Consider the following 84,041-nt stretch of genomic DNA (forward strand, 5'->3'; position numbering starts at 1 on the left):
ATGGTAGTAGATGAGCGCGGCGGAGACGCCGGCCTCGGTCGCGAGCTCCGCGACCCGCAGTCCGCGCACGCCGCGGCGGCTGATGACCCGCGTGGCGGCCCTGAGTATCTCTGTTCGACGGTCTGACACGGGCATTCACTCTACCTGCACAGAAGCAATCCTGACGAGATTTTCAGCGAAGAAATCCCGTGGTGAGGGGCCTGTACGGGTACGGAGGCGGTCCGAGAGGGCCGCGTTCCCCGATCAGGTGCGCTTCATGCCTTGACTGAATTTTCAGTCCAGAGCAGGATGTGTGTCACCCCACACACCTCCCGAACCCTCAAGGGAGTCTTCATGAACACCCCTGTCACCTCCCGGCGGAGCCTGCTCAAGTTCGGCGCGGCCGCCGCGCCGCTGGCCGCCCTCGGCCTCGCCCTCCCCGGTGCCGGAGCGGCCCGGGCCGCCACCGCCCCCAACGGTGCGACCCTGCGGATGCCGGCCGAGGACGGCCGTCACGTGCGGACCTTCATGTCCTGGCCGGCCCTGCGCTCGGTCTGGTCCTACGACCTCGCGGTGGTCCGGCGGGACATCGCCAACGTCGCGTACGAGATATCCCGCTACGAGCCGGTCGTGGTGCTGGCCCGGCCCGAGCAGGCCGCGGACGCCCGCTACTACTGCGGCTCGGGCGCCTACCACCGGATCGACGTCGAGGAGATCCGCAACGACGACCTCTGGATCCGCGACTTCGGTCCCACCTTCGTGGTCGCCCCCGGCGCCGTGGCCGGCGTGGACACCAACTTCAACGGCTGGGGCAAGACCGGCACCTCGTACTACCAGCAGTTCCAGAACGACGCGGTGGCGGCCGAGGAGCTGCTCTACCGCTACAACGTGCCGCGGATCAAGGCCGGTTTCGTCGGCGAGGGCGGCTCGCTGGAGACCGACGGCGAGGGCACCCTGCTGGTCACCGAGAGCTCGCTGGTCAACCCGAACCGCAACCCGGGGATGAGCCGGGCCCAGGTGGAGCAGGAGCTCAAGTCCTCGCTCGGCCAGGACAAGGTGATCTGGGTGCCGGGCCTCGCCGGGCAGGACATCACCGACTGCCACATCGACTGCCTGGCCCGCTTCACCGCGCCCGGCAAGGTCATCCTGGACCAGCCGGGGCCGGACACCGACCCCAAGTGGGTGCGGGTCTACGAGGAGACCAAGCGGATCCTCCAGAGCGCCACCGACGCCCGCGGCCGCCGCCTGCAGATCACCGAACTCCCGGGCCCGGACAAGAAGTTGATCCGTGGCGGTGGCAAGGAGTTCCTCTCCAGCTACACCAACTACTACACCGTCAACGGCGCGGTGATCGCCCCGCAGTTCGGCGACCGCTACGCGGACGGCCTCGCGTACACGATCCTCCAGGCCGCCTACCCGGACCGCCGGGTGGTGCAGCTGAACATCGACGGCATCGCCTCGGGCGGCGGCGGCATCCACTGCGCCACCCAGTCCCAGCCCGCCGTCCCGCCGGCGTACTGAGCCCGGCCGCTCCACCCCCTGAACCACCCCCTAGAGAAGAGTTGTCATGACGTTCCGCATGCCCGCCGAGTGGACCGAGCACGAGGGCTGCCTGATGGCCTGGCCCACCCGCGAGGACCTCTGGGGCGCCACCTTCGAGGACGCCAAGCGCGAGTACGCGCAGGTGGCCCGGGCGATCTCCGAGTTCGAGCCGGTGACCATGGTCGCCGCCCCGGGCCAGGGCGAGGAGGCCCGCGCGCTCTGCGGCGAGGGCATCGAGGTGACCGAACTGCCCATCGACGACGCGTGGTTCCGCGACTCCGCGCCGATCTTCGTGCTCGACCAGGACGGCGCCCGGGCCGGGGTGGACTTCCGGTTCAACGCCTGGGGCGGCAAGCACAGCCCCTGGGACTCCGACGACCGGATCTCCGGCCTGCTGCTGGAGCGCCTCGGCGTCGAGCGGATCGACTCCCGGATGATCCTGGAGGGCGGCGCCGTCACCGTGGACGGCGAGGGCACCCTGATCACCACCGAGCAGTGCCTGCTCCACCCGAACCGCAACCCGGGCATGAGCAAGGAGGAGATCGAGGCCGAGCTGATCGCCAAGCTCGGCGTCACCAAGGTGATCTGGCTGCCCTACGGCGGTCTGCTGGACACCGAGACCGACGGCCACGTGGACGGCGTCTGCGCCTTCACCGGCCCCGGCCAGGTGCTGATCCAGCTCCCGAGCGACCCGAACCATCCCGACTACCAGCGGATGCGCGACAACCGCGCCGTGTTGGAGGCGGCCGTGGACGCCCGGGGCCGCACACTGGAGATCATCGACCTCCCGCAGACGGTCTTCACCGAGATCGCCGGCCAGGAGATCGAGGTCTGCTACCTCAACTTCTACGTCGCCAACGGCGGCGTGGTCGTCCCCGTCGCCGACCTCCCCGGCGAGGAGGAGGCGCTCGCGGTGATCGCCGAGTGCTTCCCCGGCCGCAAGGTGGTCGGCGTCCGGGCCCGGGCCATCGCCTTCGGTGGCGGCGGCGTGCACTGCATCACCCAGCAGATCCCGAAGGAGCCCCGCGCATGACTCGCCGTCAGTACCGCTCCGCCGTCGTCAGATCCTCGGCGTTGGCGGCCGCCGCACTGCTCGCCCTGACCGCCTCGGCCTGCTCCGGGCCGCCGAAGACCGGGAACCTCGACGGCGAGGGCTTCAAGCTCTCCGCCGGGACCCCGGCCGGCAAGGACGGGCTGGACTCCTTCAGCTGGGCGGTGTACGCCGAACCGCCCACCCTGGACTACATCTCCGCCTTCGACTACCCGCAGAACACGGTGCTCTCCAACGTCTGCGAGAGCCTGATGCGGTGGAACCCGGACCTCACCCTGGGCCCCGGCCTGGCCGAGAAGGCGAGCAACCCTGACCCCAACACCTGGGTCTACGACCTGCGGCCGAACGTGAAGTTCCACGACGGCGGCACCCTCACCGCCGACGACGTGGTCTACAGCCTCGGCCGCCAGATGAACCCGGACAACGCCGCCGCCTGGGCCCAGCAGTTCCAGCACGTCAGCTCGATCACCAAGACCGGGCCGCTCCAGGTCACCGTCAAGCTGACCCAGCCCGACTCGCAGTTCAACCAGTACATGGCCACCGCCGCCGGGGTGATCGCCTCCAAGGCGGGCGTCGAGGCGGCCGGCAAGGACTACGGCACCACCGGCAGCCTGGCCTGCACCGGCCCCTTCAAGCTCGGCACCTGGACCAAGGGCCAGTCGATCGAGCTGGAGCGCTTCGACGGCTACTGGGGCACCAAGGCCAAGTCCAAGAAGGCGGTCTTCCGCTTCCTCACCGACCCCTCGGCCCGGGTCAACGCGCTGCTCAGCGGCGAGGCCGACGGCGGCTACCTGATCCCCACCGAGGCCTACCAGCGGCTGCGCTCCAGCGGCGCCGGCACGCTGTACTTCGGCGAGGGCCTGAGCACCGTCAACGTCAACGTCACCACCATGAAGGGCGTGCTCGGCGACGTGCGGGTCCGCCAGGCGCTCTCGCTGGCGCTGGACCGCTCGGGCTTCCAGAAGGCCGGGCTCGGCGGGTCCGGGCAGGTCACCGGTTCGCTCACCACCCGGGCCGCCTGGGCCGGAGCCCCCGAGACGGTCCGCAAGCAGGCCTTCGAGGGCCTCACCCCGACCGAGCCCGACCTGGCCAAGGCCAAGGCCCTGATCCAGGAGGCCGGCGCCACCGGCAAGAGCATCACCGTGGCCACCAGCCCGATCGGCCTGGACGTCTCGGTGCTCGCCACCGCCGTGCAGGCGGCCGGGGCCAAGATCGGACTGGACGTCAAGCTCAAGACCATCGCGCCGAACGCGTTCACCGCGCTGTTCACCGACCCGCAGGCGCGCGAGGGGATCGACATGTTCCCCGAGACGTACTACGACTCGATCACCGACCCGCTGGACCTGCTGGCCAACTTCAAGACCGGCGCCTACCAGAACTTCGCCTCCTACAGCGACCCGGTCTACGACGGCCTGGTGGACGAGGCCGTGAAGGCCAACGACCCCGCCCTGCGGTACGCGCTCAGCGCCAAGCTCCAGAAGACCGCCTCCGAGCAGCTGCTCTGGATCCCGGTCGCCGAGTGGCCGACCGCCGTCTTCCTCAACAAGCGGATCAGCGGCGCCCCGACCACCATCTCCTACCTCTACCAGCCGTGGGCGGCCGCGGTGGGAGCTGCACCGTGAGCTTCCTGAGATTCGCCGCCCGACGGCTGGCCGAGATGGCCGCCACCCTGGCGGCCGCCTCCTTCGTGATCTTCGGGGCGATGTACCTCGCGCCGGGCAGCCCTGCCAGCTTCCTGCTGGCGGGCCGCTCGGCCTCCCCCGAGGCCATCGCGGCGGTCAACGCCCAGTACCACCTGGACGACCCGTTCTTCGTGCAGTACCTGCGCTGGGCCGGGCAGATCCTGCACGGCGACTTCGGACGCTCCGTCACCTACCGCACGGACGTCTCCCGGCTGCTCGCCGACCGGCTGCCGGCCACCCTGCTGCTGGTCGCCATGGCCCTGGTCCTGGTGCTGGTGATCGGGCTGCTGCTCGGCTGGCTCGGCGCCGTCAAGGGCGGCGCGGTGGACTCCACCGTGCTGGTCACCACCACCGTGGCCCTCGGCACCCCGTCCTTCGTCGCCGCCGTGCTGCTCCAGGGCGTCTTCGCGGTCGGCCTCGGCTGGTTCCCCACCGGCGGCACGGGGGAGGGCTTCGGCGACATGGTCTGGCACCTCACCCTGCCCGCCGTCGCGCTCGCGCTCTACCTGATCGGCATGCTGGCCCGGGTCACCCGGGCCGCGATGGCCGAGGTGATGGGCCACGAGCACGTCACGGTGGCGCGCAGCCGCGGGGTGACGGAGCACCAGGTGATCCGCCGTCACGTCTTCCGCAACGCGCTGGGCACCGTGCTCACCACCGGCGGCCTGATCGTCTCCACCCTGCTGGTCTGCACCGTCCTGGTGGAGACCGCGTTCAGCGTCGGCGGCATCGGCCAGCTGCTCGAACTCTCCACCACCACCAAGGACTTCCCCACCGTGCAGGCCATCTCACTGATCATGGTCGGGCTGTTCATGGGGGTGAACCTGCTGGTCGACCTGGTCCACCCGCTGGTCGACCCCCGGGTCACCCTCGGCTCCGGGAGGAGCGCCGGATGACCGCCACCCTGATCCGCCGACCGGGCCTGGCCCGGATCCGCACCGACCGCAGCCTGCTCCAGCTGCTCTGCCTGGGCTTCGTCGCCCTGGTGGTGCTGGCCGCGCTGCTCGCCCCCTGGCTGGCCCCGGAGGACCCCAACGCGGTCGACCTCGGCAACGCGCTGGCCGGCCCCTCCGCCGAGCACCTGCTCGGCGTGGACGCCTCCGGCCGGGACACCCTCTCCCGGCTGCTGCTAGGCGCCCGCACCTCGCTGCTCGGCCCGCTCGGCGTGGTGGCCTTCTCCACCCTGGCCGGCGTCGCCATCGGCGTCACCGCCGCCTGGCGCGGCGGCTGGCTGGACTCGGTGCTCTCCCGCAGCACCGAACTGGTCTTCGCCTTCCCGGGCATGCTGCTCGCCATCCTGATCGTCTCGGTCTACGGCGAGGGCCTGCTCGCCCCGGTGATCGCCCTGGCCATCGCCTACCTGCCCTACGTCAGCCGGCTCACCCGCTCACTGGTGCTGGCCGAGCGCTCCCGCCCCTACGTCGAGGCCTACCAGGTGCAGGGCCACTCCGGCCTGCAGATCTGCCTGCGGCACGTCATCCCCGGCATCGCGCCGGTGGTGCTCGCCCAGTCCACCGTCAACTTCGGCTACGCCCTGATCGACCTGGCCGGCCTCTCCTTCCTCGGGCTCGGCGTCCCCGCCCTCACCCCCGACTGGGGCCGGATGGTCTTCGACGGACAGTCCGCCATCCAGAACGGCTACCCGCTCTCCGCCGTCCTGCCCTGCGTCGCGATCGTGCTGACCGTCGTCGCCTTCAACGTCGTCGGCGAGCGCTGGGCCGACCAGGTCGCCAGGAGGGACCGATGACCACCCTCGACAAGCAGCCGCTCCCGGAGACGCAGCCCACCCTGGAGGTCCGGGGCTACCGGCTGCGCCTGCCCGGCACCGCCCGGCCCGTGCTCGCCGGGGTCGACCTCACCGTCGGCGCCGCCGAGACCGTCGCCCTGGTGGGGGAGTCCGGCTCCGGCAAGAGCCTCACCTCCCGCAGCGCCCTCGGCCTGCTGCCGCCCGGCGCCGTCACCGAGGGCGCCCTGCGGGTGGCCGGGGACGACGTGCTCACCATGACGCCCGCCCAGCTGCGCAGGCTGCGCACCCACACCGCCGCGATGGTCTTCCAGGACCCGAGGGCCGCCGTCAACCCGATGCGCCGCCTCGGCGACTTCCTCACCGAGAGCCTCCGGTTTGGACCGGCCGGCGGCCGCTCCGCCCAGGAAGCGGAGCAGCGCGCGGTGGAGATGCTGGACGCCGTGGGCCTGCCCGCCTCGGTGCTCGGCCGCTACCCCGGCCAGGTCTCCGGCGGCATGCTCCAGCGGGTGATGATCGCCGCCGCCCTGATGGGCGACCCGGCGCTGATCCTGGCCGACGAGCCGACCACCGCACTGGACGTCAGCTCGCAGGCGGAGGTGGTGGCGCTGCTCGACGACCTCCAGCAGCGCTTCGGCACCGGCCTGCTGTTCGTCACCCACGACCTGGGCCTGGCCGCCGCGATCAGCGACCGGGTGTACGTGATGTACGCCGGGCGGATCGTGGAGACCGGCCAGGCCGAGGCGCTGTTCGAGCGCCCGCGCCACCCGTACTCGGCGGCCCTGCTCGCGGCCACCCCGCGGCTGGACGCGCCGGGCGGCCGGCTGGCCGCGATCGAGGGGCGGCCGCCCAGCCTGCGCGAGGAGCTGACGGGGTGTCCGTTCGCCCCGCGCTGCCCGATCGCCACCTTCGAGTGCACCCAGCAGGAGCCCGCCCTGCTGCCCGTCGCGGGCGAGCCGGGGCGCCTGGCGGCCTGCCACCACAGCGACCGAACCGGTGAGGTCCTCGCCCATGGCTGATCACGCGACCGATCACGCGACGCCCGCCGCACCCGTCCTGGAGGTGCTCGGCCTGCACCGCTCCTACGGCGAGGTGCAGGCGGTGGACAACGTCTCCTTCACGCTCGCCGAGGGCGGCTCGCTCGGCATCGTCGGTGAGTCCGGTTCCGGCAAGACCACCAGCGCCCGGATCGTGGTCGGCCTCGAACGGGCCGACTCCGGACGGGTGTTGGTCAACGGCCGGGACCGGATGGCGGCCGGGGCCAGGGGCAAGGCGGCCCGGCTGGCCCGGGCGCGCGAGGTGCAGATGGTCTTCCAGGACCCGTACCTCTCGCTGGACCCGCGCTGCACCGTCGGCAGCGCGCTGACCGAGACGCTGAAGCTGCACTTCCCCGAGGCCGACCACCGCAGCCGGATCGAGGAACTGCTGGAGCAGGTCGGCCTCGGCGCCCGGGAGGCCTCCGCGCTGCCCCGCCAGCTCTCCGGCGGACAGCGCCAACGCGTGGCCATCGCCCGGGCGTTGGCGGTGGAGCCGGCCGTGCTGGTGCTGGACGAGGCGGTGGCCGCGCTCGACGTCTCGGTGCAGGCGCAGATCCTCAACCTGCTGGCGGAGATCCGCGAGCGGACCGGGATCGGCTACCTCTTCATCACCCACGACCTGGGCGTCGTGCGCTGCGTCACCGAGGACGTGATCGTGATGCGGCAGGGCCGGATCGTCGAGCAGGGCCGTACCGCTGAGGTGCTGGCCAGGCCACAACACCCCTACACCCGCCTCTTGTTGGACTCGGTCCCGCGTCCGGGCTGGGACCCGAAGGCGATCGCGGCGGCGCGGCGCGCGCTCTAGGGCCAGTCTGACAATTCGCGTCGGATCAGGCCGGGTCGTTCGGTGCGTGCGATCGGCGTGCGGCCGGGGCGCCCTCGTAGCGGAGCTACTTGGGCGTTTCGGCCGTGCGGCGAGCGTGCGTGCCGGGCGGGCCGGACCCGGCGGGAATTGTCAGACTGGCTCTAGGGTCGGCTGCCGGGCGGTCCGCGGCCCCGGCGGCGTCGGGCGTTCCTTCCGACACCGCCGGGGCTGCGGTGCGTTGCCGTGCGGTGCGGCGGGTACCCGGAGTACGTGCCGGCCCGGCCACGGGTAGCCTGCACCCATGACCGCCGACCGTTCCGTTCCGGCCCCCTTCGACGCCGTCCTGGTGGAGGCGTTCGCCATCCTGCTCGGCGACTCGGGTGGTGAGGAGCCCGGTGCGCGCTACGGGGTCTTCCACGCCGACGACTCGCTGGACGAGTACCTGTTCCCGAACGGGTGGTGCGGCGCGGAGCAGCTCGCCGATCCCGAACCCCGCGAATTCCCGTACGGGGCCGACGAGTACGTACTCGGGGCGGCCGGCCGGAGGTTCCTCCCGGCGGAGAGCCTGTTCCGCTTCGACCCGATGCTGCTGGACGGCACCGGCCCCTGGGGCGAGGACGGCCACAAGGGGCCGCGGCCGTTCGACGCCGACTTCGCCGCCGCGGTCCGGGCCGCGGGCGTGGAGTCGGAGGAGAGCGGCGAAGTGCTGATCCGCGGCGCCGACTTGGCCGCTCTGCTGGCCCGGCACGGCGTCGACCTGGCCTCTGCCACCGCCCTCAACAACTGGCTCGGCGTGGTGCTGCGGATCGCCACCGACGGAACGCTGACGGACGCGATGCGCGCGGCCACCTTCACCACCGGCACCCCCGCCGACTGGACCCCCCTCCCGGGCGAGGACCGCGAACCGACCGCCGCCGAACCGTGGCAGGACGCCCTGGCCACCGTCCCCGAGCCCACCCTCCGCCGCCGGCTGCGCCACCTCAGCCTCCCTCCGCAGGACGCCCGCTCCCGAGGCGCCCGCTACCGCGCCGCCGACGCCTGGCCGGCGACCACCGACGCCGCGGCAGCCGGGGGCCATCGCCTCGTCGCGGCCTGGGAGTTCGGCGAGAGCCAGGCCGGCACGGCCGTCGTCCGGCTGGCTGATCCGGAGGCGGCGGCGTAGCGCGGTGGGGAGGAGCTGATCGAGGACCTCTGCTGTCACTCCCTCCGCCCCCGCGAGCACGTGGCGCGCGATCCTCATCTGGTCGTGGGGGATCACGCCGGCCGTCTGCCGGCCGGCCCGTGAGCCGAGCTTCTTGCGGTGGTCGGCCGGGCGAATCGCCCGTTCGGCCGGGTACGGGATCACGGGGATCGGGGGGTGGCGCGCCTAGGGTCGGGAGTCTGACGTTCTGTGGGTTTTCGTGGAGCAAGGGGAACCGACCGTGAGAGAGCCAGCCCTGTCGCGCCGGACGCTGCTGAGGTCGGGGTCGGTTCTGGCCGCCGTGGCGTTGTTGGACGGATGTTCGTCGTCGGGGGCTGACGAGGGGTCATCTCCTTCGGCTCCGGTTTCGGCCTCGCCGTCCCCGTCGCCCTCGCCGTCCCCGACGCCCGTGCCGCTCGCGATGCCGTCGGAGGCCAAGCCGCACACCAGGACCTTCATGGCCTGGCCCGCCCTGGACCAGGTCTGGGGCGATGACCTGCCCGCCGTCCGGCAGGACATCGCCCGCGTCGCGCAGGCCGTCGCCCGGTTCGAGCCCGTGGTCCTGATGGCCCGTCCGGAGCAGAGCGCCGAGGCCAGGCAGCTGTGCGGGTCCAGCGTGGAGGTGATCGACCTCGCGGTGGACGACCTGTGGGCCCGCGACACCGGCCCGACCTTCGTCACCGGCGGGGGAGCACTGGCCGGGGTCGACCTCAACTTCAACGGCTGGGGCAACAAGCAGACCCACGCCAACGACTCGCAGGTGGCCCGGAGGGTGCTGGAGCGCTACTCCGTCCGCCGGATCGAGGCGCCGATCACCGGGGAGGGCGGCGGCATCGAGGTGGACGGCGAGGGCACGCTGATGGCCACCGAGAGCTCGTGGGTCAACCCCAACCGCAATCCGGGCAAGAGCCGGGACCAGATCGAGGCCGCGTTCAAGGAGCTCTTCGGGGTCCGCAAGGTGCTCTGGTTCGCCGGCGTGGCCGGGCAGGACATCACCGACTGCCACATCGACGCCCTCGCCCGCTTCGCCGAGCCCGGCGTGGTGGTGCTGCACCGCCCCGGGCCGGACGCCGAGCCGGACATCTGGTCCCGCGCCTCCGACCAGGCGCTCCAGGTGCTCAAGGAGGCCACCGACGCCAACGGCCGCAAGCTGCGGATCGTCGAGCTGGTCGAGCCCGACCTGAGCCGCCTCCCGGACCGCGGCAAGGACTTCCTCGCCACCTACCTCAACTACTACGTCGTCAACGGCGGCGTCATCATGCCGAGTTTCGGCGACAAGGCCTCCGACGACCGGGCCGCCGGGATCCTCGGCGAGCTCCACCCGGGGCGCCAGGTGGTGCCCGTCGAGATCAACGCGATCGCGGCGGGCGGCGGCGGGATCCACTGCTCGACCCAGCAGCAGCCGGAGCCCGTTCGGTGAGCCCGCTGAGCGCGGTGCGACGGGCCCGTCCGGCGCGCTGGCAGTTCGGCCTGCTGGCCCTGGTCGTGGTGCTGTTGGCGGCCGGCATCACGCTCTACCTGGACGAGCGGAACAGCCGTCAGGAACCGCGCCGCCTGGGGGTCGAAGTCGTCGGCGACGGCGTGGAGTTGGACATGACGGTGCAGGAGGTGGACCCGAACGCGCAGGAGGTCACCCTCTACACCGTCCTGGTCCCGCACGGCGCCCTGGCCACCGGCCCGGAGTCACTGACCTTCACCCGCCCGGTCGAGGTCACCGTCAACGCGCAGACCGCCACCAAGCTGAAGGTGGAGGCGGGGCAGGCGGCCCAGCCGCAGGCGATCACCCTCGGCCTGTACGGCGGGACGCCCAGCGACTACCCCTTCGACCGGTACAAGCTGTCGGCGAGCTGGGCGGCCTCCTCGGGTGGCCAACCGGTGCCGCTGGAGGTGCTGTTCACCGATGCCGACCCGTTCTTCCTGACCAAGGCGAAGGACGTTTCGGAGGCTCCGTCCGAGGCGGTGCTGGAGGCGAAGATCACCCGCTCCCGGAGCACCTTCATCCTGGCCTGGTTCATGATCGCCACGATGTGGGCGCTGGCGCTCTCGGTGCTGGGCGGCGCCCAGGTGCTGATCCGCAAGCGCAGTCCGCTGGTCTGGCCCGCGCTCGGCTGGATGGCCGCCACCCTGTTCGCGCTGATCGGGCTGCGCAACGCCGCCACCGGCTCGCCGCCGATCGGCTGCCTGATGGACTACGTCGCGCTGTTCTGGGCGGAGGGCATCATCGCGGCGAGTCTGGTGTGCGCGGTGGCGAGCGGGCTGCGGGCGGAGCACCGGGCGGCAGCGGCCGAGGCGGGAGGCTGACGTAGGGTCAGCAGGTCCCGCCGGGCGCGGCCTCAGCCGGTGCCCGCCGTGACGCCGGCCGCCAGGCCTAGGAAGAGCGCGCGCAGGGCCCGGCGCGGGTCGTAGGCCGGCTCCAGGGACTGGTAGGCGGCGAGCCCGTCGGTCCCGGCCGCGGCGGCCTCGCCCAGCGGCCGGGGGTCCACCACGCCGCCGTGCTCGTCCGCCAGCACCCCGTACAGCGTGGTGAAGCAGGCCCGCCAGCGTCCGTACTCCGCCGCCAGCGCATCGCGCACCCGCTCGTCGTTCACGGCGAACCAGTGCAGGGCGGAGTGCAGCCGGGAGAGGTCCCCGGCCTCGGGCTGGCCGAGCAGCGCGATGACCCGTTCCAGCCGCTCCGCGAAGGGGCCGGGGGCCGCGACGGCCTCCTCGAGCGGGGTGACCCACTCCGGGCGGATCGCTTCGACCACGGCCACGATCAGGTCCGTGCGGGTCTGGAAGTGGTAGTGGCACATCCCGTGCGTGACCCCGGCGCGGGCCGCCACGTTCCGTGTGGTGAAGGGGACTTCGCCGTCTCCGGCCAGGAGCTCGCGGGCGGCGGTGAGCAGCCTGGCCCTGGTCTGCTCGCCCTTGGTCGAGGCACGGGGCTTGCGGACGGTCGTCGGCGTCTGGTCTTCGAGCTGGGCCATCCGCGCACTCTACCGAGCCGGGTGAGGCCGAGGTGACGTCAACCTGCGCGAAGTGCTGCCCAAAGTATTGACCGAGCGCTTGGTCAGTTTTACCTTCTGGGCATGGCCCTGGAGCGACCACGGCCGCACTGACGGAAGGTCACCACATGACCAGCGCACGCGATCCCCACGCGCAGTCGCACACCTCCCTCGGGAGACGAGGCTTCCTCGCCGCCGCCGGGCTCGCCGCGGCGGGCGCCACCTGGGCGGTGGCCGGCGGCGGCACCGCCGGGGCGTCCGTGACCCGCGGCTCCGCCTCGCCCGGCCTCGCGGGCTCGACCGGCCTGGCGGCCGGCACCTTCTCCGTGCCGGTGGACACCGTCCGGCACACCCGCACCTGGATGGCCTGGCCGGACGACGCCACCATCTGGACCGGCCGCAGCGGAGGCCGCCGCGGTGGCAAGGTGCCCTCGCTCAGCCAGATCCAGGGCAACATCGCCCTGGTGGCCAACACCATCGCCCGCTACGAGCCGGTCTACATGCTGGCCAACCCGGCCTCGGCGGCCCGGGCCCGCCAGCTCTGCACCGCCGCGAACATCACGATCATCACCAGCATCCCGGTGAACGACTGCTGGATGCGCGACACCGGCCCGGTCTTCCGCACCAACGGCCTCGGCGGCCTGGACACCATCGGCCTCAACTTCAACGGCTGGGGCGGCAACCAGGTCTACACCAACGACGGCAAGGTGGCCTCCCGGGTCGCCGCGCTGCTCGGCCTGCCGTTCACCGCCGCCTCGATCATCGGTGAGGGCGGGGCGGTCGAGACCGACGGCGCCGGCACCGTGATGGCCACCAAGAGCAGCCTGCTGGTCTCCAACCGGAACCCCGGGATGAGCCAGGCCACCGCCGAGACGGCGCTGAAGACCGCCTACGGTGCGAGCAAGGTGATCTGGTTCGCCGGTGTGGCGGGCCAGGACATCACCGGTGACCACGTGGACGCCACCTCGCGCTTCCTGGAGCCCGGCAAGGCGCTCGTCCAGTACCCCAACGCCACTGACGACCCGTCGGACGTCTGGACCAAGGACGAGATCAACCAGTACAACGTGCTCGCCGCCGCCACCGACGCGCGCGGCGTCCGCATCCAGGCCACCAAGCTCGGCGGCCCGGACTACTACTCCATCCGCCAGTCGGACCCGGCCTTCGTCGGCTCCTACGCCAACTACTACGTCTGCAACGACGCCGTCATCGCGGCCCAGTTCGGCGACTCCCGGGCCGACGCCGCCGCCAAGTCCAAGCTCCAGTCGCTCTTCCCGGGCCGCACCGTGGTCCAGCTGAACATCGACTACCTGGGCCTCGGCGGCGGCGGCATCCACTGCGTCACCCAGCAGCAGCCCGTCCCGTAGCCGTACGTGCGGGCCCCGGCGGCATCCCCTGCCCGCCGGGGCCCTTCGGCTACCGCGCCGCCGGGACTTTTTGCAGCATCGCCAGGCGGCTGGCGATCCGGTCCAGGTCGCGCAGCATCTCCGGCCCGGCCCCGGCGAGCGGGTCGGCCCCGATCAGGACCAGCCGGACGTCGCGGTCGCAGCAGACGTCCACCAGGTTCCCGAAGCGCTGCCGCCCGTCCGCCGTGGCCTCGGCGAGCGGGACGACACCGTCCACCACCACCGTGTCGAAGCGGCCGGCCAGCGCCAGGTAGTCCGGCACGGAGGTGGTGCTCTCGCAGAGCTCCCCGAACCCGACCCAGACGGTGCCGCCGCGCACCGCGCGGACCGTCAACTCCCGCAGGTGGCCCGCCACCGCGGTTCGCTCCTCGGCCGTCGGCGCGGCGAAGCCCGCCCGTTGGGCCTCCTCCCGGTCGAGCACCGCGCCCTCCGCGAACCTGCGCTCGCCGGAGGGGAGTTGGCCGATGCGGCGGAAGTCGGTCGGCCCCGACACGTCGAGGACGTCCATCCGCTCCTCGATCAGGGCGATCGTCGGCTCGAAGAGGTGGTGGTAGACGGGGTTCGGCATCAGGCCGGAGGGCGGGTAGTTGGAGGTGGTGACGAGGGTGACCCGCCGGTCCAGCAGGGTGCGGAACAGCCGGGCCACCAGCATCGCGTCACCCGCGTCATGGGCATGGAACTCGTCGAAGACCAACAGCTCCGCGTCCCCGAGCAGTTCCTCCACGGCCCGGTCGACGGCGCTGGTACGGGAGTCGGCGCCCACGGGTGCCGCGTGCGCCACGCCCTCGTGCAGCAGGTGGAAGAAGTCGTGGAAGTGCAGCCGTCGCTTCCGCTCACCCGGCACCGCCTCGAAGAAGGTGTCCACCAGCCAGCTCTTCCCCCGCCCGACCGGCCCCCAGACGTACAGCCCCCGCACCGGCGCCGGCGCCCTGAACAGCCGTCTGGCGCCGACCAGTTCCCCCGCCAGCCGGGCCAGCCGCTCCACGGCCGCCTCCTGAGCCTGCGACACGGTGAACCCCCGCCGCCCGGCATCCCGCCGGAAGTCCTCCCGGACCGCCTCGTACACCTTGATCGTCTTCGCGCTCACGGCCCGCGAGCCTAACCGATCACCGCTCCCGTGGGGCAGTGCGGCCCCGGTCCACCGGGAGTGTCGCGGTGCGGTCACCGGTTCGCACCGGCTTGCCGATGGGCCTCCCGGTGCGGCCGGCCGGTTGCCTAGGCTCGGGGCATGACTGCTGCCCAGTGGTACGTCCTCATCGAGGAGGACACCCGGATGACCAAGCACGCCGACGGGGTCGAACTGAAGCTGCACCACTGGACCCTGGTGGCCAGTCATCCGGTGGGCGGCAGTGAGGAGGACGCCCTGGGCGGTCGCCGAGGAGGCCGCCCTGAAGCACGTTCCGGACCTGCTGGCGCGTCACGCCAGGCCGGGGGACGTGCCGGCCCGCCAGGCGTTCCGCGCGGGGGACGGCTCCTGGCTGGTCTGGCTGCGGCAGCACCACCGCGAGTGCCACCTGCGGTCACGACTGCCCGGCTGGTGCACGTGGTCGAGGGGAACGACGCTCCGCCGAAGACCTTCCGCGACAGGCTCCGCAACGCCCTGGACGGCCCCGCGCCCGAGCCCACCCGCTGGGCACCGGGAGCGTGAGACCGGGCCACCGGTTGACGGCGACGTCCCTGACGGCAGGGCAGGACGGCCCGATGAGACCGGATGCCGTCCTCGCCGCCGATCACCTCCGCGTTCCTCGTACCGGGTCCTCCCCGGAGGAGCGGGTCGTCCCCGTCCGGGCGGTCCGGGACGCCGACCCGGACGCCACGCCGCCGGAGGTGCGGACCGTCGAGGGGGAGACGGTGTTCTTCCCGGCGGGGCAACGGGCCGAACTGCGGGCGTTCTGCGCACGGCACGGGATCGCCCTGCTGCGCCGCGCCGACGTGTGGGGCGACCTGCTGGAGCCGTTCCTGGACACCGAGTTCACCGCTGAGCACCGGGCCGGGCTGGAACCGGGTGAGGTGCCCGCCGTCAGGGACCGCGTCGCGCCCGACGCCCGCGCGGCGTTCCGGGCCTGGGCCACGGGGATCGCCGACCTCGCCTCGAACCCGTAGGTCAACGCCTTCCCCGCGCAGCGGCCGAGGAGGCCGCCCCGAAGCACCTGCCGGACCTGCTCGCCGTGAGAGGCCGGGGACGTTCCTGGATATCATCGCAGCTCAGAGGAGTCCGGACGGGAAGGGGGCGGGCCGTGTCAGCCGATGTCCGGCCGGGGCTGCTGCTGCACGCGGAGCGGTTTACCGGGCTGTACCGCGAACTGCCGCCCTTGGCGGGGCTGGTGCTGCGCTCGGTGCACCTGAGCCCGTACGGCGCTGCGGTGACCCTGCGGGTGGAGTTTCCGCGGTTCCCCGACCTCGCGCCGCCGGAGTGGACCGAGGCGGGCTGCGACCGGTTCGAGGCGCAGCTGGAGTTCGTCGCGGTGGAGGACCTCCGGATGCGGGGCGTGCCCGGGGCGACGGTGGTCGACGTGGCGTTCGGGGACTGGGTGCCGACCCCGGAGCGCCGGATCGAAGTCGCCGTGGCGGGGCGGGAGTTCTCGCTGCGGTTCACCGCCCACGGCGTGCGTCCGGGGCGCCTCAACGCCTACCGCTCCGAGGACGGGGACCCCTACACGGCCCGGCGCTGGTTCGACGGCCCGCTGGAGCGGCGCCGGTACGCGGTGCTGCCGCCCACCACCGCGAAGGTGTTCTATGAGTGAGCCCGACTGGTCCGCCGCGCTGGCCGACCCGGAGGTGATCCGTTCCGTCCTCGGCTCGCCCCCGCCACCGCTGACGGACCACCGGTTGGAGTCGCTCCTGGTCGACGAGCGCGGCAGCTCCGTGACGCTGCGGCTCTCCGCCTTCGCAGTGGCGGCGGGTGCGGCTGAGCTCTGGCGTGAACGGGGCCACAATGCCTACGAGTTCGTGCTGGTGTGTGGCGGTGTCAGTGATTTCGTGGTGGACGCCTGGTCCGGCTGGCCGCTCACCGAGGCCGTTCTGGAGGCCGGGGCCGTCACACTGACCGGCCGGGACCGGCGGGTGTCGTTCCGCGCCGAGGCGATCCGGGCCGAGCCCCCGGTCGGGCGGCTGTGGGGCCGCACGCCGTGAGAGGGTGGCCGGCTCAGTACTGGGTCGGCAGGCAGAGGTGGGGCATCCGGACGGCCTCGCCGTCCAACGCCCGCCGCAGGACGGCACGCAGGCGCTCGTCGTCCAGGAAGGCCCGGTAGTCGAAGGTGACGGCGAGGCGCCGGTCCAGGGACAGGACGTGCTCCACCGCGCTGCGGACCGGCGGGGCGAGGGGCCCGCGTCGGGAGAGTGCGGCGACCGCGGCCACGGCGGCGAGGTGGGTGAGCGGGTCCTGCCAGGGCTGGTAGCGCGGTGGCATCTCGGTGAGCCTGGCCGCCGTGGCCTCCAAGTCCCCGCGCAGGGTGGGTTCCCATGGAGGGGTGGTTCCGTCCCACGCGGACAGGACGGCGGCCGCGGTCCGTCCGGGGCGGGTCCCGGACCCGGCCCGGGCCAGCTCCAGCAGGGCGGGGCGCAGCGCGTCGGCGTGCTCCTCCAGCGTGAGCAGGGCGTCGTAGGGCTCGGGCCGGTGAGGGTCACACGCCTGGTACCCCCGGCCGGGCTCGCGGTCGAGGGCGGTCAACCCGTCGACCAGGCGCGGCATCACCCGTGGGTCGCCGATCCGCCCGAGGGCCCAGTGCGCGTAGTCGGTGACGCGGCCGTCGCGCACCTCGTCCTCGCCGGGATCGTCGAGGTGCGCGAGCAGCGCGTCCGTGAAGGGGGCGGCCGACGGCCCGAGCACCGCCAGCAGGTTCGCGGCCCGGACCCGGACGGCCGGCTCCGGGTCGTCCAGCAGCTCGCCCGCCACCCGGACCAGCCCCGGGCCGGTTGAGGGGCGGACCACCAGTACCTTCCAGGCAGCGTCCAACGCGGCTGTCCGGTACGTGAGTTCACCGGTCCGGGCGAGCTCGGAGGTGAACCGTGCGGCCAGTGGTCCCGGGAGGTCCTCGGCCGTCCCCAGGATCAGACCGGGCAGTTCGGTGCGGTACTCCGGGTCGGGCAGGTCCCACTCGGCCCCGACCGAGGCCGCCGCCCCCGGCTCCCGGAAGACGGTGACCAACTGCTCCGGCAGGCCGGCGGCTCCCTCGGGATCCAGCCGGGCGAGGCCGCGGAGGGCCGCCAGGCGCAGGGCGGCCGATGCCGTGGCGGCGGCCTCCAGCGCGAGCCGAGCGTCGTCGGAGTCCGAGCTCCCGGCGGCGAGCTCGCCGAGCCTCATGAGGAGCTTGATCCGCACCGCGGGCTCCTCCTCCGACCGGAGCCGCTCCAGCAGCGGGGCGTGACGCTCCACCAGGTCGACGGCCCACCGGCGGGTCCGCGGGTCCGGATCCTCGATGAGGTGCTCGGCCGCCGCTCGGCAGGAACGCCAGGCCGCGTGCCAGCCAGGGGCGATCCGCTCGGCGGGCTGCGTCCGTGCGGCACCGACCAGCATGAACAGGGTCGCTGCCACCTCGTGCCGGTCCGGCAGGGACGGATCACGTGCCAGTGCCGTCAGGAACGGCAGCGCGTCGGGCGCGAACGCCTCCATGCCCGTGGGGTCGCGGTAGAGCCGGTAGAACAGCTGGTACCCGTCCGCCGGTCCACCGCGCGCGATGCGCCGCAGCTCCGCGACCGCCTCCGCCGAGCCGTCATGTCGTCCGAGCCGGCTCCAGGCCGCGTCCACCGAGGTCACCACGTTCAGCGCGTTCATCCCGGCCATCCTCGCAGTGCCCCGACGAGCGGGGCGAACGGTTATCCCGTGCTGCGGTGACCCTGGGTCAGACGTCGCGGAGGAAGACGACGGCGTCGGCGTGGCCGACGGTGGCCGGATCGAGGGGGAAGTAGGTGTGGTTGGCGGGGGTGCGCAGTGGCGTGCCCGGGGGCAGGGCGGCGGCGAGGTCCGGGGCGGGGTGCAGCGTTCGGGGGTGGGCAGTTGCGAGGAGGAGGCCTTCGAGGGTGTCGGGGGCCGGGTGGTCGTCGGCGCGGGTGCCGAAGGTGGTGGCGGTGAAGGCGTAGCGGTCGGCCAGGCGGGTGGCGAGGAGGGCGCCGCCGCTCCACCAGGTGAGGCGTTGGCCGCCGAACCGCATGCTGCTCTCGGTGCGTTGGAGGTGGCTGTTGTGGGCGAAGGCGAGGGTCGGGCCGCGGTGGGCCTCGCGGTCGGCGACGGCGGAGAGGTTGTCGGCCATCATCAGGTCGCGCAGGCCGACCAGGGTGGTCAGCCGCCGAGGGCCGGGGTCGGCCAGGGCGGCGTGGTAGCGGAGCAGGCCGGTGGCGGTGCGGGCGTGCAGACCGGCCAGCCAGAGGTGCTCGGGGGAGGTGGCGGCCAGCAGCTTTGGGGTCCGGGCGGCGAGCAGGGCGGTGAGGTCGTCGGCGATCAGACGCAGCCGGTCCGCCTCCGGCGTGCGGCCGACGGACTTGGCCGGGTCCCACATCACCCCCGGGTCCGTCCACAGGGAGGAGTCGCCCAGGAGGGCGGTCAACTCGTCCAGGGCGACGGGCAGTTCGAGGTGAGGGGAGAGGAGGCCGTGCAGGGTGGTGAGCGCGGGGCCGGGGGCGGCGGCGCCGCTGACCTCCAGCGGGCCGTCGATGCCGTCGAAGCGGAGCCGGTCCTCCGGAGGGTGGGCGGCGTTCCACTGCCGCATCCAGCGCAGCAGCTCGCGATTGCCCGGGTAGGCGCCGAACCCGTGGCTGAAGCCGTGGGTGGTGGCGTGGTCGAGGTCCTCGGTGCGGCCCGCGACGTAGGCGTCCGCGGCCAGGGCTGACAGGCAGTCGGTTTCGAGGGCGATGGAGCGGTAGCCGCGGTGTTCGACCAGGTGGCGGAAGAGCTCGTTGCGCAGGTCGAGGAAGGCCTCCGCGCCGTGGGTGGGTTCGCCGAGGCCGAGTACCCGGACGGCGGGTGGGAGCAGGGCGGCCAGGTTCTCGCCGCTGAACGGGAGGACGGCGTCGGAGAGGGTGGAGGAGGTCATGGCTTCCACCGTATCCTTGAACCTTCGGTGTGAACTTTCGGAGGTCTGGACCCGAGGATGGGCGAGAAAACTCTCAAACGAAGGTTGCGTCCGGTCGATTTGGCCCGGGAGCACGGCCTCTCCACCCAGGCGGTGCGCAACTACGAGGAGGCCGGCTTCCTGCCGCCCGCCGACCGCTCCCCGCACGGCTACCGCGCCTACACTCCGCTGCACGCCACCGCCCTGCGCACCTTCCTGGCCCTGGTCCCCGGCCACGGCCACGCGAGCGCCGGCGCGGTGATGCGCGCGGTCAACGGGGGCGCGGTGGAGGAGGCGCTGCGGCTGATCGACGCGAGCCATGCCCTGTTGGCCGAGGACCGCCGGACGCTGGAGTCGGTGGCGGTGGCACTGCGCGACCTGGAGCCGGTGGAGGAGCGGGGGACGGAGGAGGGCGGCCTGCTGATCGGGCACCTGGCGCACCGTCTCGGTCTGCGCCCGGCGACCCTGCGCAAGTGGGAGGCGGCCGGGTTGGTGGTGCCCGAGCGGGACCGCCGTACCGGGTACCGGGTGTACGGGCCCGCCCGGGTGCGGGACGCGCTGCTGGCCCGTCAACTGCGGCGCGGAGGCCATGGGTTGCCGCAGATCGCGCTGGTGCTGGAGCAGGTCCGGACGGCCGGTGGGGCCGAGCCCCTGCAGGCAGCGATGGCGGAGTGGAACGGCCGCTTGACCGCGCGGGGCCGGGCCCTGCTGGCGGGGGCGGCGGCGCTCCACGGCTACCTGGAGGAGTTGCGGCAGGGCGACCAGGCCGGCTGAGGGAGGGTCAGGGGTCAGAGCCGTACGGTCAGTTCCACGTCCACCGGGTCGCCCGTGGTCAGGCCCAGCGGGGTGCGGACGGCGAGCTTCAGCGGCAGCAGGTAGGCCCCGTCCTTGGGGAAGAGCGAGGTGGTGAAGGCGCGGGAGCCGATCCGGGCCTCCACGGGGATCACGCCCCAGCCGTAGCTGGCCTGCGCGGCCACCTGACGGACGGCCGCCGACTCCTCCTCCGGCAGCGGGACGTAGTAGTACGGCGCCGGGCCGCGCCACTCGATCACGTGGCCGGTGAAGCTGAGGTCCATGCGGATGGTTCCGTTCACGGGTGCTGCCGGGGGTCCGCCCAGCGTAGCGGGCCGAGCGGACCCCCGGGCGTCAGCTCCGCGGCAGCAGCCGCATCGCGGTGGGCGAGCCGTCGCCGAGGTAGTCGCTCTCGCAGCCGTAGCGGCCCGGCCGGGCGGCGGAGAGCAGGGAGAGGCAGGCGCCGAGGGCGCGTTGGCCGAAGGCATTCGGGTGCATCGACTCCTCCAGCGTCCCTTGGGTGTTGGCGTAGTCGAGGAAGCGGAACCACTCGTGCCTGCGGGCGTCCGGCCCGCTCTGGCCGACCTGGGTGGTGCCGAGGGAGCAGACCTCGTGTCCGCTCATGGTCTCCTGGAGGTCGAGGAACTCGGCGCCCTTCGCGGCGGCCACCGAGCCGACCAGTTCGGCGAGTTGGGGCACCAGGGAGTAGCGGGCCCAGGAGGCGTCGCGGTTGTTGAACGGGCAGCCGTCGCGGTTCAGTCGGTTGGAGTCGCCCTCGCGCAGGCGGAACTCCTCGCCGCCCGGGATCGGGGAGGGGTAGGACTGGAGCACCAGCCGGTAGTCCGCGTTCCGGTACCCGGCGGCGGTCATCACCGAGCGGATGTCGTCCACCACGGCGGTGACCTTGGCCCGGACCCCGGGCAGCCTGCCGTCGACGACCGCCTGCTGCTCGTTCATGCAGAGCCGGCTGAACGCCCAGTCGTACGCGCACTCGCCGATGATCTCGCCGAAGCCGAGGTCGTTGCCGCCGATCGAGAGCACGACCAGCGAGATCCGCTTGCCGCGCGCGAGTTGGGCCAGCCGGTCGTTCTGCGGGGCCTCGCCCTTGAAGGCCTGGCCGCCGGCCGCCGTGCTGAGCACGTGCACCGTCTCGGCACCGGAACAGGCCAGGTTGAACCGCTCGGCCACCGGCAGGGCGGTGGCGCTGTTCAGCTCGGCGGTGTCCGAACGGTGGCAGCCCTCGACGGCGCCGGTGGTGCCGTACACCCGGGCGGGGTCGTACCGGCTGGCGGTCCAGGCGCGGTCGGTGCCGTTGCGGCTGCCGTCGTAGCGTGCGGTGTTGCCCAGCCAGCGGCCGCCCTCGCCGGAGATGAAGCTGTCGCCGAGGGCCACGGCCACGGCGGGGCCGGAGGGGACGGCCGGGGCAGCAGGGGCGGCCGGGCCGGCCGGGGCGGTGGCGTGGCCGGTGGCCGGGACGGCCAGGGTCAGCGCGGTGCCGAGCAGGAGGGCGGCGGTTCTCCGCCAACGGGTACGCATGGAGGGTCCTCCGGGAGGGTGTGGGGGCGTGCGGGGCTCTTCGCCGTCGGGCATGTCCACGCTACGATCGGCGGCCACTGGTTCCCCATCGATCGGCCACCGGGAGACCGGTGACGGGACGTCAGGGGGACGGGGGACGGGGGACGGATGGAGTTCGCGCTGCTCGGACCGCTCCGGGTGACCGACGGAGATGGGCGGGAGCTGCCGACCGGCGGCCCACGGGACCGGCGGGCGCTGGCGGTCCTGCTGCTGGACGCCGGGCGGGTGGTCACGGTCGGCCGCCTGGCCCGGGCGCTCTGGGAGGAGCCGCCGGCCACCGCGCGCGAGCAGGTGTTCAACGTGGTGGGCGGCCTGCGGCGGCGTTTCGCCGCGGGCACCGGCGGCGCGGCGGTGGGGCCGGAACGGACGGGGGACGACGGCTTCGTCCTGACGGTCGCTCAGGACGGCACGGACCTCGGCAGGTTCCGGGCATCGGTGGAGCGGGCCGCGGGCGACCCGGAGCGGGTGGCCGCACGGCTGCGGGAGGCCCTGGCGCTCTGGCGCGGACCGGCCCTCGGCGGACTCGGCGGCCCGGTGCTCGCGGCAGCGGCGGCGCAGTTGGAGGAGGAGCGGCTGAGCTGCCTGGAGCGGCGCGTCGAGGCCGACCTCGCATGCGGCCGCCACCGCGAACTCGTTGACGAGCTCGCCGGGTTGACTGCCGAACACCCGCTGCGCGAGCGCTTCACGGAGCTCACCCTGCTCGCCCTCCACCGCTCCGGCCGGCGCGCCGAGGCCCTGGAGCTGTACACCCGGACCCGCCGCACGCTGGCCGAGGAGCTCGGCCTCGACCCCGGCGCCGAACTCACCCGCCTGCACCGGGCCGTGCTCGCCGACCGGTCGGTGCAGCCCGAGCCGGGGCCCGGGCCGAGGCCTCGGTCGGAGCGCGAGCCGAGGCCGCTGTCGGAGCCCGAGCCGAAGCCCGTGCGGGAGGGTGCGCCGGAGGAGGGGCCGGGCGGTGCGGTGTTGCCCGTGCCCGCCCAACTACCGTCCGACAGCCAGGCGTTCGTCGACCGACCGGCCGCCGTCCGGGCCCTGCTGCGGGCCCTCGCCGCCGACCGGCGCCCGGAGGCCGTCCCGGTCTGTCTGATCAGCGGCCAGGCCGGAGCGGGGAAGACCGCGTTGGCCGTCCACGTCGCCCACCGATGCCGGGCCGCCTACCCCGACGGCCAGCTCTTCGTCGACCTGCGCGGGGCGGACCGACGCCCCGCCGACCCCGGCGAGGTGCTGGCCGGCTTCCTGCGCGCCCTCGGCGTGGACGGCCGCCGCCTGCCCGGCACCACCGCCGAACGCGCCGCCCTCTACCGCACCCTGCTGGCCGACCGCCGGGTCCTGGTACTGCTGGACAACGCCGCCGACGAGGAGCAGGCCCGCCCCCTGCTGCCGGGCACCCCGGGCAGCGCGGTGCTGCTCACCAGCCGGCGGCGCCTGCCCGGCCTGGACCTGCGGCTCTCCCTGCCGCTCGGCCCGTTGGACGAGGCCTCCGCCGTGGCGCTGCTGGCCGCCGTCGCGGGGCCCGAGCGGGTCGGCGCGGAGCCCGAGGCGGCCCGTACCCTGGCCGGGCTCTGCGGCCACCTCCCGCTGGCGGTACGGATCGTGGCCGCCAAACTGGCCGCGCACCCGCACCGCGGAATGGCCGAGCTGGTGGACCGCCTGGCCGACGAACGCCGCCGCCTGGACGAACTGACCCACGGCACCCTGGGCGTCCGTGCCGGGCTCTCCCTCACGCACCGGACGCTGTCCGGGCCCGCCCGCGCCCTGCTGCGCCGCACGGCCCTGCTGGACGCCCCCGACTTCGCCGCCTGGACGGCGGCGGCCGCGTCGGGCCGCCCACTGGCCGAGACCGAGCACCTGCTGGACGCCCTGGTGGCCACCCACCTGCTGGAGGCCGACCGCCCGGCCGGCGCACGGCAGGTGCGCTACCGCTACCACGACCTGGTCCGCGCGTACGGACGCGAGCGGGCCGAGGCGGAGGAGCCGCCGGGGGAGCGGGAGGCGGCCCTGGGCCGGGTGCTGCGTCGCTGGGTCACGCTGGTGCGGGCGGGCCGGGTGGCCCACCAGGGCAGCGACTATCCGGCCCGGATCGGCGGGCCGGACCGATCGGCGGGCGAAGTGCGGCGCGGTCGGCAGGAACTGACGGACAGCGAGCCCGGGCCGCCGCCGACCCCGGAGGCGGTGGAGGAGGACGGGCCGGCGGCGGTGACGGCCGATCCGGTCGGTTGGCTGGGGGAGGAGCGCGAGGCGCTGGTGGCCACCGTGCGGCAGGCGGCCGGTCTGCCGCACGGGGACGAACATGCCTCCGCCTGCTGGGAGTTGGCGGCACTCGGGGAGTACCTCTTCGACCTGCGCAGCGACCTGGCGGGCTGGCGCACCGTGCAGGAGCTCGGCCTGGCGGCGGCCCGGGCGGCGGGGGAGCGCCGGGCCGAGGCCGCGCTCCTGGTGGGCCTGGGCCGGTGCAGGGCCACCCACGAGGAGTGGGACGCCGCCCGGGAGACCCTGGAGGAGGGCGCGGCGCTCTTCGGCGAGCTGGGCGACGAGCACGGCCGGGCGTACGCGGGCTGGGTGCTCTCCTACCTCGACCGGCTCCAGGGACGGACGGGCGAGGCGATGGACCGCTGCCGTCGCGGAGCCGAGGTGTTCGCCGCGGCCGGTGACCTCTACGGGCAGGCGCACGCGCTGCGCGGGCTGGGGCAGTTGCTGCTGGCGGAGGGGCGGCAGGAGGAGGCGCTGCGGCTGTTCCGGGAGGCGTTGGAGACGGCGGGGCGGGGCGGTGCGGTCTGGCCGAGGATGAGCATGCTGCGCTGGGTGGCCGAGGCGCACCGCCTGCTGGGCCGCCACCGGGAGGCGGAGCGGGACTTCGCGGAGGTGCTGGCCCACACCAGGGAGGGCGGGGACCTGGCGGGCCAGACCGCCGCCCACACCGGCCTGGGCCGGGTGGCCCTGGACCGGGGCGATCTCCCGGGAGCGCTGCGGGAGTTGCGCACCGCGGCCGCGATCGGCCGCCGCTCCGGCCAGACCGTGATGCACGCCCTGGCCGCCGATCCGCTGGCCGAGGCCCTGCTCGCGGCGGGCCGTCCGGGCGACGCCCGGGCCGTCCTGGACGGCCCGATCACCGACTGCCGCACCATGCGTACCGGTCCGCTGCTGGACCGACTGCTGGCCCGCCGTGAGCAGGCCCGCTCGGAGGAAGCCCGCTCGGAGGAGGCCCGGCGCGTGGTGGCGGCAGGCGGCGAGTGACGGACGGTCGGGTCAGCCGTTCCGGTGCGTGATCCGGCCGTTCGACACGGTCAGGGCGACCGGGGACTGGGCGAGTTCGTCCGCCGGGACGGTGAGCGGGTCGAGGGCGAGGGCGGTGAGGTCGGCGCGCAGACCGGGGGCGATCCGTCCGGCGCGGTCGGCCTCGCCCGCGGCGACGGCGGCGTGCGTGGTGCAACCCTCCAGCGCCATCAGCGCGGTGAGGCCCTGCTCGGGGACCACCGGCGGGATGTCCGAACCGGGGGCGCGGCGCAGCTGCGCGTGGGCCAGCACCACACGCGGGTCGGAGTTCGAGACCGGCCAGTCGGAGCCGAGGACCAGCACCGCGCCGGTGTCGCGCAGGGTGCGGCAGGGCCAGGCGAGCGCGGCGCGCTCGGGGCCGAGGCGCCGCGCCCACTCGTCGGTCCGGTCCGCGCGGGTGAAGGCGCTGTGGGCGGGCTGCATGGAGGCGATCACGCCGAGCTGCGCGAACCGGACGGCCTGCTCGCGCGGCAGGGTCTCGATGTGCTCGACGCGGTGGCGCATCCGCCCGTCCGGGCCGAGCGCGGCGACGGTGTCCAGGACGTGGCGCACGCCGGCGTCGCCGATGGCGTGGGTGGCGGTCCGCACCCCGGCGGCGTGCAGGTGGTGGACCGCGGCGGTGTACTCGGCCGGGTCGAGCCAGAGCCCCTCGCGGCTCTGCCCGTGGCAGTCGCCGTGCTCCAGCCAGGCCGAGCCGCCCTCGACGGTGCCGTCCATGAACAGCTTGACGCCCTCGACCAGCCAGCCGCGCCCTGCGGTGCCGTGCAGTGCGGCGAGTCCGTCGAGCCCGTCCCGGTCGGTGCCGGGCATGCACCACGGGTTGATCCGCAGCCGCAGCGGCAGCTCCTCCCGCTCCTCGATCGCGCGGAGCAGGTCCAGCACCTCTCCGCCGGCGTCCATCACGTGGGCGCCGGTCAGGCCGGTGGACGCCATCTCGGTGAGCAGGCCCCGCAGTTCCTCGCGGCGTTCGGCGAGCGGGCGGCGCGGCAGGATCGCGGTGACCGGGTCCATCGCGGCGTGCTCGATCAGGTGGCCGGTGGGGACGCCGTCGGCGTCGCAGACGACGGTGGCGCGCTGGGCGAAGGTGCGCGGCCCGTCGATCCCGGCGGCGCGCAGGGCGGCGCCGCTGACCAGCGCGGAGTGGACGTCGTACAGGCGGAGGAAGACGGGGACCTCCGGGCCGAGCACGGACTCCAGCAGCTCGCGGTGGACGGGGCGGCCGCCGAAGGCGTTGTGGTCGAGCCCCCAGCCGACCACCCACCCGTCGGTCCGCTCGGCGGCGGTCAGCGCCGCGCGCAGCCCGTCCAGGTCGCGCACGGCGGAGAAGTCCGTGCCGGCGGCCATCTCCAGGCCCAGGGCTGGGTGGCTGTGGCCGTCGGTCAGACCGGGCACGAGGGTCGCCGCGCCGAGGTCGACCACCTCGGTGCCGGGCCCGCGCCAGTCGCGGGCGTCCCGGGCGTCGCCGACGGCGGTGATCAGGCCGTCCCGGACGGCCACGGCGGTGGCCTGCGGCCGGCCCGGGTCCAGGGTGTGCATCCGGGCGGCGAGCACGACGAGGTCGGGGGTCACGGTGAACTCCTGGGAAGGTGACGGCAGGTCAGACGTCGGTTCCGTAAACCTAAAGCATGATGGTTTCTGCACCCTAGCCCGTGCGGCTAGGGTGCGGGAAGACCTGAGGAGGGGAGCGATGGGGCGTCCCAGCAAAGCGCTGCTGGACCAGGAGCGGATCGCGGCCACCGCGCTGGCCCTGGTCGACGAGCACGGCGACTTCTCCGTGCCGCAGATCGCCAAGCGGCTCGGCGTGCAGACCGCCTCCGTCTACCACCACGTCGAGGGCCGGGCCGGGATCGTCGAACTGCTGCGGCTCCGGCTGGCGGCCGAGATCGACCCGGGCACCCTCGACCTGCGGCCCTGGGACCGGGCGATGGAGGCCTGGGCGCTCTCCTACCGCGCGGCCTTCGCTGCCCACCCGCGCGCCATCACGCTGCTGTCGATGGCCCAGGTCGTCGCGCCCGAGGTGCTGGCCCACTACGACAAGGCGGTCGCGGTGCTGCTGGAGGCCGGTTTCGCGGACTCGGTGGTGATGGTGCTGATCGCCGCGCTGGACAACCTGGTCCTCGGCTCCGCGCTGGACCTGGCCTCGCCCGAGACGATGTGGGAGCCGGCCCCGGACGGCTCGACCCCGCTGCTCGCCCGCGCCCTCGCGGCCGTCCCCGAGGGCCGCCGGGCCGACGCCGCCTTCGACTTCGCCCTGGAGGCCTTCCTCGACCGGGCCCGGCGCACGCTGGCCGGGCCGCACTGAGGCGGCCCGGCCAGGAGGTGGTGACGGGGGCGGGGGAGTGACGCGGGGTCAGCTCGGGTACTCGGCACCCTTGCGGGCGTAGTACCACCAGGTGACCGCCAGGCAGCTCAGGTAGAAGGCGACGAAGCCCCACATCGCGCTGGTGACGGCGAAGTTGGCGAACATCGCCGGGATGAAGAAGAAGCCGTAGGCGGCGATCGCCGCGGTGAAGCCGGTGACGGCTCCGGACTCCATCTCGGCCTGCTTCAGCGCCTGGTCGTGGGCGGCGGTGCCCTCGGTGAGGCCCTTCAGGGCGCGGGCCCGGAAGATCACCGGGATCTGCCGGAAGGTCGAGCCGTTGCCGATGCCGGAGAAGAAGAAGGCGGCCAGGAAGCAGGCGAAGAAGCCCCAGAACGAGCCGCCGTCCGCACCGGAGGGCAGGAAGGTGATCACGCCGACGATGGAGACCGCCATCCCGGCGAAGGAGAGCAGGGTGACCTTGGCGCCGCCGAGCTTGTCGGCGATCCAGCCGCCGGCCCAGCGGGCCAGGGCGCCGACGGCCGGGCCCATCCAGGCGTAGATGGCGACGGAGTAGTCCGGGAAGGTGGTCTTGATGAGCAGCGGCAGGGCGGCGGCGAAGCCGATGAAGGAGCCGAAGGTGCCGACGTACAGCCAGGTCATCAGCCAGGTGTGCTTGCGCCGGAAGATGACCTTCTGCCGGCTGAACGGGGTGGAGGCCACCTTGAGGTCGTTCTGTCCGAACCAGCTGACGGCGGCCAGCAGGACGATCACCGGGATCCAGACGAAGGCGGCGTTCTGCAGGTAGACGGCGGTGCCGTTCGCCCTGTGCTGGGCGGAGCCGATCGCCAGCACCGAGGAGGTGATCAGGATCGGGGTGAGCAGCTGGACCACCGAGACGCCCAGGTTGCCGAGCCCGCCGTTGATGCCGGTGGCGTTGCCCTTCTCCTTCTTCGGGAAGAAGAAGCCGATGTTGGCCAGGGAGGAGGAGAAGTTGGCACCGCCGAAGCCGCAGAGCGCGGCGATGGCGGCGAGCACCAGGTACGGGGTGGAGGTGTCCTGGATGGCGATGCCCAGCCAGAGCAGCGGGACCACCAGCACGATCGTGGAGAGCGCGGTGAAGCGGCGCTGGCCGATCTTCGGGCCGAGGAAGGTGTAGAAGATCCGGGCGGTGCCACCGGTCAGGCCGGGGATGGCGGTGAGCCAGAACAGCTGGGAGGTGGTGAGCCCGAAGCCGACGTCCTTGAGGTTGGTCGCGGTGACGGACCAGACCTGCCAGACCACGAAGCCGACCAGCAGGGCGGGCACCGCGATCCACAGGTTGCGGTTGGCCACCTTGCGTCCGGTGGCCCGCCAGAAGACCGGGTCCTCCGGGTCCCAGTCGCTGACGGTGCGTCCGGGCCGGTACTGGCCCGGGTCGGGGGCGTCGGCGGGCTGCTGTCCGGCGCGTTGGACGGTGGAACTCATGGCGTAACCCCTGCTGTCGAGACGGCGTCGGCCGAGCGGGGCGGCGGTGACCGCCACACTGGTCTAGACCTCTCTAATGTCCGCCTTCACGCGGGCTTTACCGAGGGTCCTATGTCGCGACTGTGCGCGGACCAAGGTCCCGGACACGACGGAGGGCCGCCCTCCACGGGGAGGGCGGCCCGTCCGACGGGGCGTCAGGAGCCTTGGGCGGAGCGCTGTTCGCCGGCCGGTTCGAGCGCTCCGGCGGAGAGGCCGAGGGCCTCCAGCAGCAGACGGCAGTCCTCGCCGTCCCTGGCGTGGGCGGCGACCACGCCGCGGACCCTGGCCTGCAGGGCCGGGGGCACGACGTGGTCGGTCGGTTCGATGGTGTCGGCGATGGTGGTCAGGTCACGGTTGGCACGGGGCATCGGGTCCGCTCCTCGGAGGTCGCGGTGGATCGCCCACGGTACCGCCTGCGGCGCGCGAACGCCGGGGACGCGCGGAGCCTACGCCCCGGGCACCCAGTGGTTGTGGACCTGGTGGACCTGCGGGCGCCCCGAGCCGGTGGGCCAGCCCAGCTCCTGCGCGACGGGCATCATCCTGTCGGCGAACGCGTCCATCTGCGCCTCGCTCTCCCAGAGGTCGAAGATCTCCAACCCCTGGTCGGTCGCGACGCAGACGTGCGAGAGGCAGCCCGCGAAGATCTCCGGCGTCTGCTGGAGCCGGGCGTTCAGGGTGTCGTACTGCTCGGCGGTGATCCCCGGGAGCACCGCGTGGATCAGAACGGCCATGGCCGGTCACTTCCTCTTGTCCTCGTGCCGAGTGGGTGTGTTGCCAGCACACCACTTCCGGCCCGGGGCGGCATCCGTACGGGGAAGGCCCGGCCGCGCACCCCCGGGAGGGCGCGCAGCCGGGCCTTCGACGGCGGGCGGCTCGCTCAGTGGGCGGCGGGGCCGACCAGCTCCTTGAGCACGTCCTCCAGGGTCACCAGACCGGTGGCCGAGCCGTCGGGGGCGACGGCCGCGGCCAGGTGGGTGCCGGAGCGCCGCATCGCGGTGAGCACGTCGTCCAGCGGAGTGGACTCGGCGACCCGGGCGATCGGGTGCAGGGCCCGGGACGGGAACGGCAGGTCGCGGTTCTCGTCCTGCTCCAGCGCGTCCTTGACGTGCAGGTAGCCGGAGACCGTCCCGTCCGCCCGCAGCAGCGGGAAGCGGGAGAAGCCCGTCCGGGCGGCGAGCTCCTCCAGCTGGGCGGGGGTGGTGCCGGGCCGGGCGAAGACCACCTGGGCGGTCGGGGTGACCACCTCGGAGACCGGGCGGCTGCCCAGCTCCAGGGCGTCCTGGAGCAGCTCGGTGTCGCGCTCGCTGAGCAGCTCGGCGTCCGAGGAGTCCTGCACCATCCGGGAGAGCTCGTCCTCGGTGAAGACCGAGCCGACCTCGTCCTTGGGCTCCACCTTGAGCATCCGCAGGATGGCGTTGGCGAAGGCGTTGATCGAGAAGACCAGCGGGCGCAGCGCCTTGGTGGTCGCCACCAGCGGCGGCACCAGCAGCATCGCCGCCTTCTGCGGCGCGGCCAGCGCCAGGTTCTTCGGGATCATCTCGCCGAGCAGCATGTGCAGGTACGTGGCCACCGTCAGCGCGATCACGAAGGCGATCGGGTGGGTGAGCGCGTCCGGCACGCCGACGGCGTGGAAGACCGGCTCCAGCAGGTGGGCGATGGCCGGCTCGGCCACGGCGCCGAGCACCAGGGAGGAGACGGTGATGCCGAGCTGGGCGGTCGCGAGCATCGCCGAGACGTGCTCCAGGCCCCAGATGACGGTCCTGGCCCGGCGGTCGCCCGCCTCGGCCTGCGGTTCGACCTGGCTGCGGCGCACCGAGATCAGGGCGAACTCGCCGCCGACGAAGAAGGCGTTGCTGACCAGGGTCAGCAGGCCGATGAAGAGCTGGAGCGCGGTCACCGGTCCTCCTCCGTGCGCTCGGCGGTGCGGTCCGCGCTGCGGTCCGCGCTGCGGTCCGCGCTGTGGTCCGAGGCGCGGCCGTCCGAGCGGCCGTCCGACGGTTCGTCGGCTGACGGGGCTTCAGGGGCGGTGATCCGCACCCGTTCCGCCACGTGGTGGTCGACGCTCTCGACCTCCAGCTGCCAGCCCTCCAGCTCGACCAGGTCGCCCGGGGTGGGGATCCGGCCCAGCCGGTGCGCGATCAGCCCGGCGAGGGTCTCGTACGGGCCCTCGGCGGAGGGCAGTCCGAGCGTCTCCAGCTGGTCGGTGCGGGTGATGCCGTCGGCGTCCCACTGACGGCGGCCGTCGGTGAGGGTGCCGACGAAGAACAGGTCGGGCACCTCGGTCGGGTCGTGCTCGTCGCGGACCTCGCCGACCACCTCCTCGACGATGTCCTCCAGCGAGGCGATGCCGGCCGTGCCGCCGTACTCGTCGATGACCACGGCCAGGCTCTCCTCGCCGCGCAGCTGGTCCAGCAGCCGGTCCACGGTGAGGGTCTCGGGCACCAGCAGCGGCGGGGTCATCAGGGTGGTGACCCGGCGGGAGGAGCGCTCGGCGGCCGGGACGCCCAGGGCGTGCCGGATGTGCACGGTGCCGACCACCTGGTCCATGCTGCCCCGGTAGACCGGGAAGCGGGACAGGCCGGTGGCCCGGGTCAGGTTGGCGACGTCGGCGGCGGTGGCGTGCTCCTCCAGGGCCTGCACGTCGACCCGAGGGGTCATCACGTTCTCCGCCGTCAACTCCCGCAGGCGCAGCGCCCGGACGAAGAGGTCGGCGGTGTCGGGCTCTATCGCGCCCTCGCGGGCGGAGTGCCGGGCCAGCGCGATGAGCTCCTGCGGGGTGCGGGCCGAGGCCAGCTCCTCGGCGGGCTCCAGGCCGAAGCGGCGCACCACCCGGTTCGCGGAGTTGTTCAGGTGCCCGATCAGCGGGGAGAACGCGGCCGAGAACAGGTACTGCGGCCGGGCCACGATCTTGGCCACGGCGAGCGGGCGGGAGATCGCCCAGTTCTTCGGAACCAGCTCACCGGCCACCATCAGGACCACGGTGGAGAGCAGCACGCCGAGCAGCACGGCCACGGTGTCCACGGCCCCGTGGGGCAGCCCGATCGCGGTGAGCGGGCCGCGTAGCAGCGCGGAGACCGAGGGCTCGGCGAGCATGCCGATGACCAGGCTGGTCACGGTGATGCCGAGCTGGGCCCCGGAGAGCTGGAAGGTGAGCCGCTTGACGGCGGCCAGGGCGCCGGCGGCGCCGCGCTCACCGGCCTCGGCGGCGCGCTCCACCTCACCGCGCTCGACGGTGGTGAGGGAGAACTCGGCGGCCACGAAGACGGCGCAGGCCAGGGTGAGGGCGAGGGCGAGCAGGAGCAGCAGGACTTCGGTCACCGTGCCACCCCCGCTCCGGACTGGTCGTCCTGCTGTACGGGAACGGCACGGGTGGAACTGGGAGGCTCGTCCATCGCGGGGACCGCGGCTCCTTCTTTCGTCAGTGCGTACGTGTCTGGTCGGTCTACAGGAGTGTAAACGAATGGCAAAGCAAGATCACTGAGACCGTAGTCACGTTCACGGGGCGTACTGAATGCTATAGTGCGTGCGTTCGCCTCCAGCGCCCCGACTTGGTGCGTGCGGAGGCTTTTTTCATGCCCATCGACACCCTGACGCCGGCCCGTACCGGCTACCTCACCCTGCTCCGCGACCGCGAGTTCGCCGGGCTGTACGCCTCCTTCACCCTCACCGTCGCCGCCACCACGCTCTCCGGCTTCGCCCTCGGCTCCCTGGTCGACGACCGCACCGGCTCGCCCTTCCTGACCGCCGTCAGCATGTACGGCGCCACCTTCGCCACCGTGCTCGGAGCCCTCACCCTGATGTCGGTGGCCGACGGCAGCCACCCCCGCCGCACCCTGCTCGCCCTCCACGGCGTCACCCTGGCCGGCACCGCCGTCCAGGCCCTGCCCGGCCTGCCGCTGACCGCCCGCTTCGGGGTGCTGCTGGTGCTCGGCCTCTTCCAGTCCCTGGCCACCGGCACCCGGCTCGGCCTGCTCGCCGAGACCGTCCCGCCGGGCGGCTATGCGTCAGCTCGCTCGCTGACCAACGTCACCTCCGGGGCGACCGCCGTCCTCGGCTTCGCGGCGGGGGGCCTGCTGGCCCGTCACCTGACGCCCCACCAGCTCTTCGCGGTCGCGGGCCTGCTGAACGCCGGCGCGCTGGCCCTGGTCGCGGCCACGGTACGGGAGCGCTCCGTCCGCCTCGCCCGGCGGCCCGGGCTGCGGGCCACCTGGAGCGCCAACGCGGCCCTGTTCGCCGACCCCGGGCAGCGGGTGCTGCTGCTGAACCTCTGGGTGCCGAACGGGCTGATCGTCGGCTGCGAGGCGCTGTTCATCCCGTACGCCGGCGGGAGTGCCGGGCTGCTGCTCGCGGCGGGGTCCGCGGGGATGCTGCTCGGGGACCTGACGGTCGGGCGGCTGCTGGACGCGCGGCAGCGGCGGCGCTGGGCCTTCGGCCTGCGGCTGCTGCTGGCCCTGCCCTTCCTGCTCTTCGCGCTGCGGCCGCCGACGCCCGTGCTCGCGGTGGCGGTGCTGGTGGCGGGCGTGGGCTTCGCCGCCACCCTGCCCTTGCAGGAGCGTCTGCTGGAGGCGACGCCCGAGGCGGTGCGGGGACAGGTCCAGGGGGTCGAGTCCGCCGGGAGGATGACCTGCCAGGGGCTGGGGGCGGCGATCGCGGGCGGGGTGGCGCAGGTGGTCGGCCCGGCGGTGGCGATCGGCGTGGTGGCGGCGGTGTCGGTGCTGCTGACGGTGGCCCTGCGGCCCGGGGAGGGGAACGGGCCCGCGGTGGGCGGCAGTTGACCGGCAGTTTGGGCGTCGGGGCGGGAGGTGGGAGCGCGATGCGCGGCATGCTGCTCCCACCATCACCGCGCCCGGCACCGCCGGGCTCCGCGCAGGAGGTTTCCCATGTCCTTCACCACTGTCGTCGACGCCCCGGCCGAGCTCACCCTCTCGCTGGCCGAGGCCGACGGGCTGGACCTGATGGCCGCCACGGTCAAGGCCGCCGTCAACCAGGACAACTGCCCGAGCTGCCACTCCGGCTTCGACTGGTCCTTCGGCCGTTCGGCCGAGTTCACCCTGGGCGGTGGGTCGGTGGTGGCCGGCTGAGGCGCGGGCCGGGCGGCGCGGGAGGGGCCGGGCGGATGGACCGTCTGGGAGTCGGGCTCACCTACGTACGGGGCCTGGAAGGGCTGTTGGAGGAGTGCGGGGAGAAGCTCGACGTGGTCGAGGTCGAACCGCAGACCTTCTGGCGGGCCCGGCCGGACGGCACCGTCGGCACCGACGACGAAGCCCTGCGCCGCCTGGCCGACCTGCCGGGCGCCCGCTTGCTGCACAGCATCGGCGACCCGGTGGGCGGGACGGTCCTCCCGGAGGCCGAGCACATCCATCTGCTGGGTGAGTTGGCGGCTCGGATGGACGTGCCGTGGGTCAGCGAGCACCTGGCCTTCAGCCGGGTGGGCGGCGGGGCCGAGGGATTCCGCACGGGCTTCATGCTGCCGCCCCGGCAGAGCCCGGCGGGCGTGCGGCGCGGCGTCCGGTCCGTGCGGGCGATGGCCGACGCCCTGCCGGTGCCGTTCGCGGTCGAGCTCGGCACCAACTACCTGCGGCCCCGGGCGGACGAGCTGAGCGACGGCGCGTTCGCGGCGCAGGTGGCCGAACAGGCCGACTGCGGGCTGCTGTTGGACCTTCACAACGTGCTCGCCAACGAGCGCAACGGGCGCTGCACGGTGGACGACCTGCTCGCCGAGCTGCCGCTGGAGCGGGTCTGGGAGGTCCACCTCGCAGGCGGATTCGAGCACCGGGGCTACTGGCTGGACGCCCACAGCGGCCTGCCGGACGAGGAGTTGCTGCTCCTCGCCGAGCGGGTGCTGCCCCGGCTGCCCGCGCTGCGGGCCGTGCTGTTCGAGGTCATGGCGTCCGCCGCACCGGGTCTGGAGGCCTCCGAGGTACGGGAGTTGACGGACCGGGTGCGGGAGATGTGGGTTCCGGGGGTCGTCGCGGCGCCGGTCTCCCGGCGGGTGGTGGGGGAGGCCGCGGAGACGGGGCCGTCGCCGGAGGAGTGGGAGGCCGCGCTCGGCAGGCTGGCCGTGGGCAGGGAGCCGCGGACCGCGTTGGAGCGGGAGTTGGCGGCGGACCCGGCGATCGGGCTGCTGCGGGAGCTGATCCTGGAGTTCCGGGCGGGGGCGCTGGCCGGGACCCTGGTGCACACGGTGCGGCTGCTGCTGCTGACGCTGGGGGAGGGCGGGGTGCGGGAGCTGCTGGCGGGGTACGCCCGGCAGCGGACGCCCGAACTCTTCGCCACGGCAGAGGCGCTGGCGTTCGCGGAGCACCTGCGGCGGACGTGTCCCGCGGTGCCGCTCCTTCCGGACGTGCTGGAGCTGGACCTCGGCCTGATGCGGGTCCGCCTGGACGGCGAGCCCAGGACGGTGGAGCTCGGTACGGACCCGAACGTCCTGCTCACCGCGCTGGGCGCCGGCCGCCTGCCGCAGGACCCGCCGCGCGGCACGTACCGCCTACGCCTGGTGGACACGCCGGGGGCGCGAGGAACTGCGCGCGGGGGAACGGCAGCACCTGCAACTGGCTGACGGAGCCCCAGTTGCAGGTGAGCTGCCTTCCGACTCGCGCCCACGCGGCGGAGCCGCAGATCAACAGAGCCTCGCGCCCCTGCGGGGCGCTACTGCGAGAGTGCTACCGCGAGGTCAGACGCGGTCGGCCGCGATCAGGAGGTACTGGAAGGAGCCGTCCTTGTAGGACTCGATGAAGGCCTCCTCGATGCCGGTGACGATCGAGGTGGTGGCGCGGAGCTCCCAGTAGGGGAGGGTGGCCGGGGTGAGGTCGATGACGGCCTGGGGGACCAGGCGGTTGTCGGCCATCGCGCGCATGTACTCGCGGCGGGAGTGGATGTTGCACTCGAAGTGGGCATTGATCTGGGAGACCCACTTGGAGGGCTGGCCGTAGGTGGGGTTCCAGCAGCCGGTGATGGTGACGTAGCGGCCGCCCAGCTTGAGGATGCGGGAGTGCTCGGAGAACAGGTCCTCGAGGTCCACGTACATGCTGGACTCGTTGTTCCAGGACGCCGCGGCCTGGCCGGTCTCGAACGGCATGTTGAGCATGTTGGCCACCCGGGAGCGGACGGCGTGGTCGATGCCGAGCTCGCGGGCGCGGTTGTTGCCGAAGTCGGCCTGGGTGGAGGAGAGGGTGACGCCCTCCACGGTGCAGTTGAAGCGCTGGTGGGCCATCACCATGGAGCCGCCGCGGCCGCAGCCGGCGTCGACCAGGGTGTCCTCGGCGGTGATCGGGCCGAGGTGGTCGAGCAGCACGTTGGTCTGGGCGGACTCCAGGCGGTGCAGCTCGTTGATCACCTTCTGCTCGCGCTCGGCCGGGTCGTCGGCCTGGATCGCGGCCTGGTCGACGTCGCCGATGCCGTAGTGGTGGTGGTAGAGGCCGTCCACGTCGCCGAGGAGCAGGTTGACCGGGCGGGCCTCGTTGTTCCAGTAGCGGGCGATGTCACCCTGGTACGCGCTGGCGGGGGCCGGGATCGACGCGGTGTTCGGGTCAGCGGTGGTGGTCATGGGGGAATCTCCTCGTGATGCGGACGATGGGCCTGCCGGGGAAGCCGGCGGCGGTTACCAGAAGTCGGGCAGGGTGTAGCGGTAGGTGTTGGTCTGGTGCCAGTTGTGGTTGCCGTCGACCCAGACCGCGACGCCGCGCAGGAAGCGCAGCAGCGCCGGGTTCGGGTACTCGACGGCCAACTGGGCCGATTCGGCCTCGAAGGCGTGCATCAGCTCGTTGTGGATCTCGACGGCCTTGAGGTAGGCGTCCCGGGCGTCCAGCTCCTCGTTCCGGGCGATCACCACGGGGAGGTTGAGGTGCAGGCCGGGGCTCTGCAGCTCCTTGGTGTAGGAGTACAGGTCGTTGACGATGGTGGTGGCGTTCCCGGCCAGGGCGATCACCCGCTGGAGGGCGGGCAGCGCGTGCAGGTCGGCGGGGAGCTCGTAGCCGCCGATCGTGTCGGTGATGGTCGGGCAGGGGCGGAAGTTGTTGAACTGACGCATCGCCAGGTACTCCCACACCTGGGGCACGTAGTCGGTCTCGTCCCAGGCGGCCTCGGCCAGGTAGCCCATGTGCAGGCGGGCCATGTCGTGCCGGTAGCGGTCGGCCTGGGAGTGGCTGGCGGCCTGGCGGAAGTACTCCATCGCGGAGTAGTACGCCCGGCGCGGCGCGTCGGACTGCAGCGACTCCTGCCATGCCGGGGTGTACCCGGCGGTGGTGTGCAGCGGGTCCAGTGCGGTGTGCGCCAGCAGCAGGCGCCCGCCGAGGCCGACCGGGGAGCCGCCGTGGTCCTCGCAGTAGACATCGTCCAGGACGTTCTCGGCCGCCATCAGACGGGTGGCCACCATCAGGTGGTCCACCGTCGGCGCGTCCGGGTGGCAGGTCACCATGTAGCGGCCGAGCGAGAAGCCGTCGAACTGGTCCTCCCACTCCGGCGGGTAGAGCGCGACCTCGTGCACCGCCCAGTCCTTGATCCGACGGCTGACCTCCTCGACGCGGGCCGGGTCCGGCTCGGCGACGGGGTGGAAGTACAGCCCCGGCACCGGGTCGCCCGGAGCCGGCTTGCCCGAGAGGGGCGGCTCCGGAGCGGTGGCGGGCGTCAGGCTGGGTACGGCGAGGCCGGGCAGGCCGGGCAGGGAGAAGGCGACCGGTGCCTCGGAGACCTCGATCTCCTGCACCGGGAAAGCGAGTTGCGGCGGCCCGGGCAGGGCGACGGCCTCCGCCGTGGGCACCTCGGCCTCGGGCGCTTCGACGGGCAGCGTCGGGTAGAGGCTGCCCGTGCCCAGGCCGCTCGGGCCGCGCAACAGCCGCCCCAGGTCCTGGAGTTCGGCGGCGGTCATGCGGAGGCCCCGATCTGGCAGTTCTCCAGCAGGCCGAGCGCGTCTGGCACCAGGACGGCGGCCGAGTGGTAGCCGCTGACCAGGTAGCGCATCACCGACTGCTGGTTGATGCCCATGAAGCGGACGTTCAGCCCCGGCTCGACCTCCTCCGGGAGGTCCTGGGGTCGCAGGCCGATCACGCCCTGCTGCTCCTCGCCGAAGCGCATCGCCATGATGGTGGAGGTCTGGGTGTCGGAGACCGGGATCTTCGAGAGCGGGTAGATCGGCACGCCCCGCCAGCCGGGCACGAGCTTGCCGTTGACCTCGGCCGGGGCCGGGTACAGGCCGCGCTTGTTGCACTCGGCGAAGAAGGCCGTGATCACCTTCGGGTGGGCGAAGAAGGCGTGGGTGGAGCGCCGCATGGCCAGCAGCTGGTCCAGGTCGTCCGGGGTGGGCGGGCCGCTGCGGGTGGAGATCCGCTGGTCGTAGGCGGCGTTGTGGAGCAGGCCGAACTCCCGGTTGTTGACGATCTCGTGCTCCTGCCGCTCGCGCAGCTCCTCCACCGTCAGGCGCAGCTGCTGCTGCAGCTGGTCCATCGGGTCGTTGTAGAGGTCGGAGACCCGGGTGTGCACCTGGAGGATGGTCTGCGCCACCGACAACTCGTACTCGCGGGGCGCGAGTTCGTAGTCGACGAAGCTGGTGGGGATCTCCGGCTCGCCGCGGTGGCCGGCGCTGATCGCGATCTCGGCCTCGCCCTTGCGGTTGACGGCGCGGCCGGCCCGGGCCCGGAACTCCTCGGTGTGGGCCCGCAACGAGGGCGTGCGGTCCAGGAGTTCGCGGTACCGCGCCCAGGGGAGGGCGAGCACGGTGGCGTCGGTGGCGGCGCGCAGCGTGGCCGACCACTCGGCGTCCGGGCCCAGGTGGGCCTCGTCGCCCAGGTGGGCGCCGTCGGTGACCACGCCGACCACCTGCGACTCGCCGTACCTGCCCTCGACGATCCGCTCCAGGCGGCCGTGGGCGATCAGGAGGACCTCCTCGACCGGCTGCCCCTGGCCGGCCAGCAGGTCACCGGCGCGGACCTCGCGGACCCGGAAGCCCGCGGCCAGCTCGGCCAGCACCTCCTGGTCGGCGTAGCCGCGCAGGGCGGGCAGCGCGTCCAGCGAGGCGGGGACGGGCCGGACCTGGTCCGCGCCCTCCTGGACGAAGAGCACCCGTCCGGCCCCGGTCCTGAGCAGCAGGCGCCGGTTGACCCGGTAGGTGCCGGCCGCGACCTCCACCCAGGGCAGGGTGCGCAGCAGGTTCCGGGAGGTGATCCCCTGCATCTGCGGTTCGGACTTGGTGGTCGTGGCCAGCAGCCTGGCCGCCTGCGTGGACAGGCTGGACTGCGTGGACCGGCTCGACTGCGGCGTGGGTGGTGCTCCCAGGCCAAGCATGACTACTCCTCGGGGAAGGGCGCCCACAGGGCTGCCGGGGCGCGGTGTGCACCGCGATTGGGCACGAGCGGACAGCACGGAGCGGCCGACCCCGCGCGGTGCCCGGGGCGTCGGTTGCCCGTTCTGGATCTGATCGGTTCGTTCAGAGGTGCCGAGGTGCCGGTATTCGCCGCCCGTCCGGTCTCACGTCGCTGTCTCCCCAGACCGTCCGTCGGCTTCCGAGATCATGATTGCGGAGTCCGGGCGGGAGTCGGGGCGAAGGATCGGAAGAGACCGAATGTGATCGTTCCGGTTCGCACGGCAGTGCTGAAGGCGAATGTGATCGCCGGAACGGGGGAGCCGCCTCCGAGTGGGAGCGAGCGCGCACGGCCCGCTCGTTCCCCGTGCGGCCGACCGTTTCTGACGATCCGTAACGTCTGCCTGCGGGAACCGTGATCCGGCCCGACATCTCTGTGTCATCCGCCAATACGGCCACCCGCCGGTGCGGGGAGAGGATTTCCGCCACGGCCGCGCAACGGGGTGCGGCCCGGAAGGGGGACTGTCCATGAGCGGGCAGCAGTACGACCAGATCGGTGAGGCCTTCGAGGGCTTCAAGGCCCTGCCGCTGATGCGCTTCGGCGAGGTGCCGAGCTTCCTGGAGCTGGTGGGCGACGTCCGGGGCCGGTCGGTGCTCGACCTGGCCTGCGGAACCGGCTTCTACAGCCGGGAGTTCAAGCGGCGCGGCGCGGGCGAGGTGTTCGGGGTGGACATCTCGGTGGAGATGATCGCCGCCGCACGGGAGATCGAGCGGCGCGAGCCGCTGGGCGTGCGCTACGAGGTCGGTGACGTCCTCGAACTCGGCGATCTGGAGCCGAAGTTCGACGTGGCGCTCGGCGTGCAGTGTCTCAACTACGCCCAGACGGTGGCCGAGATGGAGCGGATGTGCCGCAACATCCACCGCAACCTGGTGCCGGGCGGCGAGTTCTTCGTGCTGGCCCAGAAGCCGGACTACGCCTTCGACTGCGCGGACCTGGAGAACTACGGCTTCCGCTGCGAGTTCGCCGGTGAGATCGAGACCGGGAACCGGGTCCGGGTCACCGCGCTGCTGGAGCCGGAGCCGATCACCATCGTCTCCTCGGCGCCGAGCCGCGAGGTCTACGAGAAGTGCCTGCAGGCCGCCGGCTTCCGCGAGGTCGAGTGGGTGCCGCTGCAGATCACCGAGGCCGGACTGCGCCAGTACGGCGAGGAGTTCTGGGCCGAGGCGCTCGCCCACCCGCCGCTGGAGATGTTCCGCGCCCGCGCCTGAGAACGACGGCGGCCCCGCCCGGAAGAGGGCGGGGCCGGCGTGGTTCACGGTGTCAGCAGCTGCTGACCCAGACGTGGGAGGAAGCGATGTTCGCCACGTTGGCGTTGCGGGCGATGCCCGAGTTGCGCGGCAGGCAGAACAGGAGGTTCTTGCCGCCCGCGAACTCGTACACCTTCACCTTGTCGTAGGTGTCGGGGGCACCCGCGTTGTACCAGGACTCGGAGTTGTTGTCGATGGTTCCCCACTTGCCCTGGGTGGCGTACTGCCAGTCCCAGTTGTCGCCGGCCCAGGCGATGGCCTGGTTGCCGGAGGTGTACTGGTAGTTGGGCAGGTAGAAGGCGCAGAAGTCGCCGGTGTGGCAGTAGTCGTTGACGACCCGGCCCGCGTCCGCGGAGGCGGGCGTCGCCAGCGCCAGTGCGAGGCCCGCCGTCGCGGCGGCGGCCAACCCGAGCTTCTTGAAGCGGTTCATCGTCGTATCTCCCCTTGTGACTCGACGCGGGTGGTCCGCGTCGAAACCTCGATGAGCTCCCTGGCCCGTCCGACGGCCCGCGCCCGCAGGGCGTCGTACTCGGCGAACTCGGCACGGCTCTGCTCGCGGATCCGCCCGCGCGCCTCGGCGGCCACCCGCTCGGCGACCGTCACCAGCTGCGAGGACCCCGAGCAGCGCGCGTCCGCCGTCGCCGTCGACACCTCCAACTGCCAGGCGGCGTCAGGTCCCTGGGTCTCCTGGGACTGCTTCTCCCCGGCGGCGCGGAGCTCCTGGGCGGCCGAGGCCACCTGGCGGCGCGCCTCGCCGGGGCTCTGCGCCGGGTGCCCGGCCGCCGCCATGCAGGTGCGCCAGGCCGTCAGCGCTTCCGTGTACCGGGCGTCGGCGGCCACCAGCGGGCCGGTCTCCAACTGGAGGTTGCTCGCCCGGATGTCCAGCGCGAACCAGCGGTCCAGGTCGCCGTACAGCTCCCGCCGGGCGGCCGAGGTGCAGCCCCCGCGCGGGGTGAAGGCGGAGTTGCCGTCGGCGAGCGGGACGGTGACCGAGTCGGCCCGGTCCCCGTTGAGCGCCGCGGTGTAGGCGCCGCGCCGCTCGGGGGACAGCCCGCCGACGTAGTCCGCGTTGGTCCGGTGCGCTCCCGGGGACGCTGACGGTTTCGGGGGACGGCGCTGGATGCCGTAGCCGTAGGCCTGGGCCCAGGAGGTGTCCGCCGAACCGAAGTCGGAGCGGCGCCCGTCCTCGGCGGTGGTGTCGCGGACCCACTCCACGTAGTACGTGAAGCCGGCCTTCCGCATGCAGTCGGCGGTGTGCACCTGCTCGGCCCACTCCAGCAGCTCCCGGTCGCCGGCCGAAGCCGCCGGCACCGCCGGTGCCTCGGCGGCCGGCGCGGCCGAGGGCCCCGCGCCGCCCGCGCCGGGCGACTGCTGACACCCGCTCAGCAGCGCCACGGCGACGGCCACCCCGGCCGCCGCTCCCGCTCCCCATCCACCTCGCTCGCTCATGCGTCCATCGTCGGCACGGGCCGGCGACTCGGGAACCTAGGGAGAAGAAGGTTGGCACCGGCACGCCCCCGTGCTAGGAGCACTGTCATGCCTCTCTACCCACCGATCACGCCCTACGACAGCGGCTTCCTCGACACCGGCGACGGGAACCGCGTGTACTACGAGCAGTACGGCAGTCCGGACGGCAAACCCGCGGTCGGCGTCCACGGCGGGCCCGGGGCGGGATCGCCGCGGAACCCGCTGCGGGCCTGGGACCCGGAGCGGTACCGGGTGATCCGCTTCGACCAGCGGAACTGCGGCCGCAGCACGCCGCACGCCAGTGACCCGGCGGCGGACATGAGCCTGAACACCACCGGGCACCTGATCGAGGACATGGAGCGCCTGCGCGAGCACCTCGGCGTGGAGAAGTGGCTGGTGAACGGCGCCTCCTGGGGCGTGACGCTCGCCCTGGCCTACGCGCAGCGCCACCCCGAGCGGGTCAGCGAGCTCATCCTCCAGGCGGTGATGACCAGCAGCCGCGCCGAGATCGACTGGCTCTACCGCGGCGCCGGACGCTTCCACCCCGAGGCCTGGGACCGCTTCCGTGACGGCGTGCCCGAGGCGGAGCGGGACGGCGACCTGCCGGCCGCCTACGCCCGGCTGATGGAGCACCCCGACCGCGCCGTCCGGGCGAAGGCCGCCGTCGACTGGCTCGCCTGGGAGGACGCCGTCATCTCGGCGGAGCCCAACAACCGGCCGGGCATGTACAGCGACCGGGTGGACGAGGACCAGATCGCCTTCGTCCGGATCTGCTCCCACTTCTTCGGCCACGGCGCCTGGCTGACGGAGGACCAGCTCCTGCGCGGCGCGCCCCGCCTGGCCGGCATCCCCGGCGTGGTGGTGACCGGCCGGCACGACATGGGCTGCCCGCCGCAGTCGGCCTGGCGGCTGGTGAACGCCTGGCCGGGAGCCCGGCTGCACATCTCCGAGGACTCCGGCCACGTGGGCAGCGAGAGCATGGTGAAGGTGGTCCACGACGCCATCGAGGAGTTCAAGGACCGCTGAACGGGTGCCGCCCGGCGGGGCGGCCTTCGGCCGGTCGGGGGAAGGTCAACTCGCCGTGCTGTCACGGTGCTTGACTGGGGGACGGACGGGCCACATCCTTACCGAGCGGTAAGACCGCCCGGTAACCACGGCTGGTGCAGCTCCGTGGCGGTGTGCCGTCCCCCACCCCTCGTCACCGCCACGGAGGCACCCCCATGCCGACGACCGGAATCCCGCGCGCCCGCGCGGCCCTCACCACCCTCGCCCTCACGGCCTCCCTCGCCGCCGGTGCCCTCACCGCCGCCGGCCCGGCCGCCGCTGCGGCCCAGGCCGCCCCGTACGCCCGCTACGTCGCCCTCGGCGACTCCTACGCCTCCGGCGCCGGGGTGCCGACGCAGGTGGACACCGCCTGTGCGCGGTCGGACAAGAACTACCCCTCGGTGCTGGCCGGGGCGCTGGCGCCGGCCGCGACGGCGGACGTCACCTGCGGCGGAGCCACCACCGTCCACATGACGAGCACGCAGAGCGGCTCCGCCGGGCCGCAGTTCAACGCGCTGACCGCCGACACCGACCTGGTGACGCTGACCATCGGCGGCAACGACGTGGGCTTCGCCGACATCATCGTGCGCTGCACCACGCTCGGCTTCTTCAACGGCAACGGCGCTCCCTGCAAGGGGAGTTACACCTCGGGCGGGACCGACCAGCTGGCCGCGAAGGTGGACGCGACCGGGGCGAAGGTCGGGGCGGTGCTGGACGGCATCCGGCAGCGGGCGCCGCGGGCGACGGTGCTGGTGACGGGGTACCCGGCGATCCTGCCGGACGACGGGTCCAACTGCTGGGCCACCGTCAGCATCGCCAAGGGCGACGCGCCCTGGCTGCGCGACACCCAGAAGCGGCTCAACTCGGTGATCGCGGCCCAGGCCGCCGCGCACGGTGCCCGGTACGTGGACGTGTACGCGCCCTCGGTGGGCCACGACGTGTGCAAGCCCTCGGGGACGCGGTGGATGGAACCGCTGTTCGGCAGCGGCGCGGCGGCCTTCCACCCGAACGCGGCGGGGGAGCGGTCGATGGCCGAGGCGGCGCGCGCGGTGGCGGTCGGCTGAGCGACCCCGGACGGGTGGCCTGCGGCGAACCGTGTTGAACGTGTTCAGTTCTCGGTCTAGAGTCGTCCACGTCGCAGGGCGGAGCGAGTCGCACCGCCGTCACGAGGGGGACCGCCATGCCCGAGCACGATTTCGCCCAGTGGGTGGACCACTTCCACGCCGAGGCCGCCCGCCGGGCCGCCACCGCCGAGCCCGACTGGTCGGCGGGGGCGCAACTGCCGGACACCGTCTGGGCCAGCCTGCAGAAGTTCCAGGTCGGCGAGGACGGTGACGGGGCCAACCTGATCGGCAAGGCCGACAAGGAGGGGGACCCGGACTACGCCCTGGCCGCCCGGCTCTTCGTCGCCGAGGAGCAGAACCACGCCCGGCTGCTGGCCCGGCTGTTGGAGGCGGGCGGTCGCCCGACCCTGGACGGGCACTGGAGCGACCGGATCTTCGTCCGGGTGCGGCGGCTGCTCGGGATGCGCACCGAGCTGCTGGTGCTGATGATCGCGGAGCTGGTCGCCGTCCCGTACTACCGCGCCGTCCGGGACGGCGCCGCCGATCCGCTGGTGAGCGAGGTGGCCGGGCGGATCATGGCCGACGAGGAGCGGCACATCCCGTTCCACTGCGACCGGCTGGCCGACTCGCTGGCCGAACTCGGCCCGGCCGCCCGGCGGGTGACGGTCGGTGGGTGGCGGTTGCTGCTGCTCGCCGCCGCGCTCTTCGTGGCGGTCGACCACGGCCCCGCGCTGCGGGACCTCGGCGCCCGGCGCACCCGCTTCGTGCGGGACGTGTTCCGCCTCTCCGGCCCGGTCGCGGTCGCGATCCTCGGCGAGGCCGGGCGGGTCGGGGCGGTCCGCCGGCAGGGGGTGGCACACGCCTCCTGACGGAGCGGCGGGCGGAGCGGGTCGGGGCGGTGGAGGGACCATGCCGACCGAGCGCTCGCTCCCACGAGCCGGCGGCCCGGCCGGACTGCCCCACGGGGGTGGACAGTCCGGCCGGGCCGCCGAAAGCCGGTGCCGCCCGGGCTCAGGCGCCGACGTACGCCGCCAGGTGCTCGCCCGTCAGGGTGGAGCGGGCGGCGACCAGTTCGGCCGGGGTGCCCTCGAAGACCACCGTGCCGCCGTCGTGGCCGGCGCCCGGACCGAGGTCGACGATCCAGTCGGCGTGGGCCATCACGGCCTGGTGGTGCTCCACCACGATCACCGACTTGCCGGAGTCCACCAGCCGGTCCAGCAGCCCGAGCAGCTGCTGCACGTCGGCCAGGTGCAGGCCGGTGGTCGGCTCGTCCAGCACGTAGAGCCCGCCCTTCTCGCCCATGTGGGTGGCCAGCTTGAGCCGCTGGCGCTCGCCGCCGGAGAGGGTGGTGAGCGGCTGACCGAGCGTCAGGTAGCCGAGGCCGACGTCCGCCAGCCGGTCCAGGACCCGGTGCGCGGCCGGAGTGGCGCCGGCCCCGGCGGGGCCGAAGAACTCCTCGGCCTCCGTCACCGACATCGCCAGCACCTCGCTGATGTCCTTGCCCCCGAGGTGGTAGTCCAGCACCGAGGCGTCGAAGCGCTTGCCCTCGCACTGCTCGCAGGTGGTCGCCACCCCGGCCATCATCGCCAGGTCGGTGTAGATCACCCCGGCGCCGTTGCAGGTCGGGCAGGCGCCCTCGGAGTTGGCGCTGAACAGGGCCGGCTTCACCCCGTTCTCCTTGGCGAAGGCCTTGCGGATCGGGTCGAGCAGCCCGGTGTAGGTGGCCGGGTTGCTCCGCCGGGAGCCCTTGATCGGGGTCTGGTCCACGACCACCACGCCCGCCTCGGCGGCGGCCCGGCTGCGGACCAGCGAGCCGTGCACCAGCGAGCTCTTGCCCGAGCCGGCCACGCCCGTCATCACCACCAGCACCCCGAGCGGGACGTCCACGTCCACGCTCCGCAGGTTGTGGGTGCTCGCGCCGCGGACCTCCAGCACCTCGGAGTACTTGCGCACCTCGGCCTTGAGCGAGGCCCGGTCGTCCAGGTGACGGCCCGTCACCGTGCCGCCCTTGCGCAGCCCCTCGACGCTGCCCTCGAAGCAGACCGTGCCGCCCGCCGTCCCGGCCCCCGGACCGAGGTCGACCACGTGGTCGGCGATCGCGATGACCTCCGGCTTGTGCTCCACCACCAGCACCGTGTTGCCCTTGTCCCGCAGGCGCAGCAGCAGCTCGTTCATCCGCTGGATGTCGTGCGGGTGCAGGCCGGTGGTGGGCTCGTCGAAGACGTAGGTCACGTCGGTGAGGGAGGAGCCGAGGTGACGGATCATCTTGACCCGCTGCGCCTCGCCGCCGGAGAGCGTCCCGGCCGGCCGGTCCAGCGAGAGGTAGCCGAGGCCGATCTCCACGAAGGAGTCGAGGGTGTGCCCGAGGGAGGCGAGCAGCGGCGCCACCGTGGGCTCCTTCAGCCCGCGCACCCAGCCCGCCAGGTCGCTGATCTGCATGGCGCAGGCGTCGGCGATGCTCACCTTGCCGATCTTCGAGGAGCGGGCCGCCTCGCTCAGCCGGGTGCCGCCGCACTCCGGGCAGGAGGTGAAGGTGACCGCGCGGTCCACGAAGGCCCGGATGTGCGGCTGCATCGCCTCCGGGTCCTTGGACAGGAAGGACTTGCGGAGCTTGGGGATCAGGCCCTCGTAGGTGAGGTTCACCCCGTTGACCTTGACCTTGGTCGGCTCGCGGTAGAGGAAGTCCTGCATCTCCTTCTTGCTGAACTCCCGGATCGGCTTGTCCGGGTCCAGGAAGCCGGAGTTGGCGAAGATGCCGACCGTCCAGACGTTGTCCGCCTTGTAGCCGGGGATGGTGATGGCGCCCTCGGAGATCGACTTGGAGTCGTCGAACAGCTCGGCCAGGTCCAGGTCGCTGACGGAGCCCCGGCCCTCGCAGTGGGGGCACATGCCGCCGGTGATGCTGAAGCTGCGCCGCTCCTTGACGGTCTTCCCGGCCTTCTCGACCGTCACCGCGCCCGCGCCGCTGATCGAGGCGACGTTGAAGGAGAACGCCTGCGGCGAGCCGATGTGCGGCTTGCCCAGGCGGCTGAACAGGATCCGCAGCATCGCGTTGGCGTCGGTGGCGGTGCCGACGGTGGAGCGCGGGTCGGAGCCCATCCGCTGCTGGTCCACGATGATCGCCGTGGTCAGGCCCTCCAGCACGTCCACGTCGGGGCGGGCCAGGTTGGGCATGAAGCCCTGGAGGAAGGCGCTGTAGGTCTCGTTGATCATCCGCTGCGAGTCCGCGGCGATGGTGTCGAAGACCAGCGAGCTCTTCCCGGAGCCGGACACGCCGGTGAACACCGTGAGGCGGCGCTTGGGGATCTCCACGCTGACGTTCTTGAGGTTGTTCTCGCGCGCGCCGTGGACCCGGATCAGGTCGTGACTGTCGGCGACGTGCGACGCGGGCGGCTGCTTCGCGGCCTTGCTGGCCATGCTCTGTCTCCATCCGTGTGACGGGACCGCCCCTCCGCGCTCCCAACCGTTCTTCCTCGCTCGCCCGATCTTGCCAGTTCGGACCGACGGAGGACGGTCGGGTGCGCGGAGGGCGCGGCCCGTCAGTCCTGGATGCGGCGCCAGGGGCGGCCGGCCTCCAGGGCGAAGGCGAGTTCGAGGAGCAGGCGCTCCTGGCCGTGGGCGGCGGAGAGGTGGACGCCGATCGGGAGGCCGTCGGGGGCGGCGCCGGTGGGGAGGGTGATCGCCGGGCCGCCGGTGACGTTGTTGACCGGGGTGAAGGCCACGTAGCGCAGCAGACGCTCCGTCAGCTCCTCGAACTCCACGGTGGGGCTGAGGTGGCCGAGCGGCGGGGTGGTGTGGGCCAGGGTGGGGGAGAGGATCGCGTCGTGGTCGCGGAAGATGCCGGCGTAGGTGCGCTCGGCCTGCCGCAGGCGGCGCAGCACGCCCGGGCCCCGGCGGTACTCGCGCAGGAAGCTGCGCCGCAGGCCGGTGGTGAGCGGGTCGAGGTCGCGGGAGCGGAAGCTGCGGTCCACCACCAGGCGGCCGGTGGAGGCGATCACGAGGCGATGAAGCCCCAGTAGAGGAGGAAGTCGCGGGAGAAGTCGGTGCCGAAGGGCAGGGTGGCGGGGGTGACCTGATGGCCCATCGCCTCCAGCCGGGCGGCGGTCTCCTCCACCGCGCGGCGGGTCCGGTCGTCGCTGACCGCGATGGGCGAGTCCACCACCAGGCCGATCCGCAGCTTGCGGCTGCCCGGGCCCTCGACCAGGCCGATCGGCGGCAGGGCGGGGTTGCGGTGCTGCTGCTCGGCGGCGGCGTAGAAGGCGGCCGTGTCGCGGACGGAGCGGGTGACCACGCCGTCGGTGACGATGTCCAGCGGGAGTTGGCGGCCCTGCTCGTTGGGGACCAGCCGGCCGCGGGTGGGCTTGAGGCCGACCAGGCCGCAGGCCGCCGCCGGGATCCGGATCGAGCCGCCGCCGTCGTTGGCGTGCGCGATCGGCACCACGCCGGAGGCCACCAGCACGGCCGAACCGCCGGAGGAGGCACCGGCGGAGCGCGAGGGGTCCCAGGGGTTGCGGACCGGCTCGGCGGCGGCGTACTCGGTGGTCGCGTTCAGCCCGAACTCCGGCAGCCGGGTCTTGCCCAGCACCGTCACCCCGCTGGTCATGAACAGCTCGGTGAACGGCGCGCTGCGCCGGGCCGGGCGGGCCCGGAAGGCGGCGCTGCCGTGGCCGGTCGGCACGCCGAGCAGGTCGACGTTGTCCTTGAGGTAGGTGGGGACGCCGTACAGCGGGCCGTCGGGCGCGCCGGGGGCGGAGCGCGGGGCGTCGTGCAGCGCGAAGGCGACGGGGCGCAGCGCCTCGACCCGCGCCGCGCGCCCGGCCGCGGCGGCGGCCAGCTCGGCCGGGCTCACCGCTCCGGAGCGGACGGCGGCCGCGAGGGCCACCGCGTCGTGCTCGCCCAGCGCGTCGTCGCCGAACGCGTGCACCCGGCCGTCGGTCATCTCGCTCCTCCGTACCTACTGCCCGGTAACGGCCGGGCAGGGCAGCAGTGTACGGGCGGGGTGGTGCTGCGGCCAGAGTCCCGGGCGAGCCGGTGGAAAGCGCTTGCTGACGGGGCGTCGGAAATCGTGTTGACCCTTCGTCCGCGACCCGGCGAGGGTGGCGGTGATGGCTTGACGATCACCTCCGGGGGCCGCTGATGATGTTCGGAATGTCGGGCGACTGGTGGGTGGTCTTCCTCCTGCCCGCCGCGTTCTGGGTGCCGCTCGGGCCGTTCGTCATGGCCGCGCTGGGCGTCAGCTGTGCCCGGAACCCGGGCCGGCGGGCTCGGCTCGCCTCGGTTCTGCTGCCGCTGCTGCCGGTCACGGTGGTCGGCGTCGTCGCGGTGTTCCCGACGGACACCTGGGACGAGGAGACCTGGCTGGCCGACTTCCTGGGGGGCTACGTCGGCTTCTACATCGGGCTGGTCACCGTGCTGCCGTGGCTGCTCGGGTACCTGGCGGTGCGGGTCTCGCGGGCGGTGAGGGCCCGGCGCGGGCCGGCCGCCGGGTCGGTGGCGGCGGGTCAGGAGGACATCAGCCCGCCGCGGTAGGAGATGGCCACGGCCTGGGCCCGGTCGCGCGCGCCGAGCTTGGCCAGCACCCGCTTCATGTGGGTCTTGACGGTGGATTCGGCGAGGAACAGCCGGGTGGCGATCTCCGGGTTCGAGCAGCCCTCGGCGGCCAGCCGGAGCACCTCGCGTTCGCGGGTGGTGAGGCGGGACAGGCGCGGGTCCTCGGGCTGGGAAAGCGCTTGCCCGGGCGCGGCGGAGGCGATCCGGTCCACCAGCGCCCGGGTCACCGCCGGGTCCAGCAGGGCCTCGCCGGCGGCCACCGCGCGGACGGCCTCGATCAGCCGCTCCGGTGAGGCCCGCTTGAGCAGAAAAGCGCTTGCCCCCGCCCGCAGCGCCTCCCAGACGTACTCGTCGTGCTGGAACACCGTCAGCACCAGCACCCGGGCCGGATGCGGCCCGGCCACGATCCGGCGGGTGGCCTCGATCCCGTCGATCCCCGGCATCCGCACGTCCATCAGCACCACGTCCGGCCGCAGCTCCTGGCAGAGCCGGACCGCCGCCAGTCCGTCGGCTGCCTGCCCGACCACCTCCAGGCCTTCGTCGGTGCCCAGCACCAGGGCGATCCCGGCCCGTAGCAGGGCGTCGTCCTCGGCCACGACCAGCCGGATCCGCCGCCGCTCCGGACTCTCCGCCTCCCGACCCTGCCCCTCCTGACCCGCCGTCACCGGACCGGCAGGACGGCGTGCAGCCGGAAGCCGCCCAGGTCACCTCCCCCGTGCTCCACGCTTCCGCCCAGCATCGAGACCCGCTCCGAGATGCCGATCAGGCCGCCCCCGGGCACGTAGCCCTCGGCCGGTCCCCGGCCGTCGTCGCTGACCTCGATCTCCAGGCGGTCCCCGAGCCGCCGCACGGAGACGTCGGCGGTCGCGGCCCGGCCGTGCTTGACGGTGTTGGTCAGCGCCTCCTGGACGATCCGGTAGGCCGAGACGTCGATGCTGCGCGGCAGCCGGGCGACCTCGCCCGGGTCCAGCCGCAGGCCGACCGTCAGCCCCGCCCGGTCCATCCGCCCGGTGAGCCGACCCAGGTCCGCCAGCCCCGGCCGCCCTGACGGGTCGTCCGGATCCTGCTCCGGCTGGTGCCGGAGCGCGGCCAGCACCCGGTCCAGCTCGTCCAGGGCGTCCCGGCCGGTCTGCTCCAGCTCCGTGAGCACCGTGCGGGTGCGCTCCGGATCGCGCTCCAGCAACCGCCGGGCCGCACCCGCCTGGACCAGCATCACGTTCACCGTGTGCCCGACCAGGTCGTGCAACTCCCGCGCCATCCGGGCCCGTTCGCCGTTGACCGCCTCCCGGTGCAGCCTGGCCCTGGCCGCCTCCCGCTCCTCCAGGCGCCGAGCCGAGCCGTAGCCGATCGCCCAGCCGAGCAGCCAGAGGAAGAGCACCCCGGCCGGAATCGCCGGATAGGTGCGGGCCCCCTCCGAGCCGGTGAAGTACCCGGCCATCCCGGCCAGCGCGATGAACGGCCCGGCCCACGCCCGGGCCCGGGTGCCGTGCAGGCCGAGCGCGTGCAGCACCACGATGTTGGCGTACGGTGCGACCGGCGAGGTCAGCACCCAGAGCGACTCGGCCGACAGCGCGGCCGTGCCCGCCAGGTAGGCGCTGAGCGGGGTCGAGCGGCGGGCGGCGACGGCGGCCGCCTGGACGGTGCTGAGCAGCACGGCGAGCGGCATCCGGTCGCCCAACTCCGGTGCCGCCGCGACCCGTTCGACGAGCATGGCGGCGAGGAAGGCGGCGGCGAGGAGCAGGTCGAGCACGAGGCTGCGGGACGGTCGCGTCATGTGGTGGTGTTCCCGGGCGGGTCGCAGGGGTCGGTCCGCGGCACCGTATCGGCGTCCGCACCCTTGGCGCATCACCCTTCGGGGGTACTCCGCACCCGGCCGGCCACCCCCGAGGGGGACCACGGCGGCAGCCCCCGGCGGGGGACGCCCCGCCGGGGCCGCCGCGCCTACCTTCCGCCCCATGGACAACGCCACGCACCACCGGGCCGACCGCCCCGCCTCCCTCCTCCCGCGCCGCACCGCGCTCGCCCTCTTCGCCCTGCTCGGGGCGGCGGTCGCCCTGCTCTCCGCGCGCTACTTCACCCTCGACCCCGAGACCTTCCTGGAGGACCAGCGCGCCACCTACCTCGCGCACCTCGTCCCGCTGCTGTGCCACATCGGCGGTGGGACGGTGGCCCTGCTGCTCGGCCCCTGGCAGTTCGTGGCCCGGCTGAGAACCCGGCGGCCCGCCGTGCACCGCTTCGTCGGGCGGGTCTACCTGCTGAGCGCGGCGGTCACCGGCCTCGGCGGTCTGGCCCTCGCACCGTACGGCCTCTACCCGCCGATCGCCCCGATCGGCTTCGGCCTCCTCGCCGTGCTGCTCCTGGGCACCTCCGCCGCGGCCCTCCGGACGGCCCGTCAGCGCCGCTTCGACCGCCACCGGGTCTGGGCCGTCCGCTCCTACGCCCTGATCCTGGCCGCCGTCACCCTCCGCGTCTGGCTCCCGCTCTTCGACGCCCTCGGCGCCCCCTTCGACCAGGCCTACCCGGCCGCCGGGTGGACCTGCTGGCTGATCAACCTCGCCGTCGCCGAGGCCTTCCTGGCCAGGAAGCCTTCCACGCGGGTGAGTTGAGCCCGGCCGCGCGGCGTCCACCGGCACCGGGCCGGGCGCCTCACCTGCGGGGTGGCGGCCAAGGGAATCCGAGCGCGCGGGCGGAGTCGGCCGAGCCGCCGCAGAGGTCGGCGTAGGAGCGTGGATCGCGCTCCGTCAACTCCCGCGCGAACCGCGCCGCCTGCACCGCCGGGTCCTCGTCCGTCACGATGAGCTCCGTGCGGAACTGCAGCCACGGGGCGCTCCCCGAGGCACGGGCGGTGGGGTGGCCCAGCAGGACGTCGACCGTGCCGGGCCGCCACGAGGAGGCGCTGATCAAGCCGAACCGCCACCGCTCCAGCGCTGCGGCGTCCGCGCGCAGCCGCTCGCCGAGTAGCCGGGCCGTGGTCCGGGCGGGCCACTCCCAGCTGCGGTCCTGCTCGGCGCGGGCGACCTCGGCGTCGTACCGGCGGGCGTCGAAACGGAAGTCGGGCAGCTCGGGGGCCGGCCCGTTCCTGTCGCGCCAGCTGTGCCACAGCACGTGGTCCCCCACGCGTTCGACGGTGGTGCAGAGCGCACCGCAGCAGCCCCAGGTGCACTCGGCCTCCGCCAGTTCCACCTCACGCGGCTCGTCGCCCGCGCGCAGCCCCCGGTCCGCGCTCAGCAGCCGCTCCGGTTCGTGGCCGGGGCCCGGGGCGAAGGCCTCGGCGATGATGTCGCGCCCGTCGACGATCGGATGGACCGCGGCGGTGACGACGGTGAGGCCGCGGCGCCCGGTGCTGGTGGAGGTGCGGATGTCGATGCCGAAGCTGTTCGTGCCGATCACCGGGCGATTCTCCCAGTCCGCCGGCCGGCCCGGTCACCCGCCCGGGCGGGACGGGCGACGGGTGTCTCAGAAGGCCTTGCCAGGGTTGAGGATCCCCAGCGGGTCGAAGGCGTGCTTGACGCTGCGGTGGAGGTCGAGCACGGCCGGGTCCAGGGCGGTGGCGAGCCGGCTGCGCTTGAGGGTGCCCACGCCGTGTTCGCCGGTGATCGAGCCGCCGAGGTCGAGGGCCTTGCGCCAGAGCTGCTCGGTCTTGCGGTGGGCCTCGCGGAAGGTTTCGGGGGTGCGGTCGGGGAGGATCAGGACCGGGTGCAGGTTGCCGTCCCCGGCGTGGCCGACGGTGGCGATCCGGACGGTGCCCTCCCGGCCGGTGCGCTCGATGTGGCCCAGCATCTCGACCAGGCGGCTGCGCGGCACCACCAGGTCCTCCACGATGGTGGCCGCGCCGGAGGCGAGCAGCGCCTCCCCCGCCGAACGCCGGACGGAGAGCATCTCCTCGGCCCCGTCCGCGCTGCTGGACATCGTCATCGAGGTGGCCCCCTGCTCCTGGCAGAGCCGCACCATCTCGGCCACCAGCCGCTGGGCGTCGCCGCCGTCGGCCTGGCCGATGAGCAGGACGGCGGAGGTGGTGTCCGCGTCGCTCGGCCGGTAGGCCTCGACGGCGTCCAGCGCGGCGCGGTCGAGCAGTTCGAGCATGGACGGCCGTCCGGACAGCCGGGCGATCGAGGCGACGGCCGCGCCGGCGGCCCGCAGGCCGTCGAACCCGGCGGTGAAGGTGGCCGGTTCGGTGGTCGGCACCGGGCGCAGCCGCAGGGTCGCCGCGGTGATGATGCCGAGGGTGCCCTCCGAACCGACGAACAGCCGGGTCAGGTCGTACCCGGCGACGTTCTTGAGGGTGCGCCCGCCCGTGCGGACCAACCGGCCGTCGGCGAGCACCACTTCGAGTCCGAGCACGTTGTCGGCGGTGACGCCGTACTTCACGCAGCGCAGCCCCCCGGCGTTGGTGGCCACGTTCCCGCCGATGGTGGAGACCCCGGCGCTGCCCGGATCCGGCGGGTAGAACAGCCGCTGTGCGGCGGCGGCCCGGCCGAGCGCGCCGTTCACCACCCCGGCCTCCACCACGGCGTACTGGTCGGCGGCGTTCAACTCCCGGATCGCGGAGAGCCGTTCGAGCGAGAGCACGACCCCGCGCGCCAGCGCGGACGCCCCGCCCGCGAGCCCGCTGCCCGCCCCGCGCGGTACCAGCGGCACGCGGTGACGGCTGGCCCACCGGGCGACCCGCCGGACCTGTTCGACGTCCTGCGGCAGCGCGACGGCGAGCGGCAACTCGTGTTCGACCGTGTCGGCGCGGTCCCCGGCGTAGGGGCGGACCTCGCCCTCCTCCTGGAGGAGCGCGTCCCCGCCGAGCAGGGCGCGGAGCTCGGAGATCTCCGGCAGAGCCGTGGTCCGCAGGTGCACGGCCGGAACAGCGTTCACGAATCACCCAAGTCGTCAGTGCGGAAAAGCCGGTGGACGGATGGCACGGTCGAATCGGAGGGGAGCAGGTGACGCGTTCTCGTCATTCTCGGGCGCACCGTGGGAGGGGCGGTCGCGGAGTGCGCTCCGATTCGCCTTCGATCCTGCCGGGACGCGCACGCCAGTTGACGCATTTTCAGGACAACCCACGTGTCTGACGTGGGGTTGTGTCATAATTCCTCCACTCCGCAGGTGATTAACCGGATTTGAGTACTCGTCCGACCGGTGGAAATCCGAGGCACTTCCCGAGAACGGCTCTTCACGCCCGCTTTGTCATGCCCTAGTCTCTCGGGGCCGAGAGTGCGCGACGACCACGGGGGGATTCCGAGATGAGCACACCGCCGACCGCCGACCAGTACGCCGCGGACCGGCCCGGGGGAGCCTGGGATCCGGCCGCAGCGTCGGGCCCGGGCCCGGACGCACCGCCGCCGTGGGTCCCGCCGCGGCGCCGGGTCCGGCGTCTGCTGCGGGGCGGCCTGGCGGGGCTCGGGCTGGTCGCCCTGGTCGCGGCGGCGCTGGTGGTGGCCGGCTACTACTACCGCGACGCCCCGATCACCGCCGACGCCGGTGACTGCGTGCACAACACCGGCACCACCGAGGACCCGGAGGTCAGTGTGGTGCCGTGCTCCGCCCCCGAGGCCGAGTTCGTGGTGATCAAGATGATCCACCTGGTGAACGAGGACGCCTGCGACGAGGTCCCGGGCACCATCGCCACCTACCGCGAGGAGCGCCGCAGCGCCTCCTTCAGCCTCTGCCTGGGCCGCAACGACTACTCCTGACAACTCCTGACGAGGCCGTCCGACGGGCCGTCAGGGGCTCTCAGGGCGGCGCCTGTTCAGGAGTCGAGGCGGAGGTGGGCCAGGGCCTTGTCGTCGTGGGGTTTGGGGCGGGGCCAGGCGATGGCGTCGGGGTCGGTGGTCTCGGCGTGGTGGATCGCGTCGACGACCTGCTGGGGGTGGCTGCGGCGGGAGTCGGCGACGAGGGCGGGCCAGTCGAGGAGGTGGTGGTCGGTGACGGCGGAGGAGACGCCGTCGGTGAGCAGGAGGACGTCGGTCAGCTCGGCGAGGGGCCAGGCGGCGGTGACGGCGCGCAGTCCGGCCTCGGGGGTGGCCTCGGCAACCCAGTAGCCGCCGTCGCGGTTGATCACGGTGTGCTGGAACTCGCGGAGCTCACGCATCAGTTCGCGGTGGCGACGGTCGAAGCCGGACCCGGCGGCGAGCCGGGCGCGGTACTCGGTGGTCTGTGGACGGGGGTCGAGCAGTCCGGCCAGCCGGTCGTCGCTGAGCACCGAAACGGAGCCGTCCCGGTGGAACGCCACCACCGGGCTGTCACCGAGCACGGCCGCCTCCAGGCGGGGGCCGTTGCGGCGGACCACGGCGACGGTGGCGGCCGGGCCGCGGCCCGGCCGGAGGCCGTGCCCGGTGGCGACGGCGGCTATCGCGGAGGCCAGCAGGGCGGGCAGCGGGAGTGCCGGACGGCCGAGGAGCTGCTCGGACAGCTGCGCGCCCAGGGTCCGCGCGTACCAGCCGCCGAGCGGTGTCTCGTCGCTGACGGTCGAGACTCCGTCGAGCACCACCACCGCGTCCGGCAGCACCACGATGTGGTCCTCCGTCAGCCGCTCGGGGCCGCCCCCGGGCCGTTCGCCGAGCAGTACCCGCCAGGGTGCCAACGCCCCCTGGCCCTGCGCCGTGCTGGTCTTCCGGTCCACTCCGCACCTCCGCCCTGGAGTCTGGCGGCGGAAGGTGAACGGCGGGGGACGGAGAGCGGGACGACCGGGGTGCCGCGCGATCAGGTACGCGGCACCCCGGCCGGGTTCACGGGTCCCCGGCGGACGGGCGGGGACGGGCGAGGGGGGCGGGGGCTCAGAGCTCGAAGTAGTCGCGGCTGTCGACCGGGACGAGGTCCACGTACTCCGGGTGCTTGGCGATCCAGGCCTTGATGTACGGGCAGTACGGGAGCACGGCGAGGCCGCGCTCGCGGGCGTCGTCCAGGGCGAAGCGGGCGAGCGAGCTCGCCAGGCCCTGGCCCTCGAAGGCCGGGTTGACCTCGGTGTGGGTGAAGGCGATCTCGCCCTCTCCGAGGCGGTACTCGGCGAAGCCGGCGAGCCGGTCGCCGTCGACTATGACCTCGTAGCGGGAGAGGTCTTGGCGGTCGACGATCTTCGATTCCATCGGGGCTCCAGCCTGGTCGGTGAGGCGCTCGTACGCGCGTGCGGTCCGTCAGTGGCCGTGGCTGACGCAGAACTCGTTGCCGGCCGGGTCCTGGAGAACGGTCCAGGACAGGCCGGGCGCCTGCTGTTCGCCGACGACCGTGGCGCCCAGCTCCACCAACCGCCGGACCTCGGCCGCCAGGTCGTCGGCCGTGAGGTCCAGGTGGACCCGGTTCTTGCTCAGCTTGGGTTCGGACACCTGCTGGAACCCGAGCGTCAACGGCTTCGCACCGACCATCACGAACTCGCCGAAGTCCTGGGAGATCTCGGCGTCGAGCACGGTGGCCCACCACTGGGCCAGTTCGCGCGGGGAGGAGCAGTCGATCGTGATCATCGTTGCGGAGACAGTCATGGATCACCCTAACCACAGCCGCCCCCGCCCGCGTCAAGCGCCTGACATGCCGTCATCTGCGCCGGAGCGGTCCGTCAACTCCGTACCGGCCCCGGTCCGTCGGCTCGGGGCCGGCCCCGGACCGTCCGTGCCCGGCGGGGACCCTCAGTGGAGGCGCCGCAGACCGTCGCGGACCCGGCGGGCGTCGCGCAGGCGACGCTCGTAGGTGGCCCCGAGGACCAGCAGGAGCAGACCCGCCGCCGCCAGCGGGACCCAGCGGGGCAGGGCGCCGATGAGCTGGGTCACCAGCGGGGTGAGCTCGTGCACCGCCACGGCGGTGAGGGTGACGGCACCGAAGAGCAGCGGGGCGCGGAGCCGCTGCCGGGCACCCAGGACGGTCAGGGCGAGGGCCGCCGTGCCGAGCAGCAGCGGGCGCGGCCAGGTCGGCTCGGCCCAGACCGCGACCAGGCTGGGCAGCAGGGCGAGGCCGAGTCCGGCGCCGTAGGCGGCCGTGGAGGAGAGCTCCGGGCTGCGGCGCCGCCGCAGGTGACCGATGGTCAGCGCGGCGGCCGCCACGCTCAGCGTGTACGGCTCGGGGACGGTGACCCCGGCCAGGGCGAGCCGCACCCAGGAGGAGAGCACCAGCAGCCCGGTGCCGACCAGTGCCGCCCGGCGGCGGTCCGGCCGCAGCGCCACGGCGAGCGCCAGCACACCGCCGACGGCCAGGGCCAGGCTGAGCGCCCCCGGGTGACCGGCCGTCAGGGCGAAGGCGGGGAGCGCGAGGGCGTATCCCGTCCCCTCCACGGCCAGGGCGAGCGAGCTGCGGTCGCCCCGGTGCGCGATGCCGGCGGCCGCCGCGACGGTGAGGGCGGTCACGGCGAGGAGGAGGAACGCGAGCTCGTACGCCGCCAGACCGCCGGTCTGCCCGGCGGCGAGGGCGGTGACGGCGAGGGAGGCCACGGCGAAGCCGCCGAAGGGCGCTGCCCAGCGCTGCGGGAGCCGGGAGGCGAGGAGCGCGGCGCCGGCCGTCAGGGCGGACCAGACGACGAGCGTCGCGGTCCGGTCGGTGCCGCCCCAGATCACGGCGGCGGTGGCGGACGGGAGGAGCACGAGCAGGTGGGAGGTGGGGTCGGTGGGGCGCTGGAGGGCGAGGACGAGGGCGGTGGCGGCCGCGGTGAGCGCCAGGGCCCAGAACGCCCCGGTGGTGAGGGGGAGTTCGAAGAGGGCGGGGAGCAGGCAGGCGAGCGTCGAGCCGGTGGCGAGGGCGGTGCGGAGCAGGACGCGGGCGGGGGCGGTGCGGCCGGTGCGGGTGCAGCGGAGCGCGGTGGTGGCCAGGAGGGCGGTCAGCAGCGCGAACAGGGCGGCGGGGGCGAGGGGGAACGACCAGGTGGTGGTGTGGAGCTCGGTGGCGTCGGTACCGGGCCAGTCCCAGGCGAGGGCCCAGCGCTCGACCGGGCCGAAGAAGGCACGGGCCAGGGCGGGCAGGACGGCGAGTTGGGCGAGGAGGACGGCGGCGGCTCCGGCGATGAACAGGCCGAGGGAGGTGGGCGGGGCGGGCGGCGTCGCGGGACCGGTGGCGTCGGCGGCTGCCGGGTGCGGGGTGGCTCCCTGGGCCGGGGACCCTCCGAGGGCGCCGCCGTCCGCGTCGGGCGTCCTGCTCGACCTGCCGGCCTCGGAGGTGGCGGCCTCGGGCGTGCCGGCCTCGGAGGCGGCGGCCTCGTACGGGGCGGTCACGGGCGTGGCGGAGGTCAGGACCTGGAGGGCGGCGAGCAGCAGGAGCGCACCGGGGACGGCGTAACCGGCCGGGACCCAGGAGGCGGGGAGCGAGAAGCGCAGGCTCGCGCCGATCGCGGCGAGCGGCGCGGCGCCGGCCAGGACGGCGGCCGCGCAGCGCAGTTCGTGTCCGACCGTGCGGGGGAGCAGGCCGGCCGGACGCCCGGTGGAGACCGCGACGCCGAGGGCCGAGAGCAGGGCGAGCGCGGGCCAGGCGAGCCGGGCCTCCGTCAGGGACGTCGCCGTGAGCAGCTGGGTGGCGGAGGTGAGGGCGCCGAGCAGGGTGAAGCCGACGCCGCAGGCGACGAGCGCGTGGCTGAGGCCGCCCGCCGTGGAGGCCGGGGCGGTGACGGGCGTGGCGGTGACGGTGTCCGTGCGGGCGCCCGGAGCACGGCGGGAGGTGCGGGTGGCCAGGAGGAGGTCGAGCAGGGCGGTGAGCAGGAAGGCCGTCGCGTAGCCGCCGATGTCGGTGTCGATCGCCAGGGCGGCCAGTGAGAGCGGCAGTTGGGCGAGGGCCAGGGCGGCGGCCCGCGGGCCGCGGAGCTTGAGGACGGTGCCGTAGGACGCCGCGCCGAGGGCGGTCAGGGCGGTGGCGGCCGCCCAGTAGGAGGCGGCGGGGACGCGGTCGAGACCGGCGAGGCCGACGGTGCGGGCCGCGAGCCAGTCCAGCAGGACCAGGGCCAGGCCGAGCACGGCGGAGGTCTCGGCGGTGGCGGTCAGGCCGCGGCGGCGCAGCGGCAGCGGGGCGAGGAGCGCGCACAGGGTGACGCCGGCGAGCACGGCGGCCCGGCCGCCGATGCCGAGGCTGCCCCAGCTGACGACGGTGAAGACCAGCGCGGCGATCGCCACCATCAGGCCGCCGAGCACCAGCAGCACGGTCTGCGCCGAGGGCCCGGAGACCTCCTTGCCTGCTGCGGGCACGGGCGGCCGCCCCCAGGGTGCGGCGGGCGCCGCCCAGTTGGGGCCGACGGGGCCGACGGGGCCCGCGGACAGCTGCTGCGACCAGGGCAGCGGCGTCGGCGGGTCGGGAAGGTCCTGTCGGGCGCGCAGGGCGCCGAGGAGCTGGTCGCGCCGGACGATCAGACCCTGCCGTTGGGCGTCGAGCGCGTTCAGGGCGACGGTCACCTGCCAGAGCGCGGCAGCGTCCTGTCCGAGCAGCGGCAGCCGGCAGGCGGGGCAGCGGGCGGTTCCGGGGGCGGTGGCCAGTGGCGCTCCGCAACCCGGACAGGGCAGTGAACCGGTCGTCATGACGGAGATTGTGAGGCCGGAGCGGGTGCTCGGCCATGAGTACGGCTACTCATCTCCCGTGCTCAGCCGCTCGGCGGTACCGGGGCGGCCGGTCGGGGCTCCGTCGGGGCCCCGTGAGGGCCGGGCCGGCACGGGTGGGGAGGCGGTGCGGCCGGGAAGTCGGAGAGCCGTCGGAACTGATCACTCTGACGGACCGTCATCTTCACCGGAGCGCCGCACGATCGGCACTTCCGTGACCGTTCCCCGCCGAAGCCCGAGGTGACCCGTGGTCGACACCGTCAACACCGTGATGAACCGTCTGCACGAGGTGCTGGCGGACATGCTGACCAGGGGTGCCCCGACGGCGGGCACCCGGGGCCTGCACGAGGTCGTCGAGCGCGCGACGGCGCTGGGGCCGCAGGCCGCCTGGCTGGCCGCCGCCGGGCGGGGGAGCCTCGCCGGGCTGGCCATCGCGCAGGGGCAGTGGGAGGTGGCCCTGTTCCACCTGGAGGCCGCGGTGGACGGGGGCTACAACGACTGCGTGCTCCTCCACATGCCGGTGGTGGCCCCGCTCCACCGCGATCCGCGGTTCCAGGCGCTGTACGCGCGGATGCGGATATCCCAGGCGGACCTGGACGAGCTGTTCTGGCTGCACCGGGAGGCGCAGATCATGATGAAGCAGTCCCGGGACGCGAGCGTCGACAACATCGGCCGTCTGGACAACGGGGTGTCCCTGCTTCCGCAGGCCCCGATGCCGACCCGTGAACCCGACACGGTCGGCGTCCTGATGACCCGCGTCGACCTGGCCGCCACCCAGACCGCGCTCCAGGCCGCCGCCGTCCGGGCGGACCTCCAGCGCGCCTCGGGCAACTTCAGCCTCAGTCTGATCGACGACTCCTGGGACTACGGCCGGGCCAGGCGCGACGCCTGGTACGCCGACGGGTTGGAGTCGCACCGCCTCCAGGCGGGCGAGCTCCGGGCCTTCGTCGAGCGGCCCGGCGTCTCGCACGCCCTGCTGCCCTGTCCGCCGCTGGGCTCGCTCGTCTACCCGGGCTGAGGGCGAGCGGCCGGCCGGGCCGGCCGCGGCGCCTCACCGCTGGGCGGTGGGCCGTACGACGATGTCGTTGACGTCCACGGCGGCGGGCTGGGCGACCGCGAAGGCGATGGCCTCGCCGACCGCCGCCGGAGGGATCGCGAACTCGTCCTTCGCGGAGGCGAGTTCGGCGCGCACGCGGTCGTCGGGGACGGAGTCGATGAAGTCCGTCCGGACGAAACCGGGTGAGACCACGGTCACCCGGACGTCCGGCCCGGCCTCCAGGCGCAGGCCCTCGGAGACGGTGCGGACCGCGTTCTTGGTCGCGGCGTACACGGCCTGGTTCGGCACGACCTTCAGGCCCGCAGTGGAGACGACGTGGACGAACTGGCCGCCGCCCTGGGCGCGGAAGACCGGCAGCGCGGCGGCGATCCCGTGGAGGACGCCCTTGAAGTTGACGTCGACCATCGCCTCCCAGTCCTCGACCCGCAGGTCGTCGAGCGGGGAGACCGGGCCGATCCCGGCGTTGGCGACCAGGACGTCGAGGCGTCCGAACCGGTCCCGGGCGAGCGTCACCAGGGCGGCCAGGTCGGCGTGGCGGGTGACGTCGGTGGCGGCCCAGACGGCCTCGCCGCCCAGATCGGCGATGCGGGCGGCCAGGTCGCGCAGGCGGTCGGTGCGCCGGGCGCCGAGGACGAGGCGGGCGCCGCGCTCCGCCAGCAGGAGTGCGGTGGCCTCGCCGATGCCGCTGCTCGCACCGGTGATGGCGATGGTCTTGCCTCGGATGCCGTCGGTTCCGGACATGGGTGTGCCCCCTTGGAGTCGAACCGGACACGTGTCCGGAACTGCGGCAAGCCTAGCGGACACGTGTCCGCTTATGATGGGGGCGACGGTCGGAGGGTTGGGAATGGCTGAGGATTCACCGGCGGCACGACGTGCCGACGCGGAGCAGAACCGTGCGCGCATCCTGGCGGTGGCACGGGGTGCGCTGGCGCGCTCCGGCGGTGAGGTCACGCTGAAGTCGATCGCGGGGGAGGCGGGCGTCGGGCAGGGCACGCTCTACCGGCACTTCGCCACGCGGGAGGCGCTGGTGCTCGAGGTCTACCGGCAGGACGTCACCGAACTCGTCTCGCTGGCCGGGGAACTGTCGGCCCGTCAGGAGCCGTGGCCGGCGCTGCGGTCGTGGTTCGACCGGCTGGCGGAGTTCGGGCGGGTCAAGCACGGAATGGCCGGGGCGCTGGACGCGGCCACCCGGAGCGACCTGTCCGCGGAGCACTACCAGCCGGTGGTCGACGCGATCGAACGGCTGCTGGCCGCCTGCCGGGAGGCCGGAGAGGTGCGGCCCGACGTGGACGCCGCGGACGTGCTGCTCCTGGTCGGCTTCCTGTGGCGCGTCGACTGGACCGACGCGCCGGACGGGCGGGCCCGGGCCCAACGGCTCCTCGGCATCGCCCTCGACGGCCTCCGCGTCCGAGGGTGAAGCCGCCGCGCCGTGCCGGCGGCGAACCGGTCAGGTGCTTCGGGCGGAGTCGGGTCAGGGAGTCGCGGTCCAGCTGTGGGCGACGTCGATGACCAGGCGGTCGTCCAACTGGAAGACCTGGAAGGGGAGTCGCGCCCGGACGCCGAGGCCGAGCTGGGTGCGGCCCTCGAAGCTGGAGGCGAACTTGGCCTCCACAAAGGTGCGGTAACCGGTGAGGTCCACGCCGGGAGGCGGCTGGCCGGCGCGGCCCGGGTAGGTGGGGGTGCCGGTCGCGGGCGAGTAGGAGGGGGCGTCGGCGTAGATCTCCAGAACCGCTCCGCCGCGGACGGCGATGGGGCGGCCGGAGCCGTCCTGGTAGAGGGTGTCGACGTACTGGACGTGGTAGCCGACCGGGTGGGCGGCGGAGGTGCCCGGTACGTCGAGGACGAGGCGGTCGAAGCAGGAATGGGCACCGGCGCGGACGTTGGTGAGGGGCTGGGAGTTGGTGGAGGTGGCGGACTTCGGCAGGCTGCCCCAGCCCGTGGGGCAGGTCACCGAGCCTGCTGCCGCCGGTGCGGCGGGGGCGGCGGGCGCGGCCGAGGCCACGCCGCCGCCGAGCAGGACGGCCACCAGGGGGATCACGACCAGGCGTTTCATCGGGTGCCTCCTCGGCTCGTTCCCGGCCAGTCACGAACAAGGACGTGGGCAGACCGCCGATGGTTGCGCGCCGGGCCCCGACCGGTAAGGGAGTTGCGCACGCGGTCGGTGGGGTGGCAGCATCCCCGGCCATGACGACGAAGCGAAAGGCCGCGCGCCTCACCAGCAGGTGAGCGCGGTGGCAGAGCAGCAGAAGGACCGCTGGGGCATCCCGAGTCACCAGGACCTGCCCCGGGCCGCCCAGCAGCGCACGATCGCGCAGTGGGCCCGGCGGCTGACCCCCGACGAGTACCGCGAGGTGCACGCCTCCCTGGACTGCGGGAGCGACGAGGACCGGCACACGGCGCTCTTCCTGGCGACCGTCCGCCGGGACCTCGACCGCGTGGTGGCGGCGCTCCACGACCCCGCCCTCCGTTCCCGCGCCCTGGCCGCGGCCGGACGGCTGCCCGTTCCGGACGAGGCCTTGGCCGAGGTCGCCGGGACCGCGCCGCAGGCCCACCGGCTGGCCCTCTACCGGCAGTTGCGCAGGACCGGCAGGCGTGACCTGGCCGACCGGCTGCTGCCCGCTGGGGTTCTCCGTGCCGGTGGCGGAGGGAGTGTGGGAACGTCTGCACGCGACCCCGGCGATGCGCCGACCCGGGCGCTGGCTGCGGTTGGCCGCGATGCTGCCCCCACTGCCGACGGTGGATGCCCGCCTGGAGGCGTACCTGCTGGGCGGGCAGGCGCAGTCCGATCGGGACGGGATCCGGGGGCAACAGCACGACGACTTGCGGGAGTTGGCGGCCGCGCTGTGGCTGCGCCCGGCCGGCGGCGGGCGGGACGTCCGCTGTGGCCGGCTGGTCGGCGCCGAGCCGGCCTCCGTCCCGACGGAGGCCGTTTGGGAGGTGCTTTCCCGCCGTCGGACCGACCTGCTGGCGGGCGTCTTCACCCGGGCCCGGGAGCACGGCGTCGCCTGGGCGCCGCCGCTGCCGCCCGGGACGGGTCCGCAGGCCGCGGCGGCCCACACGGCGCTGGTGGGGCCGGACGTCTTCGACGACGCGGCCGAGCCGGCCGGACGGGTGGCCGCCGCTCGGGTGCTGACCGATCCCGTCCTGCTGAGGGAGGCGGTCGAACGCGGGCCGCAGCCGGTGGCGGCCGCCGCGCTGTGGCAGGTGGCGCAGGTGGCGCCGCCCGAGGAGGCGCTGCCGCTGGTGGTGGCCCACCTGGGTGGGAGCGGGGTGCGCGGACGGGCGGCCGCCCTGGCGGTCCGTCACCTGCTGGCCCGGAGCGGCGAGGGGGAGGCCGAGTCGCTGCTGACCGGATGGCTGACCGGCACGGTGTCCCGGGTCGGCGTCGGCGCCGGGAAGGAACTGGTCGCCGCCCTGGGGGACCTGTCGGACCGGGTGGTGCTCCGCACGGCCCTGACGGTGTGGGACTCCCCGGGCCTGCACCGGGACGTGCGGGCCCGGCTGGCGGGCCTGCTCACGGGATTCCTCGACCGCCCGGAGGTGGCGGCCCGGCTGTCGGACGCCCTGGGGGAACCGGCCGTCTGGGAGGCGGTGTCCGGGGCCGTCACGCAGGAGCGCGACGCGGCGCTGCGGCCCGCGTTGGAGCGGTTCCTGGGCGCGGCGACGGAGCACCCGGATCCGGATGTCGCCGACGGCGCGTTCACCGTCCTGCGTGACGTGATGCGTGCCGACGGACCCGGAGTCGCCGCTGTGGAGCGGGAGTTGCTGACCTTCGGGCGGCCGGGCCGGATCTGGCGGTCGGCGGTCCGGCTGATCGCCGGAGTGGAGGACGGCCCTGCCCACGTCGAAGTCTGGACCCGCGTGGTGGACCGTCTGGCGCTGCTGGCGCAGGGCGGTCCGAGCGCCGACGACGGGTCGGTCGCGGAGCAGGCCCGGACCCGGCTCGCGGCACTGGCCGGAGGCCAGTTCGGCCCCGAGGTCGGCGCGCCCGTCCTGCTGGACGTCCTGGCGGACCGGCTCGCGGCCGTCGGGCTCGGCGGGGCGGCCGTACGGACGGCGATGGTCCCGGCGGTGCGGGCGCTGGTCGGGGGCGATCCGGCCGCAGAGCGCTGGAGCCGGATCCTGGACCTGCTCGAAGGCCATCCGCTGCGCTGGACGGGACTACCGGAGGGCCTCGGTCTCCGCTGGGACGACGAGCTGCCGGAGCACGCGCTGCGGGCCGTCCTCGACCAGCTGCGCGCCCGCGGGTCGGCGGAGGGCGTCGTGCTCGCGGCCCGGCTGGTCGGGTGGATCACCGGTCGTCTCCGGACTCCGGAGTGGTGGAGCGAGGAGCTCGCCGCGTGGCGGGGCCATCCGGATCCGGACGTCGCCGAGCTGATGATCACGGTGGGTTAGACGGGCCCGGCGGGTTGACGAGCCGTCAGCCCGCCGGGCCCCCGGGCAGTTGCGCAGCTCAGCCGACCACGATGGTGCGGCCACGGAGCAGAACGGGCTCGTGCAGCGTCGGCGTGGACGCCGATTGACTCCGTCACTAGGGGGTTCATAGACTCGATCGCAGGTGGACTCCGTCAGGTGCCGGGCCGTGGCCGTGGGCCGAACGCGACCGGGCCGGGAGGACCGCCGCAGCAGGTGTCCCGGTGGTGTCCGGTGACACGGCGTCACGCCCCACGCCCCTGGCGTGGTGGACCGGGGGAACGGAAGCGGGGATGGCAGTGGAGCAGGTGACGGTCGGCCGTGGTGCCGCGCGCCTGCGTCTGGTCGCCAGGCTCGACGTGGACCTGCACCGCCGCGCCAGCTCGCTCTGTCGCTGAGGGCGGTCGGCCCCGCGCAGTAGCAGACACGTGCGGCGGGCCGATGGAAAACGCTTTCCCCTGCTGTCCCCGAACCCCGCGTCCGCCGAACCCCCGCGTTCGCCGGCCCGTGTGTTCGCCGCACCCCGCGTTCCCTGAACCGCGCACGCGGAGGGCAATCCGCCTGCCCGTCCGGCGCGCCGCCTGCTCCAGGAGTACCCGATGCCCACGCACCTCTCCCTCCCGCCCGCCCCACTGGATCCGCCCAGAGCCCGGCCCACCGGGCGCGAGAACGAGTTCGCCCGCCTTGTCCGGGGCCTGGAGCGCTGCACCGCCGGGGCGGGTGGCGTGACGGCGCTGCACGGCTCGGTCGGCAGCGGTCGCACCGAACTGCTGTACTCCTTCACCGATCTGGCGAGCCGTCAGGGCGCGCAGGTCCTGCTGGGCACCGGCTCGCCGCTGGAGCGCGAGTTCCCGCTCGGGCTGGCCCGACAGCTGTTCCAGAGCGCCGACCTGGACCACGCGGAGGCCGAGAGCGCCGAGCGGCTGCTCGCCCAGGGCGTGGCGGAGAGCTCCGGCCCGGTGGCCGCCGACGGTGGCCCCGGCCAGCTCACCCAGCGGACCCTGGAGGGCCTGTTCGGCCTGGTCCGGGGCCTGGCGGGCCGGGGCCCCGTCCTGGTGGCGGTGGACGACCGGCAGGACGTCGACCCGCAGTCGCTGGAGTTCCTGCTCTACCTGGTGCGCCGGACCAGGAACGCGCCCGTGCTCACCGTGCTCGGCTCGCGCGAGACCATGACCCCGCCCAACCCCTTCTTCGAGGTCGAGCTGGCCCGCCAGCCGCACCACCACCAGGTCCGGCTGGAGCTGCTGCCGGTGGAGGTGGTCGCGGAGCTGTTCCGCGAGCGGCTGGGCAGCGGCGCCGCCGACCGGCTGGCGGCCGAGGCGCACGCGCTGACGGGCGGGAACCCGCTGCTGGTGCACGCGCTGATGGACGACCAGGAGCGGGCCGCCGCAGCGGTGGACCCGGCGGCGGCCGGGGCGGCGGCGGTCGGTGTGGCGGCGGCGGTGGGGTCGGTCGGTGCGGCGGCGTCCGGGTCGGGAACGGTCGGGTCGGGAACGGGGGGTCGGCTCGTCGTGGGGGAGGGTTACCGGCGCGGGCTGATGCACTGCCTGCACCGGATCGACCCGCTGGCGCTGCGCTGCGCACGTGGCGTGGCGGTGCTCGGCCCCGGTGCCGGGCCGGAGCTGCTGGCCGAACTCCTGCTGCTGGTACCGGACTCCGTCGCCCGGGCGCTCTACCTGCTGAACGCGGCCGGGCTGTTCCGGGGCGACGGCTTCCGTCACCCGACGGCCGGGGGTGACCTGTTGGCCGCCGTCCGGCCGAGCGAACTGGCCGCGCTGCACCGGCGGGCGGGCGAGCTGCTGCGGCGGCGCGGCGCCGCGGAGGGCGCGGTGGCCGAACAGTTCCGTGCGGCCGAGGGCCACCTGCGCAGTCCGTGGGCCGTGCCCGCCCCGCTGGCCGGGCCGACCGCCTCCCCGGCCCCGACCCCCGTGCCGGCCCCGGACCCGAACCAGGACCCGCACCCGACCTCGACTCCAACTCCCGCTCCGGTTCCAGCTCCCGCCCCGGTTCCGGCCTCTGTGCCGACCGCGACCCCCGGCACCCGCCCTGAAGCTCGCACCCGGGAATCCGGACGGCGCGACGGCGATCCCGAACGCGGCGACTCCGCCGCCCGCCCCGGCGGCCCCGGTCGGCTTCCCCGAGGCCGAGCAGGACCTCGGGGACACTGCCCCGGACCCGCTCGGGCCACTGGCCCCGGCCTGCGAGGACCGGATCGAGTGCGTGCCCTCACTGCCCGGCACGGTCACCGACCGCGCCTCGACGGTCCGGCACGAGCTCCGCTCGATCCGTTACCTGTACTGGCGCGGCCGCCTGACGGAGGGCCAGGACGCCCTGGCCCGGTTCGAGCACGGCGGAGCCGACCCGCAGGGCGCGGCCAGGCTGCGCTCCTGGCTGGCGTACTGGTACCCGGGCGAGCGGGACGGTTCCGCCGCCGGACCGGACCGGAGCGCCTACCGGGCGGACGGGCTGCGGCTGTTGGAGGCGCTGCTCGCCGGTACGGTCGAGCCCGCCGAGGCGGTGCTGCGGGCGGAGGCGGTGCTGCGCGCCGGTGGACTGGGCGGCGTGCCGATGGACGCGCTGACCTCCGCGTTGACCGTGCTCCTCTACACCGACCGGGCGGACCGTGCGGCCCGCTGGTGCGGCCCGGTCGCCGAGCGTTCGGGCGCGCGGGGGAACCCGACATGGCAGGCGCTGTTCTCGGCGCTGCGGGCCGAGACCGCGCTGCGGCTGGGCGACCTGCGCACAGCCGACGAACAGGCGCGGGCGGCCTTCGCCCAGGTCCGGCCGGAGGCCTGGGGCGTGGCGGTGGGGTTGCCGCTCTCCACGCTGGCCGCCGCCCGCACCGCCCTGGGCCGGCACGAGGACGCCGCGCACTACCTGGGGCTGGCCGCCCCCGAAGGGATGGAGCTGACCCCGGCCGGGCTGCACCACCGGCACGCCCGGGCCGGGCACCTGCTGGCGACCGGCCGGGCCGAGGAGGCGCTGGCGGAGTACCGGGGCTGCGGTGAGGTGATGGCCCGTTGGGGGCTGGACCACCTGCCGGCCCTGGCACCCTGGCGGATCGGTGCGGCCCGGGCGCAGCTGGCGCTCGGCCGCCCGGGCGCCGCGGCCCAGCTTGCGGACCGGCAGCTGGCCCGGCTCGGTTCGGCCGGGCACGCCCGGATCCGCGGTCTCGCGCTGCTGGTCCGTGCGGCGGCCGGTGAGCGGGCGGAACGCACCCCGTTGTTGGAGCGGGCCGTCGGCCTGCTGGAGGAGGCCGGGGCGGAGCACGAACTCGCGGGGGCGCTGGCCCAGTTGAGCGAGGCCCACGGAACGGACGGCGATCCGGGCCGGGCCCGGGAGACGGACCGGCGGCTGCGCGCCACACCGACCCTGTCGGTGGTGCAGGACGCCGCCCCGCTGGAAGGCCTCTCGGAGGCCGAGCGCCGGGTGGCCGAACTGGCCGCCCGGGGGCTGTCCAACCGGGAGGTGGCCCGCAGGCTCTACATCACCGTCAGCACCGTGGAGCAGCACCTGACCCGGGTCTACCGCAAGCTCGGCGTCCGCCGCCGGGCCGACCTGGCCCGGGTGGTCCCGGCGGCCGGTGGCGCAGCGGAGCCGACCGAGGCGAAGGCCCGGCCGGCCTGACGGCCCCCGGACCACCCGGACCGCGCTCCGCCTGGCAGCCCGGCCGCCCGGTCACCCGACCGGGCGGCCGCTGGCGTCCTGAGCGGGCGTCAGAACAGCCGGTGCCCCTTCGCCAGGACCGAGTTCTTGCCGTCGGCGGCCACCCGGCGGAACTTCTTGATGCCGACGTAGGACCAGCCGTAGCGGGCGTAGGTCAGACCCGCGATGAACGCGAAGACGGCGTAGAGCAGCAGGAGTCCGAGCCCGTCCGTGGCGTTCGGGTCGTTCTCGTCGACCGTCTGGCCGCCGATCGAGATGATCTGCGGGACGACGTAGAGCAGCGAGAGCAGCAGCACCACCCCCACCACGACGTAGATCCACCGCTTGGTGCGGGCCCTGGCGCTGTTCTCCACGGTGACGCGGAACCCGCGCCGGCAGCGCGGGCAGGTGAAGTTCGCGGCCGCGCTGCCCTGCCGGGGCCGGTTCGGGTCCTCGCCGGTCAGGGTGGCGATGCTCCAGTCGATCCTGGTGGCGGTGAGCCCGGGCTGCACGCTCACGCGGCACCCGAGGTTGATCGAGTACTTCTCCTGGATGGAACGATGTCCGGACGTCATGCCTAACCCCCCTGCACCCGCGCCTGTCGCGGGTCAGTCACCGTACCGCTCGGAGGGCCGTCCCGAGGATGGAATCCGGAGCAACTCATCCACGATGGGGCGGAGTTGGGACTGCTGGGACATCCGGTACGGGTGTCCGGTGTTCCTCCGGCACATCTGGCGTGCGCGTGCGGCAGCAGCGCGCTCGTGGGGGGAGCTCTAGGGGTACGACAGGGGTTGCCTAGGGGCCCGGCGGGGCGGGGCGGGCGGAAGGGTGAGGGGCAAGGAAACAGCCTCCCCACAGGAGTGACCGACCATGCCTCGCCTGGAACCGTTCGACCCCTCCGCGCCCGACGGCGCAGTGCCCGACACCGCCTCGCCGGACGCGGTGGCCGTGGTGGGTGCCGCCTGCCGGCTGCCGGGGGCGGCGGACCCGGCGGCGTTCTGGCGCCTGCTGGCGGAGGGCGGCAGCGCCGTCGGGGTGTTCCCGCCGGGGCGGTTCGCGGAGGGTGAGCGGCCGCGGGCGGGTGGGTACCTGGACGAAGTCGGCGCCTTCGACCCGGAGTTCTTCGGCATCTCGCCCGCCGAGGCGGCCGCCGCCGACCCGCAGCAGCGCCTGGTGCTGGAACTCGCCTGGGAGGCGCTGGAGGACGCCGGTGTGCTGCCCGCCGCGCTCGGCGGCTCCCGGACCGGGGTGTTCGTCGGCGCGATCGGGGCCGACTACGCGGCTCTGGCGGCCCGCACCGGCAGTGTCTCGCGGCACACCCTGACAGGCCTCAACAAGGGCGTCATCGCCAACCGGGTCTCCTACGCGCTCGACCTGCGCGGCCCGAGCCTGACCGTGGACACCGCGCAGTCCTCCTCCCTGGTGGCCGTCCACCTGGCGGTGGAGAGCCTGCGGTCGGGCGAGTCGGAGTACGCCCTCGCCGCCGGGGTGAACCTCAACCTGGCGCCGGACTCCACCCTCACCGTCGAGCGCTTCGGCGCCCTCTCGCCGGACGACCGCTGCTTCACCTTCGACGCCCGGGCCAACGGCTACGCGCGCGGCGAGGGCGGCGTGCTGCTGGTGCTCAAGCCCCTGGTGCGGGCGCTCGCGGACGGCGACCGGGTCTACGCGGTGCTGCACGGCAGCGCGGTGAACAGCGACGGCGCCACCGAGGGCCTGACCGTTCCGAGCGCGGAAGCCCAGGCCGAGGTGGTCCGGAAGGCGGTGCGGCGGGCGGGCGTCGCCCCCGGGCGGATCGGGTACGTCGAGCTGCACGGCACCGGCACCCGGGTCGGCGACCCGATCGAGGCGGCCGGGCTCGGCGCGGCGCTCGGGGCCGGCCGGCCGGAGGGCACCCCGCTGCTGGTCGGCTCGGCCAAGACCAACGTCGGCCACCTGGAGGGCGCGGCCGGGATCGTCGGTCTGCTCAAGACCGTGCTCGCGGTGCACCACCGGACGGTGCCCGCCAGCCTCAACTTCGAGACGCCGAACCCCGACATCCCGTTCGATCGGCTCGGCCTCGCGGTCGCTGTCGAGGCCGCCGCCTGGCCCGAGGACGCACCACTGGCGGGTGTCAGTTCCTTCGGCGTCGGCGGCACCAACGCGCACGTGGTACTCGGCGCCGCGCCCCTGCGGGCGGAGCGGCCGGAGGGCGGGGACGGGCGGGGCTTCTGGCCGCTGTCCGCCCGCTCGGCCCCGGCGCTGCGTCAGCAGGCAGCCCGGCTGCGGGAGTTCGCGCAGGACGAGCACGGGCCGCACCCGTCGGTGGTCGGCCGGGCGCTGGCCACCACCCGCAGCCACTTCGAACACCGTGCCGTGGTCAGCGGTGCGGACCGGGCCGAACTGCTGGAGGCACTCCAGGCGTTGGAGGCCGGCGAGCAGGCCACCGGCCTGGTGCAGGGCCGGGCCCACCGGGGCGGAGGCATCGTGCTGGTGTTCCCCGGCCAGGGGTCGCAGTGGGAGGGCATGGCCCGCGAACTGCTGGACACCGCACCGGCGTTCGCCGCCGAGATCGCCGCGGTGGAGCGGGCGCTCGCCCCGTACGTGGACTGGAAGCTGACGGACGTGCTGCGCGGCGAGCCCGGCGCGGCCGGCCTGGAGCGGGTCGACGTGGTGCAGCCCGCGCTGTTCGCCGTCAACGTCGCCCTGGCCGCGCTCTGGCGCGCCTCGGGCGTGCGGCCGGACGCGGTGATCGGTCACTCCCAGGGCGAGATCGCCGCCGCGTACGCCGCCGGGGCGCTCTCGCTGGAGGACGCCGCCGCCGTGGTCGCCCTGCGTGCGCAGGCCATCGCCGGGCTCGGCACCAGCGGGCAGGGCGCGATGGCGGCGGTGCCGCTGCCCGCCGCCGAGGTGGCCGCCGAACTGGCAAGGGGAGACGGGAAGATCAGCGTCGCCGCCGTCAACGGCCCCGCCTCGACGGTGGTCTCGGGAGACCGAGCGGCGGTGGCCGAGCTGGTCGAGCGCTACCGGGAGCGCGAGGTCCGGGCCCGGCTGGTGCCGGTGGACTACGCCTCCCACTCGCCTCAGGTCGAGTCGCTCGCGGAGCGCCTGCCGGAGCTGCTGGCCGCGATCAGCCCGCGCGCCACCGACACCGTCTTCTACTCCACCGTCACCGGCGGCCGGCTGGACACCACCGAACTGACCGCCGCCTACTGGTACCGCAACCTGCGCTCCACCGTGCAGTTGGAGCAGGCGGTCCGCGCCGCCCTGGCCGACGGGCACCGCAGCTTCGTGGAGAGCAGTGCCCACCCCGGTGCTGACCCTGGGCCTCGGCCAGACCACCGAGGGGACGGACGCCGCCGTCACCGGCACGCTGCGCCGCGATCACGGCGGGCTGGAGCAGTTCCGCACCTCGCTGGCCGAACTCCACGTCCGGGGCGGCACGGTGGACTGGGCCGCGCTGTACGGGCCGGGCGGCGGGCACCTGGCGCTGCCCACCTACGCCTTCCAGCGCCGGCGGCTCTGGTTGGACGGCACCACCGCGCCGCTGCCCGAACGGGCGGTGGTGGAGGCCGAGGTGGAGCAGGCCACCGGCGGGCTGACCGAGGCCGAGGCGCTGGCCGCCGTCCGCTCGGCCGCCGCGCTGGTGCTCGGGCAGCGCGGCCCGGAGGCGGTCGACCCGGCGCACACCTTCAAGGAGCTGGGCTTCGACTCGGTCGCCGCCGTCGAGTTCCGCGACCGGCTGGCCGGGGCCACCGGCCTGAGCCTGCCCGCCACCCTCACCTACGACCGGCCGACCCCCGGCGCGGTCGCCGCCTACCTGGCCGGTGCCGGCGAGCCCGAGGCGCCGTCAGCAGCCGTGCGCGGCGGCGTCGATGACGACCCGGTGGTCGTGGTCGCCCTCAGCGGGCGGTGGCCGGGCGGGGCGGACAGCCCCGAGCGGCTCTGGGACCTGCTGCGCGAGGGCCGGGACGCCATCGGCCCGTTCCCGGACAACCGCGGTTTGGGACCTGGAGGCGCTCTACGACCCCCGAGGGCGAGCGCTCCGGGCACCTCGTACACCCGGCAGGGCGGCTTCCTGCACGACGCCGACACCTTCGACGGGGCCTTCTTCGGGCTGGCCCCGCGCGAGGCCGCCGCGATGGACCCGCAGCAGCGCCTGCTGCTGGAGTCCGCGTGGGAGCTGACCGAGCGGGCCGGGATCGTCCCGGCCACCCTGCGGGGCACCCGCACCGGCGTCTTCGTCGGCGCGATGCAGCAGGAGTACGGGCCGCGCCTGCACGAGACCCCCAGCGGCTACGAGGGGCCACGCCCGCTGACCGGCACGCTCGGCTCCGTCGCCAGCGGGCGGCTGGCGTACGCGCTGGGCCTCGAGGGGTCCGGCCATCACCGTGGACACCGCCTGCTCCTCCTCCCCTGGTGGCGATCCACCTGGCCGCCCAGTCGCTGCGCTCGGGCGAGAGCGACCTGGCGCTGGCCGGGGGTGTGACGGTGATGTCCACGCCGGGGATGTTCACCGAGTTCAGCCGCCAGCGCGGGCCTGGCCGCCGACGGCCGGTGCAAGCCGTTCGCGCGGGGCGCCGACGGCACCGCCTGGGCGGAGGGCGTCGGCCTGGTGCTGCTGGAGCGGCTCTCCGACGCCCGGCGCCCACGGGCACCGGGTGCTGGCGGTGCTGCGCGGCAGCGCCGTCAACCAGGACGGCGCCTCCAACGGCCTGACCGCGCCCAACGGCCCGGCCCAGGAGCGGGTGATCCGGGAGGCGCTGGCCCAGGCCGGGCTGGCCGCGCACGAGGTGGACGCGGTGGAGGCGCACGGCACCGGCACCGCGCTCGGCGACCCGATCGAGGCGCAGGCCCTGATCGCCACCTACGGGAAGGGGCGTCAGGAGCCGCTGCTGCTCGGGTCGTTGAAGTCCAACATCGGCCACACCCAGGCCGCCGCCGGGGTCACCGGCGTGATCAAGCTGGTGCAGGCCTTCCGGCACGGCGAACTGCCCGGCACCCTGCACCTGGACGCGCCCACCCCGCACGTGGACTGGAGCGCGGGCTCGGTGCGGGTGCCGACCGGCACCACCGCCTGGCCGGAGACCGGCCGCCCGCGCCGGGCCGCCGTCTCCTCCTTCGGCATCAGCGGCACCAACGCCCACCTGATCCTGGAGGCGCCGCCGGCCGAGGAGCCGCAGGTGTCCGTCGCGGAGGAGGAGGACGGGCCGCTGCTGCTCTCGGCGCGGAGCGAGCCGGGGCTGCGGGCCCAGGCCGGTCAGCTGGCGGAGGTGGCAGGCCGGTCCGGCCTGGCGCGGGGCCCTGGCCACCGGGCCCGGACCCACTTCGAGCAGCGGGCCGCCGTGCTCGGTGACCGCACCGAGGGCCTGCGCGCGCTGGCTGAGGGCCGGGACGTGCCCGAGGTGCTGCGCGGCACGGCCGTGCGCGGTACCAGGACGGCCTTCCTGTACTCCGGCCAGGGCAGCCAGCGGGCCGGGGCCGGGCGCGAACTGTACGAGCGGGAAGCGGAGTTCGCCGCGGCGGTGGACGAGATCGCGGCGCTCTTCGACGCCGAGCTCGACGTGCCGCTGAAGCTGGTGCTGTTCGCCGAGCCGGGCAGCGCCGAGGCCGAGCTGCTGGACACCACGGCGTACACCCAGCCCGCCCTCTTCACCCTGCACGTCGCGCTGCACCGCCTCGCCGAGGCGCGCGGGGTGCGGCCGGACCACCTGATCGGCCACTCGGTGGGCGAGTTGAGCGCGGCCCACCTGGCCGGGGTGTTCTCGCTGGCGGACGCGGTCCGGCTGGTCGCGGCGCGCGGACGGCTGATGGAGGCCCTGCCGGCGGGCGGTGCGATGGCCGCCGTGCAGGCCACCGAGGCGGAGGTGCTGCCCGAGCTGGGTGACGGTGGTGTCGGTCGCGGCCGTGCAACGGCCCGCGCTCGGTGGTGGTCTCGGGCGACGGTGAGCAGGTGCGGCGGCTGGCGGAGCGCTGGCGGGCCGAGGGGCGGCGGACCAAGCTGCTCACGGTCGGCCGGGCCTTCCACTCGCCGCAGATGGACGCCGTGCTGGCGGACTTCCGGGCGGTGGCGGAGCGGCTGAGCTACGCCGAGCCGCAGCTGTCGGTGATCTCCAACCTGACCGGAGCACCGGTCACCGCAGGGCAGTTGACCGACCCCGGGTACTGGGTGCGGCACATCCGCGAGGCGGTCCGCTTCCACGACGGCGTGCTGGCCCTGGACGGGCTCGGCGTCAGCGCCTACCTGGAGCTCGGCCCCGGCCCGGTGCTCACCGCGCTGGCCGAGGAGAGCCTGGACGGCGCGGGCGAGACCCCGCGCGCGCTGGCGGCGGTGCTGCGGGCCGGGCGGCCCGAGCGGGAGACGCTGACCGAGGCACTGGCCCGGCTGCACGTGCACGGCGTCGAGGTGGACTGGAACGCCGCCCTCCCCGGCCCGGCCGGGCCGGTCGAGCTGCCGACCTACCCCTTCGAGCGGCGGCGGTACTGGCTGGAGCAGCCGACCGGGGCGGCGGACGCGGGGGCGGGCGGCCTGGCCGCCACCGGGCACCCGCTGCTCTCCCGGTGCCACCGAACTCCCGGACGGAGAGGGCTGGTTGCTCGCTGGCAGGATCTCGCTGCGGACCCACCCGTGGCTGGCCGGACACGCCGTCGGCGGCTCGGTGCTGCTGCCCGGCACGGCCTTCCTGGAGCTGGGCCGCGCAGGCGGCGGCGCGGGCCGGGGCGGGCACCGTGGAGTCGCTGGACCTGGAGGCTCCGCTGACCCTGCCCGAGCGCGGCGGGGTGCGGCTGCAGGTGCTGGTCGGCGCGGAGGACGGCGAGGGACGGCGGGCGGTGCGGATCCGCTCGCAGGCCGAGCAGGGTGACGAGCAGTGGACCCAGCACGCGGCCGGGACCCTCGCGGCGCCCGCGGCCGAGGCCTTCGAGGCGTTCGGCGGCGCGGAGTGGCCGCCGCGCGGCGCGCAGCCGGTGGACCTCGACGGCCTCTACGGGCGGCTGGCCGAGCAGGGCTACCGCTACGGGCCCGCCTTCCAGGGCCTGACGGCCGCCTGGCGGCAGGGCGAGGTGCTGTACGCGGAGATCGCCCCGGCGGCGGACGGCGCGGAGTACGCGCTGCACCCGGCGCTGCTGGACGCGGTGCTGCACGCGGTGATCCTGGACGCCGAGCGCACCGTGCTGCCGTTCGCCTGGCGGGAGGTGACGGTCCATCGTCCGGGCCCGACCGCCCTGCGCGCCCGGATCACCTCGACCGGCCCCGACACCGTCGCCCTCGCGGTGACGGACCCGGCCGGCCTGCCGGTCGCCACCGTCGGCGCGCTCACCCTGCGGGCCGCCGCAGCGACCGCCGGAGCCGACTCGCTGTACCGCCTGGACTGGCAGCCCCTGACGGCCGCCGACGGAGCGGGCCGCCCGACGGACGGTCAGCCCTGGGCCGCGCTTGACAGCGGGCGCCTGACGCCGGGATGGCCGGTGCTCGCCTCGGTCGCGGAGGTGGCCGCCGGTCAGAACGCGCTCGCGCCGGTCCAGGACGCCGAGCAGGCGCTCGACCTGATCCAGGCCTGGCTCGCGGGGGAGGGCGGCACGCTGGCCCTGGCCACCGAGCGGGCCGTCGCCACCCACCCTGGCGAGGACGTCCCGGACCCGGCCGCCGCGGCCGTCTGGGGCCTGGTCCGCACCGCGCAGACCGAGCAGCCCGGCCGCCTGGTGCTGCTGGACCTGGACGGCACCCCGGCCTCGGCGGAGGCGGTCTCCGCGGCCCTCGCCACCGGAGAGCCCCAACTCGCCCTGCGCGCCGGGGAGATCCTGGCCCCCAGGCTCGCCAAGGTCCGCCCTGCCGACACCCTGGCGGTGCCGGACGGCCCGTGGCGGCTGGACACCGCGAACCCCGGCAGCCTGGAGAGCCTGGCGCTGCTGCCCGCCCCCGAGGCGGAGCGCCCGCTGCGCGAGGGCGAGGTGCGCCTCGCCGTCCGCGCCGCCGGGCTGAACTTCCGGGACGTGCTGATCACCCTCGGGATGTACCCGGGCGGCGCCCGGATCGGCGCCGAAGCGGCGGGTACGGTCGTGGAGACCGGCCCGGGCGTGACCCGGCTGGCCGTCGGCGACCGGGTGGCCGGTCTGGTGCAGGGCACCCTCGGGCCGGTGGCGGTCACCGACCACCGCCTGCTGGTCAAGGTGCCCCGGGGCTGGAGCGACGCCGAGGCGGCCACCGTCCCGGTCGCCTTCCTCACCGCGCACCACGGGCTCTACGGCCTGGCCGGGCTGAAGCGCGGCGAGAGCGTGCTGGTGCACGCCGCCACCGGCGGCGTCGGCCAGGCGGCCGTCCAACTCGCCCGCCAGGGCGGTGCGGTGGTGCACGGTACGGCGAGCCCGGCCAAGTGGGAGGTGCTGCGCGGCCTCGGCGTCGAGGAGGACCGGATCGCCTCCAGCCGGACGCTGGACTTCGAGGCGGCCTTCCGCTCCGCGACCGAGGGGCGCGGCGTGGAGGTGGTGCTCAACGCCCTCGCGGGTGAGTTCACCGACGCCTCGCTGCGGCTGCTCGCCCCGGGCGGGCGGTTCGTCGAGATGGGCAAGACCGACCAGCGCGACCCGGCCACCGTGGCCGCCGGGCACGGCGGGGCCGCCTACCTGGCCTTCGACCTGTTCGACGTGCACCCGGACCGGATCGCCGAGATCTTCGCCGAGTTGGAAGGGCTGTTCGCCGCAGGCGAGTTGACCCCGCTTCCGGTGCTGAGCCAGGACGTCCGGCAGGCACCGCAGGCGCTGCGCCGGCTCAGCCAGGCCAGGCACACCGGCAAGCTGGCGCTCACCCTGCCCCGCCCGCTCGCCGAGCAGGGTACGGTGCTGGTCACCGGCGGCACCGGGGCGCTCGGCGCGCTGGTGGCCCGGCGGCTGGTCACCCACCACGGCGTCCGGCACCTGCTGCTGGCGAGCCGTCAGGGCGTCAACGCCCCCGGCGCGCCGGAGCTGCTGGCCGAGCTGGCCCGGCTCGGGGCCACCGCCACCGCCACGTCCGCCGACATCGGCGACCCGGCGGCGGTCGCGGCCCTGGTCGCCGCCGTCCCGGCGGAGCACCCGCTGACCGCGGTGGTGCACACCGCCGGGGTGCTGGACGACACGGTGCTGACCTCGCTCACCCCCGAGCGGCTGCGCACCGTGGCCCGGCCCAAGGCGGAGGGCGCCTGGCACCTGCACCGCGCCACCGAACACCTGGAGCTGGCCGCCTTCGTGCTCTTCTCCTCGGCCGTCGCCCTGCTCGGCAACCCCGGACAGGCCAACTACGCCGCCGCCAACGCGCAGTTGGACGCGCTGGCCCAGCACCGCCGGGTGCGCGGTCTGCCTGCGGCCTCGCTGGCCTGGGGCGTCTGGGCGGAGGCCGGCGGGATGGCGGCCGGGCTCGGCGCGGCGGAGAGCGAGCGGCTGGCCGCGACCGGCCTGGCGCCGATGACGGACGAACAGGGCCTGGCCCTCTTCGACGCCGCGCTCGACGGCCTCGGCACCCCGTACGCCGCCCTCGCGGCGGCCCGGCTGGACACCGCCGCGGTGCCCGCGGACCGGCTGTCGCCGGTGCTGCGCGGCCTGGTCCGGCACCGTCCCCGCCCGGCCGCGAGCGGCGAACCGGCGGCACTGGCCGGACAGTTGGCGGGCAAGGCGGCCGGTGAGCAGGAGCGGATCCTGCTCGCCCTGGTCCGCTCCACCGCGGCCGCCGTGCTCGGCCACCCTGGCCCGGAGGCGGTCGGACCGGTCGGCGGCTTCATGGACATCGGCTTCGACTCGCTCGGCGTGATCGAGCTGCGGAACCGGATCAACGCCGCCACCGGACTGCGCCTGCCCACCACCGCCGTCTTCGACCACCCGACCCCGGTCGCCCTGGCCGCCCACCTGCGGGAGCGGCTGGCCCCCGCCGAGCCGGCCTCAGAGCCCGAACCGCTCGACCTGGACGCCGAGTTCGACCGCCTGGAGCGCTCGCTGGGAGCTCTCGGCGAGGGCGGCCGGGTCGATGCGGCAGCCCGGGTGGCGGCCCTGCTGGCCACCCTCGGCGGCGCCCCGGCGGCCACCGCCGCGGACGACGGGATCGCGGACCGGATCAGCGAAGTCAGCAACGACGACATCTTCGACTTCATCGACAACGAGCTCGGAATTTCCTGAGAGGCGAACGCAGAGATGAGCAGCAACGAGCAGAAGCTCCGCGACTACCTCAACAAGGTGGCCACCGAGCTGCACCAGACCCGCCAGCGGCTGAAGGACGCCGAGGCCCGCGCGGCCGCGTCCGAGGACGGCCCGGAGGAGCCGATCGCCATCGTCGGCATGGCCTGCCGCTTCCCCGGCGGTGCCGACACCCCGGACGCCCTGTGGCAGCTGGTCGCCGAGGAGCGCGACGTGGTCGGCCCCTTCCCCTCTGACCGGGGCTGGGACCTGGAGCACCTGTACGACCCGGATCCGGACCGGCCCGGCCGCAGCTATGCCCGCGAGGGCGGATTCCTCTACGAGGCGGGCGAGTTCGACGCCGCGTTCTTCGGCGTCTCGCCGCGCGAGGCGCTCGCCGCTGAGCCCCAGCAGCGCCTGCTGCTGGAGACGGCCTGGGAGGCGCTGGAGCACGCCGCGATCGACCCGGAGTCGCTGCGCGGCAGCCGCACCGGCGTCTTCGCGGGCGTCATCGCGCAGGAGTACGGCCCCTCCATGCACCACCTGCCCGCCGAGCAGACCGACGGCTACGTGCTCACCGGCACCACCACCTCGGTCGCCTCCGGCCGGATCGCCTACACCCTGGGCCTGGAGGGGCCGGCCGTCACCGTCGACACCGCCTGCTCCTCCTCCCTGGTCGCGGTCCACCTGGCCGCGAGCGCGCTGCGCTCCGGCGAGTGCTCGCTGGCCTTGGCCGGCGGCGCCACCGTGCTCTCCGCGCCCGGCCTGTTCATCGAGTTCAGCCGCCAGCGCGGCCTGGCACCCGACGGCCGCTGCAAGGCCTTCGCGTCCGCCGCCGACGGGACCGGCTGGGGCGAGGGCGCCGGGCTGCTGGTGCTGGAGAAGCTCTCCGACGCCCGCCGCAACGGCCACCGGGTGCTGGCCGTGCTCAGCGGCTCCGCCGTCAACCAGGACGGCCGCAGCAGCCAGCTCACCGCCCCGAGCGGCACCTCCCAGCAGCGCGTCATCCGCCAGGCGCTGGCCTCCGCCGGGATCACCCCGGCCGACGTCGACCTGGTCGAGGCGCACGGCACCGGCACCCGCCTGGGCGACCCGATCGAGGCGCAGGCCCTGATCGCCACCTACGGGCAGGCCCACGACGCCGAACGGCCGCTCTGGCTCGGCTCGTTGAAGTCGAACATCGGCCACACCCAGGCCGCCGCCGGGGTGGCCGGCGTGATCAAGTCGGTGCTGGCGATCCGGCACGGCGTGCTCCCGCGCACCCTGCACGTGGACGAGCCCTCCCCGCACGTCGACTGGTCCGAGGGCACCGTCCGGCTGCTGACCGAGCGTCAGGACTGGCCGGCCCTGGACCGCCCGCGCCGCGCCGCCGTCTCCGCCTTCGGCGTCTCCGGCACCAACGCGCACGTGATCGTCGAGCAGGCCCCCGACGAGGCTCCGGCCGAGGCGGCCGTACAGGCCCCCGAGGTGCTGCCCTACCTGCTCTCCGCCCGCACCCCCGAGGCGCTGGACGCCCAGGCCGCCCGGCTCGCGGCCACCCTCGACCGGGTCGCCCCGCTGGACCTCGCGCACACCCTGGCCACCGGCCGCGCCCACCTGGAGGAGCGCGCCGTCGCCATCGGCGGCCCGCGGGCCATCGCCGACCTGACCGCCCCCCAGGTGGTGCGCGGCCGGGCCGGGACCCCCGGCAAGGTGGTCTTCGTCTTCCCCGGTCAGGGCTCCCAGTGGACCGGTATGGCCGCCGGACTGCTCGAGGCCGAGCCGGTGTTCGCCGCCGCGCTCACCGAGGCCGCCGAGGCGCTCGCCCCGCACACCGACTGGTCGCTGCTGGACGTGGTGCGCGGAGTGCCCGGCGGACCGGACCCGGACCGGGTCGACGTGGTCCAGCCCACCCTCTGGGCCGTCATGGTGGCCCTGGCCGCGCTCTGGAAGTCCTACGGGGTGCGCCCCGACGCCGTGGTCGGCCACAGCCAGGGCGAGGTGGCGGCCGCCTACGTGGCCGGCGGCCTCACCCTGGCCGACGCGGCCCGGATCGTGGCCCGCCGGGCCCAGGCGCTGGCCACCCTCTCCGGCAAGGGCGGCATGCTCTCGGTGGCCCGCCCGCTCGCCGAGGTGGAGGCTCGGATCAGCGCCTGGCCCGGCCGCCTGTCGATCGGCGTGGTCAACGGCCCGCTCTCCACCGTGGTCTCCGGAGATCTGGAGGCACTGGCCGAACTGGCCGCCGCGTACGAGGCCGAGGGCGTCCGCACCCGCCCGGTCAACATCGACTACGCCTCCCACTCCGTGCAGACCGAGGCGCTGCGCGAGGAACTGCTGGAGCTGCTCGCCCCCGTGGCCCCGCGCGCCGGGCAGGTGCCGCTGCTCTCCACCGTCACCGGGGACTGGCAGGACACCGCCGCCCTGGACGCCGGGTACTGGTACCGCAACCTGCGCTCCACCGTCCGCTTCGAGCAGGCCACCCGCCGCCTGGCCGAGGACGGGCACACCGTCTTCGTCGAGGTCAGCCCGCACCCGGTGCTCACCGGCGCGATCGAGGACACCCTCGACGCGGCCGGGGTGACCGACCCGGTGGTGGCCGGTTCGCTGCGCCGCGACCACGGCGGCCGGGAGCGCTGGCTCGCCTCCGCGGCCGAACTCCACGTCCGGGGGCGTCCCGGTGGACTGGACGGCCGCCTTCGCCGGCACCCGCCCGCACCACGCCGAGCTGCCCACCTACCCGTTCCAGCGGCAGCGGTACTGGCTGGACGCCAGCCGCTCGCCCGAGCAGCTCACCGGCACCGGCGGCGCCCCCGACGAGACCTTCTGGGGCCTGGTCGCCGAGGGCGACGCCGGGCGGCTCGGCGAGGCCATCGGCCTGGACGGCGAGCGGGTCGCCCTCGTGCTGCCGGCCCTGGCCTCCTGGTGGGACCGGCAGCGGGCGGCCACCGTCGCCGACGGCTGGCGCCACCGGATCACCTGGCGCCCCGTCACCCCGGCCACGGCCGGCAAGCTGCACGGCACCTGGCTGATCGTCACCCCGGAGGAGCAGACCGGCCACCCGTGGGCGGCGGCGCTCGCCGAGACGCTGGCCGCGCACGGCGCCGTGCCCGTGGTGGTCCTCGGCGGCACCGACCGCGCCGCGCTGGCCGAGACCCTGATCGCCGCCGGGCCGTTCGACGGCGTGGTCTCCCTGCTCCAGCTGCGCGGCGGCGCCCACCCCGAGCACCCCGCGGTGCCGTGGGCCTACGCCGCCGAGGTCACCCTGGCCCAGGCCCTGGAGGACGCGGGGGCGCACGCCCCGCTCTGGTACCTGACCCGGGGTGCCGTCTCCACCGGCCCGGCCGATCCGGTGACCGACCCGCAGCAGGCCCTGGTCTGGGGCTTCGGCGCCATCCTGGCCGCCGAACTCCCCGCCCTGCACGGCGGGTTGGCCGACCTTCCGGCCGAACCGGACGACCGCACCTGGCAGCAGCTGGCCGCCCTGCTGGCCGACACCTCCGCCGACCGCGAGGTGGAGCTCGCGCTGCGCCCCGCCGGGGTCTTCGCCCGGCGCCTGGTCCCCGCCGCCCCGGCCGGAGCGGCCGAGCAGCCGTGGCGGCCGAGTGGCACCACGCTGATCACCGGAGGCACCGGAGCCCTCGGTGGCCACGTGGCCCGCTGGCTGGCCGGGCGTGGCGCCGAGCACCTGCTGCTGGTCAGCCGCCGGGGCGCCGAGGCACCCGGTGCGGCCGTGCTGGCCGCCGAACTCGCCGCCCTGGGCACCGAGGTGAGCTTCGCCGCCGCCGACGTGGCCGACCGCGAGGCGCTCGCCGCCGTGCTGGCGGACATCCCCGCCGACCGCCCGCTGACCGCCGTGGTGCACACCGCCGCCGCGCTGCACGACGGCCTGATCCCCTCCCTGACGGCCGCTCAGCTGGAGCTGGCGCTGCGCGCCAAGGCGGGCGCCGCCCAGCTGCTGGACGAGCTGACCGCCGGGCTGGAGCTCTCCGCCTTCGTGCTGTTCTCCTCGGTGGCCGGTCTGTGCGGCATCCCCGGGCAGGGCAACTACGCGCCCGGCAACGCCTATCTGGACGCCCTCGCCGAGCGCCGCCGCGCCGCGGGCCTGCCGGCCACCTCGATCGCCTGGGGCCACTGGGCGGGGGACGGCATCGCCGCCGACGGGGCCGAGGAGCAGCTGCTGCGCCACGGCCTGGTCTCGCTGCCGCCGGTGCAGGCCGTCGAGCTGCTCGGCCAGGCGCTGGACCACGGCGACACCACCCTGGTGGTGGTGGACGCCGACTGGCCCGTGCTGTTCCGCAGCCGTCGCCACCCGATCGCCGCCGAGCTGGTCCGCCGCACGGCCGAGCCCGTGGGCGCCGCCGCACCGGCGGCCGAGGGCGAGCTGACGGCCCGTCTGGCCGCCCTGCCCGCCGCCGAGCGGCGCCGGAGCCTGCTGGCCCTGGTCCGTGCCGAGGCCGCCGCCGTGCAGCGGCACGGCTCGGCCGAGGCGATCGACCCGGCCAAGGCCTTCCGCCAGCAGGGCTTCGACTCGCTCACCGCCGTCGAGTTCCGCAACCGCCTGGGCGCGGCCACCGGCCGCCGCCTGCCCGCCACCGTGGTCTTCGACCACCCGACCCCCGCCGCCCTGGCCGACTGGCTGGCCGGCGAGCTGTGGGGCGCCGAGGAGCTCGCCGAGACGCCCGCCGTACGGCTCGCGGACCTGGACGAGGACCCGATCGCGA

Annotated in this window: 65 protein-coding genes and 6 pseudogenes; 40 read left to right on the plus strand and 31 right to left on the minus strand. The window is 74.4% G+C overall.

Features of this window, described 5'->3' with window-relative positions:
• Positions 1–135, minus strand: a 135-nt coding sequence (locus ABD946_RS08580) for a helix-turn-helix domain-containing protein (RefSeq protein ID WP_425558559.1), incomplete at its 3' end; no start/stop codon positions are given.
• A 198-nt stretch (positions 136–333) separates the two neighbouring features.
• On the opposite strand from ABD946_RS08580, the gene ABD946_RS08585 reads away from it, so the two are divergent.
• The 10 genes from ABD946_RS08585 (at position 334) to ABD946_RS08630 (ending at position 11,321) form a co-directional block, all read left to right on the plus strand.
• Positions 334–1,500 carry an agmatine deiminase family protein gene (locus ABD946_RS08585; protein WP_345281654.1) on the plus strand — a complete coding sequence of 389 codons (1,167 nt, stop codon included), beginning with the start codon at positions 334–336 and terminating at the stop codon, positions 1,498–1,500.
• Between the two features lie 46 nt (positions 1,501–1,546).
• Positions 1,547–2,554, plus strand: a complete 1,008-nt coding sequence (locus ABD946_RS08590) for an agmatine deiminase family protein (RefSeq protein ID WP_345281656.1) — start codon at positions 1,547–1,549, stop codon at positions 2,552–2,554.
• Positions 2,551–4,194, plus strand: coding sequence for an ABC transporter substrate-binding protein (locus ABD946_RS08595; protein ID WP_345281658.1), 1,644 nt, complete (start codon positions 2,551–2,553; stop codon positions 4,192–4,194). The genes ABD946_RS08590 and ABD946_RS08595 overlap by 4 nt, the downstream gene beginning before the upstream one ends.
• The gene (locus tag ABD946_RS08600; protein ID WP_345281660.1) at positions 4,191–5,150 is read left to right on the plus strand and encodes an ABC transporter permease; all 960 of its coding nucleotides are present in this window, start codon (positions 4,191–4,193) and stop codon (positions 5,148–5,150) included. Before ABD946_RS08595 ends, ABD946_RS08600 begins: the two co-directional genes overlap by 4 nt.
• Positions 5,147–6,001 carry an ABC transporter permease gene (locus ABD946_RS08605; RefSeq protein WP_345281662.1) on the plus strand — a complete coding sequence of 285 codons (855 nt, stop codon included), beginning with the start codon at positions 5,147–5,149 and terminating at the stop codon, positions 5,999–6,001. Before ABD946_RS08600 ends, ABD946_RS08605 begins: the two co-directional genes overlap by 4 nt.
• A complete protein-coding gene (locus ABD946_RS08610) occupies positions 5,998–7,017 on the plus strand; it encodes an ABC transporter ATP-binding protein (RefSeq protein WP_345281664.1) in 1,020 nt (339 codons plus the stop codon). Before ABD946_RS08605 ends, ABD946_RS08610 begins: the two co-directional genes overlap by 4 nt.
• Positions 7,010–7,840 carry an ABC transporter ATP-binding protein gene (locus ABD946_RS08615; protein ID WP_345281666.1) on the plus strand — a complete coding sequence of 277 codons (831 nt, stop codon included), beginning with the start codon at positions 7,010–7,012 and terminating at the stop codon, positions 7,838–7,840. Before ABD946_RS08610 ends, ABD946_RS08615 begins: the two co-directional genes overlap by 8 nt.
• A 301-nt stretch (positions 7,841–8,141) precedes the next feature.
• Positions 8,142–9,002, plus strand: coding sequence for a hypothetical protein (locus ABD946_RS08620; protein WP_345281668.1), 861 nt, complete (start codon positions 8,142–8,144; stop codon positions 9,000–9,002).
• 427 nt (positions 9,003–9,429) lie between these two features.
• Positions 9,430–10,440, plus strand: a complete 1,011-nt coding sequence (locus ABD946_RS08625) for an agmatine deiminase family protein (protein ID WP_345281670.1) — start codon at positions 9,430–9,432, stop codon at positions 10,438–10,440.
• Positions 10,437–11,321, plus strand: coding sequence for a DUF4436 family protein (locus tag ABD946_RS08630; RefSeq protein WP_345281672.1), 885 nt, complete (start codon positions 10,437–10,439; stop codon positions 11,319–11,321). Before ABD946_RS08625 ends, ABD946_RS08630 begins: the two co-directional genes overlap by 4 nt.
• Positions 11,322–11,353: 32 nt before the next feature.
• On the opposite strand, the gene ABD946_RS08635 is transcribed toward ABD946_RS08630, so the two are convergent.
• A complete protein-coding gene (locus ABD946_RS08635; protein ID WP_345281674.1) occupies positions 11,354–11,986 on the minus strand; it encodes a TetR/AcrR family transcriptional regulator in 633 nt (210 codons plus the stop codon).
• Positions 11,987–12,132: 146 nt separating this feature from the next.
• Between ABD946_RS08635 and ABD946_RS08640 the strand changes: the two genes are divergently transcribed.
• A complete protein-coding gene (locus tag ABD946_RS08640) occupies positions 12,133–13,368 on the plus strand; it encodes an agmatine deiminase family protein (RefSeq protein WP_345281675.1) in 1,236 nt (411 codons plus the stop codon).
• A 49-nt stretch (positions 13,369–13,417) separates the two neighbouring features.
• On the opposite strand, the gene zapE is transcribed toward ABD946_RS08640, so the two are convergent.
• Entirely contained in the window at positions 13,418–14,494 is a 1,077-nt protein-coding gene (zapE, locus tag ABD946_RS08645; protein WP_345281677.1) for a cell division protein ZapE, read from the minus strand.
• Positions 14,495–14,635: 141 nt separating this feature from the next.
• Here zapE and ABD946_RS08650 point away from each other — a divergent pair, with 141 nt between their 5' ends.
• The 4 genes from ABD946_RS08650 (at position 14,636) to ABD946_RS08665 (ending at position 16,539) form a co-directional block, all read left to right on the plus strand.
• Positions 14,636–15,055, plus strand: coding sequence for a hypothetical protein (locus tag ABD946_RS08650; protein ID WP_345281679.1), 420 nt, complete (start codon positions 14,636–14,638; stop codon positions 15,053–15,055).
• Positions 15,056–15,108: 53 nt separating this feature from the next.
• On the plus strand, positions 15,109–15,510 hold the full coding sequence (locus tag ABD946_RS08655; protein WP_345281680.1) for a hypothetical protein: 402 nt from the start codon (positions 15,109–15,111) through the stop codon (positions 15,508–15,510).
• A 134-nt stretch (positions 15,511–15,644) separates the two neighbouring features.
• A complete protein-coding gene (locus ABD946_RS08660; RefSeq protein WP_345281682.1) occupies positions 15,645–16,151 on the plus strand; it encodes an Imm50 family immunity protein in 507 nt (168 codons plus the stop codon).
• A complete protein-coding gene (locus ABD946_RS08665) occupies positions 16,144–16,539 on the plus strand; it encodes an Imm50 family immunity protein (RefSeq protein WP_345281684.1) in 396 nt (131 codons plus the stop codon). Before ABD946_RS08660 ends, ABD946_RS08665 begins: the two co-directional genes overlap by 8 nt.
• Positions 16,540–16,552: 13 nt before the next feature.
• Here ABD946_RS08665 and ABD946_RS08670 read toward each other — a convergent pair whose 3' ends face one another.
• On the minus strand, positions 16,553–18,181 hold the full coding sequence (locus ABD946_RS08670) for a HEAT repeat domain-containing protein (RefSeq protein WP_345281686.1): 1,629 nt from the start codon (positions 18,179–18,181) through the stop codon (positions 16,553–16,555).
• Between the two features lie 67 nt (positions 18,182–18,248).
• Positions 18,249–19,436 carry an erythromycin esterase family protein gene (locus tag ABD946_RS08675; protein ID WP_345281688.1) on the minus strand — a complete coding sequence of 396 codons (1,188 nt, stop codon included), beginning with the start codon at positions 19,434–19,436 and terminating at the stop codon, positions 18,249–18,251.
• Between the two features lie 57 nt (positions 19,437–19,493).
• Between ABD946_RS08675 and ABD946_RS08680 the strand changes: the two genes are divergently transcribed.
• Positions 19,494–20,228 (plus strand): MerR family transcriptional regulator, encoded by a 735-nt coding sequence (locus ABD946_RS08680; protein WP_345281690.1) that lies wholly within the window; start codon positions 19,494–19,496, stop codon positions 20,226–20,228.
• Positions 20,229–20,242: 14 nt separating this feature from the next.
• Here the strand turns inward: ABD946_RS08680 and ABD946_RS08685 are convergent, their stop codons facing one another.
• Both ABD946_RS08685 and ABD946_RS08690 read right to left on the minus strand, forming a co-directional pair.
• The gene (locus ABD946_RS08685) at positions 20,243–20,530 is read right to left on the minus strand and encodes a DUF1905 domain-containing protein (protein ID WP_345281692.1); all 288 of its coding nucleotides are present in this window, start codon (positions 20,528–20,530) and stop codon (positions 20,243–20,245) included.
• Between the two features lie 70 nt (positions 20,531–20,600).
• Positions 20,601–21,782 carry a GDSL-type esterase/lipase family protein gene (locus tag ABD946_RS08690; protein WP_345281694.1) on the minus strand — a complete coding sequence of 394 codons (1,182 nt, stop codon included), beginning with the start codon at positions 21,780–21,782 and terminating at the stop codon, positions 20,601–20,603.
• A gap of 147 nt (positions 21,783–21,929) precedes the next feature.
• On the opposite strand from ABD946_RS08690, the gene ABD946_RS08695 reads away from it, so the two are divergent.
• Entirely contained in the window at positions 21,930–25,055 is a 3,126-nt protein-coding gene (locus ABD946_RS08695; RefSeq protein ID WP_345281696.1) for an AfsR/SARP family transcriptional regulator, read from the plus strand.
• A 12-nt stretch (positions 25,056–25,067) separates the two neighbouring features.
• Here ABD946_RS08695 and ABD946_RS08700 read toward each other — a convergent pair whose 3' ends face one another.
• Positions 25,068–26,630 (minus strand): amidohydrolase, encoded by a 1,563-nt coding sequence (locus ABD946_RS08700; protein WP_345281772.1) that lies wholly within the window; start codon positions 26,628–26,630, stop codon positions 25,068–25,070.
• Between the two features lie 151 nt (positions 26,631–26,781).
• On the opposite strand from ABD946_RS08700, the gene ABD946_RS08705 reads away from it, so the two are divergent.
• Complete coding sequence (locus ABD946_RS08705) at positions 26,782–27,396, plus strand: TetR/AcrR family transcriptional regulator (RefSeq protein ID WP_345281697.1); 615 nt, start codon at positions 26,782–26,784, stop codon at positions 27,394–27,396.
• Between the two features lie 48 nt (positions 27,397–27,444).
• Here ABD946_RS08705 and ABD946_RS08710 read toward each other — a convergent pair whose 3' ends face one another.
• The 5 genes from ABD946_RS08710 to ABD946_RS08730 all read right to left on the minus strand — a co-directional run bounded on the left by ABD946_RS08710 (position 27,445) and on the right by ABD946_RS08730 (position 32,217).
• Entirely contained in the window at positions 27,445–28,860 is a 1,416-nt protein-coding gene (locus ABD946_RS08710) for a NarK family nitrate/nitrite MFS transporter (protein WP_345281698.1), read from the minus strand.
• Between the two features lie 194 nt (positions 28,861–29,054).
• The gene (locus ABD946_RS08715; protein WP_345281699.1) at positions 29,055–29,267 is read right to left on the minus strand and encodes a hypothetical protein; all 213 of its coding nucleotides are present in this window, start codon (positions 29,265–29,267) and stop codon (positions 29,055–29,057) included.
• A gap of 78 nt (positions 29,268–29,345) precedes the next feature.
• Positions 29,346–29,630, minus strand: coding sequence for a hypothetical protein (locus ABD946_RS08720; RefSeq protein ID WP_345281700.1), 285 nt, complete (start codon positions 29,628–29,630; stop codon positions 29,346–29,348).
• 146 nt (positions 29,631–29,776) lie between these two features.
• Complete coding sequence (locus ABD946_RS08725) at positions 29,777–30,796, minus strand: hemolysin family protein (RefSeq protein WP_345281701.1); 1,020 nt, start codon at positions 30,794–30,796, stop codon at positions 29,777–29,779.
• On the minus strand, positions 30,793–32,217 hold the full coding sequence (locus ABD946_RS08730; RefSeq protein ID WP_345281702.1) for a hemolysin family protein: 1,425 nt from the start codon (positions 32,215–32,217) through the stop codon (positions 30,793–30,795). Before ABD946_RS08730 ends, ABD946_RS08725 begins: the two co-directional genes overlap by 4 nt.
• 254 nt (positions 32,218–32,471) lie before the next feature.
• On the opposite strand from ABD946_RS08730, the gene ABD946_RS08735 reads away from it, so the two are divergent.
• From ABD946_RS08735 to ABD946_RS08745, 3 genes are all read left to right on the plus strand, one after another.
• Entirely contained in the window at positions 32,472–33,674 is a 1,203-nt protein-coding gene (locus ABD946_RS08735; RefSeq protein ID WP_345281703.1) for an MFS transporter, read from the plus strand.
• Between the two features lie 105 nt (positions 33,675–33,779).
• Complete coding sequence (locus ABD946_RS08740) at positions 33,780–33,980, plus strand: hypothetical protein (protein WP_345281705.1); 201 nt, start codon at positions 33,780–33,782, stop codon at positions 33,978–33,980.
• 35 nt (positions 33,981–34,015) lie between these two features.
• Complete coding sequence (locus ABD946_RS08745; protein WP_345281707.1) at positions 34,016–35,458, plus strand: MbnB/TglH/ChrH family RiPP precursor modification enzyme; 1,443 nt, start codon at positions 34,016–34,018, stop codon at positions 35,456–35,458.
• 114 nt (positions 35,459–35,572) lie between these two features.
• On the opposite strand, the gene ABD946_RS08750 is transcribed toward ABD946_RS08745, so the two are convergent.
• Genes ABD946_RS08750 through ABD946_RS08760 form a run of 3 tightly spaced genes read right to left on the minus strand, consistent with a single transcriptional unit; the run spans position 35,573 to position 39,177 of the window.
• On the minus strand, positions 35,573–36,445 hold the full coding sequence (locus ABD946_RS08750; RefSeq protein WP_345281709.1) for a geranyl diphosphate 2-C-methyltransferase: 873 nt from the start codon (positions 36,443–36,445) through the stop codon (positions 35,573–35,575).
• 54 nt (positions 36,446–36,499) lie between these two features.
• Entirely contained in the window at positions 36,500–37,765 is a 1,266-nt protein-coding gene (locus ABD946_RS08755) for a family 2 encapsulin nanocompartment cargo protein terpene cyclase (protein ID WP_345281711.1), read from the minus strand.
• A complete protein-coding gene (locus ABD946_RS08760; protein WP_345281713.1) occupies positions 37,762–39,177 on the minus strand; it encodes a family 2B encapsulin nanocompartment shell protein in 1,416 nt (471 codons plus the stop codon). Before ABD946_RS08760 ends, ABD946_RS08755 begins: the two co-directional genes overlap by 4 nt.
• A 544-nt stretch (positions 39,178–39,721) precedes the next feature.
• On the opposite strand from ABD946_RS08760, the gene ABD946_RS08765 reads away from it, so the two are divergent.
• Positions 39,722–40,462 (plus strand): class I SAM-dependent methyltransferase, encoded by a 741-nt coding sequence (locus ABD946_RS08765; protein WP_345281714.1) that lies wholly within the window; start codon positions 39,722–39,724, stop codon positions 40,460–40,462.
• Between the two features lie 52 nt (positions 40,463–40,514).
• Here ABD946_RS08765 and ABD946_RS08770 read toward each other — a convergent pair whose 3' ends face one another.
• Entirely contained in the window at positions 40,515–40,931 is a 417-nt protein-coding gene (locus tag ABD946_RS08770; protein ID WP_345281716.1) for a peptidase inhibitor family I36 protein, read from the minus strand.
• Positions 40,928–41,950: a hypothetical protein gene (locus ABD946_RS08775; RefSeq protein WP_345281718.1), complete on the minus strand. Its 1,023-nt coding sequence runs from the start codon at positions 41,948–41,950 to the stop codon at positions 40,928–40,930. Before ABD946_RS08775 ends, ABD946_RS08770 begins: the two co-directional genes overlap by 4 nt.
• Positions 41,951–42,037: 87 nt before the next feature.
• Between ABD946_RS08775 and pip the strand changes: the two genes are divergently transcribed.
• The 3 genes from pip to ABD946_RS08790 all read left to right on the plus strand — a co-directional run bounded on the left by pip (position 42,038) and on the right by ABD946_RS08790 (position 44,945).
• Positions 42,038–42,994, plus strand: coding sequence for a prolyl aminopeptidase (pip, locus tag ABD946_RS08780; protein ID WP_345281719.1), 957 nt, complete (start codon positions 42,038–42,040; stop codon positions 42,992–42,994).
• 194 nt (positions 42,995–43,188) lie between these two features.
• Positions 43,189–44,076: an SGNH/GDSL hydrolase family protein gene (locus ABD946_RS08785; protein ID WP_345281721.1), complete on the plus strand. Its 888-nt coding sequence runs from the start codon at positions 43,189–43,191 to the stop codon at positions 44,074–44,076.
• A gap of 116 nt (positions 44,077–44,192) precedes the next feature.
• Positions 44,193–44,945, plus strand: a complete 753-nt coding sequence (locus ABD946_RS08790; protein WP_345281723.1) for a ferritin-like domain-containing protein — start codon at positions 44,193–44,195, stop codon at positions 44,943–44,945.
• Positions 44,946–45,087: 142 nt separating this feature from the next.
• On the opposite strand, the gene ABD946_RS08795 is transcribed toward ABD946_RS08790, so the two are convergent.
• Positions 45,088–47,493 carry an ATP-binding cassette domain-containing protein gene (locus ABD946_RS08795; protein WP_345281725.1) on the minus strand — a complete coding sequence of 802 codons (2,406 nt, stop codon included), beginning with the start codon at positions 47,491–47,493 and terminating at the stop codon, positions 45,088–45,090.
• A 122-nt stretch (positions 47,494–47,615) separates the two neighbouring features.
• A pseudogene (locus ABD946_RS08800) lies at positions 47,616–49,015 on the minus strand (amidase).
• Between the two features lie 209 nt (positions 49,016–49,224).
• On the opposite strand from ABD946_RS08800, the gene ABD946_RS08805 reads away from it, so the two are divergent.
• On the plus strand, positions 49,225–49,605 hold the full coding sequence (locus ABD946_RS08805) for a hypothetical protein (protein ID WP_345281727.1): 381 nt from the start codon (positions 49,225–49,227) through the stop codon (positions 49,603–49,605).
• Here the strand turns inward: ABD946_RS08805 and ABD946_RS08810 are convergent.
• Together ABD946_RS08810 and ABD946_RS08815 are read right to left on the minus strand one after the other, a co-directional pair.
• The gene (locus ABD946_RS08810; RefSeq protein ID WP_345281729.1) at positions 49,578–50,291 is read right to left on the minus strand and encodes a response regulator; all 714 of its coding nucleotides are present in this window, start codon (positions 50,289–50,291) and stop codon (positions 49,578–49,580) included. The genes ABD946_RS08805 and ABD946_RS08810 overlap by 28 nt on opposite strands.
• Positions 50,288–51,400 carry a sensor histidine kinase gene (locus ABD946_RS08815; RefSeq protein ID WP_345281731.1) on the minus strand — a complete coding sequence of 371 codons (1,113 nt, stop codon included), beginning with the start codon at positions 51,398–51,400 and terminating at the stop codon, positions 50,288–50,290. The genes ABD946_RS08810 and ABD946_RS08815 overlap by 4 nt, the downstream gene beginning before the upstream one ends.
• A gap of 181 nt (positions 51,401–51,581) precedes the next feature.
• Between ABD946_RS08815 and ABD946_RS08820 the strand changes: the two genes are divergently transcribed.
• Complete coding sequence (locus ABD946_RS08820; protein WP_345281733.1) at positions 51,582–52,232, plus strand: DUF2306 domain-containing protein; 651 nt, start codon at positions 51,582–51,584, stop codon at positions 52,230–52,232.
• A 40-nt stretch (positions 52,233–52,272) separates the two neighbouring features.
• On the opposite strand, the gene ABD946_RS08825 is transcribed toward ABD946_RS08820, so the two are convergent.
• Together ABD946_RS08825 and ABD946_RS08830 are read right to left on the minus strand one after the other, a co-directional pair.
• Positions 52,273–53,016: a hypothetical protein gene (locus tag ABD946_RS08825; RefSeq protein WP_345281735.1), complete on the minus strand. Its 744-nt coding sequence runs from the start codon at positions 53,014–53,016 to the stop codon at positions 52,273–52,275.
• A 66-nt stretch (positions 53,017–53,082) separates the two neighbouring features.
• Complete coding sequence (locus ABD946_RS08830) at positions 53,083–54,489, minus strand: FAD-binding oxidoreductase (RefSeq protein ID WP_345281737.1); 1,407 nt, start codon at positions 54,487–54,489, stop codon at positions 53,083–53,085.
• 368 nt (positions 54,490–54,857) lie between these two features.
• On the opposite strand from ABD946_RS08830, the gene ABD946_RS08835 reads away from it, so the two are divergent.
• On the plus strand, positions 54,858–55,307 hold the full coding sequence (locus ABD946_RS08835) for an LppU/SCO3897 family protein (RefSeq protein WP_345281738.1): 450 nt from the start codon (positions 54,858–54,860) through the stop codon (positions 55,305–55,307).
• A 56-nt stretch (positions 55,308–55,363) separates the two neighbouring features.
• On the opposite strand, the gene ABD946_RS08840 is transcribed toward ABD946_RS08835, so the two are convergent.
• The 4 genes from ABD946_RS08840 to ABD946_RS08855 form a co-directional block, all read right to left on the minus strand.
• Positions 55,364–56,236, minus strand: coding sequence for a hypothetical protein (locus tag ABD946_RS08840; RefSeq protein ID WP_345281740.1), 873 nt, complete (start codon positions 56,234–56,236; stop codon positions 55,364–55,366).
• A gap of 154 nt (positions 56,237–56,390) precedes the next feature.
• Positions 56,391–56,699, minus strand: coding sequence for a GNAT family N-acetyltransferase (locus tag ABD946_RS08845; RefSeq protein ID WP_345281742.1), 309 nt, complete (start codon positions 56,697–56,699; stop codon positions 56,391–56,393).
• 48 nt (positions 56,700–56,747) lie between these two features.
• Positions 56,748–57,089, minus strand: coding sequence for a VOC family protein (locus ABD946_RS08850; RefSeq protein WP_345281744.1), 342 nt, complete (start codon positions 57,087–57,089; stop codon positions 56,748–56,750).
• A gap of 144 nt (positions 57,090–57,233) precedes the next feature.
• Positions 57,234–60,089 (minus strand): SCO7613 C-terminal domain-containing membrane protein, encoded by a 2,856-nt coding sequence (locus ABD946_RS08855; protein ID WP_345281746.1) that lies wholly within the window; start codon positions 60,087–60,089, stop codon positions 57,234–57,236.
• 265 nt (positions 60,090–60,354) lie between these two features.
• Between ABD946_RS08855 and ABD946_RS08860 the strand changes: the two genes are divergently transcribed.
• Complete coding sequence (locus tag ABD946_RS08860) at positions 60,355–61,125, plus strand: hypothetical protein (RefSeq protein WP_345281748.1); 771 nt, start codon at positions 60,355–60,357, stop codon at positions 61,123–61,125.
• 33 nt (positions 61,126–61,158) lie between these two features.
• Here ABD946_RS08860 and ABD946_RS08865 read toward each other — a convergent pair whose 3' ends face one another.
• Complete coding sequence (locus ABD946_RS08865; RefSeq protein WP_345281750.1) at positions 61,159–61,905, minus strand: SDR family oxidoreductase; 747 nt, start codon at positions 61,903–61,905, stop codon at positions 61,159–61,161.
• Between the two features lie 103 nt (positions 61,906–62,008).
• Between ABD946_RS08865 and ABD946_RS08870 the strand changes: the two genes are divergently transcribed.
• On the plus strand, positions 62,009–62,581 hold the full coding sequence (locus ABD946_RS08870; RefSeq protein ID WP_345281752.1) for a TetR/AcrR family transcriptional regulator: 573 nt from the start codon (positions 62,009–62,011) through the stop codon (positions 62,579–62,581).
• A gap of 54 nt (positions 62,582–62,635) precedes the next feature.
• Here the strand turns inward: ABD946_RS08870 and ABD946_RS08875 are convergent, their stop codons facing one another.
• Entirely contained in the window at positions 62,636–63,217 is a 582-nt protein-coding gene (locus ABD946_RS08875) for an AMIN-like domain-containing (lipo)protein (protein ID WP_345281754.1), read from the minus strand.
• 539 nt (positions 63,218–63,756) lie between these two features.
• Here ABD946_RS08875 and ABD946_RS08880 point away from each other — a divergent pair.
• The 3 genes and pseudogenes from ABD946_RS08880 (at position 63,757) to ABD946_RS08890 (ending at position 69,204) form a co-directional block, all read left to right on the plus strand.
• Positions 63,757–65,559 (plus strand): hypothetical protein, encoded by a 1,803-nt coding sequence (locus ABD946_RS08880; RefSeq protein ID WP_345281756.1) that lies wholly within the window; start codon positions 63,757–63,759, stop codon positions 65,557–65,559.
• Positions 65,560–66,176: 617 nt separating this feature from the next.
• Positions 66,177–66,668: pseudogene (locus tag ABD946_RS42555) on the plus strand (AAA family ATPase); the annotation flags it as partial.
• 1,129 nt (positions 66,669–67,797) lie between these two features.
• Positions 67,798–69,204, plus strand: a complete 1,407-nt coding sequence (locus ABD946_RS08890; protein WP_345281760.1) for a helix-turn-helix transcriptional regulator — start codon at positions 67,798–67,800, stop codon at positions 69,202–69,204.
• Between the two features lie 89 nt (positions 69,205–69,293).
• On the opposite strand, the gene ABD946_RS08895 is transcribed toward ABD946_RS08890, so the two are convergent.
• Positions 69,294–69,797: a hypothetical protein gene (locus tag ABD946_RS08895; protein WP_345281762.1), complete on the minus strand. Its 504-nt coding sequence runs from the start codon at positions 69,795–69,797 to the stop codon at positions 69,294–69,296.
• Between the two features lie 295 nt (positions 69,798–70,092).
• On the opposite strand from ABD946_RS08895, the gene ABD946_RS08900 reads away from it, so the two are divergent.
• The 7 genes and pseudogenes from ABD946_RS08900 to ABD946_RS42565 form a co-directional block, all read left to right on the plus strand.
• A complete protein-coding gene (locus tag ABD946_RS08900) occupies positions 70,093–73,080 on the plus strand; it encodes a type I polyketide synthase (protein ID WP_425558557.1) in 2,988 nt (995 codons plus the stop codon).
• 40 nt (positions 73,081–73,120) lie between these two features.
• A pseudogene (locus ABD946_RS42560) lies at positions 73,121–75,071 on the plus strand (type I polyketide synthase); the annotation flags it as partial.
• A gap of 83 nt (positions 75,072–75,154) precedes the next feature.
• A pseudogene (locus ABD946_RS08915) lies at positions 75,155–75,547 on the plus strand (acyltransferase domain-containing protein); the annotation flags it as partial.
• Between the two features lie 247 nt (positions 75,548–75,794).
• Positions 75,795–75,848, plus strand: a pseudogene (locus ABD946_RS08920) (hypothetical protein); the annotation flags it as partial.
• Positions 75,849–75,930: 82 nt separating this feature from the next.
• On the plus strand, positions 75,931–79,344 hold the full coding sequence (locus ABD946_RS08925) for an SDR family NAD(P)-dependent oxidoreductase (RefSeq protein WP_345281768.1): 3,414 nt from the start codon (positions 75,931–75,933) through the stop codon (positions 79,342–79,344).
• Positions 79,345–79,401: 57 nt separating this feature from the next.
• Positions 79,402–82,237, plus strand: a pseudogene (locus ABD946_RS08930) (type I polyketide synthase); the annotation flags it as partial.
• Between the two features lie 732 nt (positions 82,238–82,969).
• On the plus strand, positions 82,970–84,041 hold a 1,072-nt coding region (locus tag ABD946_RS42565; RefSeq protein WP_425558560.1), incomplete at its 3' end, for a beta-ketoacyl reductase.

It is taken from the genome of Kitasatospora albolonga, from assembly GCF_039535905.1.
GTDB classification, from domain to species: Bacteria; Actinomycetota; Actinomycetes; order Streptomycetales; family Streptomycetaceae; genus Kitasatospora; species Kitasatospora albolonga.

What these genes read in the sequence shown, in the direction of transcription:
- ABD946_RS08585 (WP_345281654.1), top strand. Translation starts at nt 334, where the DNA reads ATGAACACCCCTGTCACCTCCCGGCGGAGCCTGCTCAAGTTCGGCGCG.
- ABD946_RS08590 (WP_345281656.1), top strand. Translation starts at nt 1,547, where the DNA reads ATGACGTTCCGCATGCCCGCCGAGTGGACCGAGCACGAGGGCTGCCTG.
- ABD946_RS08595 (WP_345281658.1), top strand. Translation starts at nt 2,551, where the DNA reads ATGACTCGCCGTCAGTACCGCTCCGCCGTCGTCAGATCCTCGGCGTTG.
- ABD946_RS08605 (WP_345281662.1), top strand. Translation starts at nt 5,147, where the DNA reads ATGACCGCCACCCTGATCCGCCGACCGGGCCTGGCCCGGATCCGCACC.
- ABD946_RS08610 (WP_345281664.1), top strand. Translation starts at nt 5,998, where the DNA reads ATGACCACCCTCGACAAGCAGCCGCTCCCGGAGACGCAGCCCACCCTG.
- ABD946_RS08615 (WP_345281666.1), top strand. Translation starts at nt 7,010, where the DNA reads ATGGCTGATCACGCGACCGATCACGCGACGCCCGCCGCACCCGTCCTG.
- ABD946_RS08620 (WP_345281668.1), top strand. Translation starts at nt 8,142, where the DNA reads ATGACCGCCGACCGTTCCGTTCCGGCCCCCTTCGACGCCGTCCTGGTG.
- ABD946_RS08635 (WP_345281674.1), bottom strand. Translation starts at nt 11,986, where the DNA reads ATGGCCCAGCTCGAAGACCAGACGCCGACGACCGTCCGCAAGCCCCGT.
- ABD946_RS08640 (WP_345281675.1), top strand. Translation starts at nt 12,133, where the DNA reads ATGACCAGCGCACGCGATCCCCACGCGCAGTCGCACACCTCCCTCGGG.
- ABD946_RS08650 (WP_345281679.1), top strand. Translation starts at nt 14,636, where the DNA reads ATGACTGCTGCCCAGTGGTACGTCCTCATCGAGGAGGACACCCGGATG.
- ABD946_RS08655 (WP_345281680.1), top strand. Translation starts at nt 15,109, where the DNA reads ATGAGACCGGATGCCGTCCTCGCCGCCGATCACCTCCGCGTTCCTCGT.
- ABD946_RS08665 (WP_345281684.1), top strand. Translation starts at nt 16,144, where the DNA reads ATGAGTGAGCCCGACTGGTCCGCCGCGCTGGCCGACCCGGAGGTGATC.
- ABD946_RS08670 (WP_345281686.1), bottom strand. Translation starts at nt 18,181, where the DNA reads ATGAACGCGCTGAACGTGGTGACCTCGGTGGACGCGGCCTGGAGCCGG.
- ABD946_RS08675 (WP_345281688.1), bottom strand. Translation starts at nt 19,436, where the DNA reads ATGACCTCCTCCACCCTCTCCGACGCCGTCCTCCCGTTCAGCGGCGAG.
- ABD946_RS08680 (WP_345281690.1), top strand. Translation starts at nt 19,494, where the DNA reads ATGGGCGAGAAAACTCTCAAACGAAGGTTGCGTCCGGTCGATTTGGCC.
- ABD946_RS08685 (WP_345281692.1), bottom strand. Translation starts at nt 20,530, where the DNA reads ATGGACCTCAGCTTCACCGGCCACGTGATCGAGTGGCGCGGCCCGGCG.
- ABD946_RS08690 (WP_345281694.1), bottom strand. Translation starts at nt 21,782, where the DNA reads ATGCGTACCCGTTGGCGGAGAACCGCCGCCCTCCTGCTCGGCACCGCG.
- ABD946_RS08695 (WP_345281696.1), top strand. Translation starts at nt 21,930, where the DNA reads ATGGAGTTCGCGCTGCTCGGACCGCTCCGGGTGACCGACGGAGATGGG.
- ABD946_RS08700 (WP_345281772.1), bottom strand. Translation starts at nt 26,630, where the DNA reads ATGCACACCCTGGACCCGGGCCGGCCGCAGGCCACCGCCGTGGCCGTC.
- ABD946_RS08705 (WP_345281697.1), top strand. Translation starts at nt 26,782, where the DNA reads ATGGGGCGTCCCAGCAAAGCGCTGCTGGACCAGGAGCGGATCGCGGCC.
- ABD946_RS08710 (WP_345281698.1), bottom strand. Translation starts at nt 28,860, where the DNA reads ATGAGTTCCACCGTCCAACGCGCCGGACAGCAGCCCGCCGACGCCCCC.
- ABD946_RS08715 (WP_345281699.1), bottom strand. Translation starts at nt 29,267, where the DNA reads ATGCCCCGTGCCAACCGTGACCTGACCACCATCGCCGACACCATCGAA.
- ABD946_RS08720 (WP_345281700.1), bottom strand. Translation starts at nt 29,630, where the DNA reads ATGGCCGTTCTGATCCACGCGGTGCTCCCGGGGATCACCGCCGAGCAG.
- ABD946_RS08735 (WP_345281703.1), top strand. Translation starts at nt 32,472, where the DNA reads ATGCCCATCGACACCCTGACGCCGGCCCGTACCGGCTACCTCACCCTG.
- ABD946_RS08740 (WP_345281705.1), top strand. Translation starts at nt 33,780, where the DNA reads ATGTCCTTCACCACTGTCGTCGACGCCCCGGCCGAGCTCACCCTCTCG.
- ABD946_RS08745 (WP_345281707.1), top strand. Translation starts at nt 34,016, where the DNA reads ATGGACCGTCTGGGAGTCGGGCTCACCTACGTACGGGGCCTGGAAGGG.
- ABD946_RS08750 (WP_345281709.1), bottom strand. Translation starts at nt 36,445, where the DNA reads ATGACCACCACCGCTGACCCGAACACCGCGTCGATCCCGGCCCCCGCC.
- ABD946_RS08755 (WP_345281711.1), bottom strand. Translation starts at nt 37,765, where the DNA reads ATGACCGCCGCCGAACTCCAGGACCTGGGGCGGCTGTTGCGCGGCCCG.
- ABD946_RS08760 (WP_345281713.1), bottom strand. Translation starts at nt 39,177, where the DNA reads ATGCTTGGCCTGGGAGCACCACCCACGCCGCAGTCGAGCCGGTCCACG.
- ABD946_RS08765 (WP_345281714.1), top strand. Translation starts at nt 39,722, where the DNA reads ATGAGCGGGCAGCAGTACGACCAGATCGGTGAGGCCTTCGAGGGCTTC.
- ABD946_RS08770 (WP_345281716.1), bottom strand. Translation starts at nt 40,931, where the DNA reads ATGAACCGCTTCAAGAAGCTCGGGTTGGCCGCCGCCGCGACGGCGGGC.
- ABD946_RS08775 (WP_345281718.1), bottom strand. Translation starts at nt 41,950, where the DNA reads ATGAGCGAGCGAGGTGGATGGGGAGCGGGAGCGGCGGCCGGGGTGGCC.
- pip (WP_345281719.1), top strand. Translation starts at nt 42,038, where the DNA reads ATGCCTCTCTACCCACCGATCACGCCCTACGACAGCGGCTTCCTCGAC.
- ABD946_RS08785 (WP_345281721.1), top strand. Translation starts at nt 43,189, where the DNA reads ATGCCGACGACCGGAATCCCGCGCGCCCGCGCGGCCCTCACCACCCTC.
- ABD946_RS08790 (WP_345281723.1), top strand. Translation starts at nt 44,193, where the DNA reads ATGCCCGAGCACGATTTCGCCCAGTGGGTGGACCACTTCCACGCCGAG.
- ABD946_RS08795 (WP_345281725.1), bottom strand. Translation starts at nt 47,493, where the DNA reads ATGGCCAGCAAGGCCGCGAAGCAGCCGCCCGCGTCGCACGTCGCCGAC.
- ABD946_RS08805 (WP_345281727.1), top strand. Translation starts at nt 49,225, where the DNA reads ATGTCGGGCGACTGGTGGGTGGTCTTCCTCCTGCCCGCCGCGTTCTGG.
- ABD946_RS08815 (WP_345281731.1), bottom strand. Translation starts at nt 51,400, where the DNA reads ATGACGCGACCGTCCCGCAGCCTCGTGCTCGACCTGCTCCTCGCCGCC.
- ABD946_RS08820 (WP_345281733.1), top strand. Translation starts at nt 51,582, where the DNA reads ATGGACAACGCCACGCACCACCGGGCCGACCGCCCCGCCTCCCTCCTC.
- ABD946_RS08835 (WP_345281738.1), top strand. Translation starts at nt 54,858, where the DNA reads ATGAGCACACCGCCGACCGCCGACCAGTACGCCGCGGACCGGCCCGGG.
- ABD946_RS08845 (WP_345281742.1), bottom strand. Translation starts at nt 56,699, where the DNA reads ATGGAATCGAAGATCGTCGACCGCCAAGACCTCTCCCGCTACGAGGTC.
- ABD946_RS08850 (WP_345281744.1), bottom strand. Translation starts at nt 57,089, where the DNA reads ATGACTGTCTCCGCAACGATGATCACGATCGACTGCTCCTCCCCGCGC.
- ABD946_RS08855 (WP_345281746.1), bottom strand. Translation starts at nt 60,089, where the DNA reads ATGACGACCGGTTCACTGCCCTGTCCGGGTTGCGGAGCGCCACTGGCC.
- ABD946_RS08865 (WP_345281750.1), bottom strand. Translation starts at nt 61,905, where the DNA reads ATGTCCGGAACCGACGGCATCCGAGGCAAGACCATCGCCATCACCGGT.
- ABD946_RS08870 (WP_345281752.1), top strand. Translation starts at nt 62,009, where the DNA reads ATGGCTGAGGATTCACCGGCGGCACGACGTGCCGACGCGGAGCAGAAC.
- ABD946_RS08875 (WP_345281754.1), bottom strand. Translation starts at nt 63,217, where the DNA reads ATGAAACGCCTGGTCGTGATCCCCCTGGTGGCCGTCCTGCTCGGCGGC.
- ABD946_RS08895 (WP_345281762.1), bottom strand. Translation starts at nt 69,797, where the DNA reads ATGACGTCCGGACATCGTTCCATCCAGGAGAAGTACTCGATCAACCTC.
- ABD946_RS08900 (WP_425558557.1), top strand. Translation starts at nt 70,093, where the DNA reads ATGCCTCGCCTGGAACCGTTCGACCCCTCCGCGCCCGACGGCGCAGTG.